The 114766-nt window shown below is 63.3% G+C and carries 108 protein-coding genes and 1 pseudogene (2 of these 109 only partly in view); 56 read left to right on the top strand and 53 right to left on the bottom strand.

Going from position 1 to position 114766, the window contains the following annotated elements; translation table 11 throughout:
• Together F3H98_RS09785 and F3H98_RS09780 are read right to left on the bottom strand one after the other, a co-directional pair.
• Positions 1-268, bottom strand: the beginning of a protein-coding gene (locus F3H98_RS09785) for a carbohydrate ABC transporter permease (protein WP_149759953.1). 740 nt of this gene lie to the left of the window's left edge; only the first 268 of its 1008 coding nucleotides appear in the window; the start codon lies at positions 266-268; the stop codon falls past the left edge of the window.
• A 126-nt stretch (positions 269-394) separates the two neighbouring features.
• Entirely contained in the window at positions 395-1750 is a 1356-nt protein-coding gene (locus F3H98_RS09780; RefSeq protein WP_149759952.1) for an ABC transporter substrate-binding protein, read from the bottom strand.
• Positions 1751-2043: 293 nt separating this feature from the next.
• Here F3H98_RS09780 and F3H98_RS09775 point away from each other — a divergent pair, with 293 nt between their 5' ends.
• On the top strand, positions 2044-3066 hold the full coding sequence (locus tag F3H98_RS09775) for a LacI family DNA-binding transcriptional regulator (RefSeq protein WP_149759951.1): 1023 nt from the start codon (positions 2044-2046) through the stop codon (positions 3064-3066).
• A 254-nt stretch (positions 3067-3320) separates the two neighbouring features.
• Here F3H98_RS09775 and edd read toward each other — a convergent pair whose 3' ends face one another.
• From edd to zwf, 3 genes are all read right to left on the bottom strand, one after another.
• On the bottom strand, positions 3321-5147 hold the full coding sequence (gene edd / locus F3H98_RS09770; protein ID WP_149759950.1) for a phosphogluconate dehydratase: 1827 nt from the start codon (positions 5145-5147) through the stop codon (positions 3321-3323).
• 69 nt (positions 5148-5216) lie between these two features.
• Complete coding sequence (gene pgl / locus F3H98_RS09765; protein WP_149759949.1) at positions 5217-5924, bottom strand: 6-phosphogluconolactonase; 708 nt, start codon at positions 5922-5924, stop codon at positions 5217-5219.
• Positions 5924-7393 (bottom strand): glucose-6-phosphate dehydrogenase, encoded by a 1470-nt coding sequence (gene zwf / locus F3H98_RS09760; RefSeq protein ID WP_149759948.1) that lies wholly within the window; start codon positions 7391-7393, stop codon positions 5924-5926. The genes pgl and zwf overlap by 1 nt, the downstream gene beginning before the upstream one ends.
• Before the next feature lie 213 nt (positions 7394-7606).
• On the opposite strand from zwf, the gene F3H98_RS09755 reads away from it, so the two are divergent.
• The 3 genes from F3H98_RS09755 to F3H98_RS09745 all read left to right on the top strand — a co-directional run bounded on the left by F3H98_RS09755 (position 7607) and on the right by F3H98_RS09745 (position 11089).
• The gene (locus F3H98_RS09755) at positions 7607-9082 is read left to right on the top strand and encodes an aldehyde dehydrogenase family protein (protein ID WP_149759947.1); all 1476 of its coding nucleotides are present in this window, start codon (positions 7607-7609) and stop codon (positions 9080-9082) included.
• A gap of 5 nt (positions 9083-9087) precedes the next feature.
• On the top strand, positions 9088-9837 hold the full coding sequence (locus tag F3H98_RS09750) for an SDR family oxidoreductase (protein ID WP_149759946.1): 750 nt from the start codon (positions 9088-9090) through the stop codon (positions 9835-9837).
• A 127-nt stretch (positions 9838-9964) separates the two neighbouring features.
• The gene (locus F3H98_RS09745) at positions 9965-11089 is read left to right on the top strand and encodes a beta-ketoacyl-ACP synthase III (RefSeq protein ID WP_149759945.1); all 1125 of its coding nucleotides are present in this window, start codon (positions 9965-9967) and stop codon (positions 11087-11089) included.
• Positions 11090-11101: 12 nt separating this feature from the next.
• Here F3H98_RS09745 and F3H98_RS09740 read toward each other — a convergent pair whose 3' ends face one another.
• The 9 genes from F3H98_RS09740 to speB form a co-directional block, all read right to left on the bottom strand.
• Positions 11102-11878 carry a carbon-nitrogen hydrolase family protein gene (locus F3H98_RS09740; RefSeq protein WP_244621660.1) on the bottom strand — a complete coding sequence of 259 codons (777 nt, stop codon included), beginning with the start codon at positions 11876-11878 and terminating at the stop codon, positions 11102-11104.
• Positions 11875-12678, bottom strand: a complete 804-nt coding sequence (locus F3H98_RS09735) for an ABC transporter permease (protein WP_149759943.1) — start codon at positions 12676-12678, stop codon at positions 11875-11877. Before F3H98_RS09735 ends, F3H98_RS09740 begins: the two co-directional genes overlap by 4 nt.
• Entirely contained in the window at positions 12675-13529 is an 855-nt protein-coding gene (locus F3H98_RS09730; RefSeq protein ID WP_149759942.1) for an ABC transporter permease, read from the bottom strand. Before F3H98_RS09730 ends, F3H98_RS09735 begins: the two co-directional genes overlap by 4 nt.
• Positions 13526-14563, bottom strand: coding sequence for an ABC transporter ATP-binding protein (locus tag F3H98_RS09725; RefSeq protein WP_149759941.1), 1038 nt, complete (start codon positions 14561-14563; stop codon positions 13526-13528). Before F3H98_RS09725 ends, F3H98_RS09730 begins: the two co-directional genes overlap by 4 nt.
• Before the next feature lie 204 nt (positions 14564-14767).
• Positions 14768-15856, bottom strand: a complete 1089-nt coding sequence (locus F3H98_RS09720) for an ABC transporter substrate-binding protein (RefSeq protein ID WP_149759940.1) — start codon at positions 15854-15856, stop codon at positions 14768-14770.
• A 75-nt stretch (positions 15857-15931) separates the two neighbouring features.
• Positions 15932-16579, bottom strand: coding sequence for an amino acid ABC transporter permease (locus F3H98_RS09715; protein ID WP_149759939.1), 648 nt, complete (start codon positions 16577-16579; stop codon positions 15932-15934).
• Positions 16576-17244: an amino acid ABC transporter permease gene (locus F3H98_RS09710; RefSeq protein ID WP_149759938.1), complete on the bottom strand. Its 669-nt coding sequence runs from the start codon at positions 17242-17244 to the stop codon at positions 16576-16578. The genes F3H98_RS09715 and F3H98_RS09710 overlap by 4 nt, the downstream gene beginning before the upstream one ends.
• A gap of 3 nt (positions 17245-17247) precedes the next feature.
• Positions 17248-18039, bottom strand: a complete 792-nt coding sequence (locus F3H98_RS09705; RefSeq protein WP_149759937.1) for a transporter substrate-binding domain-containing protein — start codon at positions 18037-18039, stop codon at positions 17248-17250.
• Positions 18040-18180: 141 nt separating this feature from the next.
• A complete protein-coding gene (gene speB, locus F3H98_RS09700) occupies positions 18181-19242 on the bottom strand; it encodes an agmatinase (RefSeq protein WP_149759936.1) in 1062 nt (353 codons plus the stop codon).
• A 203-nt stretch (positions 19243-19445) separates the two neighbouring features.
• Between speB and gcvA the strand changes: the two genes are divergently transcribed.
• The 9 genes from gcvA to F3H98_RS09655 all read left to right on the top strand — a co-directional run bounded on the left by gcvA (position 19446) and on the right by F3H98_RS09655 (position 29239).
• On the top strand, positions 19446-20408 hold the full coding sequence (gene gcvA, locus F3H98_RS09695) for a transcriptional regulator GcvA (protein WP_149759935.1): 963 nt from the start codon (positions 19446-19448) through the stop codon (positions 20406-20408).
• Between the two features lie 20 nt (positions 20409-20428).
• Entirely contained in the window at positions 20429-21589 is a 1161-nt protein-coding gene (locus tag F3H98_RS09690; RefSeq protein ID WP_149759934.1) for an iron-containing alcohol dehydrogenase, read from the top strand.
• A gap of 122 nt (positions 21590-21711) precedes the next feature.
• The gene (gene pncB / locus F3H98_RS09685) at positions 21712-23019 is read left to right on the top strand and encodes a nicotinate phosphoribosyltransferase (protein ID WP_149759933.1); all 1308 of its coding nucleotides are present in this window, start codon (positions 21712-21714) and stop codon (positions 23017-23019) included.
• Between the two features lie 23 nt (positions 23020-23042).
• A complete protein-coding gene (locus F3H98_RS09680) occupies positions 23043-24455 on the top strand; it encodes a hypothetical protein (RefSeq protein WP_149759932.1) in 1413 nt (470 codons plus the stop codon).
• 130 nt (positions 24456-24585) lie between these two features.
• Positions 24586-25890, top strand: a complete 1305-nt coding sequence (locus F3H98_RS09675) for an ABC transporter substrate-binding protein (RefSeq protein WP_149759931.1) — start codon at positions 24586-24588, stop codon at positions 25888-25890.
• A gap of 59 nt (positions 25891-25949) precedes the next feature.
• The gene (locus tag F3H98_RS09670) at positions 25950-26831 is read left to right on the top strand and encodes a branched-chain amino acid ABC transporter permease (RefSeq protein WP_149759930.1); all 882 of its coding nucleotides are present in this window, start codon (positions 25950-25952) and stop codon (positions 26829-26831) included.
• Positions 26828-27790, top strand: coding sequence for a branched-chain amino acid ABC transporter permease (locus tag F3H98_RS09665; RefSeq protein ID WP_149759929.1), 963 nt, complete (start codon positions 26828-26830; stop codon positions 27788-27790). The genes F3H98_RS09670 and F3H98_RS09665 overlap by 4 nt, the downstream gene beginning before the upstream one ends.
• The gene (locus F3H98_RS09660) at positions 27787-28539 is read left to right on the top strand and encodes an ABC transporter ATP-binding protein (protein WP_149759928.1); all 753 of its coding nucleotides are present in this window, start codon (positions 27787-27789) and stop codon (positions 28537-28539) included. The genes F3H98_RS09665 and F3H98_RS09660 overlap by 4 nt, the downstream gene beginning before the upstream one ends.
• A complete protein-coding gene (locus tag F3H98_RS09655) occupies positions 28532-29239 on the top strand; it encodes an ABC transporter ATP-binding protein (RefSeq protein ID WP_149759927.1) in 708 nt (235 codons plus the stop codon). The genes F3H98_RS09660 and F3H98_RS09655 overlap by 8 nt, the downstream gene beginning before the upstream one ends.
• A gap of 95 nt (positions 29240-29334) precedes the next feature.
• On the opposite strand, the gene pncA is transcribed toward F3H98_RS09655, so the two are convergent.
• The gene (gene pncA, locus F3H98_RS09650; RefSeq protein WP_149759926.1) at positions 29335-29934 is read right to left on the bottom strand and encodes a bifunctional nicotinamidase/pyrazinamidase; all 600 of its coding nucleotides are present in this window, start codon (positions 29932-29934) and stop codon (positions 29335-29337) included.
• 192 nt (positions 29935-30126) lie between these two features.
• Here pncA and F3H98_RS09645 point away from each other — a divergent pair, with 192 nt between their 5' ends.
• The 6 genes from F3H98_RS09645 to F3H98_RS09620 are packed head-to-tail and all read left to right on the top strand — an operon-like array spanning position 30127 to position 37194.
• Complete coding sequence (locus tag F3H98_RS09645) at positions 30127-30999, top strand: FAD binding domain-containing protein (protein WP_149759925.1); 873 nt, start codon at positions 30127-30129, stop codon at positions 30997-30999.
• Positions 30996-33755: a molybdopterin-dependent oxidoreductase gene (locus tag F3H98_RS09640; RefSeq protein ID WP_149759924.1), complete on the top strand. Its 2760-nt coding sequence runs from the start codon at positions 30996-30998 to the stop codon at positions 33753-33755. The genes F3H98_RS09645 and F3H98_RS09640 overlap by 4 nt, the downstream gene beginning before the upstream one ends.
• The gene (locus F3H98_RS09635) at positions 33752-35281 is read left to right on the top strand and encodes a 6-hydroxynicotinate reductase (protein ID WP_149759923.1); all 1530 of its coding nucleotides are present in this window, start codon (positions 33752-33754) and stop codon (positions 35279-35281) included. Before F3H98_RS09640 ends, F3H98_RS09635 begins: the two co-directional genes overlap by 4 nt.
• Entirely contained in the window at positions 35278-36159 is an 882-nt protein-coding gene (locus tag F3H98_RS09630) for a UPF0280 family protein (protein WP_149759922.1), read from the top strand. The genes F3H98_RS09635 and F3H98_RS09630 overlap by 4 nt, the downstream gene beginning before the upstream one ends.
• The gene (locus F3H98_RS09625; RefSeq protein ID WP_149759921.1) at positions 36152-36736 is read left to right on the top strand and encodes an amino acid synthesis family protein; all 585 of its coding nucleotides are present in this window, start codon (positions 36152-36154) and stop codon (positions 36734-36736) included. The genes F3H98_RS09630 and F3H98_RS09625 overlap by 8 nt, the downstream gene beginning before the upstream one ends.
• Positions 36733-37194 carry a MarR family winged helix-turn-helix transcriptional regulator gene (locus F3H98_RS09620; RefSeq protein ID WP_149760040.1) on the top strand — a complete coding sequence of 154 codons (462 nt, stop codon included), beginning with the start codon at positions 36733-36735 and terminating at the stop codon, positions 37192-37194. Before F3H98_RS09625 ends, F3H98_RS09620 begins: the two co-directional genes overlap by 4 nt.
• 54 nt (positions 37195-37248) lie before the next feature.
• On the opposite strand, the gene F3H98_RS09615 is transcribed toward F3H98_RS09620, so the two are convergent.
• Positions 37249-38940, bottom strand: a complete 1692-nt coding sequence (locus F3H98_RS09615; RefSeq protein WP_149759920.1) for a hydantoinase B/oxoprolinase family protein — start codon at positions 38938-38940, stop codon at positions 37249-37251.
• Positions 38937-41009, bottom strand: coding sequence for a hydantoinase/oxoprolinase family protein (locus F3H98_RS09610; RefSeq protein WP_149759919.1), 2073 nt, complete (start codon positions 41007-41009; stop codon positions 38937-38939). Before F3H98_RS09610 ends, F3H98_RS09615 begins: the two co-directional genes overlap by 4 nt.
• A gap of 209 nt (positions 41010-41218) precedes the next feature.
• Between F3H98_RS09610 and F3H98_RS09605 the strand changes: the two genes are divergently transcribed.
• From F3H98_RS09605 to F3H98_RS09595, 3 genes are all read left to right on the top strand, one after another.
• Positions 41219-42046 carry a ferredoxin--NADP reductase gene (locus F3H98_RS09605; RefSeq protein WP_149759918.1) on the top strand — a complete coding sequence of 276 codons (828 nt, stop codon included), beginning with the start codon at positions 41219-41221 and terminating at the stop codon, positions 42044-42046.
• A gap of 440 nt (positions 42047-42486) precedes the next feature.
• Positions 42487-43542, top strand: a complete 1056-nt coding sequence (gene deoC, locus F3H98_RS09600; protein WP_149759917.1) for a deoxyribose-phosphate aldolase — start codon at positions 42487-42489, stop codon at positions 43540-43542.
• Between the two features lie 23 nt (positions 43543-43565).
• Positions 43566-45944 (top strand): aldehyde dehydrogenase family protein, encoded by a 2379-nt coding sequence (locus tag F3H98_RS09595; protein WP_149759916.1) that lies wholly within the window; start codon positions 43566-43568, stop codon positions 45942-45944.
• A 35-nt stretch (positions 45945-45979) separates the two neighbouring features.
• Here F3H98_RS09595 and F3H98_RS09590 read toward each other — a convergent pair whose 3' ends face one another.
• From F3H98_RS09590 to F3H98_RS09570, 5 genes are all read right to left on the bottom strand, one after another.
• A complete protein-coding gene (locus F3H98_RS09590; protein WP_149759915.1) occupies positions 45980-46765 on the bottom strand; it encodes an IclR family transcriptional regulator in 786 nt (261 codons plus the stop codon).
• Positions 46766-47203: 438 nt separating this feature from the next.
• Complete coding sequence (locus tag F3H98_RS09585) at positions 47204-48733, bottom strand: tripartite tricarboxylate transporter permease (protein ID WP_149759914.1); 1530 nt, start codon at positions 48731-48733, stop codon at positions 47204-47206.
• A gap of 6 nt (positions 48734-48739) precedes the next feature.
• The gene (locus F3H98_RS09580) at positions 48740-49171 is read right to left on the bottom strand and encodes a tripartite tricarboxylate transporter TctB family protein (protein WP_149759913.1); all 432 of its coding nucleotides are present in this window, start codon (positions 49169-49171) and stop codon (positions 48740-48742) included.
• Positions 49171-50145, bottom strand: a complete 975-nt coding sequence (locus F3H98_RS09575; RefSeq protein ID WP_149759912.1) for a Bug family tripartite tricarboxylate transporter substrate binding protein — start codon at positions 50143-50145, stop codon at positions 49171-49173. Before F3H98_RS09575 ends, F3H98_RS09580 begins: the two co-directional genes overlap by 1 nt.
• A gap of 49 nt (positions 50146-50194) precedes the next feature.
• Positions 50195-50995 (bottom strand): GntR family transcriptional regulator, encoded by an 801-nt coding sequence (locus tag F3H98_RS09570; protein ID WP_149759911.1) that lies wholly within the window; start codon positions 50993-50995, stop codon positions 50195-50197.
• Between the two features lie 68 nt (positions 50996-51063).
• On the opposite strand from F3H98_RS09570, the gene F3H98_RS09565 reads away from it, so the two are divergent.
• The 3 genes from F3H98_RS09565 to F3H98_RS09555 all read left to right on the top strand — a co-directional run bounded on the left by F3H98_RS09565 (position 51064) and on the right by F3H98_RS09555 (position 54237).
• Positions 51064-52029: a hydroxymethylglutaryl-CoA lyase gene (locus tag F3H98_RS09565; RefSeq protein ID WP_149759910.1), complete on the top strand. Its 966-nt coding sequence runs from the start codon at positions 51064-51066 to the stop codon at positions 52027-52029.
• 3 nt (positions 52030-52032) lie between these two features.
• Positions 52033-53310: a CaiB/BaiF CoA transferase family protein gene (locus F3H98_RS09560; RefSeq protein ID WP_149759909.1), complete on the top strand. Its 1278-nt coding sequence runs from the start codon at positions 52033-52035 to the stop codon at positions 53308-53310.
• 81 nt (positions 53311-53391) lie between these two features.
• Positions 53392-54237, top strand: a complete 846-nt coding sequence (locus tag F3H98_RS09555) for a fumarylacetoacetate hydrolase family protein (protein WP_149759908.1) — start codon at positions 53392-53394, stop codon at positions 54235-54237.
• Here the strand turns inward: F3H98_RS09555 and F3H98_RS09550 are convergent.
• From F3H98_RS09550 to F3H98_RS09520, 7 genes are all read right to left on the bottom strand, one after another.
• Complete coding sequence (locus F3H98_RS09550) at positions 54234-55448, bottom strand: adenylate/guanylate cyclase domain-containing protein (RefSeq protein ID WP_149759907.1); 1215 nt, start codon at positions 55446-55448, stop codon at positions 54234-54236. The genes F3H98_RS09555 and F3H98_RS09550 overlap by 4 nt on opposite strands.
• A 51-nt stretch (positions 55449-55499) precedes the next feature.
• Complete coding sequence (locus F3H98_RS09545; protein WP_149759906.1) at positions 55500-56498, bottom strand: ABC transporter ATP-binding protein; 999 nt, start codon at positions 56496-56498, stop codon at positions 55500-55502.
• A gap of 26 nt (positions 56499-56524) precedes the next feature.
• Positions 56525-57580 (bottom strand): Gfo/Idh/MocA family protein, encoded by a 1056-nt coding sequence (locus F3H98_RS09540; protein ID WP_149760039.1) that lies wholly within the window; start codon positions 57578-57580, stop codon positions 56525-56527.
• An 8-nt stretch (positions 57581-57588) separates the two neighbouring features.
• The gene (locus F3H98_RS09535) at positions 57589-58428 is read right to left on the bottom strand and encodes a carbohydrate ABC transporter permease (protein WP_149759905.1); all 840 of its coding nucleotides are present in this window, start codon (positions 58426-58428) and stop codon (positions 57589-57591) included.
• A gap of 10 nt (positions 58429-58438) precedes the next feature.
• Positions 58439-59368 carry a carbohydrate ABC transporter permease gene (locus F3H98_RS09530; protein WP_149759904.1) on the bottom strand — a complete coding sequence of 310 codons (930 nt, stop codon included), beginning with the start codon at positions 59366-59368 and terminating at the stop codon, positions 58439-58441.
• A gap of 214 nt (positions 59369-59582) precedes the next feature.
• The gene (locus F3H98_RS09525; protein ID WP_149759903.1) at positions 59583-60842 is read right to left on the bottom strand and encodes an ABC transporter substrate-binding protein; all 1260 of its coding nucleotides are present in this window, start codon (positions 60840-60842) and stop codon (positions 59583-59585) included.
• A gap of 24 nt (positions 60843-60866) precedes the next feature.
• Positions 60867-61787, bottom strand: coding sequence for an N-acetylmuramic acid 6-phosphate etherase (locus F3H98_RS09520; RefSeq protein WP_149759902.1), 921 nt, complete (start codon positions 61785-61787; stop codon positions 60867-60869).
• 200 nt (positions 61788-61987) lie between these two features.
• Here F3H98_RS09520 and F3H98_RS09515 point away from each other — a divergent pair, with 200 nt between their 5' ends.
• The 10 genes from F3H98_RS09515 (at position 61988) to F3H98_RS09470 (ending at position 71261) form a co-directional block, all read left to right on the top strand.
• Complete coding sequence (locus F3H98_RS09515) at positions 61988-62863, top strand: glucosamine kinase nucleotide-binding domain-containing protein (protein ID WP_149759901.1); 876 nt, start codon at positions 61988-61990, stop codon at positions 62861-62863.
• A gap of 3 nt (positions 62864-62866) precedes the next feature.
• Positions 62867-63652, top strand: a complete 786-nt coding sequence (locus F3H98_RS09510; RefSeq protein ID WP_149759900.1) for a GntR family transcriptional regulator — start codon at positions 62867-62869, stop codon at positions 63650-63652.
• A gap of 17 nt (positions 63653-63669) precedes the next feature.
• Positions 63670-64680 (top strand): SIS domain-containing protein, encoded by a 1011-nt coding sequence (locus F3H98_RS09505; protein WP_149760038.1) that lies wholly within the window; start codon positions 63670-63672, stop codon positions 64678-64680.
• Positions 64677-65834, top strand: a complete 1158-nt coding sequence (gene nagA / locus F3H98_RS09500; RefSeq protein ID WP_149759899.1) for an N-acetylglucosamine-6-phosphate deacetylase — start codon at positions 64677-64679, stop codon at positions 65832-65834. Before F3H98_RS09505 ends, nagA begins: the two co-directional genes overlap by 4 nt.
• 108 nt (positions 65835-65942) lie before the next feature.
• Positions 65943-66974 carry a histone deacetylase family protein gene (locus tag F3H98_RS09495; RefSeq protein ID WP_149760037.1) on the top strand — a complete coding sequence of 344 codons (1032 nt, stop codon included), beginning with the start codon at positions 65943-65945 and terminating at the stop codon, positions 66972-66974.
• A gap of 195 nt (positions 66975-67169) precedes the next feature.
• Complete coding sequence (gene hslV, locus F3H98_RS09490) at positions 67170-67718, top strand: ATP-dependent protease subunit HslV (RefSeq protein ID WP_149759898.1); 549 nt, start codon at positions 67170-67172, stop codon at positions 67716-67718.
• On the top strand, positions 67708-68208 hold the full coding sequence (locus tag F3H98_RS09485; RefSeq protein WP_149759897.1) for a GNAT family N-acetyltransferase: 501 nt from the start codon (positions 67708-67710) through the stop codon (positions 68206-68208). Before hslV ends, F3H98_RS09485 begins: the two co-directional genes overlap by 11 nt.
• 7 nt (positions 68209-68215) lie before the next feature.
• A complete protein-coding gene (locus F3H98_RS09480; protein WP_149759896.1) occupies positions 68216-68818 on the top strand; it encodes a DUF2585 domain-containing protein in 603 nt (200 codons plus the stop codon).
• Position 68819: 1 nt separating this feature from the next.
• Entirely contained in the window at positions 68820-70133 is a 1314-nt protein-coding gene (gene hslU / locus F3H98_RS09475; protein WP_149759895.1) for an ATP-dependent protease ATPase subunit HslU, read from the top strand.
• Between the two features lie 168 nt (positions 70134-70301).
• Positions 70302-71261, top strand: coding sequence for a DUF1402 family protein (locus F3H98_RS09470; RefSeq protein WP_149759894.1), 960 nt, complete (start codon positions 70302-70304; stop codon positions 71259-71261).
• A gap of 5 nt (positions 71262-71266) precedes the next feature.
• On the opposite strand, the gene F3H98_RS09465 is transcribed toward F3H98_RS09470, so the two are convergent.
• Genes F3H98_RS09465 through F3H98_RS09450 form a run of 4 tightly spaced genes read right to left on the bottom strand, consistent with a single transcriptional unit; the run spans position 71267 to position 74045 of the window.
• Entirely contained in the window at positions 71267-71635 is a 369-nt protein-coding gene (locus tag F3H98_RS09465; protein WP_149759893.1) for a helix-turn-helix domain-containing protein, read from the bottom strand.
• Positions 71632-72186, bottom strand: coding sequence for a Smr/MutS family protein (locus F3H98_RS09460; protein WP_149759892.1), 555 nt, complete (start codon positions 72184-72186; stop codon positions 71632-71634). The genes F3H98_RS09465 and F3H98_RS09460 overlap by 4 nt, the downstream gene beginning before the upstream one ends.
• The gene (mltA, locus tag F3H98_RS09455; protein ID WP_149759891.1) at positions 72183-73295 is read right to left on the bottom strand and encodes a murein transglycosylase A; all 1113 of its coding nucleotides are present in this window, start codon (positions 73293-73295) and stop codon (positions 72183-72185) included. The genes F3H98_RS09460 and mltA overlap by 4 nt, the downstream gene beginning before the upstream one ends.
• A 45-nt stretch (positions 73296-73340) precedes the next feature.
• Positions 73341-74045: a Tim44/TimA family putative adaptor protein gene (locus tag F3H98_RS09450; RefSeq protein ID WP_149759890.1), complete on the bottom strand. Its 705-nt coding sequence runs from the start codon at positions 74043-74045 to the stop codon at positions 73341-73343.
• Positions 74046-74244: 199 nt separating this feature from the next.
• On the opposite strand from F3H98_RS09450, the gene F3H98_RS09445 reads away from it, so the two are divergent.
• A complete protein-coding gene (locus tag F3H98_RS09445) occupies positions 74245-74742 on the top strand; it encodes an FxsA family protein (RefSeq protein WP_149759889.1) in 498 nt (165 codons plus the stop codon).
• Between the two features lie 114 nt (positions 74743-74856).
• A complete protein-coding gene (gene secB, locus F3H98_RS09440) occupies positions 74857-75354 on the top strand; it encodes a protein-export chaperone SecB (protein ID WP_149759888.1) in 498 nt (165 codons plus the stop codon).
• Positions 75355-75422: 68 nt separating this feature from the next.
• On the opposite strand, the gene dnaQ is transcribed toward secB, so the two are convergent.
• From dnaQ to F3H98_RS09415, 5 genes are all read right to left on the bottom strand, one after another.
• Positions 75423-76136 (bottom strand): DNA polymerase III subunit epsilon, encoded by a 714-nt coding sequence (dnaQ, locus tag F3H98_RS09435; RefSeq protein WP_149759887.1) that lies wholly within the window; start codon positions 76134-76136, stop codon positions 75423-75425.
• A gap of 66 nt (positions 76137-76202) precedes the next feature.
• Complete coding sequence (gene coaE / locus F3H98_RS09430; RefSeq protein WP_149759886.1) at positions 76203-76793, bottom strand: dephospho-CoA kinase; 591 nt, start codon at positions 76791-76793, stop codon at positions 76203-76205.
• Positions 76790-77632, bottom strand: a complete 843-nt coding sequence (locus tag F3H98_RS09425) for a shikimate dehydrogenase (RefSeq protein ID WP_149759885.1) — start codon at positions 77630-77632, stop codon at positions 76790-76792. Before F3H98_RS09425 ends, coaE begins: the two co-directional genes overlap by 4 nt.
• The gene (locus F3H98_RS09420; protein ID WP_149759884.1) at positions 77625-78224 is read right to left on the bottom strand and encodes a Maf-like protein; all 600 of its coding nucleotides are present in this window, start codon (positions 78222-78224) and stop codon (positions 77625-77627) included. The genes F3H98_RS09425 and F3H98_RS09420 overlap by 8 nt, the downstream gene beginning before the upstream one ends.
• Before the next feature lie 26 nt (positions 78225-78250).
• The gene (locus tag F3H98_RS09415; RefSeq protein ID WP_149759883.1) at positions 78251-79072 is read right to left on the bottom strand and encodes a pyruvate, water dikinase regulatory protein; all 822 of its coding nucleotides are present in this window, start codon (positions 79070-79072) and stop codon (positions 78251-78253) included.
• A 400-nt stretch (positions 79073-79472) separates the two neighbouring features.
• Here F3H98_RS09415 and hemE point away from each other — a divergent pair, with 400 nt between their 5' ends.
• The 3 genes from hemE (at position 79473) to rho (ending at position 82459) form a co-directional block, all read left to right on the top strand.
• Positions 79473-80504: a uroporphyrinogen decarboxylase gene (gene hemE, locus F3H98_RS09410; RefSeq protein WP_149759882.1), complete on the top strand. Its 1032-nt coding sequence runs from the start codon at positions 79473-79475 to the stop codon at positions 80502-80504.
• Positions 80501-81037, top strand: a complete 537-nt coding sequence (gene hemJ, locus F3H98_RS09405) for a protoporphyrinogen oxidase HemJ (protein WP_149759881.1) — start codon at positions 80501-80503, stop codon at positions 81035-81037. The genes hemE and hemJ overlap by 4 nt, the downstream gene beginning before the upstream one ends.
• A gap of 156 nt (positions 81038-81193) precedes the next feature.
• Positions 81194-82459, top strand: a complete 1266-nt coding sequence (gene rho, locus F3H98_RS09400) for a transcription termination factor Rho (protein WP_149759880.1) — start codon at positions 81194-81196, stop codon at positions 82457-82459.
• Between the two features lie 6 nt (positions 82460-82465).
• Here the strand turns inward: rho and F3H98_RS09395 are convergent, their stop codons facing one another.
• On the bottom strand, positions 82466-84484 hold the full coding sequence (locus F3H98_RS09395) for a thioredoxin domain-containing protein (protein ID WP_149759879.1): 2019 nt from the start codon (positions 84482-84484) through the stop codon (positions 82466-82468).
• 62 nt (positions 84485-84546) lie between these two features.
• On the opposite strand from F3H98_RS09395, the gene mnmE reads away from it, so the two are divergent.
• The 5 genes from mnmE to F3H98_RS09370 all read left to right on the top strand — a co-directional run bounded on the left by mnmE (position 84547) and on the right by F3H98_RS09370 (position 90320).
• Entirely contained in the window at positions 84547-85869 is a 1323-nt protein-coding gene (mnmE, locus tag F3H98_RS09390) for a tRNA uridine-5-carboxymethylaminomethyl(34) synthesis GTPase MnmE (protein WP_149760036.1), read from the top strand.
• Between the two features lie 167 nt (positions 85870-86036).
• On the top strand, positions 86037-87911 hold the full coding sequence (gene mnmG, locus F3H98_RS09385) for a tRNA uridine-5-carboxymethylaminomethyl(34) synthesis enzyme MnmG (protein ID WP_149759878.1): 1875 nt from the start codon (positions 86037-86039) through the stop codon (positions 87909-87911).
• Complete coding sequence (rsmG, locus tag F3H98_RS09380) at positions 87908-88540, top strand: 16S rRNA (guanine(527)-N(7))-methyltransferase RsmG (protein WP_149759877.1); 633 nt, start codon at positions 87908-87910, stop codon at positions 88538-88540. The genes mnmG and rsmG overlap by 4 nt, the downstream gene beginning before the upstream one ends.
• Positions 88541-88617: 77 nt before the next feature.
• A complete protein-coding gene (locus F3H98_RS09375; RefSeq protein ID WP_149759876.1) occupies positions 88618-89415 on the top strand; it encodes a ParA family protein in 798 nt (265 codons plus the stop codon).
• A 32-nt stretch (positions 89416-89447) separates the two neighbouring features.
• A complete protein-coding gene (locus F3H98_RS09370) occupies positions 89448-90320 on the top strand; it encodes a ParB/RepB/Spo0J family partition protein (RefSeq protein WP_149759875.1) in 873 nt (290 codons plus the stop codon).
• Positions 90321-90391: 71 nt separating this feature from the next.
• On the opposite strand, the gene F3H98_RS09365 is transcribed toward F3H98_RS09370, so the two are convergent.
• The 3 genes from F3H98_RS09365 to F3H98_RS09355 form a co-directional block, all read right to left on the bottom strand.
• On the bottom strand, positions 90392-90877 hold the full coding sequence (locus F3H98_RS09365) for a PaaI family thioesterase (protein ID WP_149759874.1): 486 nt from the start codon (positions 90875-90877) through the stop codon (positions 90392-90394).
• A gap of 46 nt (positions 90878-90923) precedes the next feature.
• On the bottom strand, positions 90924-91400 hold the full coding sequence (locus F3H98_RS09360) for a MarR family winged helix-turn-helix transcriptional regulator (RefSeq protein WP_149759873.1): 477 nt from the start codon (positions 91398-91400) through the stop codon (positions 90924-90926).
• Positions 91401-91647: 247 nt separating this feature from the next.
• Positions 91648-93363, bottom strand: a complete 1716-nt coding sequence (locus F3H98_RS09355) for a putative bifunctional diguanylate cyclase/phosphodiesterase (RefSeq protein ID WP_149759872.1) — start codon at positions 93361-93363, stop codon at positions 91648-91650.
• 440 nt (positions 93364-93803) lie between these two features.
• Between F3H98_RS09355 and ffh the strand changes: the two genes are divergently transcribed.
• The 3 genes from ffh to rpsP are packed head-to-tail and all read left to right on the top strand — an operon-like array spanning position 93804 to position 96194.
• Complete coding sequence (gene ffh / locus F3H98_RS09350) at positions 93804-95408, top strand: signal recognition particle protein (RefSeq protein ID WP_149759871.1); 1605 nt, start codon at positions 93804-93806, stop codon at positions 95406-95408.
• Positions 95409-95416: 8 nt separating this feature from the next.
• Positions 95417-95746 (top strand): chorismate mutase, encoded by a 330-nt coding sequence (locus tag F3H98_RS09345; protein WP_149759870.1) that lies wholly within the window; start codon positions 95417-95419, stop codon positions 95744-95746.
• 52 nt (positions 95747-95798) lie between these two features.
• Positions 95799-96194: a 30S ribosomal protein S16 gene (rpsP, locus tag F3H98_RS09340; protein WP_149759869.1), complete on the top strand. Its 396-nt coding sequence runs from the start codon at positions 95799-95801 to the stop codon at positions 96192-96194.
• A 72-nt stretch (positions 96195-96266) separates the two neighbouring features.
• Here rpsP and F3H98_RS09335 read toward each other — a convergent pair whose 3' ends face one another.
• The 5 genes and pseudogenes from F3H98_RS09335 to F3H98_RS09315 form a co-directional block, all read right to left on the bottom strand.
• Positions 96267-97169 carry an alpha/beta fold hydrolase gene (locus F3H98_RS09335; RefSeq protein ID WP_149759868.1) on the bottom strand — a complete coding sequence of 301 codons (903 nt, stop codon included), beginning with the start codon at positions 97167-97169 and terminating at the stop codon, positions 96267-96269.
• Positions 97170-97235: 66 nt separating this feature from the next.
• Positions 97236-98366, bottom strand: a complete 1131-nt coding sequence (locus F3H98_RS09330; RefSeq protein ID WP_425294825.1) for a metallophosphoesterase — start codon at positions 98364-98366, stop codon at positions 97236-97238.
• A 140-nt stretch (positions 98367-98506) separates the two neighbouring features.
• Positions 98507-99366, bottom strand: a pseudogene (locus tag F3H98_RS09325) (bestrophin family protein).
• Between the two features lie 1251 nt (positions 99367-100617).
• Positions 100618-101823, bottom strand: coding sequence for a cell division protein ZapE (gene zapE, locus F3H98_RS09320; RefSeq protein ID WP_149759867.1), 1206 nt, complete (start codon positions 101821-101823; stop codon positions 100618-100620).
• A 45-nt stretch (positions 101824-101868) separates the two neighbouring features.
• On the bottom strand, positions 101869-102387 hold the full coding sequence (locus F3H98_RS09315; RefSeq protein ID WP_149759866.1) for an AprI/Inh family metalloprotease inhibitor: 519 nt from the start codon (positions 102385-102387) through the stop codon (positions 101869-101871).
• A gap of 276 nt (positions 102388-102663) precedes the next feature.
• On the opposite strand from F3H98_RS09315, the gene F3H98_RS09310 reads away from it, so the two are divergent.
• The 7 genes from F3H98_RS09310 (at position 102664) to F3H98_RS31045 (ending at position 109557) form a co-directional block, all read left to right on the top strand.
• The gene (locus F3H98_RS09310) at positions 102664-103719 is read left to right on the top strand and encodes an MBL fold metallo-hydrolase (protein WP_149759865.1); all 1056 of its coding nucleotides are present in this window, start codon (positions 102664-102666) and stop codon (positions 103717-103719) included.
• A 125-nt stretch (positions 103720-103844) separates the two neighbouring features.
• Entirely contained in the window at positions 103845-104726 is an 882-nt protein-coding gene (gene dapF / locus F3H98_RS09305) for a diaminopimelate epimerase (protein WP_149759864.1), read from the top strand.
• Positions 104726-106009, top strand: coding sequence for a tRNA (N(6)-L-threonylcarbamoyladenosine(37)-C(2))-methylthiotransferase MtaB (gene mtaB / locus F3H98_RS09300; RefSeq protein ID WP_149759863.1), 1284 nt, complete (start codon positions 104726-104728; stop codon positions 106007-106009). The genes dapF and mtaB overlap by 1 nt, the downstream gene beginning before the upstream one ends.
• A gap of 12 nt (positions 106010-106021) precedes the next feature.
• Positions 106022-107902, top strand: a complete 1881-nt coding sequence (gene ftsY, locus F3H98_RS09295; RefSeq protein ID WP_149759862.1) for a signal recognition particle-docking protein FtsY — start codon at positions 106022-106024, stop codon at positions 107900-107902.
• Positions 107903-108553, top strand: coding sequence for a septation protein A (locus tag F3H98_RS09290; protein ID WP_149759861.1), 651 nt, complete (start codon positions 107903-107905; stop codon positions 108551-108553).
• A gap of 22 nt (positions 108554-108575) precedes the next feature.
• Entirely contained in the window at positions 108576-109190 is a 615-nt protein-coding gene (locus F3H98_RS09285) for a pyridoxamine 5'-phosphate oxidase family protein (protein WP_149759860.1), read from the top strand.
• Positions 109191-109389: 199 nt separating this feature from the next.
• Positions 109390-109557, top strand: a complete 168-nt coding sequence (locus F3H98_RS31045) for a hypothetical protein (RefSeq protein WP_188130377.1) — start codon at positions 109390-109392, stop codon at positions 109555-109557.
• A 59-nt stretch (positions 109558-109616) separates the two neighbouring features.
• Here F3H98_RS31045 and F3H98_RS09280 read toward each other — a convergent pair whose 3' ends face one another.
• The 6 genes from F3H98_RS09280 to ccmA all read right to left on the bottom strand — a co-directional run bounded on the left by F3H98_RS09280 (position 109617) and on the right by ccmA (position 113489).
• The gene (locus F3H98_RS09280; protein ID WP_149759859.1) at positions 109617-110510 is read right to left on the bottom strand and encodes a bile acid:sodium symporter family protein; all 894 of its coding nucleotides are present in this window, start codon (positions 110508-110510) and stop codon (positions 109617-109619) included.
• A 121-nt stretch (positions 110511-110631) separates the two neighbouring features.
• Complete coding sequence (locus F3H98_RS09275) at positions 110632-111207, bottom strand: DsbE family thiol:disulfide interchange protein (RefSeq protein ID WP_149759858.1); 576 nt, start codon at positions 111205-111207, stop codon at positions 110632-110634.
• Positions 111204-111377, bottom strand: a complete 174-nt coding sequence (gene ccmD / locus F3H98_RS09270) for a heme exporter protein CcmD (RefSeq protein WP_149759857.1) — start codon at positions 111375-111377, stop codon at positions 111204-111206. Before ccmD ends, F3H98_RS09275 begins: the two co-directional genes overlap by 4 nt.
• On the bottom strand, positions 111378-112142 hold the full coding sequence (locus F3H98_RS09265; protein WP_149759856.1) for a heme ABC transporter permease: 765 nt from the start codon (positions 112140-112142) through the stop codon (positions 111378-111380).
• A 64-nt stretch (positions 112143-112206) separates the two neighbouring features.
• Positions 112207-112872, bottom strand: coding sequence for a heme exporter protein CcmB (gene ccmB, locus F3H98_RS09260; protein ID WP_149759855.1), 666 nt, complete (start codon positions 112870-112872; stop codon positions 112207-112209).
• On the bottom strand, positions 112866-113489 hold the full coding sequence (gene ccmA, locus F3H98_RS09255; RefSeq protein ID WP_149759854.1) for a heme ABC exporter ATP-binding protein CcmA: 624 nt from the start codon (positions 113487-113489) through the stop codon (positions 112866-112868). Before ccmA ends, ccmB begins: the two co-directional genes overlap by 7 nt.
• A gap of 287 nt (positions 113490-113776) precedes the next feature.
• Between ccmA and acnA the strand changes: the two genes are divergently transcribed.
• A protein-coding gene (acnA, locus tag F3H98_RS09250; RefSeq protein ID WP_149759853.1) for an aconitate hydratase AcnA crosses the window boundary here: on the top strand, positions 113777-114766 show its beginning. 1704 nt of this gene lie beyond the right edge of the window; 990 of the gene's 2694 nt are visible here — the first part of the coding sequence; its start codon is at positions 113777-113779; the stop codon falls past the right edge of the window.

Genomic DNA, 114766 nt, shown 5'->3' with positions numbered 1-114766 from the left:
TCTCGCCGGTCTTGTCATAGACTGAATACCAGAGTGTCGAGATCACCGGATAAATCAGGTAGATAACCAGGATCACGAGCGCCGGGCCGATGAACAGCCAAGGCCGGATCAGCCCCTGCCTGCGAAGATTGTCCACCGCAGCCGCCCCGGTGACGCCGCGCGAGGGAAAAATGAGATCGACGAGCTTGTTGGCGCCCCAGAAATAGAGGACGCAGCCGCCAACGCCGACAATGATGACGAGAATGGCCGAGAAAATCTGAGCTGCCATGGGTCCCTCCCCGTTGTCAGGCCGATTTCACGCTGGACGAGGCAAATAAAGAGCCCCTACCGCCGACCCGGACCTGTGCGGCCCGGATCGGGTATGGTTGAGGTCGACGCTACGGCTCGCCCGAGCTTACTTGATGGCGTCCCAGGCCTTCTGGATGTCGGCTGCGACATCCGGCGCCGGCTTGCCGCCGACGAGATCGATCATGCCCGTCCAGAAGGCGCCGGCGCCGATCTTGCCCGGCATCAGGTCGGACCCGTCGAAGCGGAACGTCGAAGCGTTGACCAGGATGTCGCCCTGCTTCTTCAGCGCGTCGTTGGCGTAGGCGTCCTTGTTCGCAGTCTTCAGCGGCGTCAGCAGCCCGGACTGGGCCATCCAGACTTCATGGGCGAGCGGCATCTTCAGATAGTCGATGAAGGCGCGCGCGGCCTTGGAGTCCTTGGTGATGGTGAACAGCGTGCCTGCACCGAGGACCGGCGTGCCAAGTTCCGGCTTCGACGCCATCGGCGGCAGGTAGAAGAAGTCCGCATCGACGCCGAGCTTGGTGCCTTCGGGGAAGAAGGACGAGATGAACGACGCCTGGCGATGCAGGTAGCATTTGGGCGGGATGCCGAAGAGGCCCTTGGGGCTGTCGCGGAAGTCGGTCGCGGCGACCGCCGCCTTGCCGCCGTCGACATATTTGTCGTTGGTGGCGATCTTGGCGAAGATGTCGAGCGCACCGACGACAGCCGGGTCGTTGAACGGAATCTCGTTCTTGGTCCACTTGTCGTAGACCTCCGGCGGCTGCGTGCGCAGCATGATGTCTTCGACCCAGTCGGTGGCCGGCCAGCCGGTAGCGCCACCGGAGCCGAGGCCGATGCACCACGGCACGCCGCCGTCGGCGACGATCTTGTCGGTCAGCGCCTGCAGTTCCTCCCAGGTCTTCGGCACTTCATAGCCGGCTTCCTCGAAGTTTTCAGGCACGTACCAGACCAGCGACTTCAGGTCGGCCTTGTAGGGGAAGGCGAAGAACTTCGCGGCGCCGTCCTTGTCCTTGTAGGTGCCGAGATCCACCCAGGATTGACCGGCGCCGTAATTGTCCTTGACGAAGGCAGCGGTCTCGTCGCCAAGCGGGGTGAGAAGGCCTTTCGAGGCCAGATCCTGGAGCAGGCCCGGCTGCGGCAACACGGCGATGTTGGGCGGGCTGCCAGCCTGGGTGTCGATGACGATCTGCTGCTCGTAGTTTTCCGACGACGAATAGTTGATCGTGGCGCCGGTAGCCTCCGAGAAATAGTCGAGCATGCTGCGGACCAGCGCTTCGTCCTCGCCGCGCCACGGACCGAAGATCGAGAGGGTCTCGCCCTTCAGGTCGACCTTCTTCAACTCCTCGAAATTGTCCCAATGAAAACGGGGGTCTTCACCCGGCTTGAACTTCAATTCCGCCGAAGCCGGCGCGGCAAAGGCAAGCGCGGCAAGCGCCACACCAAGCATCAGTGACTTTTTCATCGATCTTCCTCCCGGTAGGATCCCATGAGCCGGACGGGACCTCCATCCCGCCCTCGCCTCGCAGGATTTCTTGAAAGAAATCCAAAGCGCTTTGGCTTACATCATATTCGCCATCGAACGCACAAAGAGTCAAGCGGCAAGTTGAATTAATCGATTTAAACGCCAATTTTCTGATGCAGTGCAATATGTTATTCGGCGGCGCAGCATGAAATATTCCTTTTCCTGACCGGCTTCGACGCGTATCCTGCGAGGAGTTCTGCCGCCCGTTTTAAAGCGCTTTGGGTCCGATAACCGTGAACCTCAAACAATTATCACATATGTTGTCGCTGTCGCAAACCACGGTTAGCCGCGCGCTTAACGGCTATCCGGAGGTCAGCGAGGAGACGCGCCGCCGCGTGATGGACGCCGCAAAGCGGCACGGCTATCGGCCCAATCCGAGCGCGCGCCGGCTGGCGACCGGCAAGGCTGGCATGATCGGCTATGTGATGCCGACGGGTGCTGCCGTCGACATCGATCCGCATTTCGTCGAGTTCCTGTCCGGGCTCGGCGACTATGCGCGCTCGCACGACCTCGACCTGGTTTTGAGCCCGACGGCGGCGGACGAGGAAGAAACGACCTACCGGCGCATCGTCGCCAACAAGCAGGTCGACGCGGTTTATGTGTCTTCACCGCGGCCGGCCGACCGGCGGGTGGCGTTGCTCAACCACCTCGGCATTCCCTACATCGTCCATGGCCGCTCGGAAGGGCTGGATTTCGACTATCCGTTCCTCGACATCGACAACGAGGCCGCCTTCCACGAAGCGACGCGGCTGCTGATCCAGCTCGGACATACAAGGATCGCGCTGATCAATGGCGACGACACCCAGACCTTTGCTATCCATCGCGAGCGCGGCCTGAAAAAGGCGCTTGCCGCGAGCGACCTGAAGCTGCCAGTACATCGCCTGATCTCCGTCTCCATGACCGAGGAGAACGGCTACCGCGCCACCCGTCGGTTGCTCGAACACGAGGCGGCGCCGACGGCGATCATCTGCTCGAGCCTGATCATGACGCTTGGCGCGGTACGGGCGATCCGCGACCTCGGCCTCGCGATACCCGGCGATATCTCGCTGGTCGCGCATGACGACGTCTTTCCGTGGCTGAAGCCGGAAAACTTTTCGGTGCCGCTGTCGACGACGCGCTCGTCGATCCGGGCAGCCGGCGCGCGTGTCGCCGAGCGCCTGGCGGCGCGCATTTCCGGCCTCGAAAGCGGCCCACGCGGCGAGATCTGGCCGGTGGACCTGGTGGTGCGGGGTTCGATTGCCGGCGCCCCTGTTTGATTCCAGGCGGACGAATTGACTGACCGGCTAGAGCATTTTGCAGCCAAATGGATTCATTTGGCGTCCGCATAAATGCGGCAAAACAAATACTTAGAGCGAATTATCGGTTCTGAAAGAACCGGAACCGCTCTAATGCATGTCGCCCGAAAGTGTCCTCGGTTTCGGGAGAAACGACATGCGCAAACAACAAGCTACAGCGCGGAAGCCGGATCCCATTCGGCGCGACGCGCGTTAGTGGCTGTCGCCAAGCCGACCTAAAGCGCTGCGCCGAACGCGCTGGCGCCATGGTCGGCGCGCAGGGCCAGTTCGCGGAAGCCGGCAAACAGCTCGCGGCCGAAGCCGTGGGTGTTTTCCGACAGGTCAATGCGCGGCACCATGCGTGTCTTCAATTCGGCCGCCTCCACCAGCACTTCAAGCGTGCCGGCTTCCGCGTCGAGCCGCACCATGTCGCCGTTGCGCACCTTGCCGATGAAGCCGCCTTCAAGCGCTTCCGGCGTCACATGGATCGCCGCCGGCACTTTTCCGCTGGCGCCCGACATGCGGCCGTCGGTGACCAGCGCCACCTTGTGGCCGCGATCCTGCAGGATGCCGAGCACCGTCGTGAGTTTGTGCAGTTCCGGCATCCCGTTGGCCTTGGGACCCTGGAAACGGATGACGGCGATGAAGTCGCGGTCGAGTTCGCCGGCCTTGAAGGCGTCGTTCAACGCCTGCTGGCTGTCGAGCACGATGGCCGGCGCTTCGACGAAACGGCGTTCCGGCTTCACCGCAGACGTCTTGATGATCGCGTGGCCGAGATTGCCGGTGAGCACCTTCAGGCCGCCCGTCGGCTGGAAAGCCTTTGGGAACGGCGCCAGCACCTTTTCGTCGCCGCTCTTTGCCGGAGCCGGCTCGCGGACGACCGTCCCGTCAGCAGCAAGCTTTGCCTCGACCGTGTAAGGGCGGAGGCCTTTGCCCCAAACCGTCTGGATATCCTCGTGCAACAGGCCGGCGTCGAGCAGTTCACGGATCAGGAAACCCATGCCGCCGGCGGCATGGAAATGGTTCACATCCGACAAGCCGTTGGGATAGACACGCGCCAGCAGCGGCACCGCCTCCGACAGATCGGAAATGTCCTGCCAGGTCAGCGTGATACCGGCAGCGGCGGCCATGGCGACCAGGTGCATGGTATGGTTGGTCGAACCGCCGGTCGCATGCAGGCCGACAATGCCATTGACCACCGAGCGCTCGTCGAACATGCGGCCGACCGGCGTGTATTCGTTGCCGAGCGCGGTGATCGCCAGCGCCCGCTTGGCGGCCTCGCGCGTCAGCGCGTCGCGCAGCGGTGTGCCGGGGTTGACAAAGGAAGCGCCAGGCGTGTGCAGCCCCATGATCTCCATCAGCATCTGGTTGGAGTTGGCGGTGCCGTAAAAGGTGCAGGTGCCCGGCCCGTGGTAGGATTTTGACTCCGCCTCCAGCAGCTCGGCACGGCCGACCTTGCCTTCGGCATAGAGCTGGCGAACCCTCGCCTTCTCGTCATTGGGCAGCCCCGAAGTCATCGGGCCGCCGGGGATGAACACCGCTGGCAGGTGGCCGAAGGTCAGCGCCCCGATCACGAGGCCAGGCACGATCTTGTCGCAGATGCCGAGGTAGACGGCCGCGTCGAACATGTTGTGCGACAGGCCGATCGCCGTCGCCATGGCGATCACGTCGCGCGAGAACAACGAAAGCTCCATGCCGGGCTGGCCTTGCGTGACGCCATCACACATTGCCGGCACGCCGCCCGCGACCTGCGCCACGCCGCCGGCGTCGCGCGCCGCCTGCTTGATCAGCTGCGGATAGGTTTCGTAGGGCTGATGCGCCGACAGCATGTCGTTGTAGGACGTGATGATGCCGAGATTGGGGACGCGGTCTGCGGCAAGGATCGCCTTCTCGGAAGGGGAGCAGGCCGCAAAGCCATGCGCGAGGTTGCCGCATGAAAGCACGCCGCGATTTGCGGTTGAGCCCGCCGCCGCATCCACCCGCTCCAGGTAGATCTCGCGGCGCGGCTTCGACCGCTCGCGGATACGCTCGGTGATGGCTTCGATGTCTTTCCTGGCGGTCATGGCAAAATCCTTTCAAGGCATGACCGGGAAGGATGGGAGGCGCTTCCGCGGCCATGCGGCCTTTTACGTTCAGGGCGCCCAGAAAATCTCCACGGGCTGCCGGGAATGGTCGAAAACGGCGCGCACCGGCAGATGGCTGCCGGGTTGCAGCGCCTTGTCGAGCACATCGCGTTTTGCATTGCCTTCGATATGCAGCGCGACAAACCCGGCGCCAGCCAGTCTGGGCAGTGTCATGGTGAGGCGCGGCTCGCCGGCGCTCGGCGCGCTGACCGGCAACACCGTCCTGTCCGACGACGGATCGAGCAACCGGTCCAGCCCCTCGGCGTCGGGGAAGAACGAAGCGGTGTGCCCGTCGCCGCCCATTCCAAGGATCGCAACGTCCAGCGGCCATGCCAGAGCCTGCAGTTCATCGTCGGCTTGGCTCGCGGCTTCTTCGGCGGTTTCTGTTGGCCGATAGAGCCCCGCGAAATTTGCCGCGGCAGCGTTGTTTTGCAGCAGGTTCTCCGCAACCAGTGCGGCATTCGAACGCGGCGAGGATGCCGGAACGAACCGCTCGTCCACCAATGTGACGGTGACTTTCGCCCAGTCGAGATCGCGGCTGGACAGCGTGCGGAAGAACAGGCCGGGCGTGGTGCCGCCGGAAACCGCGATCAGCGCCTTTCCGCGATGGCTGATGGCGGCGCGCAGCCTGTCCGAGACGGTGTCGGCCAGCGCATCCGCCAGTTCGCGCGACGAGGCGAACCGGTTCAGATGATGCTTCGGTGCCGCGGCAAGCATCAGGTGCTCTCGTGCCAGGTGCGCCCGTCGCGCTCGATCAGCGCGATGGAAGCCGAAGGACCCCAGGTGCCGGCGGTATAGCCTTGCGCTTCCTGCCGGTTTTCCTGCCAGGCGTTGAGGATCGGGTCGATCCAGTTCCAAGCCGCCTCGACCTCGTCGCGGCGCATGAACAGCGTCTGGTTGCCGCGCACGACATCCATGATCAGCCGCTCATAGGCATCCGGCGCGCGCCCGTCGAACGACTGGGCAAAACTCATGTCGAGCGGGATCTGGCGCAGCCGCATGCCGCCCGGACCCGGATCCTTGATCATGATGTATTGCTTGACGCCCTCGTCGGGCTGCAGGCGGATCACCAGCTGGTTGGCGGTGATATTGCCGGCGCTTTCCTCGAAGATCGAATGCGGGATCTGCTTGAACTCGATGACGATTTCGGAAACCCGCGTCGCCAGCCGCTTGCCGGTCCTGAGGTAGAACGGCACTCCGGCCCAGCGCCAATTGGCGATTTCCGCCTTGATGGCGACGAAGGTTTCGATGTTGCTCGCCGCGCCCAGTTCCTCGACATAACCCTTCACCGGTCCGCCGGCGGAGGCGCCGGCGCGGTACTGGCCGCGTACGGTCTGCTTGGGTGCCTCGTTGCCGTTGACCCGCTTCAGCGAACGCAGAACCTTCAGCTTTTCGTCGCGCACAGCGTTGGCATCCATCGACGACGGCGCTTCCATGGCGACCAGGCACAGGAGCTGCAGCATGTGGTTCTGCACCATGTCGCGCAGCGCGCCGGCTTTGTCGTAGTAGGTGACGCGGTCTTCGAGGCCGACCGTTTCGGCCACGGTGATCTGCACATGATCAATATGGGCGGAGTTCCACAGCGGCTCATAGAGCGCGTTGGCAAAACGCAGCGCCATCAGGTTCTGCACCGTCTCCTTGCCGAGATAGTGGTCGATGCGGAATATCTGGTGTTCGCCGAAATCGGCGCCGATCTGGTCGTTGAGCGCCCTGGCCGAGATAAGATCGCGGCCGATCGGCTTTTCGACGACGATGCGCGAATTCGGCGTTATCAGCCCGTGTTCCTTGAGCTTGTGCGAAATCTCGCCGAACAGAGTCGGTGCTACCGCCAGATAGTAGGCGCGGATGCAGTCGCTTTCGCCGATGGCCTTCTTCAGCTTGGCAAAGCCCTCGCCCGACATGGCGTCGACGGCGACGTAGGACAGCCGCGCCAGGAACGTCTTCAGCTCCTTGGCGTCGATGTCTTCGGGCTTCACATGTTCGGAAATCGCCTTTTTGGCGAAGGTCTGGAATTCCTCGTCGGTCATCTTCGAGCGCGAAGCGCCGATGATGCGGGTCGGCTCGGAAAACTGATGGTCGCGCTGGCGGTAATAGAGCGCAGGCAGCAGCTTGCGCTCGGCGAGGTCGCCGGTGCCACCGAAAATGATGAAGTCGAAAGGATCGACTGGAATGATCTGACTGGTCATTGTCTGTCCGTATTCTCAGGACTCGCTGTTGCGAGCAAGCCTATAATCTAATCGATTTAAATTTGCCAGTGCCATGGTGTCACATCCTCAATTCCCGCACTGGAAGCTTGACACGCGGAATGTGGCGCGCGTTTCTCAAGGCCTACAAGAGTTCAGTTCCTTCGCGGCTGCAACATAGGACCGTTGCGGAACGATACCAAGGAGGTAAACGCCATGGGCACGCATCTTTCGCGCACCGTCGCAGAAGGTCTGGCTTTCATGCAGTTCATCGACGGCAAGCCTGTCGATTCGCTGTCGGGATTGCGCATCGACGTCGCCTCGCCCTCCGATGGCAAGGTGTTCGCCTCGATCCCCGCATCCGGCGAAGCAGATGTCGACCGTGCCGTCAAAGCCGCGCGGCGCGCCTTCGACGAGGGCCCGTGGAGCCGAATGCCGGCGGTCGAGCGAGGCCGCTGCCTGACCAGGCTCTTCCAACTCGTGGAAAAGAACGGCGCCGAACTCGCCGCTCTCGAATCGCGCGACACCGGCAAGCCGGTCCGGCAAGGCAAGGCCGATGTCACGGCCACCATGCGTTACTTCGAATTCTATGGAGGCGCCGGCGATAAGATCCACGGCGACACCATCCCTTTCCTCGACGGTTACACCGCGCTGACGCTGCGCGAGCCGCATGGCGTGGTGGCCGGCATCATTCCCTGGAACTATCCCTTGCAGATCCTTGCCCGCGTCGCGGGCGCAGCCCTTGCGATGGGCAACACGCTGGTGGTCAAACCGGCAGAGGATGCCTCGCTGACGGCGATCCGCATGGCCGAACTGGCGCTCGAGGCGGGCATCCCGGCGGGCGTTTTCAACGTCATCACCGGTTACGGCCGCGAGGCCGGCGCGGCGCTGTCAGGCCATCCCTTGGTCGACTACGTCACCTTCACCGGCTCGCCGCTGACCGGCACCGCAATCCAGCAGGCGGCGGCGATCAACAACCGGGGCGTCACCATGGAGCTCGGCGGGAAATCGCCGCAGATCGTCTTTGCCGATGCCGATATCGAGGCAGCACTTCCCGTGCTGGTCAACGCCATCATCCAGAATGGCGGCCAGACCTGCTCGGCCGGCAGCCGGGTGCTGATCGAACGGCCTATCTACGACAAGGTCGCCAACAGCCTCGCCGAGCGGTTCTCAAAACTGGTTGCCGGACCGCACGATGCCGACCTCGATCTCGGCGCGTTGATCAACCCGCGCCAGAAGGAGCGCGTCGCCGGCATCATCGACGCGGCGCAAGAAGCTGGAATTCCGGTGCTCGCAAAAGGTTCGGTCCATGCCAATGCGCCGGCGGGCGGTTATTATCAGGCGCCGGTGCTGTTCGGGTCGGTCAATCCGCAAGCAACAATCGCGCAGGAAGAAGTGTTCGGACCTGTGCTGAGCCTTTTCCCGTTCGATGGCGAGGAGGAGGCGGTACGGCTGGCCAACAGCACGGAGTTCGGGCTCGTCGCAGGGATCTGGACCAGGGATGGCGCCCGCCAGCATCGCGTCGCCAAGCGTGTTCGCGCCGGCCAGGTCTTCGTCAACGGTTATGGCGCCGGCGGCGGCATCGAGCTTCCTTTCGGCGGCTTCAAGAAATCCGGCCACGGCCGCGAAAAGGGTTTCGAGGCGCTCTACGACATGTCGGCGACCAAGACCATCGTCTTCAACCACGGGTAAAAAGCATGAAACGTCTGGAAAACAAGGTCGCGGTAATCACCGGGGCGGCATCCGGGTTTGGCGAAGGCATGGCCAAACGGTTTGCCGAGGAAGGCGCCAAAGTGGTGGTGGCCGATCTGAACGCCAAGGGGGCGGAGCGTGTCGCGGGCGAGATCGGCAAACAGGCGATCTGGACACAGACCGACGTCTCGCAGAAATCCGAATTCGACGAGATGGTGGATGCGACCATGAAGGCATTCGGCCATATCGACATCATGGTCAACAATGCCGGCTACACCCACCGCAATGGCGACATGCTCGGCGTCGAAGAGGCTACTTTCGATCTGATCACCGCCGTCAACATGAAGGCGATCTACCATGCCGCGCGCGCCGTGGTGCCGCTCATGGAAAAGCAGGGTGGCGGCTCGATCATCACCACGGCTTCCACGGCGGGCCTCAGGCCGCGGCCGGGCCTGACCTGGTACAACGCGTCGAAGGGCTGGGCGATCACCGCCACCAAGTCGATGGCAGTGGAACTGGCGCCACGGAACATCCGCGTCAATTGCCTCTGCCCGGTCGCCGGCGAGACCGGCATGCTGGCGCAATTTATGGGCGAGGACACGCCGGAACTTCGGGCTAAGTTCCGGGCATCGATCCCGCTCGGCCGACTGTCGACGCCGCTCGACATCGCCAACGCGGCACTTTGGCTGGCTTCCGACGAGGCTGCCTTCATCACCGGCATTGCGCTCGAGGTGGATGGCGGCCGCTGCATCTGAACTCATTTGCCGCTGAATTCGCAGGGATAAGCTCTCGGCATGCCACCGCCCGGGGCGGATTGGGCTTGACCGCGCAAGGGCGTGCCCTATTCGATTGGGCCAAAGAAAAAACGCGACGGGAAATGCCATGCACAAGGCCGCCATCACTGGAACCGGCATCTTCACGCCCGAAGAAATCATCACCAATGCCGAACTGGTGGCCTCCTACAACGAATATGCCCATCGCCAGAACAAGCTTCATGCCGACGCGATCGAAGCCGGCGAGCGCGAGCCGATGCCGCTGTCGAGCGAGGAGTTCATCCTGAAAGCGTCCGGTATCGAGCGCCGGCATGTGATGAGCAAATTCGGCATTCTTGATCCCGGGATCATGCACCCCGTGTTGCCGGAACGCGCCGAGGAAGACCTCTCGATCATGGCCGAGATTTCGGTGAAGGCGGCCGACGAGGCATTGACCAAGGCCGGCCTGCAGGCGGCCGACATCGACGCCGTCATCTGCGCGGCGTCCAATCACGAGCGCGCTTATCCGGCCATCGCCATCGAGGTGCAGCAGGCTCTAGGCATCAAGGGTTTCGCCTTCGACATGAACGTCGCGTGTTCGTCGGCGACCTTCGGCATCCAGCTTGCAGCCGACATGATCCGCAGCGGCTCGGCTCGCGCGGTGCTGATGGTCAATCCCGAAATAACCTCGGGCCATCAGGAATGGCGTGACCGCGACTGCCATTTCATCTTCGGCGATGTCTGCACGGCGGTTATTATCCAGCGGGCCGAGGATGCCGAAACCGATGATGGCTTCGAGATCCTTTCGACGCGGCTGCTGACCGAATTTTCCAACAATATCCGCAACAATAACGGCTTCCTGCGGCGCACGCGCGAAGGCCACATGGCCGATCGCCGCGACATGCAGTTCCACCAGGAAGGCCGCAAGGTGTTCAAGCAGGTGGTGCCGATGGTCGCCGAACTGATGCTCGGCCACCTCACCGAGGCCGGACTCAAGCCTGTTCAGCTGTCGCGGCTCTGGCTGCACCAAGCCAACAAGGCAATGAACGACCTGATCGGCCAGAAGGTTCTCGGCCGCGAGCCTACGCGTGAAGAGCAGCCGAATGTGCTGCAGGATTACGCCAACACGTCCTCGGCCGGTTCGATCATCGCCTTCTCGAAATTCTCCGACGACCTGCCCCCCGGCAGCTACGGCGTCATCTGCTCCTTCGGCGCGGGTTATTCCGCCGGCAGTGTCATCGTCAGGAAGATGTAGCGCGGCTGCCCATCAAACCCGCAGATCGGCCAGATAGGTGTTTTCTGAAGCCGAGGCGGCAAAATCCTCGGTCCGCAGGTCGGCGAACAGCAGTTCTTCGCCGGTTTCACCCACTTCGGCCAGCATCGAGCCATCCGGCGCCGCGACGCCTGAAAGCCCCGCATAAGAAAACCGCTCGTCGGCGCCGCAATGATTGACATAGGCGACGAATATCTGGTTCTCGAAGGCGCGCACCGGAATGATCTTGCGGGCGATCAGCGCGGCATGGCCGCTCGCTGGCAGCGCTGTCGGCACCAGCACGGCTTCGGCGCCGGCCTGCGCCAGACGCCGCACATTCTCCGGGAACTCCACATCGTAGCAGATCAACATGCCGAGCTTTATGCCGCGGAAGTCTATGATGCTAGCGGAGGGTTTTTCCGGCGTGAACAGCTCCCGCTCGTAAGGGCCGTAAAGATGCGACTTGCGATAGACTTCCAAAACGCCGCGCCGGTCGACCAGCATGGCGCTGTTGTAGACGGTATCGCCGTCGCGCTCGGCAAAGCCGGCAGTGACCGCAACGCCGGTTTCCAGTGAGAGGCCGTGCAGCCTGGTCGCCGTCTTGCCATCGGGAGCTTCGGCGAGGTCTGTGATGGCTTCGCCAGCCCCGTAGCCGGTGACCGCCAGTTCCGGGGTGACGAGAAGATCGGCGCCCTGTTCTGCGGCCTCACGCATGGCGCGCCCGATGCGGTCAAGGTTGGCGGCGGGGTCGCCGGATGCCGCCTGCATCTGGAGGATTGCGAGTTTCATCAGTTGGCATCCGAGGACATGGCGCCGAGCAGCCGCCTGATATCGCCGAATTTGGCGATCAGCCCGAACACCAACGCAGCGATGGCGACAAAGAACACAGACACCGAGGCCATGGTCGGCGTGTAGCCGTAGCGCAGCGCGTTGAAGATCTTGATGGGCAACGTTTCCGTGGTGAAACCTATGGTCATGTAGGCGACGATGTATTCGTTCAGCGACAGCACGAAGGCAAAGGCATAACCGGAAACGAGGTAGGGCAGGATCAGCGGCAGCACGACGGTTTTCAGCACCGTGCGATCGTCGGCTCCCATGGTCGATGCGGCTTCCACCAGCGAGCGGTCGATGGAGGCGAAACCGAGCGACAAGGTCACCAGCGGCAGCGTGACGAAGAAGATGGCGTGGCTGATGATGGCGGTGAAGAACTGGCCGAAAAGCCCGACGGTCGCCCAGAACGTGAGGAATCCGAGCGCCGTAATGACCGGCGGCAGGATGAAGGGCGCCAGGCCCAGAACCTGGAAGATATTCGCCCAGGGTGCGATGCGTCGCCACAGGAACCATGACAGCGGCAGCGCGATGGCCACCGCGATCGCAGCCGAACAGACAGCAAGCGTGACCGAATGGATCAGCGCCAGCCGCCATTCCGGATTTGTGAATATCTGGCCGTACCATGCCAGCGAAAAGCCTTTCGGCGGAAAGGCTAGATCCTGCTTCTCATTGACTGAAACTCCCGCGACCACGACCAGCGGCGCGGCGAGGAACAGCCCGACCAGGAAGAAGTAGAAGCGCCGCAGCAATCTTTCGCTCATCCCGCGTTCTCCCTGCGCCCGAGCATCAGCGTCAACCCAACCAGAGCCAGCGAGATCAGCACCAGGAAAACCGCCATAGCAGCGGCGAATGGCATATTGGACTGATAGATCGCCTGGTCGGTAATCAGCACCGACAGCGTCCAGTGCTGCGGCCTGCCGAGCATCTGCGGCAGCAGATAAGAGCCGAGCGCAAAGACGAAGACCATGATGAGGGTCGCCACGATGGTGTTCCTGAGCGCCGGCAACACGACGTTGAGAAAGGCGCGGACGGGAGAAGCGCCTAGCGTGCGGGCCGCCTCAAGTAGCGTCGGATCGAGCCGTACAAGCGCCGGATAAAGCACCAGGATCGTATACGGCAGCGCCTGGTAGACCATGCCGGTAAGCACCGCGCCAAATCCCGGCGTGAGCGCCTTTGCCTCAGTCATCAATCCCATTGCGACCAGAAGATTGGTAATGCCGGCGGTTCTCGAAAAAAGCGTCTGCCAGGCAAAACCAATGATAACCTCCGACAGCGACAGCACGGACAAAAGGCAGACCAGCCAGACAGTCTGCATCTTCCGCGACTGCCTGGTGAGCAGATAGGTGAACGGGAAGGCGATGGCGATGCAACACACCGCGACCAGCACCGCCAGCATCAGCGAGAAGCCGAGCACCTTGGCAAAGAACAGCGACAGGAAGCGCGCGTAATTGTCGAAGACGAAATCCGGCGTGTAAAAACCGGCCGGATTGCGCTGAAAGAAGCTCACCGCAATCATCGTCGAGAACGGGATGACGAAGAAGACGATCAGCATCAGCGCCGGAAAAGCCAGCGGCGTATAGTCGGCCAGCGTCCGCGGCGGCTCGCGTCTCATTGGGGGAGCACCACGCAGCTCTCGGGCGGCAGCACGACGCCGACCTTCTGCCCCTGCTTGACGTTCGGGCGTTCGCGCGGCGTCGCCACCGAGACGATACTGGCGCCGCCGGCCTCCACGAAGGTCTCGATGGTGCCGCCGAGATCGCGGACGAACGTGACGGTGCCCCCGATGGCATCCTTGCCCGGCATGTCGAGATGCACGTCCTCGGGCCGGATCGATAGCGATGCCTTGCTGGCTCCGGCTGGCAGCTTCAACCCTGCGATGGCCTGGCCGAGCACGATGGCGCGCCCGGCGCTGTCGGTCGTTACCTCGAGAAGGTTGGTGGAACCGATGAAATCGGCGACGAAGGCGTCGGCAGGCTTGCGGTAGATTTCGATCGGCGAGGCGGCCTGGCGTATCCTGCCGTTGCCCATGACAACGACGAGGTCGGCCATGGTCATAGCCTCGCGCTGGTCGTGGGTGACGACGATGGTGGTGATGCCGAGCTTCTGTTGCAACTGGCGCAACTCCACCTGCATGGCTTCGCGCAATTTCGCGTCGAGCGCAGAGAGCGGCTCGTCGAGCAGGAAGAGTTTTGGCGAGATAGCGAGCGCGCGGGCGATCGCCACGCGCTGCCGCTGACCGCCAGACAGTTTCGCCACCGGGCGGTCGGCATAGCCGGAGAGATGGATGAGCGCGAGCAGCTCCTCGGTGCGCTTTTTCTGCGCGTCGCGCGAGGCGCCGCGGATGCGCAGCGGGTACGAGATGTTGTCGCCCACGGAGAGATGCGGAAACAGCGCCAGCGACTGAAACACCATGCCGAGTTCGCGCTTGTGGGTGGGAACCGGCGTAATGTCCTTGCCGTCGAGCACGATGGCGCCGGCGGTCGGTTCCTCCAGGCCGGCGATCATCCTGAGCAGCGTGGTCTTGCCGCATCCGGAAGGGCCGAGCAGGCAGACGAAAGTGCCGTGCGGCACGTCGAGCCTGACGTTGTCGACGGCCGTGAAGTCGCCGAACGTCTTGGTGATGTCATTCAGGGAAAGGCCGGACATGCCTGCTCCTATTATCGACGGCTGGGGGCGGCTGCAATTACCGCACGCGGTGGTCGGAGGGCGAAGGGATTGCCATTCGTCTTCTCCCCGTCTGCGGGGAGAAGATGCCTGCAGGAAAATGAGGGGCAGCGAAACTTGCGCGTGTCCTCCGCCCTTCATCCGGCGCGTCGCGCCACCCTCCCCCCGCAAGCGGGAGAAGGGAAATCAGCTGACGATCAGCTCGGTCCACTTCTGGTTGATCCAGTCGGCCTTGGTCGTATAGAGGTCGTAGCGGGGAATGATCGGCGGGATTTCCGACGATACCGCGGCAAACTCCTCCGGCTTCAGGTCGAGCACCTCCTTCTTCAGCGTCGGCGCCGTACCGACCTTGCGCGACATCAGGCCCTGGATCGCCGGCTGGCTCATGTAGTCGATGAACACATGCGCCTCCTCAACCTTGGTCGAGGCGCGCGACAGCGCCCAGTTGCCGGAATCCTGGATACCGCCCTCCTTCGGGAAGGTCGAGCGCACGGGATGGCCGTCGGCGGCGGCCAGGCCGGTGACGTCGTGGTAATACTGGCCCATCGGGATTTCGCCGGATTTCAGCGCCTGCTCAAACTGTGCCTCGTCGCGATACCAGAGGCGGACGTTCGGCTTCACCTCGGCAAGCTTGGCGAACGCCTTTTCCAGCCCCTCGTCGGTGTCGAGCGCCTTGGTGCCGCCCATGAAGGTCGTGGCAGTCACTTCGAGCAGGAACGAATTGGACGCCAGCGCCAGCAGGCCGAGCTTGTCGGCATTGGCCGGATCCCAAAGTGCCTCCCAGGAGGTTGGGGCTTCCTTGTAGACATCCGTGTTGGTCACCAGCGTGATGTACCAGGCCACCGCCCCAATGCCGGCGACGCGCCCATCTGGATATTTATTGATGAAGTGCGGCAGCAGGCTGTCGTAGTTCTTGATCTTGGCCGGGTCGATCGGCGTCCATAGCTCGGTCGACTGGCCCTTGAGCGTCGAGGTCTGCGACATCATCGAGAGGTCGGCCGGCGCCTGACCCGCCTTCGCCGCCTGTTCGAGCTGCACCAGCCAGGCTTCGCCTGTCGGCTCGGCGACCGATTCGACTGCGATGCCGGTCGTCTTGGTGAATTCGGGAAAGATGTTCTTGTCGAACGAATCCTTGAAGTAGCCGCCATAGACGCCGACCTTCAGCGACTTGTCCTGTGCCCTCAGCACGGACGGCATGGCGAGCATGCCGGCGGCGGCTAGCCCGGTGCCGAGCACCGTACGGCGGCTGATGCCGCGATTGCGAAATCCAGTCATGTCATTCTCCTCTTTCTTACCCGGGTTGCCCGGTGTTCCCATTTTTTGTCGGTCGAAGTCTAGTTCAACTGCCCGTCAATGTCTTGCCGACCGAGCCTCCAGCATGCGGGCATATTGTGTCAGCGGGAAGCAGATGACGAAGAAGATCAGCGCCACCAGCCCGTAGACGGTGAACGGTTCGAAGGTTGCATTGTTGATGGCATTCGAGGTGCGCACCAGCTCCTCGAAGCCGATGATGGAGGTCAGCGCCGTCGCCTTGACCAGCTGCACGAGAAAGCCGACGGCAGGCGCCCGTGTGATCGAAAAAGCCTGCGGCAGGATGATCAGCCTGAGCTCCTGCAAATAGTGCAGGCCGAGGCTGGCGCCGGCGTCCCACTGGCCGCGCGGCAATGCGTCGACGCCGCTGCGCCAGATCTCGGCGAGATAGGCGCTGGCGAAGAAGGTGAGGCCGAGCACTGCCGCCGTCCATGGCTCGATGCGGAAGCCCAGCATCGGCAGGCCGAAGAACATCAGGAAAAGCTGCATCAAAAGCGGCGTGCCCTGGAACAGCGCGATGTAACCAGACGAGAAACGCCGCGCCCATTTGTTCTTGGCGATGCGCAGGAACAGGATGACCAAGCCGACCAGGGCGCCGCCGACGAAGGCGACAATCGACAGCAGAACCGTCCAGCGCGCGGCCAGCAAGAGATTGCGAACGATGTCCCAAAGAGTGAACTCGATCATGACACGCCCGCTCCCAACACGCGCCGTCCGCCCGCGACCAGAAACCGGCGCAGAGCCATCGACAGAGCGAGATAGACCATGGTGACGACGAAGTAGGTTTCGAAGGCGCGGAAGGTGCGTGCCTGCAGCATGTCGGCCTCGTAGGTCAATTCACGCACCGCGATCTGCGACACCACCGCCGATTCCAGCATCATGATGACGATCTGGCTGGTCAGCGCAGGAAAGATCACCTTCAGCGCCTGCGGCAGCACGACCTTGATGAAGACCTGTCGCGGACGCAGGCCAAGCGCCAGCGCGGCTTCGCGCTGGCCAGTCGGCACCGCGTCCAGGCCGGCGCCGACGATTTCGGTGGTGTAGGCCGCCATGTTCAAGGTCATGGCAAGAATGGCCGCGATGACCGGATCGAGCCGGATGCCGAGCGCCGGCAAGCCGAAGAAGATGAAGAACAGCTGCACCAGGAACGGCGTGTTGCGGATCACCTCGACATAGACGGTGATTGCGTGGCGAAGGAGGGGATAACCGCTGCGTCGTCCGGCAGCGCCGAGCACGCTGAAAAACGTGCCGGCGATTGTGGTGACGGTGATGAGCATCATCGTCATCGCCGCGCCCTGGGCTATGGCGCCCAGGGCCTCGGTCAGCCAGCCGAAGTCGAGGCTGTAGCCCACGGATCAGTCCTTGAGGTTTTCAGGATTGAGCGGGGTCTTCAGCCAGGCTTCCGAACTTGCGTTCAGCTTTCCGTCGGCAAGCATCGCGGCGACGGCGTCGTTGATCGCCTTCTTCAGCCGCTCCTCGTTCTTGTTGAGACCGATATGCGAGGGCGATGTGAGCAGCTGGAACTTCTGTTCCGGCTTCAGCTCCTCCTGACGCGCTAGAACCTGCGCGCCGACATCGTTGCCGACTACCATCAGCTGCGTCTGGCCGGAGATGAAGGCCTGGATCACCGCGTTGTAATTGTCGAAGCGCTTGATGTCGGCGGTGGCGGGCGCGGCCTCTGTCAGCGAGGTATCTTCCAGCGTGCCGCGATTGACGGCGATCGACTTGCCGCCGAGATCGTCCTTGCCCTTCACCTCGAGTGCGGCCGGTCCGATCACCGCGATGTAATAGGGTGCGTAGGCGGCGGCGAAATCGATGACCTGCTCGCGTTCCTTGGAGTAGCCCACGCTCATCAGCAGGTCGACGCGCTTTTCGGTGAGGTAGGGAATGCGGTTCTGGCCGGTCACCGCGACCGGGTTGAGCTTTACCTTCAGCGTGTCGGCGATGTGCTGCGCGACATCCATGTCGTAGCCCTTGAGGCTCATATCGGCGCTGGCCGAGGAGAAGGGCGGAAAGTCGGCGAAGACCCCGACATTGATCTGGCCGGCGGTGGTGATGTCGTCGATGGCGTCGGCCTGGGCGGCGGTTGCACCAGCCAGGAGTGCGACGGCCAGCAGCGATGAACGGAAGATGCTCTTCATGGTCATGTCTTGTGTTCCCTTTTCAAGACTGTTGAGATTTTTCCTGCCGGCTTTCTGTTGTTGATTTTCCGACAGGTTCGCTAGTGCGGTCCCGCCGTGGCATCTGCTCCCTGCAGCGCCGCGGCGCGACCGGTTCAGTTCATGGGCTCAGCCTCGCTTGCCGGTGACGAAGGGACTGAAAACCATCAGGCTCAGAATTTCGAACAGCACCTGCGCACCGGCATGTGCGGTGTTGGTGGTGGAATCATATTGAGGAGCCACCTCGACGACGTCGCCGCCGACCAGGTTGACGCCTTTCAGGCCGCGCAGGATTTCCAGCACCTCGCGTGTCGTCAGGCCGCCCACCTCGGGCGTCCCGGTGCCGGGCGCAAACGCCGGGTCGAGGCTGTCGATGTCGAAGGTCAGGTAGGTCGGACCGTCGCCGACGATCTTTTTTGCCCGCTCGATGACGGCGGGGATGCCGAGGCCGGAAACTTCCTCCGCATGGATGACGGTCATGCCGGATTCGTAGGTGAATTCCCACAGATATTCGGCCGAACCGCGAATGCCGATCTGGATCGTGCGCGTCGGGTCGAGTACGCCGTCAAGCACGGCGTTGCGGAACGGCCCGCCATGGTGGAACTTGGTCAGGTCGTATGCGCCGCCGGTATCGCAATGCGCATCGATATGGATCATGCCGACCGGCGCCTTCTTGCCGACCGCCTTGAGGATCGGGTGGCTGATCGAATGGTCGCCGCCAACCGACAGCGGCACCACGCCGGCATCGACGATCTGGTTGATGCGGCGTTCGATGTCGTCGTGGCTGAGCTCCAGCCGATAGCGGCTCTGGAACGGCACATCGCCAATGTCGGCAACGCGCAGATCCTGTACCGGCGCGCAGTCGAGCACGTGATTGTAGGGCCCGATCCGCTCGATGGTGCGCAGCGCGCGTGGGCCGAAGCGCGAGCCCGGCCGGTTGGTGACGCCGAGATCCATCGGCACGCCGACCATCGCCACCTGGAGATCACCAAAATCGGGATTGTCGTTGTCGACCTGAAGGTAGGGAGCGGTCAGGAAAGTCGGCACCCCGGAATACGGAGCCAGACGGGTTCCGCTTTCGGTGAAGATCTTGTCGGCGACGCGCCGGAATTTCGGATTGAAAAGCTCGCCGCCATGGCTTTCGCCATATTTCTTCTGCAACGCGTCGAGCTTGCTGCGGTCCCATGCCATGCCGATAAATCCTCCTGAAGCGCCGGAACCTTTGGTCCCCTTCTGGAAATCGCCACGATGCCCGCGAGATTGTCCTCCGCGGCGCCGCTACAATTCTGCCAAGCCTTGATGATGCGCTGAGATTGATTGTCGCGGCGTAATGTTGAAAAGACAATTGATATTGTTATAGGGTTTAGCGTGAGATTTATTCACAAGGTCTGGCCATGCCGAGGCGCCTTCCCCCGCTTAACCCGCTGCGCGCCTTCGAGGCGACGGCACGCCATGGCTCGCTGACCAAGGCGGCAGGCGAACTCAACGTCACGCATGGCGCCATCAGCCACCAGATCAAGGCGCTGGAAGCTTCGCTCAATGTCAGGCTTTTCGAGCGCACCGGCCAAAGGCTGAAGCTGACCTCCCAGGGCGCCGAGCTCCTGCCGGCCGTCTCCAATGCTTTCGAGGGCATCGCTGCCGCGACGGCCCGGATGACGCGACCGACCAGTTCCGGCGCGCTCACCGTCAGTTGCGTTCCGGCGCTTCTCTCCTTCTGGCTTATTCCGAGGCTCGGCAGCTTCACCACCCAATATCCCGGCATCCGGCTCACCCTCAACGCGTCCAACAATCCCGCCGACATCCATTCCGCGGATGTCGACGTCTGCCTGCTTTACGGCGACGGCAACTGGGGCGACTGCTGGCTGAAGCTGTGGTCGCGGCTGGAACTGTTCCCGGTCGCAAGCCCGACGCTGATCAACAACAAGCCCATCCGCACCGTGCGCGATCTTGCTGATCACGTCATGCTGCATGCCGATGATGGTCGCGAGTGGCACACCTGGCTCGCCGCCGCCGATGCCTTGGATCTGGCGCGCGGTCCGCAGCACCTGATGAGCGACGCCCGCCTGTCGGTGGAAGCGGCGGTGCATGGCCACGGCGTGGCGCTGGGCGACACGGTGACAGCGAGCGGATTGATGGCCAGGGGCCAGCTCGTTTCGCTGTTTAATCTGTCGGTGCCGGCTGTCGACGCCTTTTATGTCGCCTGCCGCAACGACCTGAAATCGGCGCCAATCGTCAAGGTGTTCATCGACTGGCTTTACGCGGAAAAGCAGGAAACCGCGGGCCTTGGCGACCTGCCGCTCGCCGGGCAGAAGAGCATCCGCAAACGCAAGCGGGCGAGTGCGGCCAGCCCCGCCTGATACGGACAATGGGAGAGCACATGGATCCCTTCACCTTCAACACCACCGCGTCGCTGGTCTTCGAGGCCGGATCCTCGCGGCGGCTGGGCGACATCGCCGGCAAGAAGCTCGGCGGCAAGGTGCTGTTCGTCACTGATCCCGGCCTGCGCCGCCTCGGGCTCTGCGATCCCGCGCTTGCGTCGCTGAAGGCCATCGGTATCGAGGTCACGGTTTTCGATGCCGTCGAAGCAGATCCGTCGCTCGCCACGCTGATAAAGGCCGTCGATCTGGGCCGCACGGCAGGCGCGACTGGCGTGGCTGGTTTCGGCGGCGGCTCCTCGCTGGATGTTGCCAAGCTTGCCGCCCTGCTGCTCGGCTCGAATGAAAATCTCGACGACGCGTGGGGCGTCGCCAATGCCCGCGGCCCGCGCCTGCCACTGGTCCTGGTCCCCACCACGGCTGGCACCGGCTCGGAGGTCACGCCTGTCTCGATCATCACCGTCGGCGCTGAGGAAAAGCGCGGCGTTTCCTCATCGGTGATCCTGCCCGACATCGCCGTGCTCGATCCAGAACTCACGCTCGGCCTGCCGCCGGCAATCTCGGCTGCGACCGGCGTCGACGCCATGGTGCATGCCATCGAGGCCTACGCCTCGAAAAGCGCCAACAATAATCCGCTTTCGAAGATGCTGGCGAAACAGGCGCTGCGCCTGCTCGGCGCCAACATCGAGACCGCCGTCTTCGACGGTGGGAATATCGAGGCGCGCGGCGCGATGCTGCTTGGCTCGATGCTGGCCGGCCAAGCCTTCGCCAATTCGCCGGTCGCCGCCGTCCATGCGCTCGCCTACCCCATTGGCGGTACCTTCCATGTGCCGCACGGGCTTTCCAACGCGCTGGTGCTGCCGCATGTGCTGCGCTTCAACATGACGGATGCCGCGCACCTTTATGCGGAGATCGCCGCCGACGCCTTCCCTGCCCTGTCGCGGGAGGAAGGCACGCAAGGCCGCTGTGCCGCCTTCATTGAGGAACTTGCCGACCTGTCGCGCCGGCTCGGTCTCCAGACGCGGCTGCGCGACGTGAAAATCGGCCAAGAGCATCTGGAGAAGATGGCTGCCGATGCGATGAAACAGACGCGGCTTCTGGTCAACAATCCACGCGCCGTTTCGCAGGCCGATGCCCTCGCCATCTACCGCGCGGCATGGTGAATCCCGCCTCATGCCATCCGATATTTCGTCTCAAACGGGAGGCGCACGGCCCGATTCGATGCTATAGGCCAAACCATGGGCGGCCAAGCGTCCTGCCGTGACAGCGTTTTGGGAGGGTCGACATGGCAAGAACAGACATTGCGCGGCGTGTCTACAATCACACCTGGAAGCTCGATCCGATCGTGCGTTCGCTGCTCGACACGGATTTCTACAAGCTTCTGATGCTGCAGATGATCTGGGGCATGTACCCCAAGGTCGACGCCACCTTTTCACTGATCAACCGCACCACCTCGGTGCGCCTCGCCGACGAGATCGACGAACAGGAGTTGCGCGACCAGCTCGACCACGCCCGTACGGTGCGGTTCTCCAAGAAGGAAATGATCTGGCTGGCCGGTAATACATTTTACGGCCGCAAGCAGATCTTCGAGCCTGAATTCCTCGCCTGGCTGGCCGATTTCCGGCTGCCGGAATACGAGCTGCACAAGCGCGACGGCCAGTACGAACTCGAATTCCCAGGCCCGTGGATGTACACCTCCATGTGGGAAATCCCGGCGCTGGCGATCATCAACGAGTTGCGCTCGCGCGCCGCGATGAAAAGCTTCGGCCCATTCGCGCTCGATGTGCTATACGCGCGCGCCAAGGCCAAGATGTGGGCCAAGACCGAACGCCTGCGGGCGCTGCCGGACATCCGCATTTCGGATTTCGGCACGCGACGCCGACACTCCTTTCTCTGGCAGCGCTGGTGCGTCGAGGCCTTGAAGGAAGGCATCGGCGACGCCTTCACCGGCACATCGAACGTGAAGCTCGCCATGGACACCGACCTCGAAGCGCTCGGCACCAACGCGCATGAACTGCCGATGGTTCTGGCGGCGCTCGCCAAGACCGACGAGGAACTGCTGCGCTCACCCTACAAGGTGCTGCAGGACTGGCAGCGCTATTACGGCGGCAATCTGCTGATCGTGCTGCCGGATGCTTTCGGGACCGCATCGTTCCTTCGCGACGCGCCCGACTGGGTCGCCGACTGGACCGGCTTCAGGCCGGACAGCGCGCCGCCAATCGAGGGTGGCGAGCGCATCATCAAGTGGTGGCGCGACAGGGGCAAGAATCCCAAGGACAAGCTCCTGATCTTCTCCGATGGGCTCGATGTCGACACCATCGAGGAAACCTACCGCCACTTCCGTGGCAAGGTGCGCATGGCGTTCGGCTGGGGCACCAACCTGACCAACGACTTCGAGGATTGCGCGCCGACCGAGACCGACGACCTCAACGCCATTTCGCTGGTCTGCAAGGTTACCGAAGCGAACGGCCGCCCGGCGGTGAAACTCTCCGACAATCCGGCCAAGGCGACCGGCGACAAGCGCGAGATCGAGCGTTACCTGAAAATCTTCGGCGAAGCGGATGCGCGTGTCGAGCAGCCTGTTTTTGTGTGACATCCGCACAAAATAGCCGGCAAATGAAAGTCGCTGCGCCGCTTTTCGCTTTCGTCGTTCTTGGGGCGGCGACCGGCAACGCTCTCGCCCACGCCTCCGACCGTGGTCATGTTCTGCTGCTGCCGACCGGCTACTACCTGACCGGCGGCGCCATCGCCGTTGCCGCGAGCTTCCTGGCGCTGACGGTTGTGCCGCCGACCTTACTCGACCGGCTGGCTTCCCAGCGCCTTCACCTGTTTCGCGTCGGCACCGGGCTTCGTCCGCTGGTCAGCCTTGCGTCCTTCCTGTTTCTGGCCGTACTCGTCGCTGGCGGCTTTTTGGGCAGCCGCGATCCGCTGTCCAATCCTCTGCCGCTGACGATCTGGACGCTGCTCTGGGTCGGGTTGACCCTGGTGCAAGGCCTGATCGGCAATATCTGGGCATGGATCAATCCCTGGCATGGGCCGGTCCGGCTCGCCGAGACGATCCTGGGAGCCGGCACGCGTAGCACTCGCCTGCCCGCTGCCATTGGCTACTGGCCGGCGGTGCTTCTGTTTTTCGGCTTCGCCTGGTTCGAACTGATCTATCCCGCGCCCGATGATCCGGCGCGGCTGGCGCTGGCGGTGGCCATCTACTGGGCGTTCAATTTCCTCTGCATGCTCATCTTCGGCTACGACACATGGAGCCGGCGCGGCGAATGCCTTTCGGTTTTTTTCGGCATGATCGCGCGGCTTTCGATTTTCGAACTGGCCGCCTCACCGGCAGATCACCACCGGCTCAGCCTGTGCTGGCCCGGGGCCAAGCTGCACGAAGCCGTACCGTTACCTTTGAGCGGCGTGCTTTTCCTGCTTCTGGCGCTGGCCTCGGTCTCTTTCGACGGCCTATCCAAAACCTTCTTCTGGCTCGGCTTGAACGGCATCAATCCGCTGGAATTTCCAGGCCGTTCGGCGCTGATCGGCATCGGCACGACCGGGCTGCTTTTGACCTTCGCGGTGCTGGCGGCAGTGTTCCTGCTCGCGGTCTTCGCCGGTGAAAGGCTTGCCGGTGGCGCGAACGGTTTCCTCGCCTCGGCCGGCCTTCTGGTCTGGTCGATCGTGCCGATCGCGCTCGCCTATCATTTTTCCCATTACCTGACAGCGCTGGTCGTCAATGGGCAATATGCGGCAGTGGCTCTTTCCGATCCGCTCTCGCTGGGATGGAACCTATTCGGCACCGCCCACATGCAGGTCACGCCCGGCATCGTGGCCGGTGCGGGTTCCGCCAAGGTGCTGTGGAACCTGCAGGCCGGCGCGATCATCGTCGGGCACGTGCTCGCCGTGCTGATCGCACACATGCTCGCCGCGCGGTTGCATGCCTCGCCGAAAAGTGCTGCGCTCAGCCAAGCGCCGCTCGCGTTTCTGATGGTCGCATACACCGTTTTCGGCCTCTGGCTGCTCTCCACCCCGACCGCGGGGTGACGTCGGGGGAGTTTCTATTGCCATCGCTTCGATTGATGGTTTAGTTGGCATACATGCAATTTTCGCCGCTTTCCTCGCGGGGCGGCGCACTGCAGAAGATTCGGGTCGGATCGCTAAAAAGGGGAACGGCATGGCTGGAAATCGCGACAGCAAAAGCTTGCTCAACGGAACACTTTCGCGCCGCGCCGCCCTCAAGGGTTTCGGCGCTGCCGCCGGCCTGGCGCTCGCGCCGGGCTACGTGCGCTACGCCCAGGCGCAATCCTCCGCGCCGATCAAGATCGGTTTCCAGGCGCATCGCACCGGCATCGGCGCCGCCTACGGCCGCTGGTACGAGAAGACCACCACTGCGGCAGTGAAGGCAATCAACGATGCCGGCGGCATCGGCGGCCGACCCATCGAAATCGTGGTCGAAGATGACGGCACCGACCCGAAGCGTGGGGCCGAGGTGGTGGGGAAATTCGCCACCCAGCACAAGACCGATATCGTCTACGGCACACTGTTCTCGCATGTGGTGATCGGCTCGGCGCCAACCGCCGGCGAGTTGAAAATCCCCTACTACGTCGTCAGCGAAGGCCACCACGTCGCCTCGACGAAGCTCAACCGCTATGTGTTCCAGCCGGGCATAACCGACGTGAAGAGCCAGATCCAGGCGATGGCGCCGTGGGTCGCAAGCAATGTCGGCAAGAAGGTCACGATGATATTCCCCGATTTTGCTTTCGGGCATGACCACCGCGACTACCTGCCGCCGGCCTTGAAGGCGCAAGGCGCCGAAGTCATCGCGCAGATTGCCATCCCGCCGACGGAAAGCTCCTTCACCAAATATTTCCCGCAGATCCCCGCCGAGACCGAGGTCATCTACCACGTCATGGTGGGCCCGGCGGTGCTGACCTTCGTGAAGGAGCTCGGCGAGTTCTATGGCTCCAACCGCCCGCAGCTCTTCGGCTTCATCGATTCGCTGGAAGCCGTCGACATCAACAGCCCCGGTCTCGAGTTCCTCGACGGCAGTCATTTCTGGGAAGGGTCGCCACGCTACGCGCAGGAAAACGACAGCGAGGCCCAGAAGGCCTACCGCGCCGCAGTCGGCATTGACGACAACGGCGCCGCTGTCGGCGACCCGAAGGACGTTTCCACCGCCGCCCACATGTTCGGCTGCTGGGAAACCCTCTACGTCATCAAGAAGGCGATGGAGGATGCCGGCTACAAAGGCCCCGAGGACCGCGCCAAGCTGGTCGAGGCGACGGAAGCGCTGACCAAATTCGACGAAGGTCCCGAGCATCCGCAGGGCGACAAGATCTTCAACGGCAAGATCCACCAGTGCTTCGGCCACCAGAACATCTCGAAGGTCGAGGGTGGCAAGCTGAAGGTCGTGCACCGGACCTCGATCGAGGAGGGGCTGTACGAGCCGGAAGGCGACTACACGACGATGCCCTTGTGATCTGGCGGAATGCTGGAGATATCGAGGTCAATGCCGTTCTTCAGCGTGTGATCGCCTGAATGGCCTTTTTCCCGCACCTCCTGCTCGCAACGCTGGAAGGCCTTGTCACATCCGCTGTGCTGGCGTTGACTGCGCTCGGCCTGTCGCTGGTGTTCGGCGTCATGCGCGTCGTCAACGTCGCGCATGGCGAGTTCTTCATGCTCGGCGCCGTGCTTGCCTGGGCAATCACCACGGCCCTCGGCGGCCATCCGGCAATCGGCTTCCTGCTTGCGTTGGTAGTCAGCCCACTGATCGTCGGAACTGTGGCCCTTGTTGCCGAGCGGCTTGTGCTTCGCCGGCTGAATTACAATCCGGAAGCCACCATCGTCGCCACCATCGGCATGCTCTACATCATCCAGCAGGCGGCGCTCACCCTCTACGGACCCGACGCGCGACCGGTCGAGCCGCCGTTCAGCTACCGCATCCTCCTGCCCTGGTTCGGCTATTCCGGCTACAAACTTTCGATCGTCGCGGCCTCGATCCTGCTCCTGCTTGCCACCTGGTTCGTGCTGACCCGGACGAAGATCGGCCTCATCATGCGCGCCACGCAATACGACCGCGAGACGGCGCAAGCCTTCGGCATCCCTGTCGACCGCGTCTACGCCGGGGTTTTCGCGCTCGGCGCCATGCTGGCGGCGGTCGCCGCTGTGCTCGTCGTGCCAATCAGCCAAGCGCATTACCTGATGGGGCTCGACCCGCTGCTCCTGTCCTTCATCGTGGTCATCATCGGCGGCCTCGGCTCTCTGCGCGGAACGGTTGTGGCGGCGGTTCTGATCGGCCTCTCGGACGGCATCATCTCCGTCTTCTTCTCGCCGACGCTTGCAAAGATGATCGCCACCCTGCTCGTCGCGCTGGTGCTGGTCTTCCGGCCGCAAGGCCTGTTCGGAACGGCGGCGCGATGAACCGCCCCGTGACTTTGCCGATCTACGCGCTGCATGCCGCGGTGATCGTTCTGCTTTTCCTGCTGCAATTCATTCTGCCGGACTTTCATCACGGCGTGCTGGCGCGGGTCATGGTGCTGGCCGTTTTTGCCATGGGCTACAATCTCCTCTTCGGCTATGCCGGCCTTCTGTCGCTCGGTCACGCCATGTTCTTCTCGGCCGGACTTTATGGCGCCGGCCTCGCTGTCGAGCATTTTGGCTTTGGCATGCTGCCGGCCTTCGGCGCCGGCCTTGTCGCCGGCGGCCTGCTTGGCCTCGTGATCGGACTGCTGGCCCTGCGCACCAGCGGCGTCGCCTTCATGATCGTCACCATGATGTTCGCCCAGGTGTTCTATCTCGTCACCCTATACTTCGCCGACTGGACGCATGGCGACGAAGGTTTTGTCATCGCCCAGCCGCTGCGGCAGATCGCCATCGGCAGCCTGCATTTCGATCTCACCCAGCCGACGACGCGCTACATGACGGCGTTTCTTTTGTTCTCGATCGTGCTGATCGTTACCCTCTTCATCGTGCGCTCTGCGCATGGGCGGGTGCTGGTCGCCATCCGCGAGAACGAGGAGCGAACCCGCATGCTGGGCTATGACGCCTTCGCCAACAAGCTGGCGGCCGTCATCGTCTCCGCCGTCATCTGCGCTGCTGCAGGTGCTGCCTACGCCATCCTGTTCGGCTATGTCGGCTCGACCTTCGCCTCCGTGCAATATTCGATCCTGCCGTTGCTGTGGGTGCTGCTCGGCGGCGCCGCGACCACGCTTGGGCCCCTGCTCGGCACGCTGTTCATGTATTACGTGGTCGACATCACCAGCGGCTTCATATCTGCCTATCTGTTCATTGTCGGTCTCGCACTGATCCTGCTCGTGCTTTTCTTCCCGAAAGGCATTCTCGGCACTATCCGAGACCGCTGGCTGGGGTGGCTGCCATGACGCCGCTGCTGACCACGAAGGGCCTGAGCCGCAGCTTCGGCGGCCTGCACGCCGTGCGCGACGTCGATTTCCAGCTTCTGCCAGGCGAGATCCGCGCCATCATCGGCCCCAACGGCGCCGGCAAGACCACCTTCGTCAGCCTGGTCTGCGGCCGTATCGAGCCTTCCACCGGCGCCATCGTCTTCGACGGCGACGATATCACCAACCTGCCGGCGCACCAGCGGGTGCGCCGCGGCATCGCCTATACCTTCCAGATCACCAGCGTGTTCGCCAACCTCACCGCCTACGAGAACGTAGCACTGTCGGTGCAGCGGGCACTGATCGACAAGCATCAGGATCGCGCGCCGCAAAAGCGCGCGGCGGCGCTGCATCGTGGCGTGATGGAAGCGCTCGAACGCACTGGCATAGCGAGCCACCGCGCAGCACTTGCCGGCAACCTCTCCTACGGCCACCAGCGGCTTCTGGAGGTCGCCATGGGGCTGGCGCTGAAGCCGCGCCTGCTGATCCTCGACGAACCGACACAAGGTCTTTCGGACGGCGAGATCGAAAGCTTCATCGGCCTTGCCCGCGATATCTCCGGCGAGGCGACGGTGCTCCTGATTGAGCACAACATGCAGGTGGTGATGGCGCTTGCCGATCGCATCACTGTGTTCAATGCCGGCCGCATCCTCGCTGAAGGCGCGCCCGAAGAGATCCGCAGCAACGTCGCCGTGCAGAACGCCTATCTCGGGACCGCCGCCGATGCGTAACGCGCTCGCCATCAGCGGCCTCGACTGCTTCTACGGCGAGGTGCAGGTGCTGCACGGCATCGGGCTGGAGCTTCGCGACGGCGAGGTTTTGTGCCTGCTTGGACGTAACGGCGCCGGCAAGACGACGCTTCTCAAGGCGATCATGGGACTGGTGCCGGCGCAATCGGGGTCCATCAGACTGCGCGAGCGCGAGCTGACGGCACTGCCGCCACATGAGGTGCCAAAGGCCGGCGTCGCCTATGTTCCGCAGGGCCGCCGGCTGTTTGCCGAACTCACCGTCGCCGAGAACATCGAGATCGGGCTGATGGCGCGCAACAAGGGCGCACAGACGCGCGACAGCGTGCTCGACCTTTTCCCGCTGCTGCGCGAGCGTTTGAAGCAGCGTTCCGGCACGCTTTCCGGCGGCGAACAGCAAATGCTGGCCATGGCGCGCGCGCTTTGCCTCGAACCGGACGTGCTCCTGCTCGACGAGCCGACCGAAGGGCTGATGCCGTCAATGATCGCGAAAATACGCGAGACGGTCGGCAGGCTGCGCGAGCGTCGCGTTTCGACCATCCTGGTCGAACAGCGGGTGGAGGCGGTGCTGTCGGTTGCCGACCGCGTCGTCTTCATCGAGAACGGCCGCAACCGCGAGACGGTCGACATAGAAAAGCTTCGCGCCGACCCTGCGCTTGTGAAGCGTTATGTCGGGGTTGGGTGACCCGGCTGACCAGATCGGTTGCCGTGCCGGCCTGGAGCATTTTGCAGCCAAATGGAATCATTTGGCGCCCGCATAAATGCGGCAAAAACAAATGCTTAAACCAGCGCCACGCCAGCGGCCTTCATCTTGCCCAGCATCTTTTCCAGCGAACCGCTTAGATCGATGGCGCGGCAGCAATCCAGCTGGACGGTCGCCCCGAAACCCTGACCCGCTGCGTCGAGCGCCGAGTAGGCAACGCAATAGTCAGTGGCCAGGCCTGCCAGGGTGATGTCGGATATGCCTCGCTCTCGGAGGTAGCCGGCGAGCCCGGTCGGCGTCTTGTGGTCGTTCTCGAAGAAGGCCGAATAGCTGTCGATCGACGGGCGGAACCCCTTTCGCACGACCAGTTCGGCCTTAGTCCAGACAAGCCCGGAATGAAAGGCCGCTCCGTCGCTGCCCTGGATGCAATGGTCCGGCCACAGCGTCTGGTCGCCATAAGGCAACTCTATCGTCTCGAAGGCCTGCCGGCCTTTGTGCGTCGAGGCGAAACTCGAATGCCCGGCCGGATGCCAGTCCTGCGTCAGGATCACATGTTCGAAATTCTTCGCCAGGGTATTGATCAGCGGCACCACTTCGTCGCCACGGTCCACCGCCAGCGCGCCGCCCGGACAAAAGTCGTTCTGCACATCAACAACGATCAGTGCCTTGCCGGCCATGCTGTTTCCCCACTGTACTGGCGCCTGTCGCGCCGTTGGGAGCACACCTAAAAAGCATTCGCCCGTCAACCGCTTTTGGCCCGGCGCCTCGCCATCGCAGGGTAGGCCAAAAGAGCGCTTTGACAAGCGGACGGCCCCTGATATCATTTGCATACGAACGATTTCGCCGGATGTCGTTGCCGGAGGCATTGCGTGATCCGTTACGCGAAACCCACGACGGTGAACGAAGCGCTCGCCCTGCTCAGCGAGGGGCCGTGGCGGCTGCTTGCCGGCGGCACCGACTTCTACCCGGCGCTCGGCAACCGGCCGCTTCGCGAAAACATCCTCGACATCAACGGTCTCGACGGCTTGCGCGGAATATCGGAAACCGCGACGCATCTCGTCATCGGCGCGCGCACCACCTGGAGCGACATCGTCGCTCACGGGCTGCCGCCTGCCTTCGAGGCGCTCAAGGAAGCCGCGCGGGAAGTCGGTTCCATCCAGATCCAGAATACCGGCACCGTCGCCGGCAACCTTTGTAACGCCTCGCCGGCCGCCGACGGGGTGCCTGCGCTGATGATCCTCGACGCCGAGGTCGAACTCCGTTCGCTGGACGGGACACGTCATCTGGCGCTGCCGGAATTCATTCTCGGCAACCGGCGCATCGCCCTGCAGCCCGGCGAGATGGTCACCGCGATCCGCGTGCCGAAGGGTTCGGCGGCCGGTTCATCCTCCTTCTTCAAGCTCGGCGCCCGCCGCTACCTGGTCATATCCATCGCGATGGCGGCGGCGCGAATTTCCGTGAAGGACGGCTTTGTCGAGGATGCCGCCATTTCAGTCGGCGCCTGTTCGGCCGTTGCGCAGCGCCTGCACGCGCTGGAGGCCCTGCTTCGTGGGAAACCAGCAAGCAACGGGCTCGGCAACGATGTCGAAGAGGCCCATCTTGCGGGCCTTCAACCGATCGAGGATGTGCGCGGCAGCGCCGAATACCGCCGCCTTGCAGCGCGCGAAATCGTTGCGCGGGCGGTCGACACTGCCTTGTCGAAAGCCTTGCGGACCGGTCGCCTGGCCACGGTGGCGGCATGAGCACGGCAATCGACTTCGAAGTCAACGGCAAGCCCGTCTCGGTGTCGGTGCCGCCGGTCACGCGCCTCAGTTCTGTGCTACGCGACGCGTTGCGGCTGACCGGAACCAAGATCGGCTGCGACGCCGGCGATTGCGGCGCCTGCACGGTTCTGGTCGACGGCGAACCGGTCTGCGGCTGCCTCGTTCCCGCAGCATCGGTGGCGGGCAAAAGGATCCGCACCGTGGAGAGCCTTGCCAACGGCAAGCTGTCGGCATTGCAGGCTTCTTTCCTCGAGCATGGTGCCGCGCAATGCGGCATCTGCACGCCCGGACTGCTGGTCGCCGCGACGGCGCTGCTCGAGCGCAATCCGACGCCGGACGAAGCGACGGTCAAGGACGCGCTCGGCGGAATCCTTTGCCGCTGCACCGGTTATCGCAAGATCGTGCAGGCGGTGATGGAAGTGTCGCGCTCCGAGCGTGAGGGGCGGCTTGAACGACGCACCTCAGCTGTCGGCAATTCCACCACCACCGTCGGCGCCCGCATCACCCGCGTCGACGGCGTCCCCAAGGTCACTGGCGCCGATGTGTTTGGCGCTGATTCCTTCCCGGCCGACGCGCTTGCCGTGCTGGTCGTCCGCTCACCTCATTGGCATGCTTCATTTGCTTTCGGCGATCTCGACGGCTTTATCAGGGAGCATCCCGGCGTGGTTGCGGTCTATACCGCAAAGGACATTCCCGGACGCAACTGCTTCGGCGTCATTCCGCGCTTCGCCGACCAGCCTGCCCTCGCGGAAAGCGTCGCACGCTTTCGCGGCGAGGCGGTCGCGGTGATTGCCGGCGATCACGCCGCGATTGCCGATCTCGACCTCAACGATTTTCCCGTGACCTGGACCGCTTTGCCGCACAGCTTGCAACCGGAGGAAGCCCGGGCGACTGGCAGCACGCTTGTCCATCCCAGCCGCCCCGGCAACCTGCTGGTTCAGGGTTTCGTCGAACGGGGCGATCCTGAGGCGGCCCTGGCCCGAGCTGCCCATAAAGTCTCCGGCACGATCGAAACCTCCTATGTCGAGCATGCCTATATCGAGCCGGAGGCCGGATGGGCCGAAATGGATGGCGATACGCTGGTCATCCGCGCCTGTACGCAAGCGCCCTACATGGACCGCGACGACACCGCCACACTGCTTGGCCTGGCGCCGGAAACAGTGCGCATCATGCCGACCGCGACCGGCGGCGGCTTCGGCTCGAAACTCGACATCTCGCTGCAACCCTACATCGGGCTTGTCGCGTTGAAGACTGGCCGACCTGCGGCGCTCGCCTACACGCGTGCGGAATCGATGATGTCGACCACCAAACGCCACCCCGCCGTCATGAATGCGACGATCGGCGCGGATGCGGAAGGTCGTATCACCGGGATGGTGTTCGAGGGCGATTTCAACACAGGCGCCTATGCGAGCTGGGGGCCGACAGTCGCCAACCGCGTGCCGGTGCATGCGTCCGGACCTTACGTCACGCCGAATTATCGCGCGGCCGGCCGCGCCATCCACACCAACGGGCCGATTTCCGGCGCTTTTCGAGGCTTCGGCGTGCCGCAAGCGACCATCATGCAGGAGACCCTTTATGACGAACTCGCCGAAAAGCTTGGTCTCGACCGCCTCGACTTCCGCCGGAACAATGCGCTGCGCAACGGCTCCCGAACAGTGACCGGCCACCGGTTGGAGAGCGGCGTCGGCATCGTGGAATGCCTCGACGCCTTGAAGCCGCACTGGGATCGGGCACTGACGGACGCCGCAACGTTCAACGCCGAAAATTCTGTCCGCAAGCGCGGTATAGGCGTCGCCTCCTGCTGGTATGGTTGCGGCAACACCTCGCTGCCCAATCCATCGACCATCAAGCTCGGCATCGCGCCTGATGGAACGGTGGTTCTCCACCAGGGCGCTGTCGATATCGGTCAGGGCTCCAACACGGTGATCAGCCAGATCGCATCCGAAGCTCTTGGCCTGCCGCTTGGCAGCTTCCGCTTGCGAAGCGCCGACACCGCCATCACGCCGGACGCCGGCAAGACCTCGGCGTCGCGCCAGACCTTCGTTTCCGGCAGAGCGGCGGAAAAGGCGGCGCGCAGCCTGCGCGAGAAGATCCTGCGTTTCGCCAATGTCTCCTGCAGCGCGGCTTTGTCGCTCGACAACGAAACCCTGATCATCCGCGAGGGCGACGCCGTCCGCCACATCGAACTTTCCGCGTTGCCCATGGATATCGACGGCTTCGTTTTCGGCGCCGAGGAAACCTACGATCCACCGACATCGGCGCTCGATGCCAAGGGGCAGGGCAAGCCTTACGCGGTCTATGGCTACGGCGCCCAGATCGCCGAACTCGAAGTCGACATGAAGCTCGGCACGGTGAAGCTGATCAAGATCACCGCCGCCCATGATGTCGGCAAGGCGATCAATCCGCTGCTCGTCGAGGGCCAGATCGAGGGCGGCATCGCGCAAGGCATCGGCATGGCCCTGATGGAGGAATACGTTCCGGGACGGACCGAGAACCTGCACGATTATCTGATCCCGACCATCGGCGATGTGCCGGACATCGAAAGCATTCTTGTCGAGGTTCCCGACCCGGAAGGGCCGTTCGGCGCCAAGGGGCTCGGAGAGCATGTGCTGATCCCCACCGCACCTGCAATCCTCAACGCCATTCGCCATGCCACCGGCGTGCTGGTGCGGAAGGTTCCGGCAACGCCTTCCCGCGTGTTGGCGGCGATCCGGGCGGCGGAGGAAAAGCCATGAGCGAGATCGCCGAGCGGTTCGAGACCCACGAGGCCGGCGCCAAGCAACTCGGCGAGAAGATCCGCTGCGATGCCTGCCCGGTCATGTGCTACATCGCCGATGGCCGCACCGGAGCCTGCGACCGCTATGGCAATGTCGGTGGGCACATCGTGCGCATGGATCCGCTGACCATACTGCACCAGGCGGAGGAAGCGGGCAGCGCCGTGGTGCCCTTCGACGCGGGCGAGGCCTGGAGCGGCCAACTGGTCAACACGGGCCGCCGCTTCGTCACCGCAATCGGGGCCGGCACCACCTACCCCGACTACAAGCCGGCGCCCTTCATCGTCAGCCAGGAAGTCGAGGGCGTCGATCTTGTCACGGTGGTGACCGAAGGCATCTTCTCCTACTGCGGCGTCAAGGTGAAGATCGACACCGACCGCCATCTCGGCCCGGAAACCGCGACGGTGCGGACGCAGGGCGAGGCGGTCGGCCATGTGACGACCGGCGAGTACGGCTCGCAAATGCTGTCGCTCGGCGGCGTCCACCATCTGACCGGAGGATCGAAATCCGAAGGCCGCGTCACTTGCGAGACCATGCTCAACCTCTGCAACCGCAAGCCGGTCGAACTCGCCATCGATGGCGGCGCAACGGTGATCGTCGAGGCGGGCAAGCCGCCTGTCATCGACGGCAAGCAGGAAGAGCGCATGCGCGTCGGCTGCGGCTCCGCCACCATCGGCATGTTCGCCACCCAATGGCGCGGGCTGGTCGACGAGGTGGTGGTGGTCGACGACCACATCACCGGCGTCGTCTCGGAGCACCAGGCCGGCAAGGTGCTGGGGTGGGAGGATACGGGGATTAAAATCATTGGCCGCCGCTCGACACCCGGCCGCTACTTCAAGGTTTCCGAACCCGGCCTCGGCTGGGGCGGCACCACGATCACCGATCCCCGGGCGATCCTCGGCGAATGGAACGCCAGGAAGGGCGCGCGGCCCGGCCTGTCGCTGTTGATGGTCTCCACCACGGGGGAACAGTTCGCCTATTACGAGCTCGACGAAGATCTCAAGCCCGTGGAAAAGCCGTTCCCCGAACGGCTCGCCAAGTCGGTCGGGCTGATCGAGGAGAATTGCGAAGCGGCCCTGTGCACGGTCCTGTTCATGGGCGGCGCCGGCGGCTCGCTACGCGCCGGCGTGGTGGAGAACCCTGTCAACCTGACGCGCTCGGTGCAGGGCCTGAAGACATATGTCACGGTTGGCGGCGCGCCGGTCTATGTCTGGCCGGGCGGCGGCATCACCTTGATGGTCGACGTCACCCGCGTTCCCGATAACGCCTTCGGCTACGTACCGACGCCGGCGCTGGTAGCGCCTATCGAGTTCACCTTGCGCCGCGACGACTATGAGCGGCTTGGTGGCCATGCCTCCGAAATCCGTTCGGTCACGGACGTGCTGGCACGTGGCGGCGAATATCTGAATGCCCGGCGGGAAAGCGCCGCCGTACCGGACAATCCATGGCCGCTTCTGGCGCAACTGCGGCGCGGTGGCCTGCAATGATCGGGCCGCAAGTGGCATGGCTGCCGGACGGAAGGCGGCTGCATCTCAACCACGGCCCGATCGACCTGATCGTCGAGGTCTTTGGCGCGCGGGAGGAAAAGCGCCACGCCTATGCGCAAGCGGCCGACCGGTTCCAGACCATACTGACGGAACTGGTTTGCGAGCTTCCCGAACTGCGCCGCCGCGCGGACGCAACGCCGCGAAAGTTCGAAAGCCCGACCGCCAATCGGATGGAGCGCGCCGTCTACCGCCACGCGCCGGCTTTCATCACCCCAATGGCGGCGGTCGCCGGCTCCGTCGCCGATGAAATAATGGCGGCACTCATCGATGGGCGGACGCTGGACAAAGCCTATGTCAACAACGGCGGCGACATCGCGCTGCATCTTGCGCCGGGCCAGTCGATGGCAGCGGCGATTGCCGGAACAGGCCATGGCCTTGCCGACCGTCTCGTCATCGATGCCGCCGATCCGGTGCGGGGCATTGCCACCAGCGGCTGGCGCGGACGCAGCTTTTCCCTCGGCATCGCCGACGCCGCGACCGTCCTGGCGCGGAACGCCGCCGAGGCCGACGCCGCCGCGACCCTGATCGCCAACGCCGTCGATCTGCCGGATCATCCCGCCGTCACACGGGTGCCTGCGAACAGCCTTGCTCCCGACAGCGATCTCGGCGAACGGTTGGTCACGCAGAATGTGGGGGCGTTGTCACCGGCCGAAGTCGCTGAAGCACTTGAGCGCGGACGCGCGGTCGCCGAGGATTTTCGCCGGCGTGGCATGATCGAAGCCGCCGCCGTTTTCCTTGCAGGCGAGAACCGCTCGGTCGGCTCCATTGCGCTGCGTGCACCCACAGAAGAATTGACGAGGATGTTGGCCGATGCCTGATTTTCCGATCCGCAAGATCGCGCTCCTGAACGAGGAGATTTTCCATGAGGGCGGTCCGGCGGCGAAGGAACCGCGCCGCCGCGCCTGCGCGATGGCATTGGTCAAGAACCCGTTCGCGGGACGCTACGTGACCGAACTGCAAGCGGCGATGGAAGACCTGAAGCCGCTCGGGCTCGAGCTTGCCGACCGACTGATTGCGGCCCTTGGCGGCGACATCGCGGTCATCGACGGTTACGGCAAGGGCGCAATCGTTGGCACCGCGGGCGAGATCGAGCACGGCGCGCTCTGGCATGTGCCCGGCGGCTACGCGATGCGGGAACGCCTCGGCGAGGCCAAGGCGATCGTGCCTTCGGCCAAGAAGGTCGGCTCCTTCGGCGCGCGCCTCGACGTGCCGCTCGGCCACATCAGCGCCGCCTATGTGCGCAGTCATTTCGACGCCATGGAGGTGGGCATCAGCGATGGCCCACGGCCCGACGAGATCCTGTTCTGCCTGGCCATGACCTGCGGCCCTCGGATTCACGCCCGAATGGGCGGGCTGGCGGCGCAAGACATCAAGGCATGGGACGGCCTGAGGTGAGCGGCGAGGAGAACCTGCTGAAGCTCGTCGACGCGGACGCACCGGAACCCGGCGACTATCATCTGCAGGAGCAGATCGGTTTCGTGCTGCGCAAGGCACATCAGCGCCATGTGTCGATCTTCGCGTCTCATATCGGCGACCTGACGCCGCCGCAATTCGCCGCCCTCGCCAAGCTACATGACATCGGCGAGACTTCGCAGAACCAGCTCGGCCAGTTGATCGCCATGGACGCCGCCACAGTGAAGGGCGTCATCGACCGGCTGAAGGCACGTGGCCTCGTCGCGCTCTCCAAACATGAAGGCGACAAGCGCCGGCTGCTGGTGAGCCTGACGGCTCAGGGCCGGGACGCGGTCCTGTCGCTTATCCCGAGGGCGCAGGCGATCACCGCCGAAACGCTGGAGCCCTTGTCGTCGAAGGAAGCGGCAACGTTGCTGAAGCTTCTGGCCAAGCTTGCCTGACTGGATGGTGCGTCGGCGCTGGAACGAACGGTCCGGGCGGAGCGCCGGGATTTGTCAGTCTACAGCGACGCCAAACAAATCCCTTGCCTGTTCGGCGGTGTAATAACCCAGCCTCACGTCGCGCCGCACCAGTTCCGGGTCGCGCTGTCGCGGATCGCCATAACCGCCGCCGCCCGGCGTCCGGACGCGCACCCGGTCGCCGGCCTGCAGGGGAATGTCCTGTTCCTTGGAGAGGTGCGTGGGCACGTGCGGCTCGCCGTTGCGGAACACGGTGACGGTGTTCACCGCACCATCGGCCCCACCGAGCACGCCTTGGGGGCCGAAGCGGCCATGGTCCATGACAAAGGATGCGCGCGCTTCGCCGCGCAGGATTTCCACCTCGTAGGCGAGCCCGAAACCGCCGCGCCGTTTGCCGGCGCCGCCCGATCCCTCGCGCAAGGCATAATGACGGTAGAGAACGGGATAGGCCTGCTCCATCACCTCGACCGGCGGCGACTTGGAAATGCCGATGGTCGAGCAGCCGTTTGTCAGCCCGTCGTGGGAGGAATTGCCGCCATAACCGCCGCCGGAGATCTGATACATGACATAGTCACGGCCGCGCGAAGGATCATGGCCGCCGAGCGCGAAATTGCCGCTCGAGCCTGCGGGCGCTGCCGTCACCTTTTCGGGCAACGCCCGCACCATGGCGGCGAACACCGCCTCGGCGATGCGTTGCGAGACTTCCGCCGCGCAACCGGAGACGGGCCGCGGATATTTCGCGTCGAGAAACGTGCCTTCCGGCCGCTTGACGATCAACGGTTCGAAAGCGCCCGCGCTGATCGGCACCTCCGGAAAAATATGGCGCATGGCGAGGTAGACCGACGATAAGGTGGTCGCCAGCACACTGTTCATCGGTCCCGCACAGGGCGGGCTCGAGCCAGCGAAATCGAACGTCAGCGTCCTGCCCTGCTTTTCGACCGCCAGGCTGATCACCAGCGGTACGTCGACCACCCCGTCGGAATCGACATAGGCTTTCGAGCAGTAGACACCGTCCTCGATGGTCGAAATATGCGCCGCCATCTGCTCTGCGGCGCGCTTGCGCAACTCGGCAATGGCCGAAACGACGGTCTCGTCCCCATAACGGTCGAGGATCTCAAAAAGCCTGTCCTGCCCGACCAGAAGCGCCGCAGCCTGGGCCTTGATGTCGCCGATGCGCTGGTCGGCGATGCGGATGTTCGAGCAGATGATCGCGTAGATTTCCGGATCCAGGCCGCCCTTCTTGAACAGCTTGACCGGCGGCAGCCGCAGCCCCTCCTGCTCGACCGCCGTCGCCGAAGCGGAAAAGCCGCCCGGCACGGCGCCGCCGATATCGGGCCAATGGCCGGTGTTGGACAGCCAGCAGAAAATCTCGCCGCCGCGATAGACCGGCATGACGAACCGCACGTCCATGAGATGCGTGCCGCCGAGATAGGGATCGTTGACGATGTAGATGTCGCCAGGCTCCGGCGGCAGGCATCTGCCGTCGCGGATCATCTCGATCAGCGTCTTCGTCGAATATTGCATGACGCCGACAAACACCGGCAATCCGCCGGCGCCCTGCGCGATCAGCGCCCCGTCGACCGCCGAATAGATGCCGTCCGAACGGTCGTTGGCTTCGGCGATAACCGGCGAGAAGGCGGCGCGCGAGAAGGTAAGATCCATCTCGTCGCAGACCTGCTGGAGTGCGGCCTGAATGACCGATAGGGTTATGGCGTCGAGGGAAGTCATGCTTTTCCCACCTCGATGACAATGTTGCCATCCGCATCCGATACGGCGCGGTCGCCCGGCTCGATCACGGTCGTGGCGTCCATCTGCTCGAGGATCGCCGGGCCATCGAGTATCGCATCGAGCGGCAGCCTTTCGCGGTCATAGACCGGGGTGTCGTGCCATTTGCCGTCGTACCAAACCGGCCGCGTCTCGCGCCTAGCCGCCTCAAGCGACGTCGCACGCCCGGCGGGATCGATCAGCCGCGACAGGTCGACCTCGGGCCGAACGCCGATGACCGACGTGTTCAGATTGACCAGGTTGGCCCGGATCTCCGGCAATTCGACCTTGAAGCGGGCGAAATAGGCTTTTTCGAAAAGCGCCTGCAGCGTCTCGCGATCCATTTCCGTCGACAGCAGCGGCACGTTCAGAAGATGCGTCTGGCCGACAAACTGCATGTCGGCCGAATGCACGAAGCGGATCGTTTCCGGCCTCACGGCTTCCTTGGCGATCAGCGCGCTTCCCTCGGCGCGATGGCCCTCCAGCACCGACCTCACGCGCGCCGTGTCCAGCGCCATCACCGGCTGGTTGATGGTGTTGACGAAATCGTGGCGCAGATCGGCAACGACGCAGCCCAGCGCATTGGTGATGCCAGGCCTGGCCGGCACCAGCACCTTCGGCAGCCCGAGCTCGCGCGCCAATGCGGTGGCATGCAAGGGGCCGGCACCACCGAACGCAAACAGCGCGAAATCGCGGGGATCGTGCCCTTTCGCCACTGAAACCATCCTGATGGCGCCCGCCATCTTCAGATTGGCGAGCCGCAGCACCGCGCCGGCCGCTTCCACCCCATCCAGACCGACCGGCTGCCCGATGCGGTCCGCGAAGATGGCGCGCACCGCTTCCACGGTGACTGGGTGGTCGACCGCGAGAAGTTTTTGCGGGTTCAGACGGCCAAGCACCAGATTGGCGTCGGTTATGGTGGGCTCCCGGCCGCCGCGTCCATAGCAGATCGGGCCAGGATTGGCGCCGGCGCTTTCCGGTCCGATGCGGATCAGTCCGGCGGCGTCGATACGCGCGATCGAACCGCCGCCGGCGCCGACCGTATGCACGTCGACCATCGGCACATGGATCGGCATGGCATATTCGATCTCGATCTCGTTGGAGACCGCCGGCTGCGCATTGCGGATCAGGGCCACGTCGGTCGACGTGCCGCCCATGTCGTAGGTGACCAGGTTCCGGTAGCCGGCGCGCTTGCCGGTGTAGGCGGCGGCGATGACGCCCGAAGCCGGCCCGGACATCACCGTCTTTGCCGATTCACGGGTAACGAAGCGGGCAGAGATCATGCCGCCATTGCCGTTCATGATCAGAAAGTCCCTGACATAGCCGCGGCCCTCGAGCTCGCTGCGCAACCGCTCGATGTAGCGCTTCAGGATCGGCTGCACGGCGGCGTTGACGCTCGCCGTAACGCCGCGTTCGAATTCGCGCGCTTCCGACAGCAGCGTGTGGCCGGCGGTGATGTGATCGTTGGGCCAGCATTCGGCGGCGATCTCCGCCGCGCGCTTCTCGTGGATGGGATTGGCGTAGGAATGCAGGAAGTGGATGACGAGTGATTCGCAGCCCGCCTCCTTGAGGGCGCTCACCGCAGCGCGAAACTCTGCCTCATCGAGTGGCGTGCGGACCACCCCGCCGGCCTCGATGCGCTCGGAAACCTCCAGCCTGAGGTCGCGCGGAACCACTGGCACGAAGACGCCGGTCATGCCGTAGGGCTGCGGCCTGGTGCGGCGGCCGAGTTCGATGATGTCGCGGAAGCCGCGCGTGGTGATCATGCCGGTCCTGGCCAGGCGACGTTCCAAAACCGCGTTGGTCGTGGTGGTTGTGCCGTGCACGATGAGGTCGATGCCGTCCACCGGAAAACCCGCTTCCTTCAGCGCCGAAACGACGCCGAAGGCCTGATTTTCGGGCGTCGTCGGAGTCTTGGCGATGCGGACTTTGCCGCCGTCGCCGCCGTCGATCAGGATAAGGTCGGTAAAGGTTCCGCCAACGTCGATACCCGCAACAACGGCGCCGGTTCTCGCGCGAACGTTCTCAACCATGCACCAAATCCGAAATGACAGAACTAAGGATAGCCCGCAGTTTGGAAAGGCGTTTCCCGCCTCCATCTTGACGCAATATTCATTTGTATACTAATAATTCTTACTGACAAGACTCCCTGCCAGGATCGGTTTGCCGGCGCGCTGGGTTTGGTTCTCTCGCGCGCGCAACGGTGCTTGGCTTGTGCCCGAAGCCGGAAAGTAACGCCGCAATGCAGTCCGTGACCGCTCTCAAGACCGTTGACGCCGAACGCGTACAATTTCCGATTCCGGCCAATGTCCATGCCGAGACCGTGGTTTCGGTGAAGCATTATACGGACCGGCTGTTTTCGTTCCGCGTCACGCGCCCACAGTCCTTTCGCTTCCGCTCCGGCGAGTTCGTCATGATCGGCCTTCCGAACGCCGAGAAGCCGGTGTTCCGCGCCTATTCCATAGCCAGCCCGAGTTGGGATGACGAGATCGAGTTCTTTTCGATCAAGGTGCCGGACGGCCCCCTGACCTCCGAATTGCAGAAGATCGTCCCCGGCGATACGGTCCTGCTGCGCCAGAAGTCAACCGGCACGCTGGTGCTGGATGCGTTGACCCCGGCAAAGCGCCTTTTCATGATTTCGACCGGCACCGGCATTGCGCCTTTCGCAAGCCTGGTGCGCGACCCCGAAACCTACGAGAAGTTCGAGGATGTCATCCTCACCCATACCTGCCGCGACCATGCCGAACTGGCATATGGCGAGGAGTTGTTCGACCAGTCGGCCAACGACCCGCTGATCGGCGAACTCGCCAATGGCCGCCTGACGCTTTATTCCTCCACCACCCGCGAAATCTCCCCGCGCATGGGCCGCATTACCCGGCTGATGGAGAGCGGCATGCTTTACACGGATCTCGGCATCGCGCCGCTCAACCGCGAAACCGACCGCGTCATGATCTGCGGCTCGATGCACATGCTGCAGGACGTAAAGGCGCTGGTGGAAGCCGCCGGCTTCGAGGAGGGCTCCAACAACAAGCCCGCCGATTTCGTCGTCGAACGGGCGTTTGTCGGCTAAGCCGCATTGCTGACGGCAGGTGGAAAGTCAGGTGCCTAGCGGGCCGCATTCCGTTTGACGCTGAACGCGTCGATCAGCATCCTGACAACGGACATCGAGACTGTTCCCAGCAGGAAAATAGCAGCGATCCGTGTCGCCGACAGGTCCGGACGCCACATCTGTCCTTGACCATCTGACATTGTCCCACGTGGTCAACCAGGCATCATCATCTTAGAACAATCACTGATTGTGCGGAAGTGTTGGCCACGGGCTCCGTTGCTTGTTTTGACCATCCGGTCAAAATTCAGCTGCATCCCTCCCGGTTTTCGTTTATCAAACCACCGAGACAGGACTCGTGCAGGCGGGCTTAGCGCGGTATCCTGTCTGTCTACCCGGTCGAAAATCGGGGCAAACCCGCCAGGAAGTGCCATAAGACACCGGCGTTTGAGGAGGACAGGCGTATGAGCAGCAAGCAAGCCATTGCCGACATGCCGTCGGAGGCCGCCTCGGTGACGGCGTTGCCCGCGCGCGCTGCTGCAACCCCGGCAAAGGCGTCCGGCCACGGCATTGCGCGCAATCCGGGCATGGAACTCGACCTCGGCTGGCTGGAGGCAATGCGCCATGTCAATCGCTCGGCGTTGGAACGCCGCGTGGCAAGCCTCACCAAGCGCCGCTCCATCAAGGCCGACAACCAGGCCGCCTGGTTGCTGCGCGCTGTCTCGGTGATGGATCTCACCACCTTGAACAGCAACGACACCGACGAGCGCGTCCGCCGGCTCTGCGCCAAGGCGATAAGGCCGTTCCGCCAGGATATCGTGGACGGGCTCGGCATATCAGCGGCGAACATCCGGCCGGCCGCCGTGTGTGTCTACCATCCGTTTGTCGCGACGGCCGTCGATGCGCTGAAGGGCACCGGCATCCATGTGGCTGCGGTCTCGACCGCCTTCCCGCATGGCCTGTCGCCGCTTAAGACCCGAATCGCCGAAATCGAGGCATCGGTTGCCGACGGCGCCGACGAGATCGATGTCGTCATCCCGCGCGGCCTGGTGTTCGGCGCGAAATGGCAGGAACTCTACGACGAGATCGTCGCTTTCCGCGCTGCCTGCGGCGAGTCGCATCTCAAGGTCATCCTCGGTACCGGTGACCTGGCGACGCTGCGCAACGTCATGCTTGCCTCGATGGTGGCGATGATGGCGGGGGCCGATTTCGTCAAGACATCGACCGGCAAGGAAAGCGTCAACGCCACGCTGCCTGTCGGCCTGGCGATGGTGCGTTCCATACGCGCATATCACGACCGCACCGGCTATCTCATCGGCTTCAAGCCGGCCGGCGGCATCTCTACCGCCAAGTCGGCGCTCGACTGGCTGGTGCTGATGAAGGAAGAACTCGGCCGGCCGTGGCTGGAGCCGGAGTTGTTCCGCTTCGGCGCCTCCAGCCTGTTGACGGACATCGAGCGCCAGCTCGAACACCACCTGACCGGCCACTATTCGGCCAATCATCGCCACGCGATGGCTTGAGAATTCTTCGGGGAGATCTGGCTTTGAACATCCTGCAGCGATACGAGGCGATGGATTATGGCGCGGCTCCCGAAGCCCGCAACGAAGCGGACGCCTGGCTGGCTGGCGGCGATTTCTCGAAGGCGCTGTTCATCGGCGGGCAATGGCGCGCCGCGGCAAGCGGCAAGACTTTTGCCACGGAAGACCCCGCTACCGGCAAGCAACTTGCGAAAATATCCGACGCAGGTGACGCCGATATCGACGCTGCCGTAGCTGCCGCGCGCAAAGCGCTGCCGAAGTGGCTGGCAATGTCCGGCTATGCCCGTGCCCGCGTGCTTTATGCGATCGGCCGCGCCATGCAGCGTCACCAGCGTCTGTTCGCAGTGCTGGAATCGCTCGACAACGGCAAGCCGATCCGCGAGAGCCGCGACATCGACGTGCCGCTTGCGATCCGCCACTTCATCCACCATGCCGGCTGGGCGCAAACGCTGGACAGGGAATTCCCGGGCCACAAGGCCGCCGGCGTTGTCGGCCAGATCATTCCCTGGAACTTCCCGCTGCTGATGCTTGCCTGGAAGATCGCGCCGGCGCTCGCGGCCGGCTGCACCGTCGTGCTGAAGCCGGCCGAATTCACGCCGCTCACCGCCATCCTGTTCGCCGAAATCTGCGAGAAGGCCGGCGTGCCGAAGGGCGTCGTCAACATCGTACCGGGCGGCCCGGATGCGGGCGCGGCGATCGTCAACCACCCCGACGTCGACAAGATCGCCTTCACCGGCTCGTCGGAGGTGGGAAAGATCATCCGCAAGGCGACTGCCGGCAGCGGCAAAAAACTGTCGCTGGAGCTCGGCGGCAAATCGGCCTTCGTCGTCTTCGAGGACGCCGATCTCGACAGCGCGGTCGAAGGCCTTGTCGACGGCATTTGGTTCAACCAGGGCCAGGTGTGCTGCGCCGGCTCGCGCCTGCTGGTCCAGGAGGGCGTTGCCGACGCGCTGTTTGCCAAGATCCGGACCCGCATGGGTCAGCTTCGTCTCGGCAGCCCGCTCGACAAGAACACCGACATCGGCCCGCTTGTCGCTGCCGTGCAGCGCGACCGGGTCAGCGGACTTGTCGAGCAAGGCGCCCGCCAGGGCGCTGTCTGCTGGCAACCTGACAACGCGCTCCCGTCCTCCGGCTATTTCTATCCACCCACTTTGGCGACCGGTGTTTCGCCGGCTAACATCCTTGCCCAAGAGGAGGTGTTCGGCCCCGTGCTGGCGGCGATGACCTTCCGCAACACCGAAGAAGCAGTCGAACTCGCCAACAACACACGCTATGGGCTTGCCGCATCGGTGTGGAGTGAAACCATCAACCTCGCGCTGCATGTCGCTCCGCAACTCAAGGCCGGCGTCGTCTGGATCAACGGCACCAATATGTTCGACGCCGCCTGCGGTTTCGGCGGCTACCGCGAAAGCGGCTTCGGCCGCGAGGGCGGCCGTGAAGGACTGCTAGAATATCTGGCGCTGAAAACCGCGCCTGCCGGCGCCGTCCTCAAGCCATCGGCCCAGCCTGAAATCCGTATCGGCGACGGCGAGGCCCCCTTGATCGACCGCACGCCGAAACTCTTCATCGGCGGCAAGCAGGTGCGTCCCGACGGCAACTATTCTTTTGCGGTCGCAGACCGGAGGGGAAAACTTGCCGGCGAGGTCGGCCTCGGCAACCGCAAGGACATCCGCGACGCGGTTTCGGCCGCGCGCGCCGCTTCGAAAAGCTGGGGTGAGGCGACCGCCTACAACCGCAGCCAGGTCCTCTATTACCTGGCGGAAAACCTTTCTGGTCGCGCCGACGAATTCGCCACACGAATAAGCCAGCTCACCGGCGCATCGGCCAAGGCCGCCCGCGCCGAAGTCGACGCCTCTGTCGAACGGCTGTTCGAGCATGCCGGCATGGCCGACAAATTCGAAGGCCGCGTGCATCAGCCGCCGGCGCGCGCCGTGACGCTGGCGCTGCACGAACCGGTCGGCGTCGTCGGCGTTGTTGCGCCGGACGAAGCGCCGCTGCTTGCGCTGATCTCGCTCGTCGCCCCGGCGCTTGCGATGGGCAACACGGTCGTCGCCGTCCCCTCGGCGCGCTATCCCTTGTTGGCCACCGACCTTTACCAGGTCATCGAATATTCCGACCTGCCCGCAGGCGCCATCAACATCGTCACCGGCCGCAGCGCAGAGCTGTCGGCCGTGCTGGCCAAACACGACGATGTCGATGGGCTTTGGGTGATCGCCGATTCCGATACCTGCAAGCAGGCGGAAGCGGAGTCGGTCGGCAATCTGAAGCGCGTCTTCACCGGCAATGGCCGCTCCGTCGACTGGAACAGCGGGCCATGGTCGCCGGAAGCGCTGCTGCGCAAGGCGGTTGAGGTCAAGAACGTGTGGGTGCCTTACGGCGACTGAAGGCCGACCCACACATCGGATCGTCGTCAAATTAGTCAGCTCTCAGCCGGCTTGCCTCCGGCCAGCACCGAAAGCCGTGCCGCAGTTTCCACCACCATGTCGATGGTCTGCGGTATGCTCGGGGCGTCGGGCTGGTTGGTGGGCGCGAGATACGGGCAGGTGAGCGCAGCGATAGACTTGCCGTCCGGTCCGACGACAGGAGCCGAGAGGTTGTGCACGCCTGCTGTCTGCAGGCTCGCCATCACCTCGTGGCCGCGCTCGCGGATCTGGTCGAGCCGGCTCGGCAAGTCGGCCAGCGGGCCGCGATCGTCGGCGTGCTGTTCGTGTTCGGCTAACATCATCGCGCGCTCCTCGGGTGACCGAAAGGCGAGCAGGATATGGCCCGAGCCGGTGTTCAACAGGCTGATATGCGCGCCCACCCGGATCGAGATGCCCCAGTAGCCGGGCGCATCCTGTTGCGCAATCACCACCACCGCGCCGCGGTCGAACACCGCCAGGTGATTGGCCTGCCTTGATCTCTGGGCGAGTTCGCGCATCAGCGGGGTGGCGAAGGAAACCAGCCGCCGCACCGGCGCGTGGAACTGCGCCAGGCCGAAGAGTTTCAGCGTCAGCGTGAAGCGGTCGCCCTCCAGCCGGGTGACGTAGCCACGCCGCACCAGCCGGTCGAGCATGCGGTAGAATTCGTTCGGGCTGCGCCCGAGATGCTTGGCGATCTCGGCCTGCGTCAGCCCGCCATCGATGCCGGCCAGCAGCTCCAGTATGTCCAGCCCTTTGTCCAAGGCCGGCGCCCTGTAACGGTCAAAGTCCTCGTCGTCCGCCATCGGCTTCTCTCCGCGCGTCGGCCCTCCGTGTGACTGCCATCCATATACGAGCGCCAAGGCCAGGCAAGCTGCGGAAACCGCATGCGCGCCGGTGAGGGATACAAATGTTTATAAAAACAAGACGGATGACGCGGAAAGCCGGGTCCGTGCATTCCGGAAGAAATCGCCGAAGTCGCCCTTTAACGCGCGACCAGACCTGTACGACGAGACCGGCCTATGCAATCGATGTTCGTGGCTTTTTTCAGCCGGGTGGAATTACCTGGCGTCGCATAATGCGGCTGCGGACCGGATGAATGTCGGCGGCGATTGCGAGCGCCCTCAGGCTCTCTTGACTATGCCTCGACGGATTGCCTCTGTCGTCAAGGCGCTCCCATGAAGAACCTGGCCCATAGCGCTTCCTTTGATTCGGAACTCAAAGTGCACGATCAAAGCCTGGGATCAAACATCTCTCTCTAGATCGGCGAGCGCTCCTGAATGCCCGCGCCGTGCAGACCGAAAGGCCAAAGCGAAGGCCGCGGCAAGCACCGCCGCGGTGATCGCGTAGATCGTTGCGGCGATAGGACTCTGGACGAGGATCCAGAAATCGCCGTTCGAGATCGACAGTGCGCGCCTCAGATTGTTCTCCATGTCCGCTCCGAGCAGCAACCCGAGAACGAGCGGGATCAGCGAAATGTCCAGCTTGCGGAAGATATAGCCGACCACGCCGAAGCCGATCATCACCATGAGGTCGAAGGTGGAGTGGCTGATCGAGTAGACGCCAAGGAAGCTCACCATGATGATGAAGGGCATCAGGATCCACTGAGGCATGCTGAGCATCCGAGTGAACATGCCTACCAGCGGGATGTTCATCACCAGAAGCACGACATTGGCGATGTAGAGCGACGCAATCAGGCCCCACACCATGTCCGGCTGGCGCTCGAAGAGCAGCGGCCCGGGCTGGATGTTGAGCGAGATCAGGAGCGCGAGCATGACAGCGGTGGTGCCGCTGCCCGGTATGCCGAGCGTCAGCATGGGGATCAGCGCCCCGCCGGCGGCTGCATTGTCTCCCGCTTCCGGCGCGGCGAGGCCGCGCGGGTCGCCCTTGCCGAACGTGTCGTCCTTGTTGCTATAGCGCCGCTCGGCGACATAGGCCATGAACGCACCCTGCGATGCGCCGGCGCCTGGCAGGATGCCGGAGAGGAAACCGATGAACGAGCCGCGGACGGCCGCTCCCATGCCGGGCAGCATCTCCCTGAATTTCGGCACCGCGCGCCCCATCGGCACCAGCGTTCCGGTCGCATGATGGGCGGTTTCCAGGTAGACGAGGACCTCGCTGATGGCGAAGAGGCCGACGATCGCCACGACCGGATCGAAGCCGTCATAGAGGTTGAACGAGCCGAGCGTGTAGCGCGCCAGACCGGTGCCGGGGTCGAGACCGACGGTGGCAAGCATCAGGCCGAGAAAGCCGGCAAGCAGCATCTTCCAGGGGCTGGCGCCACCGACGCCGCCGATCATCGCGAAGGCCAGCACATAGAGGGCGAAATAGTCGCTCGGTCCGAAATAGATGGCGACGCTCGCCAGCATCGGCGCGAACAGCGTCAGGCCGATCGTCGCGATGGTCGAGCCGATGAAGGAGGCGACCGCCGAAATCGCCAGCGCCTCGGACGCCTTGCCGGCCTTGGCCATGGGGTGGCCGTCGAGCGTCGCCATGATGCTGGAGGCGTCGCCGGGGATGTTGAGCATGATGCTGGAGATGCGGCCGCCATAGGTGCAGCCGTAATAGATGCACGACATCAGGATCAGCACCGTGGTCGGATCGAGCCCCAGCGCAAAAGCCAGCGGGATCAGGATCGCCACGCCGTTGACGGGACCGATGCCGGGCAGGGCGCCGATGATGGTGCCGAGAAAGCAGCCGAGGACCGCGAAGGCGAGATTCGCCGGCGTTACGGCGACCGCAAATCCTTGGGCGAGAGACGATAAAATGTCCACGTTCGGTCAGCTCATGAATCGAGGATAGAGCGGCAGCGGCAAGCCGAGCAGCGTGTCGAAAACGACGAACAGGCCAACGGCCATCGCCACGCCGGAGATGACGGATTTTGGCCAGCCGGCACCAAGCAATCGGCCCATGGCCGAGGCGCCGAGCGCGGTGGCGACAACGAAGCCCAGTTCCTCCAGCAGAATGCCGTAGGCAATCAGCACGCCGACCGTTGCGATCTGCCGTATCGCCGGGAGGCCCGTTGCCCAGCCCGGATCTGGATCCGGGCGAAGGATAAGGAACAGGCTCAGCAATGCGGCCGGAACGGCCAGCATCTGCGGAAAGGCCGCGGGGCCGAGAGGGTCGCCGAAGCTCGCCTCATAGCTTGCCGCGGTCCAGCCGTAAAAGATCGTCAGGGCCAGGATCAACAGGCCCAGGATCCGGTCTGCCATCACAGGACTCCGATTTCCTTCGAAATCTGCTCCATCTGCTTGGCCTGGTCGATGACGTAGGCCTCGAACTCCTCACCGCCGCGCCAAATCGGAACCAGGCCGCTGCCTTCGGCGGCCTTCTTCCACGCTTCCGTGTCGAAGAGCGACTTCATCGTGTCGACCCACTTCTTGTAGTCCTCGTCCGACACATCGCCGCCAGTGTAGAAGCCGCGCCAGTTATAGCCGGTCACGTTGAGTCCTTGCGACTTTGCCGTCGGCGCGTCAGGAAAGGTGGGGATCGGGTCGTCGGAAAGGACGCCGAGGATGCGGGCGTCGCCGGATTCGACGAAGCCGGCGATCTCGCCGAGGTCGGTCGAGACCACTTGCACCTGGCCGCCCATCATCTGGGTCACCGCAGGGCTGCCGCCGTCGAACTGGACCCAGCGGATCTGTTTGAACTTTTCCGGCGCCATGCCCGCCGCTTTGGCCAGCATCAATAGGCGGATGTGGTCCCAGCCGCCGGCGCCGGAGGAACCGGCGGAGACGACCGAACCAGGATTCTCCTTGAACGCCTTCATGAGGTCGTCCAGCGTCTTGTACGGCGAATCCTTGGCAACGACGATGGCGCCCACATCGGTGCCGAGCATGCCGATCCAGCGCATCGCGTCCGTGCCGGCAGGATATTTGCCCTGGGCGATCTGGGTGACGCCGACCGTCGAGGTGGCGACGATGACGGCGGCGTCGGCAGGGCGCTTCGACATGATGTTGACGTAGGCCACGGCACCAACGCCGCCCGGCATGTTGGTTACTTGCACCGGCTCTTCCATCAGCTTCTCATCGTAGAGCAGCTTACCGACCGTGCGGCAGGTGAAATCCCAGCCGCCGCCGGGGTCGGCTGGAGCAATGCATTCGACGGCCGCGGCCTGTCCCATCGTCGCCATGGCGAGCAGCGCCGCAGCGCCCATCAGCTTGATGGCTGATTTCATCATTGTCATCGTGATTTCCTCCCTATTGTTCTCATGGTCTCCTCCTAGAGCCGTGGTTCTACCGGTCCCTACGGCCGGAATCGTGATGTTCGCCCGGATCATCGCGCCGTCCTCCGGCGAAGCTGCGGACGCCCAGAAATCGCCGGGTGCTATTGATCGCGTCATAAATCTGCCGCCGAACTTCGCGGCCGTGATGACGCAGCGCTTTCGCCGCGGCGTCGGCATTGCGGTCGCGCACGAGGCGGACTATCTCGCTGTGATCGCGATGCGCCGCCTCGCGGCCCTCCACGGTGTTGGAGACCAGCCAGCGGACGCGCATCGTCCGCGCTATGACATCCTGGACGGCGTCGCGAAGAAAGCGGTTTCCGGAAAGCTCCGCCAGGCGAACATGCACGTCGAGGCCTATCTCGAACCAGCTTTCCGGCGTGAACTCGGTGAGGCCGCGATCGATCGTCTCCTGCATGGCGTCGAGGTCGCCCGGCTGCGCCCTCGCGCAGGCGAGCCGGATCGCCGCATCCTCGATCAGTTCGCGGTATTCGAAGCTTTCGTCCAGCTCATCGAGGTCGAAGGGCGTCACCGCATAGCCCCGCGTCGTCCTCAAGATCAGGCCTTCACGGATGAGATGCATCAATGCCTGGCGAATGGGTGTCCTGGAGGCGCCGTAGTTGGCCTGCAAGGCGCGCTCGGAAATCACTTCTCCCGGCGCCAGCTTCAGCGAAAGGATGTCGGCCCGGATGCGCGACAGCATTCGGTCGCCGAGCAGCTGCTCCGTGCGCTCCTGCCTCCCGAGGGCCGGCGCGCCGGTTTGCCTGCGGTCCGCTGCAGCGTCCGCCTCGATGGAAGTCGCACGATTGGCCATTGACCCTCCTATTCAAGATGGTATACCAAGACGGTCGACCAAATCAACCGTTTTGTGAGGATAACGGGATGAACCTCAGGAGTAGACCCGAGGAGATGGGCTTTCCATCACATGCACGTGTCGTCGAAGTGGGGCCGCGGGACGGACTTCAGTCGGAACCGGAGTTCGTGCCGACCGAAGAAAAGTTCGCGCTCGTCAACAGCTTGATCGATGCCGGCATCCGCCACCTCGAAGTCACGTCCTTCGTTTCGCCGCGAGCCGTACCGCAGATGCGCGATGCAAGCGAAGTGCTGTCGGGCATCGACCGGACCAGGGGAGCGGTGCTAACGGCGCTGGTGCCAAACGCGCGGGGCGCCGAGCGGGCGATCGAGGCCGCCGTCGACGCGATGGTCGTCTTCATGTCGGCGTCCGAAAGCCACAATCGCAAGAACGTCAATCGCTCCCGCCAGGAATCCCTCGCTGGTTTCGGCGAGGTCTGCCGCACCGCCGAAACATCCGGCACGGCTGTCTATGGCGGCATCGCGACCGCATTCGGATGTCCGTTCGAAGGCGATGTGCCAGTTGAAGACGTGGTGGACATTGCGCGGCGCTATCGGGACATGGGCATAACGATGGTGTCTCTCGGCGACACAACCGGAATGGCCACGCCGCCACTGGTGCGCGAGCGCTGCCGCGCGCTTCGCGCGGCGGTGCCGGAGATCGACGTCGCGCTTCATTTCCACAACACGCGCGGTGCTGGTCTGGTTTGCGTCTATGCGGGGCTCCTGGAGGGCGTGACCCGCTACGAATCGAGCATCGGCGGCCTCGGCGGCTGCCCGTTCGCGCCCAAGGCGACCGGCAATATCTGCACCGAGGATCTCGTCTATATGCTCGACGAATGCGGCGTTGAGACTGACGTCGACCTTGGCAAGCTCATTGCTGTGGCCCGCCGGACGGAAGCTACGATCGGGCGCACTTTGCCTGGTCAACTGATGAAGGCCGGCCCCCGGCTCGAACTTCATGCAATGGCTGCGGCCGCCACCGCGAATGGTTGACGTATGAGAGATTTGTCGCCGCTAGATAAGAAGCCTCTCGAAGGCCTCAGGGTGATCGACCTCACTCGCGTTCTGTCGGGGCCGTTCTGTACGATGATGCTGGGCGACATGGGCGCCGAGGTGATCAAGGTCGAAACCGAGCGCGGCGACGCGACCCGCGAGCAGGGCACGCTGCGTGACGGATTTTCCTGGTACTATGCTTCTTTCAACCGCAACAAGAAGTCGATCGTCCTCGACCTGCGCTGCGAGGAGGGACGGTCGGTCCTGGCGAAGCTGATCGCATCGGCCGACGTGCTTGTCGACAACTTCCGGCCCGGCGTGCTAGCGCAGATGGGGTTCGACAAAGAGCGCCTGCGCGAAATCAATCCAAGACTAGTGACCGCCAATGTCAATGGGTTCGGAAGCTGTGGTCCCTATGTCGATCGCCCGGCTTTCGACTTCATTGCCCAGGCCATGAGCGGCCTGATGAGCGTCAACGGATACGACCAGGGCGAGCCGCTACGGTCCGCTCAGCCGATCACCGATCTTGTCGCGGGACTCTATCTCGCCTTCGGCATCACCGCCGCCCTGCGCGCCCGGGACATCAACGGCCACGGCCAGCATGTCGAAGCGGTAATGGTGAACGGCGCCATCAGCATGATGGCCTATCTCGCCTCGGAATATTTCGTGACAGGCAAGCTTCCAGAGCGCACCGGCAACGACCACCCGCTGGTCGCGCCCTACGGCCTTTTCCGCGCCTCCGACGGCGAGATCGCGATCGCTCCGTCGAACGATGTCATCCTGCGTCGCTTCCTTTCGGCGATCGGCATCGAACATCTGATGGACGATCCGTGCTACGACACCAACGAAAAGCGCTTCGCGCGCCGTAGCGAATTGCACGAGTTGATCGATACAAGGATCGCGAGCGGCACCCAGGAGAGCTGGATCGCGAGACTCAACACCGCCGGCGTTCCCTGCGGCCGTGTGCAGGCGCTCGACGAGGTCTTTGCCGATCCGCAGGTGCTCGCGCAGGAAATGACGATCGATGTCGAGCATCCCGGGCATGGCTTGGTTCGCATGCTGGGATTTCCCCTAAAGCTCCATGGCACGCCCTGCCAAATCCGTTTGCCGGCTCCCGAACTCGGCGAACACACCGATGAAGTGCTGGCTTCTGTAGGGCTTACGACTGACGAGATCAGCGCGCTCAAGGAGCGGCGCGTCGCCGGGGCTGTGCCGATGAATTGTGGGCCGGTGAATCCTAGCGCCGTGATCGCCGGTCCGGTTTCAGTGCAAGACCGGTGACTATTTCCGGTTGTCGCATACCTGACTGCAGGTAAGATTGGCGCGCCGAACCGATTAGGACGATAAAGGGAGTTTTCTGACGTGAAACTGGTGCGTTATGGCAAGGCAGGCTCGGAAAAGCCTGGGCTGATCGATAGTCAGGGCAAGATCCGCGATCTGTCCGACCATGTGAGCGATATTGCAGGTGCGGTGCTGGCGCCGGCGGCGCTCAAGAAGCTCGCCAAGCTCGATCCGGCATCGCTGCCGGTAGTGCGCGGCAATCCCCGCATCGGTCCATGCGTCGCTGGCACCGGAAAATTCATCTGTATCGGCCTCAACTACTCCGATCATGCTGCTGAGACCGGCATGGCTGTACCGCCCGAGCCGGTCATCTTCATGAAGGCCACCTCGGCGATCGTCGGCCCCAACGACGATCTCCTGATTCCGCGCGGCTCCAAGAAAACCGACTGGGAGGTCGAGCTTGGCGTCGTCATCGGCAAGACTGCGAAATATGTCAGTGAGGCGGACGCGCTGAACTACGTCGCCGGCTATTGCACCGTGCACGATGTCAGTGAGCGCGCCTTCCAGACCGAGCGCTCCGGCCAGTGGACCAAGGGCAAGAGCTGCGACACGTTCGGCCCGACCGGCCCATGGCTGGTGACCAAGGACGAAGTGAAGGACCCGCAGAACCTCGCGATGTGGCTGAAGGTCAATGGCAAGACGATGCAGGACGGCTCCACCAAGACCATGGTTTATGGCGCGGCGTTCCTGGTCTCCTATCTCAGCCAGTTCATGTCGTTGCAGCCCGGCGACATCATTTCCACCGGCACGCCCCCCGGCGTCGGCATGGGCATGAAGCCGCCGCTCTACTTGAAGGCCGGCGATGTGGTCGAGCTCGGCGTCGAGGGACTCGGCAGCCAGCGCCAGGAGGTCAAGGCCGACATCTAACCCAGATCGCGGTCGCGCGTGAAAAGCTCCTGCATCCGCGCGACGCCCCGCAAGGCGTAGCGGCCAACCGACACCAGGACCGGCCGCTCCGCTTCGGGCAACGATGCCCTGAACTCCGATGAGAAAAGCACGTCGCGATCGGCCGAACGGCACATTGTGGCGATGCGGCTCGCCTCGTTGACCGCCTGGCCGACCACGGTGAAGTCGAGCCGGTCCTTGCTTCCGATATTGCCGTAGAAGACGTCGCCGATATGCAGCCCGAGGTAGATGGAGCTGAAGGGATGGCCCGCTGAAGCCCTTCGCTCGTTGAGTTCCCTGAGCCTTGACCTCAGATCGGCCTCGGCCCGCAGCGCGGCTCGGCAGGCGGTGGCCGGGTCTTCCGCGGTGAAGATCGCCAAAACACCGTCGGCCATCAGCTTCAGCACATCGCCGCCGGCGCCGTGAACTGCCGAGATTACCGCTTCGGCATAGTCGTCCAGAAGCGGGATGAGCTGATTGGATTCGATGGTCTCCGAAAGCGCGGTGTAGCCTTGCATGTCGGAAAACCAGATAACCGCGTTTATTTTCTCCACGATTCCCCGAGACATCTTGCCCTGCAGTACACGCCGCCCGGCATCGCGGCCGAGATAGGCTTCGACAAGCGACTCGGCGACGCGCGCGAGAGATGCCGATTTGACGGCCAGACCGAGCATGGGCACCAGGCGTCGCAGCGCGGCCAGCTCTTCGTTGCTGAAGCCGCCCGGACGCGCCGTTAGCCAACGCGAGAGAAAACAATCCATTTCGCCGATCGCCGCCTCGCGGTCGAACCGCTGTATCAGCGCCAGGTAGTCCGTCTGCCCCTCCGACCGCAATTCGTCGAGAACGTTGAAGCCCTCGGTCTCGCCGGCTTCCAGCCGGCGGCGCATCTCGCTTTCACCGGATTGGAGGAGATAGTAGAAGGGGCTGCGGTGCCACCCTTCGACATTGTCGCCCTCCTCGCTCGGCCCGTATTCGGAGACGATCGTCTCGAGCTGCTTGTCACCGGCCCAGAAGAACGCGCGGCCCTCATAGACCGGATGCAGCGTGTCTATGATGATAACCCCGCGCGTAAGGCCGATGCCGGCCGCAACGCAACGCTCGCAGAAGCCATGCAGCAGCGACACCTCGTCGCCGCCGGCCAGGCCTCGCGCGATAACCCAGTCGGCAACCTCGTTGATGCGCTTGTCGTCCATTGCCAAACCACCACCACCGATGTCGCCTGAGCGGCGTAACATTGCGGTTGGTTATGCCACGACCTTGCCGTCGCTGCCAAACCTGTATGTCTTTCCGGGTTCAGGCGTAGCGTAGACGGTTGCGCCAGGCTCGGCGTTGTAGACGCCGAAGATGCGCACCGTCAGCAGCCCCGCTTTCTCCGTGTCGATATAGAGATTGGTGTCGGCGCCGAGATGTTCCGCATGAATGACTGTGCCTTTCCACGTGCCGTTCTTGGCGTCGACGGTAAGGTGCTCTGGCCTGACGCCGATGGTCTTGGCGGTTTCGCCGAGCCGCGCCCCGTCGATGAAGTTCATTTTCGGCGATCCGATGAAGCCGGCGACGAATTCATTCGCCGGCGAATTATATAGTTCCATGGGACCGCCTACCTGCTCGATCCGGCCGCCGTTCAGCACCACGATCTTGTCGGCCAGCGTCATCGCCTCGACCTGATCGTGCGTCACATAGATCATCGTCGCCTTCAGCCGACGGTGCAGCTGCGCGATCTCCAGCCGCGTGTTGACACGCAAAGCCGCATCGAGGTTGGACAGCGGCTCGTCGAACAGGAACAGCTTCGGCTCGCGCACCAGCGCCCGGCCGATGGCGACGCGCTGGCGCTGTCCACCGGAAAGCTCGGCCGGACGCCGCTCCAGATAGGGTTCCAGCGACAGCATCGCCGACGAGGCGGCAATGCGCTTCTCGATCTCGGCTGCCGGCGTTCCCGCCTGCTTCAGCCCCAAGCCCATATTGTTGCGCACCGAAAGATGCGGGTAGAGCGCGTAGGTCTGGAACACCATGGCAATGCCGCGCTTGGCCGGCGGCACATGATCGACTTTTTCGCCATCGATTTTCACGTCGCCGGCGGTGAGATCTTCCAGTCCGGCGATAATGCGCAACAGCGTGGACTTGCCGCAACCCGACGGGCCGACGAAGACGACGAACTCGCCATCCCTAACCTCCAGGTCGATGCCTTTCAGCACGTCGACCTTGCCGAAGCTTTTCTTCACATTTTCGATTTTGAGAGAGCCCACGGCTTCGTTCCCGTTCCGGAGTTTTTCTAGAGACGGACGGCGCGGCCGGAGCGCACGCTTTCGTCGGCGGCAAGGCAGACGGCGAGCGACTTCACCGCATCGTCCATGTGACGGCCAAGGTCGAGGTCCTCGCGGATCGCCTTCAGCACGAAGGCCTGTTCGCGGTCGCAAAGGCCCTGATGGTCGGGTTCGTCCTTCATCGACAGGTTCTCGTCGGCGTGCACGAATTTCCCGTCCGCCCCGGTCTTGGCCCGATGCACGCGGATCACGTTGGTCTTGGTGTGCGCGTCGATATCATCCGATCTGGCGCTGTCGCTCATGACGATCGAGACAGAGCCATTCGGCGAGATGACATCCTTCACGAAGAACGCGGTTTCCGACATCATCGGCCCCCAGCCGGCCTCGTACCAGCCGACCGAACCGTCGTCGAACAGCACCTGCAGGTGGCCGTAATTGTACATGTTGGGGTCGATCTCGCCGGTGAGCCGCAGCCCCATGCCACGCACCTCGACCGGTTTGGCGTCGGTGATCTGGCACATCACGTCGAGATAATGTACGCCGCAGTCGACGATCGGCGACGTCGTCTGCATCAACTGCTTGTGCGTGTCCCAGGTGTGGCCGGAGGACTGCTGGTTCAGGTTCATGCGGAACACGAACGGCCCGCCCAGCGCCCGCGCCTCGGCGATCAGCCGCATCCAGGAAGGATGGTGACGCAGGATGTAACCCACCGCCAGCTTCCGGCCATTGGCGCGCGCCGCCGCGACGACGCGCTCGGCGTCAGCCACCGTGGTCGCCAGCGGCTTTTCCACGAACACATGCGCGCCGGCCTCCAGCGCCTTCACCGCATAGTCGGCATGGCTATCGGAATAGGTGTTGATCGAGGCGACGTCCGGCTGCAATTCGCGCAGCGCCTCATCGAAGGAGCGACGCATCGGATAACCCGACAGTTCCCCGGCCGGTGCCGTGCCCGATCGGTTGACAAGTGCTGCGATCTGGAAGCCCGGATTGTTGTGGTAGGCGAGCGCATGGCTCCTGCCCATGTTGCCGAGCCCCGCCACCAGCACGCGCAGCGGCTTTTCCATGGTCGAACTCACTTGACCGCTCCCGCCGTGATGCCGCGGATCAGCTGCCGCGAGAAGATGAGATAGAGCACCAGCACCGGCACGATCGCCAGCGACAGCGCCGCCAGCACGGCGTTCCAGTTGGTGACGTACTGGCCGATGAATATCTGCGCGCCGAGCGTAACCGTCTTGGTCTCCTCCGACGGAGCCAGGATCAGCGGGAACCACAAATCGTTCCAGATCGGGATCATGGTGAACACGGCGACCGTCGCCATCGCCGGACGCACCAGCGGCAGCACCAGCCGGAAGAAGATCGTGTATTCGGAGAGCCCGTCGATGCGGCCGGCGTTCTTCAGGTCGTCGGAAACCTGCTTCATGAACTCCGACAGGATGAACACCGCCAGCGGCAGGCCTTGCGCTGTGTAGACGAGGATCAGCGCCGTCAGCGTGTTGACCAGGCCGCTCGCCACCATCAATTGCAGGATAGCGACGGTGCCGAGGCGGATCGGGATCATGATGCCGAGAGCAAGATAGAGGCCCATCAGCGTGTTGCCCTTGAAGCGGTATTCCGACAGCGCGAACGCCGCCATCGCACCGAACAACAGCACCAGGAACAGCGAAACCACCGTCACGATCAGGCTGTTCTGGAAGTAGAGGAAGAAATCCCCCTGCGCCAGAACAGTGCGGAAGCCGACGAGATCGAAGGTCTCCGGTGTCGGCGGCATCAGCGGCGTGCGGAAGATCGCGTTGCGCGACTTGAATGCGTTGATGACGATGACCAGCACCGGAAACAGCGCGATCACCGTGTAGGCAAGCAGCACCGCGTGAGCAGCGATCGTGCGGACGGGAGAGGAGGTCGCCTTGCTCATGCCGCGCTCCTCAATACTGGTAGCGGCGGAGCCGCGTCTGGATGGTGAACAGATAGACGCAGACGCCGGCCAGGATGATGAAGAACATCATCGAGGCGATGGTCGCGCCCATGTTGCGGTCGCCGACCTGCAACTGGAAGCCGAAGAAGGTGCGGTAGAGGAACGTGCCGAGAATATCGGTCGCGTAGTTCGGTCCCGCTAGCGCCCCTTGCGCCGAGTAGATCAGGTCGAAGGCGTTGAAGTTGCCGACGAAGGTGAGGATCGAAATGATGCCGATCGACGGCAGGATCAGTGGCAGCTTTATCTTCCAGAACTGCGCCATGCCGGTGATGCCGTCGCATTCGGCCGCCTCGATCACCTCGTCGGGGATCGACAGCAGTGCCGCGTAGATCAGCATCATTGGAATACCGACAAACTGCCAGACCGAGATCAGACCAAGCGTCGTCAGCGCATATTCCTCCTTGCCGAGCCAAGGTACGAACAGGCTCTTCAGCCCGACCAGGTCGAGCACGTTGGGCGCCACGCCCCATAGCGGCGACAGGATCAGCTTCCAGGCGAACCCGACAATGACGAAGGAAAGGATGGTCGGGATGAAGATCGCCGTCCGGTAGAAGGCGGAAAACCGCAGCTTGGGACTGGAGAGCAGTGCGGCCAGAACCACGCCGATGGGGTTCTGCACCAGCATGTGGATGATGAAGAACCAGGTGTTGTTGCCGAGCGCGTTCCAGAAATTGGCGGACCAGCGCGGGTCGCCGAATAGCATGCGGAAGTTGTCGAAACCCGCGAAGACCGGGACGTTGTCGACCGTGCGGAACAGCGACAGCTGCAAGGTGCCGAAAAGCGGCAGGATCATCACCGCAGTGTAGATAAGCACCGCCGGCGCAAGAAACACCGCGATGTGCCAGCGCACGGGTCTTCTCTGGGCTGTGGTTTCGGCCATGGCTTCGGGCCCCGCCGTCCTTTGGGGGTCGGACAAATTTTCGGAAAAGATGCTTTTCACGACCTGCCGGCACCTTCCCGCACATGCGGGGGAGGGAGATTGGCTGCAACGCCGGCGATCCCCTCTCCCCGCAGTTGCAGGGAGAGGGTAAGCGTGAGAAGCGGCATCAACAATCGAAATCTTGAGGCGGGCGGCAGCGCCGCCCGCCGTCAGCTTACTTCGCCGGCTTGTACCAGCTGTCGAGGCCGTCCTGCAGCTTCTTGGCCGCAACTTCCGGCGTATCGGTGCCGTTGATCACGTTGGCCGATTCCACCCAGGTCTCGTTCTCGAGGTTCGGTGTGCCGCGCGACAGGATCTGATAGGTCGAGCGAATCGTCGGCTTGCATTTTTCGCGCCAGGAGACGAATTCCTGCGCCAGCGGGTCTTCCATCTTCACCGCTGTCGACGACAGGCTGAAGAAGCCCGGCAGCGCGTTGGCGTAGATGGTGGCGAATTCCGGCGAGGCGATCCAGGAGAGCAGCTTCTTGGCGGCTTCCGGGTTCTTGCTCTTGGCATTCAGGCCGACACCGATGTCGTTGTGGTCGGAGATGTAGCAGGTGTCGCCGGCATTGCGCACCGGCGGCGGGAAGGCGCCCATCTTGAACTGCGCCTGCGTGTTGAAGCCCGAGATTTCCCAGGAGCCGGCGGGGTAGATGGCGGCGCGACCGAGCGTGAACAGGTTCTGGCTGTCCGGATAGCTCTGGGCCTCGAAACCGTCGCCCAGATAATCCTTCCACTTGGCCAGTGTCGCATAGGGCTCGACCCAGTCCTTGTCGGTCAGCTTCTGCTCGCCCTTGATCAGCGCCAGGCGGCCTTCCTCACCCTTCCAGTAGTTCGGGCCGATGTTCTGATAGCCCATGGTCGCGGCTTCCCAGAGATCCTTGGTGCCCATCGCCATCGGGATGTAGGTGCCGTCAGCCTTGATCTTGTCGAGGGCTGCGAAGAATTCCGCTTCGGTCGCCGGCGGCGTGATGCCGAGCTTTTCGAACGCTTCCTTGTTGTAGATGAAGCCGTGGATCACCGAAGCCATCGGCACGCAGAAGGCCGCCTTGCCATCGTCGGTCTGCCAGGCGGATTTCGCCACGTCGGAGAAGTTCTCCATGCCGGGCAGGCTGGTCAGGTCGGCGAGATGGCCCTTGTTGTAGAGTTCGAGCGAGGCGTCGAACGGACGGCAGGTGATCAGGTCGCCGGCCGAGCCTGCGTCGAGCTTGGCGTTCAGCGCGGCGTTGTATTCGGTTGGCGCCGACGGGGCGAACACCACCTTAATGCCGGGATTGGCGGCCTCGAAGGCAGGGATCAGCTTTTCCTGCCAGATGGTGAGGTCGTCGTTGCGCCAGCTTTCGATGTTGAGCGTCACGTCCTGCGCAAAGGCGGTTCCCGCGGAGCCGAGAATGCTCGACCCCAGAAGAAGCGCCGTCAAAGTCTTTCTTGTCATTTCCGTTCTCCCTGTTGACCTTGTTCAGGTTCCATGTTGAGAGCGCGAGCTCCCCTCCAGCTCGGAAAGCGCCGGCCTGAGTTTTTGGCCGGTACGTTCGAGCAGCCCATTCGCCGTGTTCCGGTCGCCGGCTCCGGCGGCTAGAAGCACGGCTGTCTTCACCGAGCCGCCGGCCTTTTCGAGCCAGGCGGCGGCGGTCTCCTGGTCGCAGCCGCTGATCGCCGCGACGATGCGGGCAGCGCGCTCCCTGAGCTTCAGATTGTCGGCGTGCAGGTTGACCATGTAGCCGTCATGCACATGACCGAGCTTTATCGCCATCAGCGTCGACAGCATGTTGAGCGCTATCTTCTGCGACGTGCCGGCGCCCATGCGGGTCGAACCGGCGATCAGTTCCGGCGGCGTCGCCAGCACGATGCCAGCGTCGGCAAGATTGACGATCGGGGTGTCCGGATTGTTGGCGATGGCGATGGTTTTCAGCTTGCGGCGGCGCGCCTGCTCGAGTGCTGCGACGGCGTAGGGCGTAGAGCCGCTGGCCGACAGCACGATCAGGCAATCGCCCTCGGAAAGGCCGGCATCGGCCACATCCAGCGCAGCCTGTTCGGCATCGTCTTCCGGCGCGCCGGCAAGATTGCTCAGCGCCTCGAGGCCGCCGGCCAGCATCACGACGATGCGGTTACGCGGGATGCCGAATGTTCCCGGCAGTTCCAGCGCGTCGGCGAGCGCCATCAGGCCGGAACTTCCGGCCGCGGCATAGGCCAGCCTGCCGCCGCTACGCAGCGTTTCGGCTGCGATCGCAGATGCCTTCGCTATCGAATCGATGGCGCCGAGCACTGCGCCTGCGGCTTCTATCTGGGCTTCGGCGAGGAAGCGGAGCACGGCTTCGGGTGGCTGCAAATCCAGCCCGTCGGCCATTGGGTGCTGTTGTTCTGTCCGCTTCACGGCCATTCCATTCCTCCCGTCGAATGGACAATACCAAAAAAATACCACTTGTCCAGCAACGTTAACGAATTTTTTTAAAGCCATAACGCTCAGCCCGCTAAAATGCCCGAATTTGCAATGACTTAAATGATGAAAATGCCAGTGCAGCAAATTAACGCTTGGCTATTGGTATTTTATTGGTATTATTCCGATAAGAGGAGATTTCCGTGGAATATGTGCTCGGCATCGATGGCGGCGGCACCAGCTGCAGGGCAGCGCTGGCAACGGCGGACGGCGCCGTGATCGGCCGCGCCAAGAGCGGCGCCGCCAACATCCGCACCGACCTCACCGGCGCCCGGACAAATATCGTCGATGCCGCGCGGCTGGCCTTCATCGATGCCGGCAGGGATCCCGACCTCGTCCCGCAAGCCGGCGCCGTGCTCGGCCTCGCCGGCGCCAATGTCGGCACGTACCGGCAGCAGCTCGAAGCGATCCTGCCTTTCGCCGGCAGCCGCGTCGAAACCGACGCCGAAATCGCACTGGAAGGCGCTGTGGGGTCCGGCGACGGCGCCATGGCCATCCTCGGCACGGGCACTGCTTACATGGCCCGCCACAACGGCAAGGCGCGTCCGATCGGCGGCTGGGGTTTCCAGGTTGGCGACCAGGGCAGCGGCGCCCGCGTCGGCCGCGACCTCCTGGAACAGACGTTGCTTGCCCATGACGGCATCCGGCCCGCTTCGCCCCTGACCGACGAGATGATGGCCGTCTTCCGCAACAATCCCGAGGCCGTGGTGGAATTTACCACCAACGCCAAGCCGGGCGATTTCGGCGGCTTCGCGCCGAAAGTATTCGAACATGCCGCCAAAGGCGACATCGTCGCGGCTTGGATCGTCGACAAGGCGGTAAGCGACGTCGAAGCCGCGCTCAATGTTCTCGATCTGCGCGAAGGCGATCCGCTTTGCCTGCTGGGCGGACTGGCGCCGCTCTATGCGCCGCTGCTTTCGGCGCGATACAGCGCGCTTCTGAAGCCGCCGAAGGACGACGCACTGGGCGGCGCGGTCTCGATGGCGGCGCGGTATTTCGGCAGCAAGGGGAATGGCTGACCGATGGCTGACCTCGCGGACCAGATTTTCACGACGGTCAAGGAAACCGGCCAGCAGGGCGCACCGCTCTATCTCAGGCTGAAGAAGACCATCGAGGATGCGGTCCAGCGCGGCATCATCGGTCCCGGTGATGCACTGCCGTCCGAGCGCGACATCGCCCTCAAGGCCGACATCTCGCGCGTCACCGTGCGCAAGGCGGTTCAGGACCTGGTCAAGGGCGGCGTCCTGATCCAGCGTCACGGTTCCGGCACTTTCGTCGCCCCGCGCATGGACCGCGTCGAGCAGTCGCTGTCGCGGCTCACCTCCTTTACCGAGGACATGGCGCGGCGCGGCATGACGGTGCGGTCGGAATGGCTCGACCGCGGCGTCTATCCGCCGTCGCCGGACGAGATGATGGTGCTTGGCTTGTCGGCCAAGGAACTCGTCGCGCGGGTATCGCGCCTGCGTATCGCCGACGACACGCCGCTGGCGATCGAGCGCGCGTCGCTGTCTACCGCGGTGCTGCCCGATCCCGAGGCAGTCACCACCTCGCTCTACATGGCGCTGGAAAAGACCGGCAACCGCCCGTCGCGGGCGGTGCAGCGCATTTCGGCCGCCAATCTCGGCGAGGCCGACGCACGGCTTCTCGACGTCCCGGCCGGCTCGGCGAGCTTGCGCATCGAGCGCATTTCCTACCTCGCCACCGGCCGCGTCATCGAATTCACCCGCTCCATCTATCGGGGCGACGCCTATGATTTTGTCGCCGAACTGAGGCTCGGCGGCAGCGAAGCGATTGGAGACGGACAGTGACCGCAACCGAAACCCACATGATACGGGAGATCAGGGAGATCCCGGACGCGACCGCGCGGCTGCTCGACTTTTCCAGCAAGGCGCTTGCCGAGGCCGGACGCGATATCCGCGCCCGCAACCCGGCGTTCCTCGTCACCGTGGCGCGCGGCTCCTCCGACCACGTCGCTTCCTTCATGAAATACGCGGTCGAGCTCACCGCCGGCATCCCGGTCGCCTCGGTGGGCCCCTCGGTCGCTTCCATCTACGGCGCCAAGCTGAGGCTGGCGGGTTCGGCCTGCCTGGCGATCTCGCAATCAGGCAAAAGCCCGGATATCGTCGCCATGGCCGAGGAGGCAAAGCGCGGCGGCGCCCTGACCGTCGCACTGACCAACACCGCCGATTCCCCGTTGGCGCGGGCCTCGGACCACTCCATCGATATTGCCGCCGGCGTGGAAAAAAGCGTCGCCGCGACCAAAACCTTCGTCAATTCGGCCGTGGCAGGCCTCGCGCTGCTGGCGCACTGCACCGAAGACGAGGATTTGCTTGCAGCGCTTGGCGAGCTGCCGAAACATTTCAGCAAGGCGGTTGCCTGCGACTGGAGCCGGCTCGCCGGCGCGCTCGATGACGGAAACTCGCTGTTCATTCTAGGCCGCGGCCCGTCCTTCGCCATCGCCAACGAAGCGGCCCTGAAGTTCAAGGAAACCTGCGGCGTACACGCCGAGGCCTACAGTGCTGCCGAAGTCATGCACGGTCCGTGGGCGTTGGTGACGCCAGGCTTCCCTGTGCTGGCTCTCGCCGCCCGCGACCGTTCCGAACCGTCGATGGCCGAGACCGCCGAGGCGCTGGGCGCCAAAGAGGCAACCGTTTTCATGACCAGCGACCTTGCCAGGAACGCAACCCGGCTGCCGTTTGCCGCCACCGGCCACCCGCTCACCGATCCACTGGCGCTGGTCGTTTCGTTCTACGCCTTCGTGGAGGCCTTCGCCCGCCATCGCGGCCTCAATCCCGACGAACCGCGAAATCTCAAGAAGGTGACCGAAACCCGATGAGCGCCCCGACCGCCTTTACCGGCGCACGTATCTTCGACGGCAATGCCTGGCACGAGAATGCCACGCTGACAGTGCGCGGCGACATGGTCGAGACGGTCGATGCCCTTCCGTCCAGCGTCCAAAAAGTGGATTTCGCGGGGGGCATGCTCGTCCCCGGCTTTATCGACCTGCAGGTCAATGGCGGCGGCGGCGTTATGCTCAACGACCGCCAGGACGTCGAAACGATCCGCACCATCTGCGCTGCCCACGCGCCGTTCGGCACCACGGCATTGCTAGCGACCCTCATCACCGACACCCGCGAAATCACCGCCGCGGCGGTGGAGGCGGGCGCGGAAGCAGCACGGCGGCACGTGCCGGGCTTCCTCGGCCTTCACCTCGAAGGCCCGCATCTGTCGCTCGCCCGCAAGGGCGCGCATGACCCTGCCTTGATTCGCCCGATGAGCGACGCAGACGAGGCGGCGCTGATCGCGGCGCATCGCAAGGTGCCGCACCTCCTGACGACGGTCGCGCCGGAATCGGTTACGCCGGAGCGCATCGCGCGGCTTGCGGCTGACGGCATTGTCGTCAGTCTCGGCCATTCCGACACGACTTACACGACAGCTTCGGCCGCGGCCGCGGCGGGCGCCTCGATGGTCACCCATCTCTTCAATGCGATGAGCCAGATCGGCAACCGCGAAGCGGGCCTGGCGGGCGCCGCCATAAACACCGGCACGCTGCATGCCGGCCTAATCGCCGATGGTATCCACGTCGATCCCGCCACCATCCGCATCGCGCTCAACGCCAAGAATGGGCCGGCCGGCATCTTCCTCGTCACCGACGCGATGGCAACCATCGGGACCGACATGAAGTCGTTCACGCTGAACGGCCGCCTGATCAAGCGCGAGAACGGCAGCTTGCGCCTGGAGAACGGCACGCTGGCTGGCGCCGATCTCGACATGATTTCGGCCGTGCGCTTCATGCACCGGACCATCGACCTTCCGCTCGAGGAGGCGCTGCGGATGGCGTCGCTCTATCCCGCACGGGCGATGGGCGTCGAAAACCGGCACGGACGGTTGGCGAGAGGCTCCACCGCCAATTTTGTCCATCTGTCTGACGACCTCGATGTGCTGGGCGTCTGGATCGACGGGCAGAAAGTTTTCGGCCCGGAAGCCTGAAGACAACGCACCTTTTTCCAACCCGTTTCCCTGGCCCAGCCTTGCCGGACTTGAGATGGACCAAGGCCTGCGGTTAGCTTCGCCGGAACTCAGCCAGCAGGGGACATGATGAAAACAGTATTCTCGCCGCTTCACGCCGGCCATTCCGGCCAGATGGAACTCGTCGCCGGCGAAATCGTGCCGGGTTTCGAAAAGCCGTCGCGCGCCGAAATCATCAAGGCGCGCGTGGAAACGGAAAAGCTCGGTCCTATCCTCCCACCCGAATCCCACGATGTCGCGCTGGCGAAACGCGTTCACCGCGCCGACTACATCGATTTCCTGCCGACCGTCTGGGAGCGCTGGGAAGCCGCCGGCAAGACGGGCTCCGCCATTCCCTTCACCTGGCCGACGCGCGGCTTGCGTGGCGACGTCGCGCCAAGGACAATCGAGGCTCTGCTCGGCTTCTATTCCTTCGACGGCGGCGCCAGCTTCGTCAAAGGCACCTGGGATGCGATCAAGTCGTCACATGACGTGGGGTTGACCGCCGCCCATCTGGTGAAAGCCGGCGAACGCGCCGCCTTTGCGCTTTGCCGCCCGCCCGGCCATCATGCGGGCGCCGCCTTCATGGGCGGTTACTGCTTCATCAACAACGCCGCGGTCGCCGCGCAATGGTTCCGCGACCAGGGTGCGGCCCGCGTTACCGTGCTCGACGTCGACTATCACCATGGCAACGGCACCCAGGAGATCTTCTACGACCGTGCCGACGTCCAGGTCATCAACCTACATGGCGACCCGATGACCGAATATCCCTTCTTCCTCGGCCATGCAGACGAAAGGGGTGCCGGCCCCGGCGAAGGCTTCAACCACAACTACCCGATGCCCTTCGGCACGGCATGGGATGCCTGGAGCGCCTCGCTCGACGATGCCTGCGAAAAACTGGCCGCCTATTCCCCGGACGTGGTCGTCGTTTCGCTTGGCGTCGACACCTTCGAAAAGGATCCGATCAGCCATTTCAAGCTGAAGTCGGCGGACTATCCGAAGATCGGCCGGCGCATCGCCAAACTCAACCTGCCGACGCTGTTCGTCATGGAGGGCGGCTACGCCGTCGACGAGATCGGCGTCAACGCGGTCGGCGTGCTCACCGGCTTCGAGGGCCGCTAATCCTGCCGGAGCGGCCCGCAGCCCGCGAAAACGGAGAAGGGGCGGCCGGAGTTGCCGCCCTTTTCACGCAACCGGCCATCGTTCCGCCGCCGACGCGGGGTTTGTATTTTTCGGAAACGGTGCATACGTAGGGGCCGCAACCATCCCTCGTACCGTGCGGTTGCCGTATGGGACCGCGCGACATCGGAGCAATACATGTCGAATGAGTTGAGCATGCACGCCACCACGATCGTGACCGTGCGCAAGGGCGGCAAGGTCGTCATTGCCGGCGACGGCCAGGTAAGCCTCGGCCAGACCGTGATGAAGGGCAACGCCAAGAAGGTTCGCCGCCTCGGCAAGGGTAACGTCATTGCCGGCTTCGCCGGCGCCACGGCCGACGCCTTCACCCTTCTCGAGCGTCTCGAGGCCAAGCTCGAGCAATATCCCGACCAGCTGACGCGCGCCTGCGTCGAACTCGCCAAGGACTGGCGCACCGATCGTTATCTGCGCCGTCTCGAGGCGATGATGCTGGTGGCAGACAAAAACGTTTCCCTGGCGCTCACCGGCACCGGCGACGTGCTTGAGCCAGAGCATGGCGTGATGGCCATCGGCTCGGGCGGCAATTATGCGCTCGCCGCGGCGCGCGCCCTGATGGACACCGACAACGACGCGGAAGAAATCGCCCGCAAGGCAATGCAGATCGCTGCCGATATCTGCGTCTATACCAACCACAACGTTGTCGTCGAAACCATCGATGCCGCGTAACCGATACGACTTCCGGCCCGTCACCGAGGCCGACCTGCCGATGATCGCCGGCTGGCTCGCCGAGCCGCATGTCGCCGAGTGGTGGGACGATCCGGAGACGGAGATCGCCGAGATAGCCGGACATATCGACAGCGTCTCGGTCGAGCCGCTGATCATCGAGCTCGACGGCAGGCCCATCGGCTACCTGCAGAGTTACGACCCGCATCTGGAGGATGACCACCCCTACCAGGACCAGCCTTTCGGCACGCTCGGCGTCGACCTGTCGATCGGGCCAGCGGAGCTGGTGGGCGTCGGCCACGGTTCGGCGGCCCTGCGCCAGTTCGTCGATGAGCTTTTCGCCGAGGGTACCCCGCGCGTGATCATCGATCCCGATCCGGCCAATGCAAGGGCCATCCGGGCCTATGAAAAGGCGGGCTTCCATGCTTTCGACACCCGCAGCTCGGTGTATGGTCCAGCCCTCATGATGGCGCGCGACGCCGGAGAGGAATGAGCCGCCCATGAGCCCATCCGGAGCCGGCACGGAGAAAACGGCGTTCGACGGCGCCTGGCGGATCGGCGTGCTGGTCGCTGTCGGCCTGATCGTCCTGCAGGCGGCCATTCTCTACGCCATGGGGCGCACTCCGATCTGCGAATGTGGCTATGTCAAGCTGTGGCATGGCGTGGTGATGAGTTCGGAAAACTCCCAACACATCTCCGACTGGTACACGCCCTCGCACATCATTCACGGCTTTCTGTTCTATGCGCTGACCTGGTTCCTTTTCCCGAAAATGCCGCTGTGGTTTCGGCTTTTGCCCGCAATCGTCATAGAGGGTGCCTGGGAACTCCTCGAAAACAGCGATTTTATCATCAACCGTTACCGGGAAGGGACCATTTCCCTCGACTATTACGGCGACAGCATCATCAATTCGGTGTCCGATACGCTGGCAATGGTGCTGGGCTTTGTGATGGCCGCAAGGCTACCTATATGGGTGATCGTCGCGCTTGCCCTGATCTTCGAGATCGGCACGGGCTATCTCATCCGGGACAATCTGACGCTCAACGTGATCATGCTGCTGCATCCGTTTGAGTCCATCCGGCAGTGGCAAAGTGGATTACAGTGATATGAGCACCTTCTCCCCCCGTGAAATCGTTTCCGAACTCGACCGGCACATCATCGGCCAGAACGACGCCAAGCGCGCCGTGGCCATCGCGTTGCGCAACCGCTGGCGGCGCCAGCAGCTCGAAGGCGAGATGCGCGAAGAGGTGATGCCGAAGAACATCCTGATGATCGGGCCGACCGGCGTCGGCAAGACCGAGATATCGCGCCGCCTGGCAAGGCTTGCCGGCGCGCCCTTCATCAAGGTCGAGGCCACCAAGTTCACCGAAGTCGGTTATGTCGGCCGCGACGTCGAGCAGATCGTGCGCGACCTCGTCGAGGTGGCGATCGGCCTCGTGCGCGACAAGATGCGCGAGGACGTCAAGGCGCGCGCTCATATCAACGCCGAGGAGCGGGTGCTGGAAGCCCTGGTCGGCAAGACGGCCAGCCCGGCTACACGCGACAGTTTCCGCAAGAAGCTGCGCGACGGCGAACTCGACGACAAGGAAATCGAGATCGAGATCGCCGACACCGGCACCGGAGGCATGCCCGGCTTCGAGATTCCCGGCATGCCGGGCGCCAATATCGGCGTGCTCAACATCAACGACATGTTGTCCAAGGCGATGGGCGGCAAGCGCACCAAGACGCTGAAGACCACCGTCAAGCAATCCTATTCGCAGCTGATCAACGACGAATCCGACAAGCTGCTCGATCAGGACGAGGTTGTGCAGAAGGCTCTGTCCTCGACCGAAAACGACGGCATCGTTTTTCTCGACGAGATCGACAAGATCGCAGCGCGCGACGGCGGCATGGGCGCCGGCGTCTCTCGCGAGGGCGTGCAGCGCGATCTGCTGCCGCTGGTCGAAGGCACCACGGTCGCCACCAAATACGGGCCGATCAAGACCGACCACATCCTGTTCATCGCGTCAGGCGCCTTCCATGTGGCCAAACCGTCCGACCTTCTGCCGGAACTGCAGGGCCGCCTGCCGATCCGCGTCGAGCTGCGCGCGCTGGAGAAAAACGACTTCGTCCGCATCCTGACCGAGACCGAAGCCAGCCTGATCAAGCAGTATATCGCGCTGATGGAGACGGAGGGCGTGAAGCTCGAATTCACCGACGACGCCATCGATTCGCTCGCCGGCATCGCGGTCGACCTCAATGCGACCGTCGAGAACATCGGCGCGCGCCGGCTGCAGACGGTGATGGAAAGGGTGCTCGACGAGATTTCGTTCAACGCACCGGACCGTTCCGGCCAGTCGGTCACCATCGACGCCGACTATGTAAGCAAGCATGTCGGCGACCTTGCCAGGAATACGGATTTGTCGCGGTTCATCCTGTAAGGGGGGCCGGGCGCGGACATTTACAACCCTTGGCGAAACATTGCCTGGCCTAACGGCCGGGCAACTATTTCTCGACTTGATCAGAGACGTTGCCTAGTTAAGGCGGCTATCACCCCTCCGGCATGCGTGATATCTGCGGTCATGCTTGGGTTAACGTTGCGGCGGCGCATGAAACGGTCTTCTCTTCTTCTGTCTTGCCTGTTCCTGGCGATGGGGCTGCATGCTTCGCAGGCCGCCACGCTTGTGCCGCCCGGCAACCATTATCCCGACCAGCCAAGCGTTCCGGGCGCATCGGCAAAGCGCACCAAGGCCAACAACACCAGTTACGAAGCCAAGTACCGCAAGGTCTACGCCTTGCTGAAGAACGACAGCAAGCTGCGGTCCAAGATCAAGCAGGCGGCGGCGGCCTACGGCATCGATCCGATACACATCGTCGGCGCCATCGTCGGCGAGCACACCTACAATGTCGATGCCTACGACCGGCTTCAGACCTATTACGTCAAGGCGGTCTCCTATCTCAGCAACAGGCTGACATTCAGCTATGGCGGCGAGGACATCACCGACTTCGTGGCGCGGCCCGAATTCGCCGTGTGCGAAGCCGCGAGCGGCAGTTACGAACTGTGGACCTGCCGGGAAACGGTGTGGAACACATCTTTTCGCGGCAAGCAGGTCGGCGGCGTAAGCTTCCCTAACGACCGCTTCAGCGCAACCTTCTTCCAGCCCCTTTATGCGGGCCAGACTTTCGGCATCGGCCAGCTCAACCCGCTGACCGCGCTGCAGATGAGCGACATGGTGAGCCGTGTTTCCGGGCTTCCCAAGCTCGACGCACATGATCCGAACCGCGTCTACGAAACCATCATGGATCCAGACCTGACGCTGCCCTATGTGGCGGCCACGCTGAAGAAATCGATCGATTCCTACCGCACCATCGCCGGCTTCGATATCTCGCAGAATCCTGGAATCACCGCGACGCTCTACAATGTCGGCAATCCGGAGGCGCGGGCCTATGCGCTCAAGGCAGAAAACGACAGGCGCCTGATCGCCGGCGAGCCGCCGAAACTGCCGGAAGAAAACTACTATGGCTGGCTGGTGAACGAAAAGCTGCCGGAACTCAGCGCGCTATTCTAGATTCGTCATTTCGAACGTTCGATCGCGGCGCGCAGTTGCTGGAGCAGGCCGTCGATGTCGGGTTCGCGCAGCTGCGAAATCCCCTCCGACAAGAGATTGGCCAATTCGGTCGCGCGCGGCGAGAGGCCCGACGTGTCGACGACCACTCGCGGGTGCGACGCACCGGCCAGGCGTTCCAGTTCCTCGGCTTCGTCCCAGATGATGTTGAAATAGCCGATCATCTTCTGCACCATCACCCAGTTGGGCATGCCGCGCCGGCCATGTTCGAGCGCCGAAAGATAGGCGGCGCTGACACCGAGCGACGCCGCCATCTGCTTTTGCGAGACGCCCTTGGCGCGCCGCAGTTCGCGCAGCTTGAGGCCGAACGGCGTCACCCGCGTTCTCCGCCATGGCGCCGCAGCCTGATGTAGATGGCGCCGACGCCGCCATGATGGCGGGCAGCGCTGTCATGGCTCGAGACCAGGCCGCGAAACGACGGCGTCGCCAGCCATTGCGGCACGGCGCGGCGCAGGACGCCGTCGCTACCGAAGGACGAACCCTTGCCGGTGATCACCAGCACGTAACGCATGCCTTCGGCATAGGCGCGGTGCAGGAAGGAAAGCAGCAGCGCATGCGCTTCGCTCTGCGTCATGCCGTGCAAGTCGACCCTGCCTTCGATCGGCAACCGACCCTTCGAGAGCTTGTTGCGGGTCGGCGCATCGAAAGGGTGAATGCGGGATTTTTCCCTGGCCAACGGCTTGGCCGCCGCAAACGCCGCGGACCCCGCCTCCGGCGCAAAAGTCTTATCCAGGGCGGCAGCCATGTCGACCGGCTCCGGTTCGGAAAGCAGCGCCACCTTCCTCCCCTTCAGCGGCTTCGCGGTCTTGGCCACCCGGGTCCAAAGGATGCGGTCCTCGTCGCTGAGGTTTTTCTCCCGCGGGCTCATCGGCTGCCTGCTACCAGCTTTTTGGGCACCAGCTCATAAAAGTCGGCGGCGTGCTTGATGACCCCTGCAACTTCTCCAGCGGCAAAGCCGGAACCTGTGAAAAGGTCACCGCGGGCGGTGCCGGTTATCGCGGATCCGGTATCCTGTGCGATCATCAGACGGCGAAAGGGTTTTTCATCGAATGCGGTCAATGTAGGTGCGTCGATGAAGAACGGCGTGCCGAATGTGTGGAGCAGTCGGTCGACGGCGATCGAGCGGCCGGGTGTCAGCGGCACCTTTGCGGCGGCCACGGGACCGAGCCCGGTATCCTCGACCGGCGTTTCGCGAAAGAAGATAAAGGAGCGATTCTGCCAGAGGATTTCGGAAATCCGGGCCGGGTTGTCGCGAAACCAGGTACGGATCGACTGCATCGTGACGGCGTTTTCCGGGATTTCGCCGAGATCGGCGAGTTTACGGCCGGGTCCGGAAAAACGGTGGCCGGACTTCGCGGCATAGGTGACGCGTTTCGATGTGCCGTCGCTCATGGCCAGCCGAGCAGCGCCCTGGACATGAATGAAAAAGGCATCCACCGGGTCGGCCAGCCACGCGATCTCGAGATTTCTGCCCGCCAGTGCGCCCTGTTCGATCGACGCGCGGTCGAAATATTCAACGATTCCCCCGGCAGTCTGCCTGCCGAACGCCAGATACGGGTCCATGCCCGCCGGCCTGTTGGTGTCGTCAATGTCCACGAGGTCGGAAGGCCGGCGCAAGAGCGGATACTGAAACCGTCCGGTCTGGACCGGCGATGCTTCGGCCTCCGGTTCGTAAAAGCCTGTCACGAAACCTTTTTTGCCGCCGTTGTCCGGCACGACCTTGCATGGGACGAAATGACGCTCGAAGAACCGCCGAGCGTCGGGCTGCGCCGCCGTCCCCGACCCGGCGGCCCGCGCGCCCTCGTAGGCCTCTGAAAATGCGCTGAAATCGACGCCCAGAGCGCCACTCCGGTAAGGCTTGCCGAGAACATGGAAAGCGGAGCGGCGGAAGGCTTCGAAGGCTTCAGCCGGCGCGTCGTCCGGCCAGCCGGGAAGCTCGGACCAGCGGACCTCGCGGAGGTATTGGGAAAGCGCCACCTGACCGAGCCCTTCTGAAAACGCCTCCGCGATCACAGCTTGGGGTCAGTCTTCGGCCTCGGTCGCGACCAGCTTCCAGTTCGGGTCGCGCGAACGCGTGTCGCGAGCGAAAGTCCAGACGTCCTTTACCTCGGCGACGGTTTCCGGATCGCCGTCGACCACTTCGCCGGCGTTGTTGCGGGTGGCCGAAATCAGCTCGCTAACGATGCGCAGCGTGACATGCGCCTCGCTACCCTTCATCTCGGCCGAAACGATATCCGCCTTGTCGATGCCGACGAAGGAGGACTGGATCTTCTCAGAACGGCCTTCTCGCTCGGCGATCGCGGCGACAAAACCGTCGTAAACTTCACGGGAGAGAAGATTTTTCAGCGTTTTGCGGTCGCCGTCGGCATAGGCCATGACGATCATCTCGTAGGCCATCTTGGCTCCGTCGACAAAAGACTTCGGCTCGAAGGACGGGTCGCCGTCCTTGATGGCGCGCAGGCCCTTGTTCAATTCGCCGCCGGGCGGCGCGAAAGCGTCGATGGCCTTGTAGGTCTCGTCGGCTTCCCCGGCAGCGCGCTTGCGCGGCAGCGAGACGACATTCTCCGTGGTATTGGCGGTTTCCTTGTCCCGCTTGCGGCCGATCGTATAGGGATCGAAAGGCGGGCGTTCATTCCCTGTTCGACGCCCCAGCACGTTGCGCAGCTGGAAAAAGATCACCACCGCCGCAACGAGGAAAAAAATGGTGCCGAAATCGAAGAATTCCATGTCTTCCGCCAATCGATCCTTTTGTACGTCGCTGCGCAGGCCGCGACGCCAATCAGCGTCCGCATCGCACAATTCTCAACCAATGCATATAGAACGCATAGCGCGATCATTCAAATCAAAGGCATGCGTACCTATTTAATGTGCCGTCGCACATGGTAGATGCCTGAAAATACCTCCTGATTACGAAGAAAACCGGACGTTGTTTCCCCTTTCGCTCATTCTTTTGGCGCTTCCGCTCATCGAAATCGCCGTTTTTGTCCTCGTCGGCAGCCAGATCGGCGTGTTGCCGACCATCGGGCTGGTCATCCTGAGCGCCGTGGCGGGCGGAATTCTGGTCCGCATCCAGGGATTTGGCATCCTGACCAGGATCAGGCAGCAGCTCGAGGCGGGCCGCGACCCCGGTCGCGAACTTGCCCATGGCATGATGATACTGCTGGCCGGCATTCTCTTGGTGATTCCCGGTTTCGTCACCGATATTCTGGGCATCCTGCTCTTCATCCCGCCGGTCCGCGACTTCGGCTGGTATCTCGTCCGCGACCGTATCACCGTGGTGGGCGGCGGTTTCGGGGGCGGGCGCTGGAACCAGCAAGGCGGCGATCGTTCGGGCCGCAAGACGATCGATCTCGACGCGGACGAATACTCCAAGGAAGGCGACAAGACCTCTCCGTGGCGCCGCCTGGACAGGGACGAGCCCTAGAACGCCCCGGCAGACCGAAATCCCGGCTTGCGAAACTTGTCACAGCCTGCCCACCATGCTAGCCAACGCGCGTTTTATGCGCCGTTCGACGGCTGAATGAGAGGATCCCGGCTTATGGCCACAAAAGAATCCGCGCCCGCAGGTGCCGCGAAATCCGGCAATGGTGCGCAGCCAACACTGAATGTCCTTGCGCAGTACGTGAAGGACCTGTCGTTCGAAAGCCCCGGCGCGCCCAATTCGCTCCGCGGCCGCGAACAGGCGCCTGCCATCAGCATCAACGTCAATGTCAACGCCAACCCGCTTTCGGACAAGGAGTTCGACGTCAACCTGACGCTGAACGCCAAGGCTGCCTTCGACAAGGACGTGCTCTTCAACGTGGAACTCGTCTATGGCGGCGTCTTCCGCATCGAAGGTTTTCCGCAGGAGCACATGCTTCCGGTATTGTTCATCGAATGTCCGCGGCTGCTTTTCCCGTTTGCCCGCCAGATCATCGCCGATGCGACCCGCAACGGCGGCTTCCCGCCGCTGATGCTCGATCCGATCGATTTCGCGCAGATGTTCCAGCAGAAAATCGCCGAAGACCAGGCCAAGTCCAAGGTCCAGGTCAGCTGATTTAACCGCGCATGCGGTAATGGCTCAAAGCCCGGCTTCGGCCGGGTTTTTCGTTTTCAACGTGAGAATTACGAAGCGTTGTCGGAGCCGAAGCGGTTCCAGATGGCCTTTTCGCCTATGCCGGCGATCATGGCGGCATGCGCGGCCAGCTCTTCGTCGGATAGCCGTTGCGCCAGCGGGCGTGGGCGCGCTTCGATGACGACGGCAATCCCTTCGACCTGAACCCTGCTGGGGGTCTGCTCGACAACGATCTCCAGGCCGAGCGCGGCCTGCTTGCCGCCGACCAGTTCGATATAAACTTCGGCGAGAAGCTCGGAGTCCAGCAGGGCCCCGTGCTTGGTTCGGCGGCTGTTGTCGATACCGTAGCGGCGGCAAAGCGCATCGAGCGAATTCGGGCCCATCGGATGCTTGCGGCGCGCCAGCATCAGCGTATCGACGACAAGGCCCGGCTCGACCGACGGAATTCCGAGACGGGCAAATTCCGCGTTCACGAAGGCGATATCGAAGCTTGCATTGTGCGCGACCAGCCTCGCGCCGTCGATGAATTCCAGAAATTCCGCGGAGACTTGGCCGAAGGTCGGCTTGCCGACCAGCTGGGCATCGCTGATGCCGTGGACGGCCAGCGCCTCGGCGTGAACCTTGCGGCCCTCGGGATTGATGTATTCATGAAAGGTGCGGCCGGTCGGAAACCTGTTGACCAATTCGACGCCGCCGATTTCGATGATGCGGTCGTCGCGAGCGTCGAGCCCAGTCGTTTCCGTATCAAAAATGATTTCTCGCATCGAATCACTCCGTCCGGAGCGATTCTGCACGCCTAGGCAAAGCCGCGGCAATGCTGTGGAGGTGTTTTACCCGGCTTTCGGCGACAGGGCGTCGATGATGCGGCGAACATCCTGCCGCGCCGCTTCCATGCCGCCGCCAGTATCGACGATGAAATCCGCGCGGCGGCGCTTTTCCGCGTCGGGCATCTGCTTTGCCAGGATTGCATCGAATTTTTCGAGGGTCATGCCCGGCCGGGCGAGAACGCGTTCGCGCTGGATATCCGCCGGCGCGGTCACCACAGCCACCTTGTCGACACGATCTCTGCCGCCTGTTTCGAAGAGCAGGGGAATGTCCAGCACGATCAGCGGCGCGCCCTTGCGGCGGTTGTCCTCCACAAAAGCATTGGCGTCGGCCCGCACCAGCGGATGCACGATTCGCTCCAGGGCTTTCATCGCGGCATCGCTTCCCACGACGGCGCGGGACAGTTTTTCGCGGTCGACCGCACCGTTTGCGGCCGTGCCGGGAAACTCGGCTTCCACCAGCTCCGCCGCAGGTCCGGCATAAAGTCGATGCACCGCTTCGTCGGAATCATGAACCGGAATGCCGGCCTCGGCGAACATTTTCGCGGTCGTTGACTTTCCCATGCCGATGGAGCCGGTCAGGCCAAGGATGATCACGACGTCACCCCGATATCGGAGAGGATAAGCGTCCGCAATTCGGGGCTGACTTGGGGCCGTACCCCGAACCAGCGTTCGAACCCCGGCACCGCCTGGTGCAGCAGCATGCCAAGGCCATCGATTGTTTTCAGGCCGCGCCCGGCGGCGGCGGCGAGCAGGGGCGTCTGCAGCGGAACATAGACGATGTCGGTGACGACGGCCTGATCCGGCAACCGGCCGAGATCGGGAACCTCGCCGCTTTCGCCATGCATGCCGAGCGATGTCGTGTTGACTAGAAAATCGGCTTCGCCAAGCAGATCGGGGAGGGCTTTCCAGGGGTGTCCGGTAGCGACGCCTCGGAACCGGTGCGACAGCTCCATGGCGCGCTCGACCGTCCGGTTGACGATGCGGATGTTCCTGAAGCCGCGCTGCTGCAAGGCGAAGATCACCGCGCGCGCCGCGCCGCCTGCCCCCAGAACCACCGCCCGCCGGCTTTTCTCCCAGCCCAGCAATTGTTCGTCGAGATTGGCGGCAAAACCATAGGCGTCCGTATTGCCGCCATGGGTGACGCCATCTTCCAGCCAGAGCGTATTGACCGCGCCGATGAGCTCGGCTGCTTCATCGCGGCGGGAAACCGAAGCAAATGCCGTCTCCTTGTGGGGGATGGTGACGTTGCCGCCGACAAAACCCTGGCTTGGAAAATCGGACGCGAACCGCGCAAAATCGGCTGGCGCGATGTCGAGCCCCGTATAGGAGCCATCGATCCCGAACGTCCGCAGCCAATGATTGTGGATCAGTGGCGAGCGCGAGTGCGCGATCGGGTGCCCGCAGACAAAAGCCTTCCTCCCGCCTTCAGCCATCGATGGCTCCGCGTTCGCGAAGCGCTGCCAGCAGGGGAAGCATCGGCAGTCCGACGATGGTGAAATAATCGCCGTCTATCTTGTCGAACAACTGGATGCCTTCGCCCTCGATCTGGTAGGCGCCGACGCTCGACAGCGCCTTGTCGCCGACGCGTGACAGGTGACGGCCGATGAAGCCGGGATCGAGCTGGCGCATCGTCAGGCGCGCGACGTCGACATGGCGCCACAAGGTTTCACCGTCGCGCACCAGCACCACCGCGCTGTTCAGATGATGCGTCTTGCCCGACAGTTTCAAGAGATGGCGGCGCGCCGCTTCCATGTCGGCCGGCTTGTGGAAAACGTCATCGCCCAGCGAAAGCGTCTGGTCGGAGCCGATGACCAGCGCGCCAGGATTCTTCTCGCTGACATCCAGCGCCTTGGCTTCGGCCAGCACCAGCGCCACATCTTCCGGGGTCGCGCCACTTCCTTCGAGCGGCGCTTCGACCGCGCGCTCGTCGATCGAGGCCGGAATCGCGGCGAAAGCGATGCCGGCGTTTTCGAGAAGTTTTTTGCGAAATGGGCTGCCGGAAGCGAGGATAATGCGTTGTGTCATTCTGTGGATCCCAGGATGCCGGCGGATTAACGCGCCTTGCCGCGCAGCGCAACGATTGCCGCGGCGGTTTCCTCGATAGAGCGGCGGCTGACATCGATCATCGGCCAGCCGTGACGCGTGCAGATCTGTCGGGCATAAGCCAGTTCCTCGGCGATGTTGGCGCGGTCGATGTAGCTCTGCGAGTCGTATCCGGCGGTGGAGCCGAGAAGACGGTTCTGGCGGACATGCGAAATGCGCTCCGCCGAGGCCACAAGCCCGACGATCAACGGCTTGGTCGCCGCAGCCAGGCTTTCCGGCATCGGCACGCCGAGCACGATGGGAATGTTGGCGGTCTTGATGCCGCGGTTGGCGAGATAGATGCTGGTCGGGGTCTTCGATGTCCTTGAAATGCCGATCAGGATGATGTCGGCGTCGTTGATGTCGGTCGGCAACTGGCCGTCATCATGCTCCATGGTGAAGTTCAGCGCATCGATGCGGCGGAAATATTCCGCGTCGAGCACATGCTGGGCGCCGACGCGGCGGCCGGCCGGCGTACCAAGGTAAGACTGGAAAACCGTCAGCACCGGCTCGAGCACCGAAACGCAGGGCAGTCCCATCGCCGCGCTGCGCTCGTCGATCGTATGGGCGAGCTTCTGGTCGACCACTGTATAAAGAATGATGCCAGGCTCCTGATCGATATCGTCGAACACCTTCATCAGCTGCTTCTCGGTGCGGATCAGAGGATAGATATGTTCGATGGCCCGCGCATCCTTGTATTGCGCCGACGCGGCGCGCCCGGCCGCCAGCAGGGTCTCGCCGGTCGCGTCCGAAATCAGATGCAGATGGAAGAAGCTCTGGGGTTTGTTCACACCGTTTTGTCCTGGCTGTGGCGAAGTGTGGAAAACGGGCAGCGTTTTGGCCCGGCCGCGGCCGCGACTGTATCAGAACGGGTTTTGTCCACAATTCGGCCCGGCATGAAGTTTGAAACGGCACTGTGGAGAACAATGAGAGGATCGATTTTCAGTCACAGGGCGACACGTTCCCGCTTGCGCGAATGAGCTTTCCAATCACCTGATTCAAAAAGCGAAAATCGCCTTTTCCACGGAATTAACATATCAGCGGAAAACACCGTGCGTCATTTGGCATGATCGGGTTTTGGCGGCCGCTGTGCGAAACTCGTAACTCCCGATTCCAACAGACTCTTAGAATCAGAAATCTCTTTCTCTATAGATATTTTATTTAGTTCACCCGACGGGGAACCGAGGCGATATGACAGTGAAGCGGCTGGTGGTCGATGTCCTCAAGGGCGAGAGTGTCTTTCCTCCGCCTGTCTGGATGATGCGTCAGGCGGGCCGCTATCTCCCGGAGTACCGGGAGGTGCGCAGGAACGCCGGCAGCTTCCTCGACCTCTGCTACAATCCAGATCTGGCCGTCGAGGTAACGTTGCAGCCGATCCGCCGTTTCGGTTTCGATGCCTCGATCCTGTTTTCGGATATCCTCGTGGTGCCGCATGCGCTCGGCCGCGATCTCCGCTTCGAGGAGGGAAGAGGGCCTCTGATGACGCCGGTTTCCGTCGGCGATATCGAAGCTCTCGACGGCAAAAGGTTTCACGTGAATCTCGAACCAGTCTATGAGACGGTGCGGCGGCTGCGGAAGGAATTGCCGGCCGAAACGACGCTGATCGGCTTTTGCGGGGCACCCTGGACCGTCGCGACCTATATGATCGCCGGCCACGGCACGCCTGACCAGGCGCCGGCGCGGCTGTTCTCGTTCCGTCATCCCGAAAGCCTGGAAAAGCTGCTTGATCTGCTCGCGGATTTTTCCGCCGCCTATCTGATCAGGCAGGTCGAAGCCGGCGCCGATGTCGTGCAGATCTTCGATTCCTGGTCGGGCGTTCTCGATGAAGCCTCGTTCGAGGCGTGCTGCGTCCGGCCGGTGGAGAGGATCGTGCGACAGGTGAGGGCCGTCTATCCCGATGTGCCGATCATCGGATTTCCCAAGGGTGCGGGAAGCCGTTACGACACGTATCGGGAAAAGACCGGCGTTACCGGTCTCGGGCTCGACTGGGCGGTGCCACTGACCCAGGCTTCTCGTCTGCAGACGCAGGGAGCGGTGCAGGGCAATCTCGACCCGCTGCGCCTGGTCGCCGGCGGCAAGGCGCTCGAGGAGGGTGTAGAGCGCATCCTCGACGCGCTGGGCGCCGGCCCGCTGATCTTCAATCTTGGCCATGGCATCACGCCGGAAGCGCCGATTGAACATGTCGAGGCGATGCTGCGGCAGGTGAGGGGGTCGAGGCGATGACGGCTGACGCCAACCGGGCGAGCGGCGCCAAGGCAATGCAGCGGGCGGCAACCGCGATCGTCATTTTCGTGGCAGGTGCTGCAGCGCTGTTCTATTGGGACCCGGACGGGTTTTATCCCTGGGCGAAAGCCATCCACGTCATTGCGGTGATCTCCTGGATGGCGGGCATGCTCTATCTGCCGCGCCTGTTCGTCTATCACGCCGATGCGGAAAAAGGCTCCGTCCAGTCGGAAACGTTCAAGGTGATGGAGCGCCGCCTGCTGCGCGTCATCATCAACCCCGCGATGATCATCACCTGGGTGTTCGGCCTGTGGCTCGCCTGGAAGGGATTCGCATTCTCAGGCGGATGGCTGCATGCCAAGATCGGCCTGGTGGTCGGCATGTCGGCCGTGCATGGCTATTACTCGCGGGCGGTTCGGCTGTTTGCCGAGGACCGCAATGAAAAGCCCGCCCGCCACTGGCGCATCATGAATGAAGTTCCTACATTGTTGATGATCGCGATTGTCGTGCTTGTTATAGTCAAGCCGTTCTGAGCTCTCCTACAAATGCCGCCTTGCTCTTTGGCAGTGGCGGCGATAAAAGACAGCTCCCTCCCGCCCACGCGCCCCTCATTATTTCCTTCCTCGGCCGCGTCCGGCGTACATCGCGTACCGCCGATCTTTTTCCCATATCTATCCAGAGTCCGCACAATGCAGGAAATGAAACTACAAGAGCTCAAGAGCAAGAAGCCGCCGGAACTCATCGCCTATGCCGAGTCGCTGGATGTCGAAAACGCCAGCGTCATGCGCAAGCAGGAGCTGATGTTCGCCATCCTGAAAAAACTGGCGTCGCAGGAAGTCGAGATCATCGGCGAGGGCGTGGTCGAAGTTTTGCAGGACGGCTTCGGCTTCCTGAGATCCGCCAATGCCAACTATCTGCCAGGCCCCGACGACATCTACATCTCGCCGTCGCAGATCCGGCGCTTTTCGCTGAAAACCGGCGATACCGTCGAGGGCCCGATCCGCAGCCCGAAAGAGGGCGAGCGCTATTTCGCGCTGCTCAAGGTCAACACGATCAACTTCGAAGACCCTGAGAAAATCCGTCACAAGATTCACTTCGACAACCTGACGCCGCTCTACCCCAACAGCCGGCTGAAGATGGAAGTCGACAATCCGACGACGAAGGATCTTTCGGCGCGGGTGATCGACCTGGTCGCGCCGCTGGGCAAGGGCCAGCGTGGCCTGATCGTCGCGCCGCCGCGCACCGGTAAAACGGTTCTGCTGCAGAACATCGCCCACTCCATCACCTCGAACCATCCCGAATGCTACCTGATCGTCCTGTTGATCGACGAACGGCCGGAAGAAGTCACGGACATGCAGCGTTCGGTGAAGGGCGAAGTGGTTTCCTCGACCTTCGACGAGCCGGCGACGCGCCACGTTCAGGTCGCGGAAATGGTCATCGAAAAGGCAAAGCGCCTCGTCGAACATGGCCGTGACGTGGTCATCCTGCTTGATTCGATCACGCGTCTCGGCCGCGCCTACAACACCGTTGTTCCGTCATCCGGCAAGGTGCTGACCGGCGGTGTCGACGCCAACGCTCTGCAACGGCCGAAGCGCTTCTTCGGCGCGGCGCGCAACATCGAAGAAGGCGGTTCGCTGACCATCATCGCGACCGCGCTTATCGATACCGGCAGCCGCATGGACGAAGTCATCTTCGAAGAGTTCAAGGGCACGGGCAACTCGGAAATCGTGCTCGACCGCAAGGTCGCCGACAAGCGCATCTTCCCGTCGATGGACATTCTGAAGTCTGGCACCCGCAAGGAAGACCTGCTGATCGCACGGCAGGATCTTCAGAAGATTTTCGTGCTTCGCCGTATCCTGGCGCCGATGGGAACCACCGACGCCATCGAGTTCCTTATCGACAAGCTGAAGCAGACGAAGACCAACACCGATTTCTTCGATTCGATGAACACCTGACGCGCGTCAGGTCGATGGCCGCCGTCGCAAGGCGCGCTCCAGTTCGTCCGGATCGGTGATCACAGGCAGACAGGCAAGGCCGGTGCACAACCATGCACCGGCCTTTGTCGTGTCGGGAGGCGCGCCGCCGGGGAGATTGATTTCAGCCGCACCGATTCCGACCGGCACCACGACATCCACGCGGCGGGGATCGGGGTTTCGTTTCGCGACCGCTGCGAAGGCCGGATTGTCGGGTTCTTCGATGATCACCAGTTTGATGGGGGCCAGCACCAGCGCGCAGGCGTTGAATATGCCGGCCTGGCCATGATGCTGCTCGAGCGTGCGGCCGAAAGCTGCCTCGGCGATTGTCCACACCCGCTGCTGCAGGTCCGAATTGCCGGAGAGGCTCGCTGTCCGCGCCATGGCGGCGATGATCTGGCTGGTGGCCGACGGCGTTGCCTCATCGACATCGCCACGGATTCGCACCGGGATATCCCGGCAATCGGAAGCGGTCAGGAAATAGCCGCTGCCGTTGTCGTCGCGATACCATCTGTCCAGCATGTCGACAAACGCGACGGCCGATTTGGCATAGTCCGGTTTTCTCGTTGCCTCGAACAGGGATACCGCGGCATTGGCCATTGCTGCGTAGTCGCTTGACAGGCCAGGGAATGAACGCCTCGATCCAAGGATGGAGTGTGGAAGCCGCCCATCCCCGTCGCTCGAGCCAACAACAAAACGGAACGCCGCTTCGGCGGCTTCTATCCAGTCGGCGCAGCTGAACAGCCTACCGGCTTCCGCAATCGCCGAAATGGCCAGCCCGTTCCAGTCAGCGAGGATCTTGTCGTCCCTGCCCGGCCGGACACGCTTGCCGCGGGCGTCCAGAAGATTTTCCCGCATGATACGCAGCTGAGCATCGTTGGCGGCGACGTCCGCAGGATTTCGATGCAGGACGGGCTTGCCCTCCCAGTGATCGGGCGCCGACAAAGAATACTCCGCAAGGAAGGCCTCGCTGTCGGGACCCAGAACCTCGGCGATCTCATTCCTGTCCCAGGTGTAGAAAAGACCTTCCTCGCCTTCGCTGTCGGCATCCAGACTGGAGGCAAAGCCACCGGCAATGCACATCTCGCGCAGAAGCCAGGCGATCGTTTCCTCGATTCGGACCTGAAACAGTTTTTCGCCGGTTTCGGCATATGCCCAGTTGCAGATGCGGATCAGCTGGGCGTTGTCGTAGAGCATCTTCTCGAAATGCGGAATCAACCAGGACGCGTCCGTCGAATAGCGGCTCAACCCACCGCCGATATGGTCGTAGATGCCACCGTTGAGCATATGGCGGAGGCTGGAAAGCACTGCGTCCCGGTGGGCGGAGTTGCCGGTTGCCAGCCAGTTCAACCAAAGGACTTCCATGAACGGCGCATTGGGAAATTTGGGCGCGCCGCGCAAACCGCCTTCTTCGCGGTCGATCATGCCGAAAATGCTGTCGGCGAGGGCGGCAAGGCTGGCCGGCTCGATGGGGGAAGGTTGGCGCGATGCGGCGAGCCTCGCCCCGACATGGCGGGTCAGGGCCTCAGCGCTTTGGTTGATGCTTTCTTTCTTTTCGTTCCAGGCGCGGTTGATTGCTTCCAGAACCTGAGCGAAGCCCGGGCGTCCATATCTCGGTTCTTTGGGGAAATATGTGCCGCCCCAGAAGGGTTTTGCATCCGGCGTCAAAAACATGGTCAGCGGCCAGCCGCCTTGTTCGCCCGTCGCGTTCAGCGCAGCCATGTAGATCTGGTCTATATCGGGCCGCTCCTCGCGATCGACCTTGATATTGATATAGAGGCGGTTCATGAGGGCGGCGATTTCGGCGTCCTCGAAGCTCTCATGCGCCATGACGTGGCACCAGTGGCAGGCCGCGTACCCGACCGAGAGCAGGATGGGCTTGTCGAGCTCGCGGGCTTCGGCCAGCGAAGCCGGCGACCAGGGGCGCCAGTGGACCGGATTGTTGCGATGCTGCTGCAGATAGGGGCTCGTCTCGTCGGCGAGCAGGTTCGAAGGGGGCAACGGCACGGCAATGGTCCGGAAATGATGAAATCGGAATTGAAACTAGGTCGGTTGCCATGCACGGGCAAATGATATTCCCGGATTCCATTTACGCGCTCTCCAGTGGGCGATTGCCGTCTGGCGTCGCGGTAGTGCGCCTTTCCGGACAGCACACCCGGGAGGCACTCATGACGATGACCGGATCTGTCCCGGAGCCTCGTTTCATGAGGTTCGGCGCCATCAGTGATGCGGACGGCAATCTTCTCGACAATGGCTTGACCGTTTTCTTCTCCGGCCCGACGAGCTTTACCGGCGAGGACAGCTGCGAGTTCCACTTGCACGGCGGCCGCGCGGTGGTTGCTGCGGTCCTCGAAGCCGTGGGCGCGGTTCCCGGATTCCGCCACGCCGAAGCGGGCGAATTCAGCCGCCGGGCATTCCTCAACGGCAAGATCGACCTGACCGGGGCCGAGGCGCTGTCGGACCTTGTGTCTTCCGAGACCGAGGCACAACGTCGCTTTGCTCTGACGAATGCCGGGGGAAAGCAGTCGGAACTTTATGCGGCCTGGCGCCGGCGCATCGTCCACGCTCGCGCAATGATCGAGGCCGAGCTCGATTTTTCCGACCAGGAAGACGTGCCGGGCTCGGTATCGGATCAAGTCTGGGCGGACATGCACAAAATGATCGGTGAGATGGAAACCCATATCGCTTCGTATCGTCGCGCCGAGATGATCAGGGACGGCTTCAAAGTGGTCATCCTGGGTGCGCCAAATGCCGGAAAATCTAGTCTTCTCAATAGCTTAGCGCGCCGTGAAGTGGCCATTGTCACTGACGAAGCCGGCACCACGCGCGATCTCGTCGAGGTCACGCTGGACCTCGATGGAATGAAAGTTATCGTCATCGACACGGCCGGCATCCGAGAGGCTGCGGGTAAGGTTGAGACCATCGGCATCGAGCGGGCGCTTGCTACAGCGGAAACGGCGGACCTTGTGCTTGAGATGCACGATCTCTCTGCCAGTGTGCGAGCGGAGCTGCCGATGCGTGGTGATGCGGCTAGCATCACAGTGGGGACGAAAAGTGATCTGATGGGCGGTGGAACTTCGGCGGTAGAGGATTTCCGAATCTCTACCAAGACAGGCGATGGGGTAGCGTCGCTATTGGCCGAGATCTCGCGTCGAGCAAAACAGGCTATCGGTGACATCGGTGAGGCCATGCCATCGCGCATTCGCCATATCGAACTGTTGACACGCAGCGCCTCCGCGTTGCGTGATGCGGTTCAGCATCAAGACAACCCACTCGAACTGCGCGCGGAAGATTTGCGCCGGTCGAGCGACAGCCTGGGACGCATCGCCGGCGCAGTCGATGTCGAGGATTTGCTGGACAGCATTTTTTCGACGTTCTGCGTGGGGAAATGATTCACGTGAAACACCGGGCGGATACGTCGATGATTCACGTGAAACAATATATCTGCCCCGGTATCCCATGTTTCACGTGAAACAATTCCTATTCCTTCGTGGGCGTTCTTGACTTCTCCGGCTGAAAGCCACATGTGTCGCCGAAATCGAACATTTCGGATTCTGCCATGTCGGACAACTATGATGTTGTCGTCATCGGGGGCGGGCACGCCGGTTGCGAAGCCGCATCCGCTGCCGCCCGCGCCGGTGCGAAAACCGCGCTCGTTACGCTGAGCTTCGACACGATCGGAGCAATGTCCTGCAACCCTGCGATCGGCGGGTTGGGGAAAGGCCATCTTGTGCGTGAAGTCGACGCGCTCGATGGGTTGATGGGTCGGGTGGCGGACGCCGCCGGTATTCAGTTCCGCCTGCTCAATCGCCGCAAGGGTCCGGCGGTCCGCGGTCCAAGGACGCAGGCCGACCGCAAGCTTTACAAGCAGGCGATGCAGGCGGCGATTGCGGCGCAGCGTAACCTAATGGTTGTCGCGGGTGAGGTCGTCGACCTGGACGTCGATGACGGGACGTTGACGGGTGTCCGTCTCGCCGACGGCAGGCGCCTCAAGTGCGGGGCTGCTGTCCTGACGACCGGAACATTTTTGCGCGGCCTCATTCATATTGGTGAGCGTAAGATCGTGGCGGGCCGGATGAATGAACAGGCCTCGATGGGGCTGTCCGAGACGATGAGCCGCGCCGGCTTCAGACTTGGCCGGCTCAAGACCGGAACGCCGCCGCGGCTGGATGGGCGCACCATCGACTGGGCTTCGCTCGACATGCAAGCGGCCGATGAAGATCCTGTACCGTTCTCACTGATGACCGACCGGATCGTCAACCCGCAGATCGAATGCGGCATTACGCGGACCACCGCAGCCACTCACGAAGTGATTCGGGAGAATTTGCACCGCTCCGCGATGTATTCAGGATCCATCGAAGGTGTCGGGCCGCGCTACTGTCCCTCGATCGAGGACAAGATCGTCAAGTTCGGCGACAGGGAAGGGCACCAGATATTCCTGGAGCCGGAAGGGCTGGACGACGATACGGTTTATCCCAACGGCATCTCGACGTCGCTGCCGGAAGACGTCCAGCTCCAGATCCTGAAAACGATCCCGGGCCTCGAAAATGCGGTGATGACGCAGCCGGGTTACGCGATCGAATACGATCATATCGATCCGCGTGAACTCGAGCCGACCTTGCAGACCCGCCGCGTAGCGGGGCTTTTCCTGGCCGGCCAGATCAACGGGACCACGGGTTACGAAGAAGCGGCGGCGCAAGGCATCGTGGCGGGCATCAATGCTGCGCTCAAGGCGTCGGGAACCAAGACCGTCGTGATTGGGCGCAGCGAGGGCTATATCGGGGTCATGCTGGACGACCTGGTCACACGCGGCATCAGCGAACCCTACCGCATGTTCACCTCGCGCGCCGAATTTCGCCTGTCGCTGCGGGCCGACAATGCCGACGACCGTCTCACCCCGTTGGGTATGGAGCTGGGCATCGTTTCCGTGGAACGGCGCAAGCGCTTTGATGACATGCGGGACAGGCTCGATGGAGCACGCCAGCTGGCGAAATCGCTGACTGTCACGCCGAATGAAGCGGCGCGCGCCGGGCTGGGAGTCAATCGCGATGGCGCCCGGCGTTCGGCTTACGAGTTGCTAGCCTATCCCGGCATGGACGTGGCCCGGCTTGTCCCACTCTGGCCGGAATTTGCGGCATTCGATGTCAAGACAATCGAGGCGTTGGAAACAGAGGCGCGTTATTCGGTCTATCTTGACCGTCAACAGGCTGATGTCGCCCAGATGCGCCGCGAAGAGACACGCCTTATCCCTGACGACCTCGATTTTTCGGCTGTTCCCGGCCTGTCGAATGAGCTCAAGCAGAAGATGCGGGACCGCCGGCCTCGTTCCGTTGCTGACGCACAGCGCATCGACGGCATGACGCCCGCCGCGCTGGCCATCATCGTCGCGCAGATCAGGCATATCGAGGATATCGATCGCCGCGGTGCCGCGTGACCGAAAGATCGCTGGAAACACTGGCCGCTGCAGCCGGGCCGGTTTCACGTGAAACATTCGAACGCCTTCTGGAGTTCGAACGCAATTTTCTCCGCTGGGCAGGCAAGATCAACCTGGCTGCGCCGTCGACTCTGAACGAGACCTGGAGCCGGCATATTCTCGACAGCGCGCAACTGGCGCGCCTGGCGCCGACCGAAAAGAACTGGCTCGACGTGGGATCGGGTGGCGGATTTCCCGGCGCGGTGATGGCGGTTCTCTTGATGGAGCGGCCGGGGGCCAGGATCGAGCTGGTTGAAAGCAACCGCAAGAAGGCGGCCTTCCTGCAGAGCGCGCTCGGCATGCTGAAAGCGCCGGCGCAGGTGCATGCCCGCCGGATCGATGATGCCTACAATCGTGTGAAAACTCCGGAAATAGTCACTGCGCGTGCTCTTGCGCCGCTGCCGGCTCTGCTCGGGCTGGTTTCGCCCTGGCTGGAAGCGGGCGCCCGCGGGCTCTTCCACAAAGGCCGGGATTACCGTTCTGAAATCGAAGAAAGCCTTCAACAGTGGCGCTTCGATCTGGTAGAACACCGAAGCATCGTTGATCCGGAGAGCGTCGTGCTTGAAATCCGCAACCTTCAGCGCCGCTAGAGCATTTTTGCGGTGGCTGAATGAATTTCGTTCCAAGGATTACAGCGAGTTCGAGACTGACGCGCGAGCATACAGACATGAAGCAAGGCCCACGCATCATCACCGTCGCCAACCAGAAGGGCGGAGTTGGCAAGACGACGACCGCGATCAATCTCGCGACCGCGCTTGCCGCCATCGGCGAGCGCGTGCTGATTGTCGACCTCGATCCGCAAGGCAACGCCAGCACCGGCCTCGGCATCGACAAGCAGGACCGCAAGGTTTCTTCCTATGATGTGCTGACCGGCGAACTCACCATCGGCGAGGCTGCTATCGCGACGGCGGTTCCCGGCCTCTCCATCGTTCCATCGACGCTCGACCTGCTCGGCGTCGAGATGGAAATCGCCTCGGCGCCCGACCGGGTGCTGCGCCTTCGCAATGCACTCAGCCGCAATACGGCGGAAGAGACCGGCTTTTCCTATGTGCTGATCGATTGTCCGCCGTCGCTCAATCTCCTCACCCTCAATTCCATGGCAGCCGCCGATTCCGTTCTCGTTCCGCTGCAATGCGAGTTTTTCGCGCTCGAAGGTCTCAGTCAGCTGCTGGAAACAGTTGAACAGGTGCGTCGGTCCATTAACCCTTCGCTAACCATTCAGGGCATCGTGCTGACAATGTTTGATCGTCGAAACAACCTAGCCAACCAGGTGGTCGAGGATGTGCGCGCTCACATGGGTGAAAAGGTCTACGAGACGATCATTCCGCGCAACGTGCGGGTGTCCGAAGCCCCGTCGCATGGGAAGCCCGCCATTCTCTATGACCTCGCCTGTGCCGGCAGCCAGGCCTATCTGCAACTCGCGTCCGAAGTCATTCGCCGCGAGCGGCGTCTGCAGGCCGCCTAATGATTTCGATAGCGTAACGATTTGGACAAACGATGAGCGACGACCTGTCAAAGAAAAGACTGGGCCGCGGCCTGGCCGCACTTATCGGCGAAATGGACAGGCCACCGACGCCGAGTCGCCAGCAGAGCGCGGACGGCCGCGTTCCCATCGAATTCGTGTCGCCCAATCCGCGAAACCCACGCCGGAATTTCGCTGAAGCCGACCTGACCGACCTTTCGCAGTCGATTCGCGAACACGGCATCGTCCAGCCTGTGGTGGTGAGGCCGGGCGCCAGAAGCGGCCACTATGAAATCATCGCCGGCGAGCGTCGCTGGCGCGCCGCGCAGCGCGCCGGGCTTACCGAATTGCCGGTCATCATCCGCGATGTCGACGATCGGGTGGCGCTTGAGCTGGCGATCATCGAAAACGTGCAGCGCGCCGACCTCAACCCTGTGGAAGAGGCGCTGGGCTACCAGCAATTGATGGATGAGCATCACTACACGCAGGCCGACCTCGGCCAGGTGATCGGCAAGAGCCGCAGCCATGTCGCAAACACCCTCCGGCTCCTGAAACTTCCCGAAGTGATCCGTGACATGCTGGTCAATGGCGACCTTTCGGCCGGGCATGCGCGCACGCTGGTCACCGTCGATGAACCGGCCGCGCTCGCAAAGCGCATCGTGGAGGAGGGGCTTTCCGTCCGCCAGGCCGAAGCGCTGGCGCAACTGCCTCCCGCCGAACAGAAGCGGCCCTCGAAGTCATCCACGCCGGCCGAAAAGGACCCCGACACGGTGGCGCTGGAAAAGCTGCTGTCGGATGTAACGGGAATGCGGGTCGCCATCAGCCATCGCGAGAAGGGCGGCGAGGTGAAGATCGCCTATCGCACGCTCGAGCAGCTGGATGAACTCTGCCGCCGGCTGAAGCAGTAGCAGCCTGAAACCCGGTCGGGGACGGTCACCGCTGGCGCAACATCGGATCGATGGCGCGCCGGCCCGTTCCGCTATCGTGCATCGAACACCAGGCAGCTTTCGCTGCCATGCGCGATCACCCGGCCCTTTCCGTCGATCAGCCTGCCTTCGCTGGTTGCCATGCGCGCGCCAGCATAAACCACGGTCGCCTCGCAGCGCACTTCGCCGGAATCGGCAAGCAGCGGCCGCACATAATTGATGGTCATTGCCGTCGTGGCATAGAGTTGGCCGGGCTTCAGCGTCGAATGGACCGCGCAGCCCATGGCGCTGTCGAGGATCGTGGCAATCCAGCCGCCATGCACCGTTCCCATCGGATTGAGGAATGAAAAATCCGGCTGGCCGGCGAATACGATGCGGCCCTCCTCGACCTCGACCAGGTGGATCAGCGTGGTCTGCGCAAAGGGCGGCGCCGGCAGGGTGCCGTTCATCACCATTTCGAGCGTCTCCTTGCCGGAAAGGCCGGCAAGCTTTTCACGGGGCAGCGGTTGAGGCTTCAATTGTCCGGCGGTGACGTTCATGACGGCTCCAATCTTGCAATTGTAAAATCGACGACGACGAGCGCCGTCAGGGGGCTTCGGCCAGGATGCCGCGCGCAGCGCGGCGCAGCAGCTTGAGGTCGTCTCGAATATCGGCGTCCTTTGCCGCGGGCAGCCGCTCAATGAAATCATCCTGCGCCTGGCGCCACAGCGGCAGGGCCTGCGCGATCATGGCGGCTCCCCTGTCGGTCAACCGATGGACCAGTCGGCGCCCATCGCCCTTTTCCGCCTCGACGAGCCCCGCGGCGATCAGGCGGTCGAGGTTGCGCGCCAGCGTCGACCGCTCCACGCCGACCATGTCGGCAAGTTCGGAAGCGGATTTGGCCAGCTCCATCGCTATAGTGCACAGGATGCTGAATTGGGTAACCTCCAGCCCGCTCGGTGCTAGATGCTGGTTGTAGGCGCGCGTCACCACATTGGCTGTACGGCGTGCCGAGCGTACCAAGCAGGTCGCGCCGATGAACTTCAGCTGGCCGGACAGATCGTCAGTCGGTTCGGAGGTCATGATTGTGTAAGTACAACATACCGGTGCGGCCTTGGCAACAGCATTTTCCTTCCAGACGAAGAGCCGGAGGCTACTGGCGTCTCATGCCTTGTCTGGGCTTGTCGATCCGAAAGCCTTCCGGCTGGCCTGACCATCTACCGAACTGGCGGCACATTGCTCAGCGGGCGAGCCATGCCGTATGGCGAACGGCATCATTCGCTTGTCGCGGGCTCGCATCGGCTGGGCGATGTGATCGGTGTGCGGTGCTCTATCGGCGGGATTTCTGCGATGGTGTTTCAGACAGCTTAGCCTTGACGTCGGAGACCGCAGCGGTTTCCTCGGTTCTCAAGCGGCCGAAAAGGCGGGTGAACTCTTCCGCGGGCAGGGCCCTAGCGTAGAGATACCCCTGGCCGATCTTGCAGCCAAGCGCCAGAAGTACCGCTTCCTGTTCCTTCGTCTCGACGCCTTCGGCGACGGCATCCAGTCCCATGGCGCGGGCCAGGCCGAGCAGCGCCTGCACGATTGCCGCATCGTAACGGTCGGCCAGGAGATCGCGCACGAAACCGCGGTCTATCTTGATCGTGGTCAGCGGAAACCGCTTCAGCATCGAAAGCGAGGCATGTCCGGTGCCGAAATCATCAAACGCGATCCGTACCCGCCGCTCGCGCAGACGTTCGAACGGCCGCAGCACATGGTCGTCATTGTGAAGCATCACGGTCTCGGTCACTTCGAGTTCCAACGCTTCCGGCGGCAGCGAGTAGCGTTTCAGCGTTTCCTCGACAACTTCCGCGAGATTGCCGGCATTCACCTGCGCGGCAAAGAGGTTGACCGACATGCGCAGCGCCGGCAGGCCGAGCGCACGCCATGCCGAAGCCTGCTTGCAGGCCTCGTCGATGATCCAGCACCCCACCTGCAGGGCCAGCGAATGCGATTCCAGGGCTTCCAGGAACTTGCCCGGCAAAAGCAGGCCACGGGTCGGATGGTTCCAACGCAGCAGCGCTTCCGCTCCGAGGATGGAGCCGCTCTCCATGTTCACCTGCGGCTGGTAGTGAAGGACAAGTTCTCCGTCGCTGACCGCACGCAAAAGCTCGTCGCGTATGGCGTGCCGCGCCGCTACCGCGCTGCGCATGGACGCCTCGAAAAGACGAAAGCTGTTGCCGCCGTGCTTGGCCTGGTAGAGGGCGAGGTCGGCGCTGGCGACCAGCTCTTCAGGGTCGTCGCCATGCATCGGGCCGATTGCGACGCCGATGCTGGCGCCCAGCTTCAAAAGATGATCTCCGATACTGAAGGCAGGGCCGAATGCGCCGAGCACCGTACGCGCCGCGGCTGAGGCTTTCAGCGGGTCGCCGATGCCCGGCATCAGCACGGCGAATTCGTCGCCGCCGAAGCGCGCGAACATCGCGTCGGCCTCAAGAGCGGCGGGGAGACGTACGGCCAGCGCCTGAAGAAGCGTGTCGCCGGTGGCGTGCCCGAGGCTGTCGTTGACCTTCTTGAAGCCGTCGAGATCGATCAGCAACACAGCCGCCTGTTCTCCTGCGGACAGGATCTCTTCCAGCCTGAGGTTGAACTGGAACCGGTTCGGCAACCCGGTAAGCGGATCGTGGTGAGCAAGCCGATGCAGCCGAGAGTCGCGTTGCCGCCGTTCCGAAATGTCGCGTACAACGGCGCCCATCATGGTGCCGGTATTTCCCTTCCAGGCAGAGAGCGACACCTCGATGGGGAATTCGGTGCCGTCGGCGCGCAGCGCCATCACCTCGATGCTCCTGCCTGCCAGTTTCGACGGAGCGCCCTCGCCTACCCGCGCCACGCCGGCGTGATGGGCGCCGCGCAGCCGTGGCGGGATGATCAGATCCAGCGTGTGTCCGAGCATTTCGGCACGCTCGTGACCGAACATGCGCTCTGAAGCCGCGTTGACGTAGGTGATGACGCCCGCGGCGTCGATGCACATCAGCGCCAGTTCGGTGTTTTCGGCGAAGCCGACCACATCGGGCTCGCGACCAGCACTGGAATGCCCACGGCGTTTGTTTCCGCGGGAGCGCGCGCGAGCGACTGGATCATGCATAGTGAAAAGTTCTCTCGATCCAACATGAAAGTCCCCGCAACATTACACCCTAGAGACAAATCATTAATAGCCGCTAAGTCCGGTCTAGCCGGGCCGTATTTGGGTGTCGATAAGTTGCCGCGGGTCCTTTCCCTTGACTCTTGCGGTCTTTTCCTGTCTAGGACTGCCAAATTCAGCGACGAGTATACACTCTGAGCAGCCGACCGGGACCCATTACGGTATAAATCGATCCTGGAGGCCAACACCCGGCAGCGCGATGCGCCCCCGGGTGCTTTTTGGTTTTGGGCTTTTGCTTGGACTGCCGGCGCGAACGCATTACCTCTCGGGCATCATCCGGATGCCAGGGGAAAAAGGGAAAGTGAATGTTCGAGAGCTTACAGGAACGCCTAGGCTCCATATTGAATGGCCTCACCGGCCGTGGCGCGCTGTCGGAGGCCGATGTCTCCGCGGCGCTGCGCGAGGTTCGCCGCGCCCTGCTCGAGGCCGACGTGGCGCTCGAAGTCGTGCGTTCCTTCACCGACAAGGTGCGCGCCAAGGCGGTTGGCGCCGCGGTGCTGAAGTCGATCAAGCCTGGCCAGATGGTCGTCAAGATCGTCCATGACGAACTCGTCGAAATGTTGGGCAGCGAGGGTGCTGCAATCGACCTCAACGCGCCGGCGCCGGTCGTCGTCATGATGGTCGGCCTGCAGGGCTCGGGCAAGACCACGACCACCGCCAAGATCGCCAAGCGGCTTGGCGAGCGCCAGAACAAGAAGATCCTGATGGCTTCGCTCGACACGCGGCGGCCCGCCGCGCAGGAGCAGCTTCGTCAGCTCGGCGAACAGGTCAAGGTCGCCACGCTGCCCATCGTCGCCGGCCAATCGCCGGTGGAGATCGCCCGCCGCGCCGTGCAGGCGGCAAAGCTCGGCGGCCATGACGTCGTCATCCTCGACACCGCCGGCCGCACCCACATCGACGAACCGCTGATGGCCGAGATGGCCGAGATCAAGCGCGTCTCGAACCCGCACGAAATCCTGCTTGTCGCCGATTCGCTGACCGGCCAGGACGCCGTCAACCTCGCCAAGAGCTTCGACGAGCGCGTTGGCATCACCGGCCTCATCCTCACCCGCATGGACGGCGACGGACGCGGAGGTGCGGCCCTTTCGATGCGCGCCGTTACCGGCAAGCCGGTCAAGATCATCGGCACCGGCGAAAAGATGGATGCGCTGGAGGAGTTTCATCCCAAGCGCATCGCCGACCGCATCCTCGGCATGGGCGACATCGTCAGCCTGGTCGAGCGCGCCGCCGAAACCATCGATGCCGAACAGGCCGCGGCGATGGCCAAAAAGATGCAGTCCGGCAAGTTCGATCTCAACGATCTCGCCGGTCAGCTCGGCCAGATGCAGAAGATGGGCGGCATGGGCGGCATCATGGGAATGATGCCGGGCATGGGCAAAATGAAGGACCAGATGGCCGCCGCCGGTCTCGACGACAAGATGTTCGGCCGCCAGCTCGCCATCATCTCGTCGATGACCAAGGCCGAGCGCGCGAACCCCGACATCCTCAAGCACAGCCGCAAGAAGCGCATCGCGGCCGGCTCCGGCACGGACGCCGCCGAGATCAACAAGCTTCTGAAGATGCACCGCCAGATGGCCGACATGATGAAAGCCATGGGCGGCAAGGGCAAGGGCGGCGGCCTGATGCGCAACATGATGGGCGGCCTCGCCTCCAAGATGGGTCTCGGCGGCATGATGCCCGGCCCAGGGGGATTTGGCGGCGGCATGCCCGACCTGTCGAAAATGGATCCCAAGCAGCTCGAAGCCCTGCAGAAGCAGGCTCAGGCGGCCGGTCTCGGTGGTGGCCTGCCGAAAGGCCTTCCTGGGCTTCCCGGCGCCGGTGGCTTGCCAGGCCTTCCAGGTGGCATGAAACTGCCGGGCGGCCTTCCTGGTCTTGGCGGCGGCTTGCCCGGTCTGCCGAAGAAGAAGTGAGACGAGCGATGACCGACAGCCCACAGGCCCAGCTCGCCGAATACCGCGCCTCGATCGACAACATCGATGCAGCACTTGTTCATATGCTCGCCGAACGGTTCCGCTGCACAAAGGCGGTTGGCGTGCTGAAGGCGACGCATGGCCTTCCGCCGGCCGATCCGTCGCGCGAGTCTCAGCAGATCGCCCGCCTTCGCCAGCTGGCCAAGGATGCGCATCTCGATCCCGATTTCGCCGAGAAATTCCTGAACTTCGTCATCAAGGAAGTCATCCGGCACCACGAGCAGATCGCCGCCAACGGCGTCGACCTGAAGAATTCGGCCGCCACGCGCGGCGAATAGAGAATACCGCAAACCCAAGACAACGAACCGAACTGCCTTTAGGAGAAAGAAAATGTCACTGAAAATTCGTCTGGCCCGCGCGGGCTCCAAGAAGCGTCCCTACTACCACATCGTCATCGCCGACGTCCGTTCGCCGCGCGATGGCCGCTTCATCGAGACCGTCGGCTCGTGGAACCCGCTGTTGCCCAAGGACGGCGAACGCGTGAAGGTCGACGCCGACCGGGTCAAGCATTGGCTCGGCCACGGCGCCCTGCCGACCGACCGCGTGCTGCGCTTCCTCGACGAGGCCGGCATCTCCAAGCGCGACGCCCGCTCCAATCCGAAGAAGGCTGAGCCGGGCAAGAAGGCCCAGGAGCGCGCCGCCGCCATCAAGAAGGCACAGGACGACGCTGCCGCCGCGATTGCCGCCGCCGCTGCCGCTCCTGCCGAGGAAGCCGCCGCTTCGTAAGCGGCCGTCGGTGCTTATTTCGGTCAACGGCGGGCTTCGGCCCGCCGTTTTCTTTTGTCGCGCATGCAGCGACTATGGTTCCAGGTCGAGGAAATCGTTGATCAGGCTTGCCGCCTTGTCGGGAAATTCCCAGAACATGTTGTGGCCGGCGCCGGAAAACACCTGGAACACCGCATCCGGATAGGCCTTTTCCAGCTTCTCCTGATGCGTGAGATCGAACAGCCCATCCTTTTCACCCCACAGGACCAGCACCGGGGCCTTCACCAGCGGCGCGATCGGCGTCAGGTCGTCGATGACCGTGCCCCACAGGACGCCGCGCCAGACATGGATCGGCACCGCGGCGCTCTCGGTGCGCTCGCGGGTCAAGAAGTCTTCGTCGACCGTGTTCGGATTGGCGTACCAGTCCTTCATGAACTGGCTTTCCGGGTCGATCGGCGCGGTAAGCGGCATGACATTGTCCCAAAGCCACGAGCCCGGCCCGCCGCCGATCGCCGTGGTGGAACTCACCAGCACCAGGTTCTTCACCTTGTCTGGGTGCTGGGCGGCGAGCAACTGTGCCGCCAGCGACCCCAGCGAATGGCCGATCACGTCGGCCTTGGCGATGCCCATCGCATCCAGGAACAGCGATGCATCGTCGGCAAAGTCCGTATAGGCGTAACAGCAATCCGGCGCATCGGACTTGCCGTGGCCGCGCAAGTCTATCGCCAGCAGGCGCCGCTTCTTCATGTAGGGCGCAACCAGAGACCATGAGCGGCTGTTGTCGGTGTAGCCGTGGATCAGCAGCGTCGGGCTTCCCTCGCTGTCGCCTATCTCGACATAGGCCAGCGAAATGCCGTTAGCCAGCTTCACCGTTTTCTTGGCGTCGGCCCACTCAGCTTGGGTGGGAACCGGAATCTCGGTGGCGCGGGCCGCAGGCGCGAGCTCGAGCCACAGGAGCGACAGCGCGAGCGCAGCCTTGCCGATCGATGAAATCATTCTTCTCTCCCATTCCCGGACAGCCAGCCCATCTTCCGCGAGCAGCTGGCATCGGGCAAGCCGCGCTCATCTCTTCTTCCAGGTGACCGGTTTGCTGAACGCGTCGGTGAACCTCACATCGCCCGTGGCGTCGATGGCTTCGGCCAGCGCCACGTCCATGGCTGTTTCCGTCACACGCACCAGCGCGAATCCGCCGAGATAGGCTGCCTTCGGCTTGAACAGGTCGAGGCCGTCTCTGGCGTAGATCATCGCCGTCTCGTGCTGGTGGCCGTGGAAGACGCCGATGACATTGTAGCCGGAGAGCGCCGCCACCATCGCTTGCCGCTGCGCGTCACTCCACCAGTGCGGCGGCCCGCTGCCATGGTCGTCGAAGGTGCTCGCCGCCGGGTCCCAACGTTCGATCGAAAACGTATCCCAGCCGTAATGCTGAAAGACGACGACCGGCCGGCCATCGCCGGCGTTGTCGGCCAGGTCCTGCTTCAGCCAGGGCAGATTGTCCGGCGCACCCTTATTTGTATCGCCTGCGAAACGATGCATCTGCACGAGATGCAAGCCGCCCCAGTTCCAGGAATAGCTGTCGGTTTCCACATCGTAGTTCGCCGCCGGCACCGGCGGCTTGAAGAAGACGCTTGGCCGGTGGTTGATCTCGACATAGTCGCGCAGTTCGCGGCGGTACCAGTCGACATGCGGCGGCGGCCCGTCCTGGTCGAGGTCGTGATTGCCAAGGCCGGTGTAGACCGGAAAGTGGACGCGCTCCGGCCCCACGCCCTGCTGGTAGCGATGGCTGAATTGCTGCAGTTGCGTTCCTTCGCTGGGCATGGCGATCTGGCCGCCGCCGTCGTCGGTCATGTCGCCGCCGATCACAAGGCCGAGCGGCGACCCGACCCGGCGCCCCGCGCCTGCCAGGCTGGTGGCCATACCGCCGATCGCGGCCGGCCAGGTTTGCCGGGTTATGTTGTTGAGGGCCGCGATATGGCGCAGCAGATTCGCATCCGTCTTGCCCTCCTGCTGGCAGTTCGGCGAAAGCCCGCGGCTCATGCGGCAGGCATGAATATCGCTGGCAAAGAGAAAGGTGGCGTCGATCGCTGGCCTCTTGCCGGCTTCCTGCGCCCACAGCGTCAAGGGATGGGCCATGGCAACGCCGCCAAGGCCAAGCAGCCCTGCGGTGAAATCGCGCCGCGAAAGAAATTCTGCCACCGGTCTGCTCCTCCGGCCCTTCCTGGAGCATTTTGCAGCCAGGTGGGATCACCTGGCGTCGCACAAATGCGGCTAAACAACGGACAGAGCGGAATGCCTGGTTCAGCCTGAATACATTCCGCTCTAACGCAAATCCGGCGTCAGGAGTAATAGAACTTCTCCGCCGCGATCATTGGCGGCGGTGTCTCGCCCAGCGCCTCGAACACGGAAATTTCGCAGACCCGGCACAGCCCGTCCAGCGCCAGATCGTTGGCCTGGGTGCCGAACGGATCTTCCAGCTCTTCCGAAAGCGCGTCGAGGCCGAAGAACGTGTAGGCGATCAATGCCGTGAACAGCGGTGTTGCCCAGCCGGCCGAAAAAGCCAGGCCGAAGGGCAAGAGAAGGCAGAAGATATAGGCGGTGCGCTGCAAGAGCAGCGTGTAGGCAAAAGGCAGCGGCGTGCCCATGATGCGCTCGCAACCGGCCTGCATGGCGGCGAGCTGGGAAAGCCGCTCGTCGAGGATGCGGAAATCCTGGGCTCCAATGCGCCACCGCGTTTCAATGCGCCGATCCGCTGGCCCATGCGGCGCAACAATGCGTCCGGCTGGTTGGATGCGGCAAGAATCGCATCCACATCATTGCCGACAAAAGCACGGGCCTCGCCGCGCGCATCGACCTTGCGCAGTTCGCCACGCAGGAAGTGGCAAAAAGCCAGGGAATCCATCAGCAGCGGCCGTAATTCGCCCCGGTCTGAGATCAGCGCGGAGGCGGCGCGCGACAGGTTGCGGATCTCGAAGACCAGCTGCCCCCAGAGCTTGCGGGCCTCCCACCAGCGGTCATAGGCTGCGTTGTTGCGGAACCCCATATAGACCGAGAGCGCCACGCCGAGCAGCGCGAACGGCGCCACGCCGGCATTGCCCAGATCGAGTTTCAGCACCTTCACCACGGCGACGACTGCCGCGCCGTAAAGCGCAAAGCCGAAGATCTGCGGCAGGATGCGGGGCACCACGGAGCCCCGCATGACGAAGAAGAGTTTCCAGAAACTGGGGCGCGGGCGAACGATCATCGGCAGGCTCGAATGCTTGTGTCGGAGGCCGCATCATAATGCGACTGTCGACGGTGTGTTCGCTGTCTTTCGCGACAAGACGGGCCGCTTTTCAGGAAATCGCGTGCGATGTGGCCGAGCGGTTCACGGCAAACCACCAACGTTGACGATTAGCGGCGGCGCCCCTCCCTTCGTCACCCCTAGCGAAGCAGGCCGAAGGCCGTCGCGAAGACCCGGAGATCCGTGACGGTCGCGAGATGCGGGAACGGTGCAGAACGCGCGCCTCTCCCTTCTCCCCTTGTGGGAGAAGGTGGCCGAGCCCGAGCTTTGCGAGGGCGAGGTCGGATGAGGGGTGCTGGGCGAAGCGCGACGCATCCAGGCTGGAAATACCCCTCATCCGCCTTCGCTCTCGCTCAGGCACCTTCTCCCACAAGGGGAGAAGGCCGGTTCCCCGCATTGTCAGCATCTGTCAGCAGTCTTTGTTTTTCTTTTTATCCACACCCCTTTGCCGCTCCCGCATAATGCAGCCATCGCCCTCACGGGAACCTGGTACGCACCGGGTATCAGGGAGGGCGACGGTGCCGGATCGGCAGCGCTGACGGTGGCGCTGCTGGGGCGAGGATGTCCCGAGATCCGGGCCCTGACCGAGGCTAGTTCGCGGGCCTAGAAACCCGCGCTCGCTTGCGGTAGGGCAAGCACACCGGCGGCGCCTGGGAGACCGGGCCTCGTATAAATTTGAAACGGCACGGTCCCAGGCGCCGCTTCCCACTTACCCACGACGCCTCGATTGCCGAAGCCAGGTCGAGAAAGCGAGTCGTGGGCAACAGGAAAGCCCAATGGCCAGACGCGAAACGGGGCGTGGCAACGGAGAAGCGCGGCCCTGATCTCCCCCCTTTGAGGGGAGATGGCTGCGAAGCAGCCAGAGGGGGGTTATCGGCAGTGCTCGGCGCAATCTTCACAACGATCAACAGAACGCCCGGCGCTGCAGCGGCAACCCCACCCGTCTGCTTCGCAGGGAGGAGGGAGATCGCCGCGATACCGGCGTCCTTCCAGCTTGGGTTCCTCGCCCCTGCGAAGCGGGAGGGTGGTTTGCGCAGCAAACCGGAGAGGGGGCTTTGCATGCCGGAGGGGAGCGAAGGAAACTGACTGCCACGCCTCCATCTCCCTTAAGGGTGGGGGCCGGCGCCTGGAGGTCAGCGGGCTGAAAACGTCACGCCAGAACGCGCCTCACCTGCTCGCCTCCTGGGAGAAAGGCACCGCGCTGTCGTCGGCCCGGTGCCGCGCCGCCCACGCTTCCAGCCAGTCCTTGCTCTGCATCTCCATCAAGCGCGACGCGGTGCGCTGGAATTCGAAGGTCTCGGTGCCGTGCTTTCCGCGATAGATCTCCTGCGGCGGCGCATCGGCGCTCATCACCAGGCGTTTCTGCTGGTCGTAAAGCGTATCGATCAGCAGGATCAGCCTCTTGGCCTCGTTGCGCCGGGCTTCGGCAAGCACCGGCACATGGTCGACGAAGATCGTGTCGTATCGCGCCGCGATCGCCAGGTAGTCGCGCGCCGCCAGCGGCTTTTCGCACAGATCGGCAAACCCGAAGCGCGCCGTGGGGCCTGCCGCCCGCGGCACCGCGACATGGCGACCTTTCACGGTCACCTCCGCGGGAGCCTCCGCAAAACCGTGGCTCGCCGCTTCCCAGGCCTCGTCCATCTTGCGGTCGGTATCGGAGCCGAGGGGCGTCATGTAGACTGGCAGGTTGTGCAGCCGCTCCAGCCGGTAGTCCCTGGCAGCATCCAGCGCCATGACGTCCGTTTGTCGCTTCAGAAGACCGACGAACGGCAGGAAGAGCTGGCGGTTCAGGCCGTCGCGGTAAAGATCGTCCGGCGCCACGTTGGAGGTGGCGACCAGCACCACGCCTTCGGAAAACAGCACGGAGAACAGCCGCGACAGCACCATCGCGTCGGCGATGTCGGTCACCGAAAACTCGTCGAAGCACAGCACCCACGCTTCCTCGGCCAAGGCCCTGGCGACAGGCGGGATCGGATCGTCTTCCCTGACCGTGCCGTTCTTCCGCGCCTGCCGGTGCTTCTGGATGCGGTCGTGCACATCCGCCATGAAGGCGTTGAAATGCACCCGCCGCTTGCGCCGCACCGGCACCAGCTCGAAATAGAGGTCCATCAGCATGGTCTTGCCGCGGCCGACCCCGCCGTGGATGTAGAGGCCCTTGATCGTCGTGGCGCTGTCGCGGCGCTTGCCGAACAGCCAGCCGAGCGCGCTCGACTTGGCAGCGAGCCGTTTGCTGGCGACCTCGACGATCAGCCGGTCGAGCGCCGCGGCGACGGCAAGCTGCGCCGGATCGCTGTCGATCTCGCCGAGTTCGACGAGATGACGGTAGCGCTGGGCAACGGAAGGATGTGTCTGAAGGCCGTCACGCAGGTGCATCGATCATTCTTCTGCGTGACGGTCCCGGTGCGGGAACAGGACGATTTAGCGGTTGAGCGAGATCGGCAGGCCGCTTTCGGTCTGGCCGTCGAACTTTTCCGGACCCGAGGAATAGAGACGCGCCAGCACCGCGCCGTTGGCGTCGTGCAGCGTCAGCTGCTTGCCGGCGACGTTCCACGACTTCACACCGTCGATAGGTGCGGGGCAGCGCAGCGGCCCGGCGCGGAAACCGGCGCCGAATTTGGTCTGCGGCGTCGCCACCTTGCAACTCTGGCCCGAAACCGAAGCGGTCCAGACGCCTGCGACGCCGCCCGCCGTGATGTCCGGCGCAGTGGCTGGAGGCGTGGTCATCGGCGCGGCGGCAGCCTGTTGCTGCGGCGCGGCGGGGAACTGCGAGGGGTCGGGCGTTGCCGGCGGCGGCAACTGGCTGCCGGTCACCTTGCCCGCAGGCGCTGCCGGCAGCGGTGCCGGCGTGTCGAGCGACGACATGCGATCGCTCTGGCACCCAGCCGCAGCCAGCGACAAAAGCGTCGCCGCCACAAGGCCAGTCTTCGAAAAAGCCATTCAAACCTCCTGCTGCGCAAAGCGCGCCGCCCCGCCAGTCCCGCCGCCATAAAAGTGGCTATATCCGCAGGATTTCAACTACGTGTGGTTAAAATAGGGTTTCCTCCAAAAATTTGTTGCAATTTGGCAACGCCTTCCCCGGCTTCGACGTTGAATCCGGCCTCCCTGCCGGGCAACACCATGGTCAATTCCTGCGTTCGGCACACTGCGACGCTGCCTAGCCGGGGCGCACCCCCTCCTCATTCTCCCAGGATGAGGCTAAGGAGCGATATCGATATGGTGGAATCGGTCGGAGTGACAGCATTGGCCGAAAGTGTCGCGCGAAGCAGACGGCCCTTGCGGCGCAATCCCTATTTCGACGGCCCCGAATCCGATCATTTCGATGGCCGTGTCTTCTTCAATCCCGACGGCAGGCTGCCTGGCCGCTTCATCGATCTGCTGAGATGGCAATTCGGCGGCGGCCGCGCCAAATGGCCGGCAAGCTGGCCGAGCCCGTTTCCACAAGCCGTACCGCAGGCCAGGGTTTCCGGGCCGGGACTGCGCATCACCATGGTCGGTCACGCCACCGTGCTGGTGCAATTTGCCGGGCTGAACATGTTGACCGACCCGGTGTGGTCCAACCGCGTCTCGCCGCTTTCTTTCGTCGGACCGAAGCGCGTCAATGCTCCCGGCATCGATTTCGATTCCTTGCCGTCCATCGACGCCGTGCTGCTCAGTCACAATCATTACGATCATCTCGACCTCGCGACGCTCAGTTGCCTGAAGCAAACCCACGATCCGCTGGTGGTGACGCCGCTTGGCAACGACACGATCATCCGCGCCGCCATCCCCGACATGCGCATTTGTGTCAGCGATTGGGGCGACACGGTCGAACTTGCCGCGAACACGGTCGTCCATATCGAGCCGGCGCATCACTGGTCGGCACGTGGGACCCGCGACCGCCGCATGGCGCTCTGGTGCGGATTCGTGATCGAGGCAGCTGCCGGAAAAATCTATTTCGCTGGCGATACCGGCTTCCACGCCGGCATCAACTACCGGCTGATGGCCCGGAAGCATCGAGGCTTCCGCCTCGCCATCCTGCCGATCGGGGCCTACGAGCCCCGGTGGTTCATGGAAAGCCAGCACCAGAACCCCGACGAAGCAGTGCGCGGCATGCAGCTTTGCCACGCCGAACATGCCGTCGGCTGCCATTGGGGCACGTTCCAGCTCACCAACGAACCCATAGACGAACCGCGCGAAAAGCTTTTCGAAGCGCTCGGCGCCCACGGCGTGCCGCGAAATCGATTCCGGCCCATGCTGCCCGGCGAGGTCTGGGACATACCGGGCGGTTGAACGCCGTACGGATTTACTGTTCCGCGCGTCGCCGGGCCGGCGGCGGTGCGCCGCAGGCGTCTTTCACTGGTAATTCATGGCCGTTTCCGCCATATAGCGCCAAACGGACAACAGATTCTGGATCGATGGCAAGCGCGGCACAATTCGCCAAGATGAACGGGCTCGGCAACGAAATCATCGTTGCCGACATGCGCGGCCGTGCCGATCGGGTGACGCCGGGCGCCGCTGTCGCGCTCAACACCGACCCGGCCACCAGGTTCGACCAGATCATGGCGATTCATGATGCGCGCACGCCGGGCACCTTCAATTACATCGAGATCATCAATTCCGACGGCTCGATGGCGCAGGCCTGCGGCAACGGCATGCGTTGCGTCGTGCAGGCGCTGGCCGCAGAGACCGGCCAGAAGATTTTCACCTTCGAAACCATCGCCGGCATCCTGAATGCCGAGGAACATGCCGACGGGACGATTTCGGTCGACATGGGCAGGCCGCGGTTTGGCTGGCAGGACATTCCGCTTGCGGAAGAATTCCGCGATACCCGCATGATCGAGTTGCAAATCGGCCCGATCGACGCGCCGGTGCTGCATTCGCCCTCGGCCGTGTCGATGGGCAATCCGCACGCCATTTTCTGGGTCGACCGCGACGTCTGGACCTATGATCTCGACCGTTTCGGCCCGCTGCTCGAGAACCACCCGATATTCCCGGAGCGCGCCAACATCACCATCGCGCAGGTGACGGCGCGCGACGCGATGACCATCCGTACCTGGGAACGCGGCGCCGGTCTCACCAAGGCATGCGGCTCTGCCGCATGCGCCGCGGCCGTGAGCGCCGCCCGAACCAATCGCACGGACCGGACTGTCACCGTAACAGTTCCCGGAGGCCCTCTCCTGATCGAATGGCGGGCCGACGACCACGTGATCATGACCGGTCCGGCGGAATGGGAATTCTCCGGCACGTTCGACCCCGCCACCGGAAAATGGGCGCGTGACCGCCAGGACGTCGCCTGATGGCGGTGGAAATCGTCACCTTCGGCTGCCGGCTGAACACCTATGAATCCGAGGTGATGCGCCGCGAGGCCGAAACCGCCGGCCTTGGCGCGCTGAAGAACGGCGCCGTCATCTTCAACACCTGCGCCGTCACCGGCGAGGCCGTGCGCCAGGCCAAGCAGTCGATCCGCAAGGCCCGCCGCGACAACCCCAACGCCCGCATCATCGTCACCGGCTGCGCCGCGCAAACCGATCCGGCTGCCTTCACCGCGATGGATGAAGTCGACCTGGTGCTCGGCAATGAAGAGAAGCTGAAGTCCCATTCCTACCGCGCCTTGCCCGATTTCGGCGTCAACGACACCGAGAAGGCGCGCGTCAACGACATCATGTCGGTCAAGGAAACCGCGTCGCACATGGTCGACGCCATCGAAGGCCGGGCCCGCGCCTTCGTTCAGGTGCAGAATGGCTGCGACCATCGTTGCACCTTCTGCATCATTCCCTACGGGCGCGGCAATTCGCGCTCGGTGCCGATGGGGGCGGTGGTCGAGCAGGTGAAGCGGCTGGCCGGCAACGGCTATGCCGAGATCGTGCTGACCGGCGTCGACATGACAAGCTTTGGCGCCGACCTTCCCGGCGCCCCGAAGCTCGGCAGACTGGTCAAGACGATCCTCAGGCAGGTGCCCGACGTGCGCAGGCTGCGCCTGTCGTCGATCGATTCCATCGAGGCCGACGACGAACTGCTCGACGCCATCGCCACCGAGCCGCGCCTGATGCCGCATCTGCATCTGTCGCTGCAGGCTGGCGACGACATGATCCTGAAACGCATGAAGCGCCGTCACCTGCGCGACGATTCGATCCGTTTCTGCGAGAACGTCCGGAAATTGCGCGAAAACATCGTCTTCGGTGCCGACATCATCGCGGGTTTCCCGACCGAAACCGCCGAAATGTTCGAGAATTCGCTGAATATCGTCGAGGAATGCGGGCTGACGCATCTCCATGTCTTCCCGTTCTCGCCGCGCGAGGGCACGCCCGCCGCGCGCATGCCGCAGCTTGCGCGCACGGTCATCAAGGAACGCGCCGCGAGGCTGCGCGCCGCAGGCGAAGCCGCCTACCAGAAACATCTCGGCGCACTCGCCGGTACGCGCCAGTCGATCCTGATCGAGCGTGATGGCCTTGGCCGTACCGAGGGGTTCACTCTTGCCGCGATTTCCGCCGCCCAGCCCGGCGAGATCGTCGAAGCGGCAATCACCGGCCATGACGGCCAGCGCCTCATCGCCGCGCCGCTTGCCTTGCAAGCCGCCTAGACGGACCGACGCATGGCATTTGGGTTCATCAAGAAAGTCTTTTCCTTCGGCAAGAAGGAAGTCATCGAGGAAAAGATCGACGAAACGGCGCCGCTGCCGCCGCTGAATTTCGAGGCGCTGAAGGATCTGAAGGCCGAGACGCAGCCGCCAGTCGAGACGAAGCCCGTCGAGGGATCGGACGTCCTGCCGCCGCTGCCGCCAGAAGAGCCGGCGCCCGCCCCGGCCGAACCCGAACCGACGCCAGAGGAACCCGCGCCCGCGCCAACTCCGGCCATACCGGCGCCAGCTCCTGTCGAGATTCCTGCTCCAGCGCCGGGGCCCGTACCCGCTCCGCGGGAAATCCCCACCGAGCCCGAGCCGGAAGTTCAGCCGGCGGAGACCCCGGAGCCGGAAGCTCCGCCAGCCCCTGAACCCGCGCCCCAGGAGGTTCCTGCTCCGGAAGCCCCCGAACCAGCGCCGGTCGAGATTCCGGTTCCGCCTGCCGTGCCCGAACCGGAACCGGCACCGGAAGAGGTTCCCGCTCCGTCGCAGCCGCCTGAGCCGGCGCCAGTAGAAGTTCCCGAGCCGGCCGAGCCCTCCGAGCCAGAATTGCCGCCGGCGGAAGTTCCACCCCCCGTGCGCCAGCCGCCGCTCGAGACGCGGCCGGTGCTGCGCGAAATCGCGCCCGAGCCGGAAGCCATTGAGATTTCCGAGGTCGCCCCACTGCCGGACCTTCCCTCCGGAAAGAAAGAAGCCGATCGCCTTCCCGCCTCACCTCCTTCGGCATTGCCGGAAGCGCCGCCAAGCACTTCCGCTGACGCCCCCCTCGCCCCGCTGTTGCGGGGAGAGGGGCATTTCCCGGCGGATGCCGCCGAGATATCGATTGCAGCATCTGTCACTCCGGCCCCGCAGACCAAACCCGCCGAAGGCAAAGTCACCGTCTCCAAGGCCGTCGAGAAAAAGGCCGAACTGCAGAAGGCACCGGAGCCCGCCCCGAAAACCACCTGGTTCCAGCGGCTGCGGCAGGGCCTGTCGCGTTCGTCTAAGGAACTGTCGTCCAACATCGCCGGCGTCTTCACCAAGCGCAAGCTCGACGAAGATACGCTGCAGGATCTCGAAGATGTGTTGATTCGCGCCGATCTCGGCATGGAAACGGCGATCCGAATTACCGATTCGCTGGCGTCCGGCCGCTATGGCAAGGACGTGTCGGAGTCGGAAGTCCGCGCCATCATGGCGCAGGAGGTCGAAAAGGTGCTCGGCCCTGTCGCGCTGCCGCTTGAGCTCGACCTGTCGCACAAGCCGCATGTCATCCTGGTGGTCGGCGTCAACGGCACCGGCAAGACCACCACCATCGGCAAGCTCGCCGCCAAGCTGGTGAGCGGCGGCCTTTCGGTGACGCTGGCAGCCGGCGACACGTTCCGCGCCGCGGCGATCGAACAGCTCAAAATCTGGGGTGAACGCACCGGCTCGCCGGTGGTCGCCTCGAAGCTCGGCGCCGATGCGGCGGGCCTCGCCTACGACGCCTTCGAAAAGGCGAAGGAAGCCGGCTCCGACGTGCTGATCATCGACACCGCAGGCCGGTTGCAAAACAGAACCGAGCTTATGGCCGAGCTGGAAAAGATCGTGCGCGTGCTTGGAAAGCTCGATCCGGAAGCGCCGCATACCGTCTTGCAAACGGTCGACGCGACCACCGGCCAGAACGCCCTCAACCAGGTCGAGATTTTCCGCAATGTCGCCGGCGTCAACGGCCTGGTGATGACAAAACTCGACGGCACCGCGCGCGGCGGCATCTTGGTGGCGATCGCCGCCAAGCATAAACTGCCGGTCTATTTCATCGGCGTCGGCGAGCAGGTCGACGACCTCGAACCCTTTTCGGCTAGCGATTTCGCCAAGGCGATCGCGGGAGTTGCATGAGTGACGAACGAACCCATTCTCGAACGCGACCCTTCCGATCCGAAGAGGAAAGAAATCAACCCGCTGCTGAAGCTTGCGCTGGAGCTCGGGCCGTTGATGATCTTCTTCTTCGCCAACACGCGTGGCGAATGGCTGGCGACAAGGTTTCCGGCTCTGGCCGAACTCGGCGGACCGATCTTCATCGCCACGGGCCTGTTCATGGTGGCGACGGCGATTGCGCTCGCAGTGTCCTGGCTACTCACCCACACGCTGCCGATCATGCCGCTTGTGTCCGGCGTCGTGGTCTTCGTGTTCGGCGCGCTGACGCTCTATCTGCAGGATGACATCTTCATCAAGATGAAGCCGACCATCGTCAACACACTGTTTGGCGGCGTTCTGCTCGGCGGCCTTTTCTTCGGCAAGTCGCTGCTGGGCTACGTCTTCGATTCGGCGTTCCGGCTGGACGCCGAGGGCTGGCGCAAGCTCACCTTGCGCTGGGGTCTGTTTTTCCTGTTCCTGGCCCTTGTGAACGAGGTCGTCTGGCGTTCGTTTCCGACCGATACATGGGTGGCGTTCAAGGTCTGGGGCATCATGCCGATCACGCTTCTGTTCACCTTCAGCCAGATGCCGCTGATCATGCGCCATTCGCTGGATGAGCGGATCCGCAAATAGACGCCAAGCCGGGAGAGGCCTGATGCAATTCATCTCGACACAGGAAGAGTTGCGCAGCCTATACAAGCAACCTGGTGAAAACGCTGTCCGCAAGGAATTGAAGCGGCTGGACGGCCATTGCCGCTCCTTCATCGGCAAGAGCCCGTTCGTGCTGATCGGCTCGACCGACGGCGCCGGCAATGCCGATGTGACGCCGAAGGGCGACCGGCCTGGCTTTGTCGAAGTCCTCGACGACACCACCATCGCCATCCCCGACCGGCCGGGAAACAACCGGCTCGACACACTGGAAAACCTGCTGCGCGACCCTGCGATAGGGTTGCTGTTCCTGATTCCAGGCATGAACGAGACGCTGCGCATCAACGGCGAAGCCAGGATCACGGCCGATCCGACCTTGCGCGAGCGGCTTGCCCACGACGGCAAGCCGCCGATCAGCATCATCGTCGTCAGAGTGAAGGCGGCCTACATGCATTGCGCCAAGGCGTTCATGCGCTCCGAACTGTGGCGGCCCGAAAGCTGGCCCGACCGCGCCATGTTGCCGACGCTCGGCCAGATATTGAAAGACCAGCTGGTGCTCGACCAGTGCGCCGGCGAGACCGACCGCTGGCTCGACGAGGCCTACCAAAAATCGATGTGGTAGGCCGGCCCGCCGGAATTGCCGCTATCTCCATCAAGCTGCTTCTAATTTGTGCATAGCTTGGCGCGCAGCCATGCGGCAAGTGCATTGCTGCGTTGCACTATCCGATATTGCATCGCAGCATGATAAGGCCAATATTACAGACTGTAACAAGGGAGGTTCACTGCGGCCGTCGCAAGACAGGCCATGAAAGGAAACCGCCATGATTGCATCTCTGCTCAATAACGCCAGAAGCCGTCTGGCCAAGCGCACGCGCTACAACCGGATGGTCGAGGAAATCCAGTCGCTGACCCAGCGCGACCTCGCCGACATGGGCGCCGACCGCGGCGAAATGCTGCGTCACGCTTATCTGGATATCTACGGAAAATGACGGTCCGGAGCCGGCGGAGAACCGCCCGGCTCTTGGGGCGCGGGGCGCGGCGCACTGTTTCAGTGCGCCGCCTTACCTTCGGCCACCGCGCCCGTCTGCCTCTTTTTCAGCCAGTATCCGAAGATCGCCGCGGTCATAAAGGCTATTAGCCCGTAAATCGCCGCCGGAACGGCCATCGTCGCATTGTTGAGCAGCAGCGGGCTCAGCGCAATTGCGATGGCCAGTGTGCCGTTGTGGATGCCTATCTCCATGCCGATGGCGGTGGCCTGGCGTTTTTCGATGCCCACCGCGCGAGGTACGAAATAGCCGACGCCAAGACTGATCAGGTTGAAGGCGAGCGTGGCGAGACCGACGATCGGCCCCCAGATCAGCAGCGTCTGCCATTCCTGGATCAGCGCCACCGCCACCACAGCGAACAGGAACAGCATAGAGAAAATCTTCACCGGGCGCGCCATGCGCTCGGCGAAAGCCGGAAATCGGCTGCGCACCCACATGCCGATCAGCACCGGGCCAAGCACGATGACAAACACCTGCAAGACCTTGGCGAACTGTAGCGGGATTGCCTGCCCTTCAGTGAAGAAATGCGCCAGCGACCAGTTGACGATCAGCGGCAACGTAACGATCGACAACGCAGAATTGATCGCCGTCAGCGAGATGTTCAGCGCCACATCGCCATCAGCCAGATGGCTGTAGAGATTGGCCGAGGTGCCACCTGGACTCGCCGCAAGCAGCATCATGCCTACGGCAAGCGCTGGCTCCAGCCCGAAGAAATAAACGACGCCGAGACAGGCCAGCGGCAGGATGACCGTCTGGCAAATCAGCGCCACAATCACGGCCTTGGGTTTTTCCGCGACATTGCGGAAATCCTGAACCGTCAGCGACAGGCCGAGGCCGAGCATGATGATGCCGAGCGCGAGCGGCAGAAAGATGATGAGCGCGGAACTGTCCTGCATGAATGCCTCCCCATGGCCGCATGCGCCGTTACGGCGCCCTCTCCCAAGCGACCGTATGAGAACGTATTGGAAAATCGAGCGATTCGCACGCCCCCGGGGCGAAAGCGGATTGCAGGCAGAATTATTGCGCCGCGAGCGCCTTTTCGATCTGCGGCATCACTTCCCCGGCAATCGATTCCGGGCTCAGCGGCCCGACATGTTTGTAGGCGATCTTGCCGTCCTTGCCGACCAGGAAGGTCTCGGGAACGCCGTAGACGCCCCAGTTGATCGCCGCCCGGCCAGCATCGTCGACGCCGATCGCCTTGTACGGGTTGCCGAGCTCGCCTAGGAAACGCCGGGCGTTTTCAGGGCGGTCCTTGTAGTTCAGTCCGGCAATGGTGAAGCGCTGGTCCCGCGAAAGCTCGTAGAGCAGCGGGTGCTCCTGGCGGCAGGGCGCGCACCACGAGGCCCAGACATTGACCAGCGTCACCTTGCCGGCGAAATCCGCCGATTCGAGCCCGGGCAGATTGCTGCCTTCCAGTGGCGGCAAGCTGGTCTGCGGTGCGGGTTGCCCGATCAGCGCGGACGGCACTGCAGAAATGTCGCGGCCGGAAATCAGTTGCGCGAAAAACACCGCGGCAAGTCCAAGGAACAGGAGCAGCGGCAGGAGGACAAAGATCCGCCGCGGTTTCGGCGCGCTGTCGGGTTGCACGCTCATGCCGTTGTCCCGGCCTTGCGCTGGGAGCGGCGGCGCACGCCGCTTGCCTCGAGATCGGCCGCTTCGCGCTTTCGCGCCCGCTGATCGACAAGAATCCAGCCGATCAGGCCGGCGATCGCCAGCACCGAAATGCCGTAGGCGGCGGCGACATAAAGTGCGTGCGCTGACATCTACGCGCCCTGCCGCTCGGCGCGGCGTGCTTCGACGCGCTGCATGGCGGAGACACGGCGACGCCAGATCTCGTTGCGCATCGCCATCAGGTGCAGTGTGAAGAACAGCATGGTGAACCCCAGCGCCATCACCAGCAGCGGCCACAGAAGGCTTGGATGAATGGTCGGCCCGTCGAGCCGGAACACAGAGGCCGGCTGATGCAGCGTGTTCCACCAGTCGACGGAAAACTTGATGATTGGGATGTTGATGAAGCCGACCAGCGTGATGATCGCGGCGGCGCGGGCGGCACGCGCCGGATCGTCAAGCGCCCGGGTCAGCGCGATGATGCCGAGATACATCAGGAACAGTACGAACACAGAGGTCAGCCGGGCGTCCCATACCCACCAGGTGCCCCACATCGGCTTGCCCCATATCGAGCCAGTGATCAGCGCCAGAGCGGTGAAGACCGCGCCGACCGGGGCGGCGGCCTTGAGCGCCACATCGGCCAGCGGATGCCGCCACACCAGGGTGCCGAGCGCCGACAGAGCCATCAGCGTGTAACACATCATGGCGAGCCAGGCGAAAGGCACGTGGATATACATGATGCGCACGGTGATGCCTTGCTGGAAGTCTTCGGGCGCTGTGAAGCCCATATAGAGGCCGATTGCAAGAAGCACCGCGGCGATGCCGCCGAACCACGGCACCAAACGATCGGCCAGCGCCAGGAACCGCGTCGGGTTGGCGAGGTCGGCAAAACTTCTGATCGTTGCGCTGCTTTGGCTCATCGTGTTTCAAAATAGAGGGCGGCAGGCCTGCCCGCAATCGACCGGTCTCGTATAATAGTCGGGTCTAGTCTGCGGCATAGCGCAGCGCCAGAGCTGCGGCCACCGGCCCGATGACGGCAAGAAACAACGTCAGCGCGGCAAGAATGAGGAAAGGCGGCAGGAAGGGATCAGGCTCGGCCACCGCCGCGTAACTTGCCGAAACGCCGAAGATCAGCACCGGGATCACCAGCGGCAGCACCAAAACTGAAATGAGCAGGCCGCCGCGCGGCAGCACGACGGTGACTGCGGCCCCCACCGCGCCGATGAAAGTGATGGCCGGCGTGCCGACGAGAAGCGTCAGCGCCGCCGCGCCGATGCCGGCCGGCTTCATGTTCATGAACAGGCCGAGGAAGGGCGCTGCTACCACCAGCGGCAGCACGCTCGCCGTCCAGTGCGCCAGACATTTGACGAAGACCGTGAACGCCAGCATGTGCCGGCCCTCGGCGAGGATCAGAAGGTCGAGGGAGCCATCCTCGCGGTCGGCCTGGAACAACCGGTCGAGGCCGAGCAGGCTGGCAAGCAACGCGCCGATCCAGAGTATGGCCGGACCGATGCGGGAAAGCAGGTTGAGATCCGGGCCGACGCCAAACGGGATCGTCGCGATGACGGCGAGGAAGAACAGGACGCCGGTCAGCGCCCCGCCGCCCGCGCGGATACCAAGCCTGATGTCGCGGAAGAAGAGTGCTAGCATGGCATAGGGGAGGGTGAGCCTCCCATCTCCAGCGTCTTCGCTCCCTCAAGCCCGAGCGGCAGATGCGTTGCGGCGATGACGATCCCTCCGTCTTCCAGATGAACCCGCATCAGCGCCGAAAACTGGGCTTCGGATGCCTTGTCCAGCCCGGCGGTCGGCTCGTCGAGCAGCCATATCGGGCGGTAGCTGACCAGGAGCTTGGCGATCGCCGCGCGGCGCCGCTGGCCGGTCGAAAGGTAGCCGTAGGGCAGGTGGTCGAGACCACCGAGCCCCACCATTTCCAGCGCCTCGCCGACGCCAAGCTGCGGCTGGCCGGCAAAATCCTGCCAGAAGCGCAGATTCTCGGCCACGCTCAGCGCCGTCTTCATGGCGTTCTGGTGGCCGAGATAGTGACTGGACGCAGCCACCGTCGGCCATTCCTCGCCGCCGCCGTCGAGCCGTACATTACCTGCCGCCGTCGGCAGAAGCCCGGCGATCACTCTCAGCAGCGTCGATTTGCCCGCGCCGTTGGGGCCAGTGACGGTCAGGCTCTCGCCGGCGGCCAGATCGAAACCGACACCGGCAAAAACCGCCTCGCCGCCACGCTCGCCGCTGAGATTTTCGGCGATCAGCCGCATGCTTTCCCCATCGTCCAAGGCGATCCGTCGCAGCAGCTTCGCATCGCAGCAAAATTGCGTTTTATCTCTCTGGAACTCTTCCAAGAAACTCTTTATATGCGCAACAACCACGCCAGCGGTCGGCGTGGCAAACGAATTTGCGCCGAACCAGCGCACGCGCCGCCTTGAACGGCTCGGGTTGCTTGGGAGCGGACAGCGGAAATGGCCGTACCCGCACCTTTGCGCGTGATTGCATGCCCATCGGAGTCCGTTCCCTTTCAGGCTGAACAGACAAGGATGGATCGCACGTGGCCAAATCGCTCGACAGTTTCAATTGCCGTCGCACCCTCAAGGCGGGTGACGCGGAGTATGTGTATTACAGCCTGATCGAGGCCGAGAAGAACGGTCTCACCGGCATCGCCCAGTTGCCTTATTCGATGAAGGTTCTGCTGGAGAACCTCTTGCGCAACGAGGACGGCCGCTCGGTCACCAAGGAATCGATCCAGGCGGTCGCCGGCTGGCTCACCGACAAGGGCACCGCCGGCGTCGAAATCGCCTACCGTCCGGCCCGCGTATTGATGCAGGACTTCACCGGCGTTCCCGCCGTCGTCGACCTGGCCGCTATGCGCGATGCCATGGCTTCTCTGGGCGGCGACCCGCAGAAGATCAATCCGCTGGTGCCGGTCGACCTGGTCATCGATCATTCCGTGATCGTCGACGAGTTCGGCACACCGATGGCGTTTGCTCGCAACGTCGAGCTCGAATACGAGCGCAACGAAGAGCGCTACAAATTCCTGAAGTGGGGTCAGCAGGCGTTCCGCAATTTCCGCGTCGTGCCGCCCGGCACCGGCATCTGCCACCAGGTCAATCTCGAATACCTGGCGCAGACGGTGTGGACGCTGACTGGCGAGGACGGCGACATCGTCGCTTATCCCGACACCTGCGTCGGCACCGATTCGCACACCACCATGGTCAACGGCCTCGGCGTGCTCGGCTGGGGCGTCGGTGGCATCGAGGCCGAGGCAGCGATGCTCGGCCAGCCCGTCTCCATGCTTCTCCCCGAAGTGATCGGATTCCGCCTGACGGGCGCGCTCAAGGAAGGCGTCACCGCCACCGACCTCGTGCTCACCGTCACCCAGATGCTGCGCAAGAAGGGCGTCGTCGGCAAGTTCGTCGAGTTCTTCGGCCCCGGCCTCTCCAACATGACGCTGGCCGACCGCGCCACCATCGGCAACATGGCGCCGGAATATGGCGCCACCTGCGGCTTCTTCCCGGTCGATTCCGAGACGATCCGCTAC

Origin of the sequence: Neomesorhizobium albiziae, assembly GCF_900114255.1 — a bacterium.
Classification (GTDB): domain Bacteria; phylum Pseudomonadota; class Alphaproteobacteria; order Rhizobiales; family Rhizobiaceae; genus Neomesorhizobium; species Neomesorhizobium albiziae.
This window is presented reverse-complemented; position numbering and strand designations above follow the sequence as displayed.

Coding starts and splice junctions, on each gene's coding strand:
- F3H98_RS09345 (WP_149759870.1), top strand. CDS start 95,417: ATGACCGACAGCCCACAGGCCCAGCTCGCCGAATACCGCGCCTCGATC.
- hemE (WP_149759882.1), top strand. CDS start 79,473: ATGACAGTGAAGCGGCTGGTGGTCGATGTCCTCAAGGGCGAGAGTGTC.
- F3H98_RS09665 (WP_149759929.1), top strand. CDS start 26,828: ATGAACCGCCCCGTGACTTTGCCGATCTACGCGCTGCATGCCGCGGTG.
- deoC (WP_149759917.1), top strand. CDS start 42,487: ATGAGCAGCAAGCAAGCCATTGCCGACATGCCGTCGGAGGCCGCCTCG.
- F3H98_RS09550 (WP_149759907.1), bottom strand. CDS start 55,448: ATGGACGACAAGCGCATCAACGAGGTTGCCGACTGGGTTATCGCGCGA.
- F3H98_RS09690 (WP_149759934.1), top strand. CDS start 20,429: ATGGATCCCTTCACCTTCAACACCACCGCGTCGCTGGTCTTCGAGGCC.
- F3H98_RS09660 (WP_149759928.1), top strand. CDS start 27,787: ATGACGCCGCTGCTGACCACGAAGGGCCTGAGCCGCAGCTTCGGCGGC.
- mtaB (WP_149759863.1), top strand. CDS start 104,726: ATGGCGGTGGAAATCGTCACCTTCGGCTGCCGGCTGAACACCTATGAA.
- F3H98_RS09510 (WP_149759900.1), top strand. CDS start 62,867: ATGGCTGACCTCGCGGACCAGATTTTCACGACGGTCAAGGAAACCGGC.
- hslU (WP_149759895.1), top strand. CDS start 68,820: ATGAGCACCTTCTCCCCCCGTGAAATCGTTTCCGAACTCGACCGGCAC.
- F3H98_RS09505 (WP_149760038.1), top strand. CDS start 63,670: ATGATACGGGAGATCAGGGAGATCCCGGACGCGACCGCGCGGCTGCTC.
- ccmA (WP_149759854.1), bottom strand. CDS start 113,489: ATGCGGCTGATCGCCGAAAATCTCAGCGGCGAGCGTGGCGGCGAGGCG.
- F3H98_RS09745 (WP_149759945.1), top strand. CDS start 9,965: ATGCACAAGGCCGCCATCACTGGAACCGGCATCTTCACGCCCGAAGAA.
- F3H98_RS09370 (WP_149759875.1), top strand. CDS start 89,448: ATGAGCGACGACCTGTCAAAGAAAAGACTGGGCCGCGGCCTGGCCGCA.
- F3H98_RS09480 (WP_149759896.1), top strand. CDS start 68,216: ATGAGCCCATCCGGAGCCGGCACGGAGAAAACGGCGTTCGACGGCGCC.
- F3H98_RS09725 (WP_149759941.1), bottom strand. CDS start 14,563: ATGTCCGGCCTTTCCCTGAATGACATCACCAAGACGTTCGGCGACTTC.
- F3H98_RS09495 (WP_149760037.1), top strand. CDS start 65,943: ATGAAAACAGTATTCTCGCCGCTTCACGCCGGCCATTCCGGCCAGATG.
- mnmE (WP_149760036.1), top strand. CDS start 84,547: ATGATATTCCCGGATTCCATTTACGCGCTCTCCAGTGGGCGATTGCCG.
- F3H98_RS09575 (WP_149759912.1), bottom strand. CDS start 50,145: ATGACAATGATGAAATCAGCCATCAAGCTGATGGGCGCTGCGGCGCTG.
- F3H98_RS09530 (WP_149759904.1), bottom strand. CDS start 59,368: ATGGCCGAAACCACAGCCCAGAGAAGACCCGTGCGCTGGCACATCGCG.
- F3H98_RS09605 (WP_149759918.1), top strand. CDS start 41,219: ATGCAGTCCGTGACCGCTCTCAAGACCGTTGACGCCGAACGCGTACAA.
- zapE (WP_149759867.1), bottom strand. CDS start 101,823: ATGCACCTGCGTGACGGCCTTCAGACACATCCTTCCGTTGCCCAGCGC.
- F3H98_RS09755 (WP_149759947.1), top strand. CDS start 7,607: ATGGGCACGCATCTTTCGCGCACCGTCGCAGAAGGTCTGGCTTTCATG.
- F3H98_RS09265 (WP_149759856.1), bottom strand. CDS start 112,142: ATGAGCCAAAGCAGCGCAACGATCAGAAGTTTTGCCGACCTCGCCAAC.
- pgl (WP_149759949.1), bottom strand. CDS start 5,924: ATGCTTGCCGCGGCACCGAAGCATCATCTGAACCGGTTCGCCTCGTCG.
- F3H98_RS09750 (WP_149759946.1), top strand. CDS start 9,088: ATGAAACGTCTGGAAAACAAGGTCGCGGTAATCACCGGGGCGGCATCC.
- F3H98_RS31045 (WP_188130377.1), top strand. CDS start 109,390: ATGATTGCATCTCTGCTCAATAACGCCAGAAGCCGTCTGGCCAAGCGC.
- F3H98_RS09735 (WP_149759943.1), bottom strand. CDS start 12,678: ATGAGCGAAAGATTGCTGCGGCGCTTCTACTTCTTCCTGGTCGGGCTG.
- F3H98_RS09315 (WP_149759866.1), bottom strand. CDS start 102,387: ATGGCTTTTTCGAAGACTGGCCTTGTGGCGGCGACGCTTTTGTCGCTG.
- F3H98_RS09640 (WP_149759924.1), top strand. CDS start 30,996: ATGAGCACGGCAATCGACTTCGAAGTCAACGGCAAGCCCGTCTCGGTG.
- F3H98_RS09485 (WP_149759897.1), top strand. CDS start 67,708: ATGCCGCGTAACCGATACGACTTCCGGCCCGTCACCGAGGCCGACCTG.
- F3H98_RS09670 (WP_149759930.1), top strand. CDS start 25,950: ATGGCCTTTTTCCCGCACCTCCTGCTCGCAACGCTGGAAGGCCTTGTC.
- speB (WP_149759936.1), bottom strand. CDS start 19,242: ATGGCATGGGACCGCAGCAAGCTCGACGCGTTGCAGAAGAAATATGGC.
- F3H98_RS09450 (WP_149759890.1), bottom strand. CDS start 74,045: ATGGAATTCTTCGATTTCGGCACCATTTTTTTCCTCGTTGCGGCGGTG.
- nagA (WP_149759899.1), top strand. CDS start 64,677: ATGAGCGCCCCGACCGCCTTTACCGGCGCACGTATCTTCGACGGCAAT.
- ccmB (WP_149759855.1), bottom strand. CDS start 112,872: ATGCTAGCACTCTTCTTCCGCGACATCAGGCTTGGTATCCGCGCGGGC.
- F3H98_RS09525 (WP_149759903.1), bottom strand. CDS start 60,842: ATGACAAGAAAGACTTTGACGGCGCTTCTTCTGGGGTCGAGCATTCTC.
- F3H98_RS09460 (WP_149759892.1), bottom strand. CDS start 72,186: ATGAGCCCGCGGGAGAAAAACCTCAGCGACGAGGACCGCATCCTTTGG.
- edd (WP_149759950.1), bottom strand. CDS start 5,147: ATGACCGCCAGGAAAGACATCGAAGCCATCACCGAGCGTATCCGCGAG.
- F3H98_RS09615 (WP_149759920.1), bottom strand. CDS start 38,940: ATGACTTCCCTCGACGCCATAACCCTATCGGTCATTCAGGCCGCACTC.
- F3H98_RS09580 (WP_149759913.1), bottom strand. CDS start 49,171: ATGGCAGACCGGATCCTGGGCCTGTTGATCCTGGCCCTGACGATCTTT.
- F3H98_RS09655 (WP_149759927.1), top strand. CDS start 28,532: ATGCGTAACGCGCTCGCCATCAGCGGCCTCGACTGCTTCTACGGCGAG.
- pncB (WP_149759933.1), top strand. CDS start 21,712: ATGGCAAGAACAGACATTGCGCGGCGTGTCTACAATCACACCTGGAAG.
- zwf (WP_149759948.1), bottom strand. CDS start 7,393: ATGACCAGTCAGATCATTCCAGTCGATCCTTTCGACTTCATCATTTTC.
- F3H98_RS09335 (WP_149759868.1), bottom strand. CDS start 97,169: ATGATTTCATCGATCGGCAAGGCTGCGCTCGCGCTGTCGCTCCTGTGG.
- F3H98_RS09360 (WP_149759873.1), bottom strand. CDS start 91,400: ATGACCTCCGAACCGACTGACGATCTGTCCGGCCAGCTGAAGTTCATC.
- F3H98_RS09625 (WP_149759921.1), top strand. CDS start 36,152: ATGCCTGATTTTCCGATCCGCAAGATCGCGCTCCTGAACGAGGAGATT.
- F3H98_RS09590 (WP_149759915.1), bottom strand. CDS start 46,765: ATGGCGGACGACGAGGACTTTGACCGTTACAGGGCGCCGGCCTTGGAC.
- F3H98_RS09630 (WP_149759922.1), top strand. CDS start 35,278: ATGATCGGGCCGCAAGTGGCATGGCTGCCGGACGGAAGGCGGCTGCAT.
- ffh (WP_149759871.1), top strand. CDS start 93,804: ATGTTCGAGAGCTTACAGGAACGCCTAGGCTCCATATTGAATGGCCTC.
- dnaQ (WP_149759887.1), bottom strand. CDS start 76,136: ATGCGAGAAATCATTTTTGATACGGAAACGACTGGGCTCGACGCTCGC.
- F3H98_RS09570 (WP_149759911.1), bottom strand. CDS start 50,995: ATGGCCAATCGTGCGACTTCCATCGAGGCGGACGCTGCAGCGGACCGC.
- ftsY (WP_149759862.1), top strand. CDS start 106,022: ATGGCATTTGGGTTCATCAAGAAAGTCTTTTCCTTCGGCAAGAAGGAA.
- F3H98_RS09675 (WP_149759931.1), top strand. CDS start 24,586: ATGGCTGGAAATCGCGACAGCAAAAGCTTGCTCAACGGAACACTTTCG.
- F3H98_RS09565 (WP_149759910.1), top strand. CDS start 51,064: ATGAACCTCAGGAGTAGACCCGAGGAGATGGGCTTTCCATCACATGCA.
- F3H98_RS09540 (WP_149760039.1), bottom strand. CDS start 57,580: ATGGAAAAGCCGCTGCGCGTGCTGGTGGCGGGGCTCGGCAACATGGGC.
- F3H98_RS09365 (WP_149759874.1), bottom strand. CDS start 90,877: ATGAACGTCACCGCCGGACAATTGAAGCCTCAACCGCTGCCCCGTGAA.
- F3H98_RS09280 (WP_149759859.1), bottom strand. CDS start 110,510: ATGCAGGACAGTTCCGCGCTCATCATCTTTCTGCCGCTCGCGCTCGGC.
- mnmG (WP_149759878.1), top strand. CDS start 86,037: ATGTCGGACAACTATGATGTTGTCGTCATCGGGGGCGGGCACGCCGGT.
- F3H98_RS09720 (WP_149759940.1), bottom strand. CDS start 15,856: ATGACTGGATTTCGCAATCGCGGCATCAGCCGCCGTACGGTGCTCGGC.
- gcvA (WP_149759935.1), top strand. CDS start 19,446: ATGCCGAGGCGCCTTCCCCCGCTTAACCCGCTGCGCGCCTTCGAGGCG.
- F3H98_RS09680 (WP_149759932.1), top strand. CDS start 23,043: ATGAAAGTCGCTGCGCCGCTTTTCGCTTTCGTCGTTCTTGGGGCGGCG.
- F3H98_RS09275 (WP_149759858.1), bottom strand. CDS start 111,207: ATGAGCGTGCAACCCGACAGCGCGCCGAAACCGCGGCGGATCTTTGTC.
- dapF (WP_149759864.1), top strand. CDS start 103,845: ATGGCAAGCGCGGCACAATTCGCCAAGATGAACGGGCTCGGCAACGAA.
- F3H98_RS09470 (WP_149759894.1), top strand. CDS start 70,302: ATGAAACGGTCTTCTCTTCTTCTGTCTTGCCTGTTCCTGGCGATGGGG.
- F3H98_RS09715 (WP_149759939.1), bottom strand. CDS start 16,579: ATGATCGAGTTCACTCTTTGGGACATCGTTCGCAATCTCTTGCTGGCC.
- F3H98_RS09520 (WP_149759902.1), bottom strand. CDS start 61,787: ATGGCCGTGAAGCGGACAGAACAACAGCACCCAATGGCCGACGGGCTG.
- F3H98_RS09610 (WP_149759919.1), bottom strand. CDS start 41,009: ATGGTTGAGAACGTTCGCGCGAGAACCGGCGCCGTTGTTGCGGGTATC.
- F3H98_RS09425 (WP_149759885.1), bottom strand. CDS start 77,632: ATGGCTGAAGGCGGGAGGAAGGCTTTTGTCTGCGGGCACCCGATCGCG.
- rpsP (WP_149759869.1), top strand. CDS start 95,799: ATGTCACTGAAAATTCGTCTGGCCCGCGCGGGCTCCAAGAAGCGTCCC.
- F3H98_RS09705 (WP_149759937.1), bottom strand. CDS start 18,039: ATGACCATGAAGAGCATCTTCCGTTCATCGCTGCTGGCCGTCGCACTC.
- F3H98_RS09285 (WP_149759860.1), top strand. CDS start 108,576: ATGCAATTCATCTCGACACAGGAAGAGTTGCGCAGCCTATACAAGCAA.
- rho (WP_149759880.1), top strand. CDS start 81,194: ATGCAGGAAATGAAACTACAAGAGCTCAAGAGCAAGAAGCCGCCGGAA.
- F3H98_RS09420 (WP_149759884.1), bottom strand. CDS start 78,224: ATGACACAACGCATTATCCTCGCTTCCGGCAGCCCATTTCGCAAAAAA.
- ccmD (WP_149759857.1), bottom strand. CDS start 111,377: ATGTCAGCGCACGCACTTTATGTCGCCGCCGCCTACGGCATTTCGGTG.
- F3H98_RS09560 (WP_149759909.1), top strand. CDS start 52,033: ATGAGAGATTTGTCGCCGCTAGATAAGAAGCCTCTCGAAGGCCTCAGG.
- secB (WP_149759888.1), top strand. CDS start 74,857: ATGGCCACAAAAGAATCCGCGCCCGCAGGTGCCGCGAAATCCGGCAAT.
- F3H98_RS09780 (WP_149759952.1), bottom strand. CDS start 1,750: ATGAAAAAGTCACTGATGCTTGGTGTGGCGCTTGCCGCGCTTGCCTTT.
- F3H98_RS09730 (WP_149759942.1), bottom strand. CDS start 13,529: ATGAGACGCGAGCCGCCGCGGACGCTGGCCGACTATACGCCGCTGGCT.
- F3H98_RS09535 (WP_149759905.1), bottom strand. CDS start 58,428: ATGAGCAAGGCGACCTCCTCTCCCGTCCGCACGATCGCTGCTCACGCG.
- F3H98_RS09635 (WP_149759923.1), top strand. CDS start 33,752: ATGAGCGAGATCGCCGAGCGGTTCGAGACCCACGAGGCCGGCGCCAAG.
- F3H98_RS09310 (WP_149759865.1), top strand. CDS start 102,664: ATGGTGGAATCGGTCGGAGTGACAGCATTGGCCGAAAGTGTCGCGCGA.
- F3H98_RS09375 (WP_149759876.1), top strand. CDS start 88,618: ATGAAGCAAGGCCCACGCATCATCACCGTCGCCAACCAGAAGGGCGGA.
- hslV (WP_149759898.1), top strand. CDS start 67,170: ATGTCGAATGAGTTGAGCATGCACGCCACCACGATCGTGACCGTGCGC.
- pncA (WP_149759926.1), bottom strand. CDS start 29,934: ATGGCCGGCAAGGCACTGATCGTTGTTGATGTGCAGAACGACTTTTGT.
- hemJ (WP_149759881.1), top strand. CDS start 80,501: ATGACGGCTGACGCCAACCGGGCGAGCGGCGCCAAGGCAATGCAGCGG.